Origin of the sequence: Calothrix sp. FACHB-168, from assembly GCF_963889195.1 — a bacterium.
GTDB classification, from domain to species: Bacteria; Cyanobacteriota; Cyanobacteriia; order Cyanobacteriales; family Nostocaceae; genus Aulosira; species Aulosira anomala_A.
In genome coordinates this window covers 1-115,343 of sequence record NZ_CAWPNJ010000025.1, presented here as the reverse complement: position 1 = coordinate 115,343, position 115,343 = coordinate 1, and the positions used below count along the sequence as shown (strand labels likewise).

The window sequence follows — 115,343 nt, the reverse complement described above, 5'->3', positions numbered from 1 at the left end:
CGCCATCTCTCTCGGCTTGGCTTTTGCTCTCCCAGGGCACATTGAACTCATCGCCGTAATTTTTGTCACCAACCTACCGCTATTATTTGCCAGTACCGCTTTAGCACCATTATCCTTCATGCCCCAGTGGTTGCAGGTAGTTGCCACTCTTAACCCTCTGAGTTACGCTATTGAACCAATCCGCTATCTGTATCTTCATAGCAATTGGGGATTAGGTAGCGTAGTCATGCAAGCTCCTTGGGGTGCTGTTACCTTTGGTGGCGCTTTACTAATATTGCTTGGCTTTGCTGTCGTCGCTTTATTAAGTATTCAACCCCAACTAAGACGAACTCTTGCTTAATATATAAGCATGATTCACTTGCAATAACTTTAGGGTAAAAACCTCATGGAAAAAATGTTTCTCACCCTGACAAAAATCGCCCTTGCTACTGTCGCAGGCGTTAGCTTCTCCGCTTTCTTTGTCGCTCAACCTACCTTCGCTCAACTCGGTACAATTGATGCCACCAACAGCGATCCGAGTCAGAATAATGGCGATCCATTCTCTCGTAACGGTGCTACAGAGTTCAACATGTTCAACCTGATACATCAGGCAAATTTTGGCACCTTGAATTGGAATGCCGAACAGCAAAACCAACAATTAGACGAAGCCGCTCTGCAATTTAAACAAAGACAACAACAAGCAATTCAAAATGGCGGTAACGTAGGCACTGCATCCCAAAATTCACCGATTATCAGACTGCCAGAAAATACAGTACAGCCCTTAGTACCAGAAAAAAACTAAAGGAATCCCAGAACATCAATTACTCACTAATTAGGGGCACGGAATAGAGGAGATTTCTGTCAAATGCAAAAATCTTTCTCTACCGTGCCCCTATAATTGGGGTATTTTCTAAAGGAAAATTGTTATAGCCCCAAAGCAGCTAAAACATCACTGGCGTGAGTGGCTGTATTCACGCTAGCGTCAACATGAATAATTTTGGCATCGGGGCCAATGACATAGGTTACACGTTTAGCGTAACCGCCACCATCAACATCGTAAGCTTTGATTAAGCTATGATCTGTGTCAGCCAGTAAAGGAAAATTCAGATTAAATTTGCTAGTGAATGCTTGATGAGAAGCTTCATCATCTGCGCTCACTCCCAGCACTACAACATCCTTACCTTGATAATCCGCTTGGGCATCCCGGAAGCTACAAGCTTGTTTGGTACAGCCTGGGGTATCATCTTTAGGGTAAAAATATAAAACTACTGTCTTACCAGCAAAATCAGATAAAGAGACAGTGTTGCCGTTAGTATCTTTGGCGGTAAAAGCAGGTGCATCGGTACCGACTGCTAGAGGCATAATGAACCTTCCCTGTTTGAGATTGTTGGGGCATTTGAAATTTTACAATAATTTACAATAATTAAGTTAATTACTAGTCAAAAGTCCATAGTCAAAAGTCCATAGTCAAAAGTATATAGTTCACAGCCTACAATTTCTTGACCGTTGACCGTTGACCGTTGACTGTTGACCAATGACCAATGACCAATGACCAATGACTAATGACCACCAAACAATCCCAAAATTCAAAATGCCTGCTGCTAATTATCAAACCCCAAAAACCTTTGCTTATCCTCAAACTACTGTAGAACGTGCCGAGCGATCGCTAATTTGTTCTCCCTTCAATCCAGCTTTATTGGCGGCAATGCAACAAAAAAGCATATCATTGAGTGCGATCGCTCAGGAAAATGGCATCAAAAATAACTACAGCAAACGTTTTTTATCAGAATTAGCCTGCGATAACGCCTTAGATTGGCTAATTCAAGTAGGTGTATTGCGCCGCGAAGTTGATGGACAAGGAATCACAGACAGTTACCGCCTCACACCTCTAGGTCAAAAATTAGCCGAAAAATACCAAAATCAAACTTGGCCTAATCCTTCATTCAGCGATCGCTTACAAAATGCGATCGCCCGTTGGTTAAGATTACCTTTCTAGATTAAAAATAGGGGCTAGGGGCTAGAGGCTAGGGACTAGGGGCTAGAGATTTTCATGTTTGGTTATGTGTTTTTCCCGTGATTGACTAACTTGAAAATCCTCATAGCAGAAGAATATTGTTGACGATTGACAGTTGACTGTTGACTGTTGACTCTTACCCAATGCCCCATGCCCAATGCCCCATCCCCCATGCCCCATGCCCCATCCCCCAATCAAAAAGTTAGCATCAGCAACTAAAAGGGAACAATATATACGCAAGCATCGACCCCATTTATAAAGCCTTTATCATTAGCCTCTAATTGAGTGCGTACAGTGAAGGTACGGATTAACCAATAGATATGGGGTAACAGAGGATATCATCAGCACTAAGGTATACTCTGGTGTTAGTGACTAAACACCTCTATCTTCCTTGCTGATATCAACTCCCTGGCTTGTTAAATGTTGACAAGTGAATTGTCAAATTACCGTTCAACCTACAAATTCTGCCCCTTATATTGCAAAACCGAAAGTCATTATGAAATCAATTATGGTTGTGGGGACAACATCCCATGCAGGGAAATCATTGATAACTACAGCGATTTGTCGCATTTTATCGCGGCGTGGCTGGCGAGTTGCCCCCTTTAAAGGTCAAAATATGGCTTTAAATGCTTATGTTACTGCTAGCGGTGGCGAAATTGGCTACGCCCAAGCAGTCCAAGCATGGGCGGCGGGAGTTGTCCCTTGGGTGGAAATGAATCCAATTTTACTCAAACCCCAAGGTGATATGACCTCCCAAGTCATTCTCAAAGGTAGGCCTGTAGGTAAAGTCAGCGCCTCAGATTACTACGAGCAATATTTTGAGCTTGGTTGGCGCACAATCGAAGAATCCCTACAACATTTAGGCACAGAATTTGACATATTAGTTTGTGAAGGTGCTGGTAGTCCTGCGGAAATTAACCTCAAGCACCGCGATTTGACAAACATGCGGGTAGCAAAATATTTAAATGCACCCACTATACTCGTAGTTGATATTGACCGTGGCGGTGCTTTTGCCCATGTAATTGGGACTTTAGAGTTATTAGACCAGGAAGAACGGGATTTAATTAAAGGTATAGTAATTAACAAGTTCCGAGGACAGCGATCGCTCTTAGAATCAGGTATACAATGGTTAGAAGACCGGACGGGTATCCCTGTAATTGGTGTGATTCCTTACTTAGAACACATGTTACCCGCAGAAGATTCTCTCAATCTATTAGAAAGAAAACCTCATAAAAGCCAAGCTGACTTAGATATCGCAGTTCTACGCTTACCCAGAATTTCCAACTTTACCGACTTTGACCCCTTAGAATCAGAACCCAGCGTATCGGTAAGATATCTCAACCCCAAGCAAGAATTAGGTCATCCAGACGCCGTCATTATCCCCGGTACAAAAACCACAATTGCTGACTTGATACTGCTGCAAAAAAGCGGTATGGCAGAAGCAATCCAACATTATGCGGCTTCTGGCGGTACAGTATTAGGCATCTGCGGCGGCTACCAAATGCTAGGTCAGATGATTGCCGATCCTGAAGGCATAGAAGGACAAGCCGGTAGATATCAAGGATTAAATTTATTACCCATCAGAACTGTAATCACAGGGCAAAAAATCGCCCGTCAGCGCCAAGTTAGCTCAAATTTCCCGCAAATGGGCTTACCAGTTTATGGGTTTGAAATTCATCAAGGGCGATCGCGCATCGAACAGCAAGCAGATAACCAAGCCTATCAACCCCTGTTTGATGATGTTAACTTAGGGTTAGTGGATAGTTGTCAATCAGTGTGGGGTACTTATCTCCACGGACTATTTGACAACGGGCCTTGGCGACGCGCTTGGTTAAATCGCCTGCGTCAACAACGGGGTTTAAAATCTTTGCCTACTGGTGTTGCAAACTACCGCGAACAGCGAGAGCAAACTTTAGATTCCCTAGCCAGTGAAATTGAAAATCATTTAGACTTAACACTCTTTTTATCCTAGAGAGGTTGCTATTTCATGAGTGTTCGCGTCCAATTTTTACCAGATGATGTCACAGTTAATGCGGAAGTCGGGGAACCCCTCTTAGAAGTAGCAGATCGGGCGGGGATATTTATCCCCACTGGTTGTCTTATGGGGACTTGTCACGCTTGCACTGTGGAATTAGAAGATGGCGAAACCATCCGCGCTTGTATTACAGCCATACCACCCGGACGCGAACAATTAACCATTAATTTATTTAGCGATCCGACTTGGTAATGGTTAGTCACATCTTCCATGATTGCTATAAGTAAAAAGTCAAAAATATCTGGTATGTGAAGGCTGACAGTGTTTTAACACAAGCACTTTAGTAGTTAATGCTACTCAACTTTTGCCCTCAATCGTCGGTTACTTTGGTGTAAATATTATTTTGACAAATTATACCAATTTGAAAAAAGAACGCGACAGATGGGTAGTAGGGGCACGGCACCAGTAAAATATTTGATATGCCAAAAGATTGTGGATGCCGTGCCCCTACAAAGAATTTATCTGTCGCAAACATTATTTGAATTGGTATTATTACAAATTTTCTGGAGATAGAGAATTTCTAAATTTATTTAACCTTGTGAATTTAAAGCGCAACAAAGATGTATTCCCATGTAATAGCCAAATAGAGGAAAACTTTTGAGCATTTGATAACTCAATGAAATCTTAAAAAAATGCCAAAAAAGATTCGAGAACTAAAACAAATGCTTATCCAAGCTGGTTTTACAGAACTGCCAGGAAAAGGAAGTCATACTAACTGGATACATCCCCTCTATCATGGAAAAGTCACAATTTCAGGCAAAGATGGATCGGATGCTAAACGCTACCAAGAAAAGGAAGTGAAACAAGCTATTGAGTCAGTAGAGGGTAACAGCCAAAATGAGTAAACTTAAATACCAGATGGTGATTCAGTGGTCTGAAGAAGATGATTGCTTTTTGGTAGGATTTCCTGATTTTCCAGGACAACGCTGGCGGACTCATGGAGATACTTACGAGTCAGCAGTAGCAAATGGAATTGAAGCATTAGAGTCTCTAATTATTGCTTATGAAGCGGCTGGCGATCCGCTTCCAGAACCAGCATTTTATAACGCTGCATAAAATTACCTTTTTAGGGCATATTCTCGAAATCTTTCCAAATCAGCTTGAATTGTCGATTCAACCGCCCGCCCCAAAAATAAATTATCCATGATTTTGCCAATAATCCCCGGAATGGCATAGGAAATACTGAGCTTAACAATACTGCTACTATGGCGATCGTAAAAGCGAATCGCCCCTTGATTTGGTAAGCCATCAATCGATTCCCACTGAATAATCTGATTGGGAATTACTTTGAGAATCCGGGATTTCCAGCTAAAATCTAGACCGCCAGTACTCAGTTTCCAAATAGATATATCTGGATCTTCTGGCGATATCTTCACCGAATCAATCCACTTCATCCATTTTGGCATTTGTTCCAAGTCAGACCAGAGACTCCAGACATAATCTATCGGAGCCTCTACTTCTACCTGTACGCTATGCTCTAACCAGTCTGACATTTTTCTTCCTCTGCAGTTGGTTACTTTTTCACATTCTCCAGAATCGCTTTTGCCGCCCGCCGCCCGGAAATTGTGGCTCCTTCCATACTATCGATATAATCTTGCTGGGTGTAACTTCCAGCCAAGAAGAAATTAGGTACAGGTGTCTTTTGGTTGGGACGGTACAGATCCATTCCCGGTGCTTCGCGGTAGAGAGATTGCGCCAGTTTGACTACGTTGTACCAAGTCATATTTAACTCCCGCGATGAGGGGAACAGTTCGTGTACTTGTTGGAGTACGTGCTGGGCGATCGCTTCGTTGTTTTGTTTAATAAACGGATCTCCCGGTGTCAGTACCAACTGTAGCAATGAACCCTGCCCTGAACGATAATAATCAGCTGGGCTAGTCAGCGCTAAATCCGCAAAACAAGAAAAATCAGCATCGGCGGTATAAAGCAAATTATCTATACCCACTGCTTGATTTAGCTGTTTGCGTTTTTCCCCATCTTGCAGTTCTGTTACCCAGCCATCAAACCTCAGTTGGACTGTGGCTACAGGTACGGCATCTAATTTATAAATATTGTCAAATTCTGACCATTTTCGCCACTCTTGGGGAATAATTCGCTGAATTCCTGGGACATCACAAGCGAAAACATAGGCGTCAGCTGTAATTACTTCTTCTTGCTCGCCTTGAGCTACTACGATACCAGTAACGCGGGTTTCTTGCTCTGATTCCGCAAATTGAATTTCCCTCACTTGACGCCGGGTATAAACTTGAGTCCCCCTAGCCGCTAAATATTCCAAGATTGGCTTATGTAGGTACTCATGGGGCGAACCTTCCAGCATCCGCAATATGGAAGCCTCAGTTCTCACAGCAAAGAACTGGAAGATTGTCAACATACAACGAGCAGAAATATTTTCGCAATCAATAAAGCCTAAGGCGTAGGCGATGGGGTTCCACATCCGCTTAATGCTACCTTGACTGCCACCGTGACGGCGAAACCAATCAGCAAAGCTAATTTTATCTAAATCGCGAATGTTTTTCATTGCCCCGTCAAAGTCCACTAAACCCCTAACTATGGGGCTAGTGCCTAAGGCGATCGCATTTTGTAATTTATCTTGTAGTGATAGTTGGGAAGTCGTGAAAAATGCCTTTAAGCCATTAAAAGGCGCACCTGTGAAGAAACGAAAATCTAAAGCACCTGTGCGCCCTCCTTTGTTGATAAAAGTGTGGGTATGTTCTTTTAGGCGTAAGTTATCTAAGGCCCCCACTTTGCCCATTAAGTCAAACAGTTGATAGTAGCAGCCAAAAAATACATGCAACCCCATTTCTATGTGGTTACCATCGCTATCTACCCAACTGCCAACTTTTCCACCCACAAACGGACGGGACTCAAAAATCTGCACTTCACAGCCAGCATCTGCTAAATCAACAGCAGTTGCTAGCCCTGCTAGTCCCGCACCTACGATTGCAACGCGCATTCCGTCGTCCCTTTTCAGTTTCTTTACAGATTGTAACTGGCCTGGTGTCGGAATTTGCTACTGACATTTTGTTAATTAGCATTTCAGGGCATAGAAGTGTTTGATTACACAAGCTCATCGTCTAGCAGTCCTAAGTTATGAGTAATACCTCATCCATCCCTCAAACTAAAGGATTAACTAACTCAGCACTTACTCGGTAAATACTGAATCAATATCAGTATTTCCCGCATTTTGGCAAACACTTCCTCACTGCTGCTTTATTTATTGTCTTCTGCGGTAGATAAACCTCTGATCAGTTCCCGAATTACATCGGTTGCTGGTCTACCAGTCTGCTGACAATATTGTTCCAGCTTCTCCGCTTCCTGTGCTGCAAGATTAACTGTTATACGTTTGACGGCCCACTTTTTATTTGTCATTATCATGTTATTTGCTATCTATTAACATCATTAAAAACATCTAATTAAAGAATAAAAAGAGAATACTCTTATAATTAGTGTCAGTAAACCAGGTATGCCATTAGTAAGAAAAAACTAGTTTTCTCAAAAGTTGTTCATTTTCCAATAAAATATAAAAGACAGAGTTGATTGTTTGCAGTTGTGACAGGAAAAATAGCGCACACTTGCCGTTAAAGAAAGTGGTAGCGGCAAAAGTAACTTTGCTAAGTTTGGCGATTAAATTTTTGCAATCAAAAAGCATTCATACTTTTATCTAAATCAAAATTTCCTCAATTTTTCTTTAACAAAAGCATATCGCCAACTCTTGAGAATCAGTTCATAAACAAGTGTGGAAAAAACATAATACCATAACATCTCACATTCAAGTTTGCGGAAATCATGATTTTTAAACGCAGCCTTGGTAAAGATGTTTGATCTGGAGAGTTGCTGGGCGATCGCGCCTGAGAAGCCCCACAAACCAGCTAACCTGTAAGATCGCAAACTGTTGTCGCTATCATCTTATGATTGTAAACCTGGTTCATACTCAGAGCTAAATATGTCTATGAGTGCCAAAGTTTAGTCTTGTTAGTGTTTCCTATCTCTATTAGATTTGCGCTTTTCATCCCGTAGAACTTGAATACCTCCCAATGAATTAGATAGTTTTCGTTACATTAACCTTTGTATAAAATTATGGAGACTTGATCTAAATTATTGAGTTTCCTCCTTGTGCGTAATTAATAATTGCTAAAAGCCACATTTTTCCCTATTTTATGAATTGAGTATTCTTTGTAGATACTAAGAATTTATCCCAGATAAATGGGAGGATAAATTCTCATTCTCTTAGAAAAAAAATTAGGCTAAAACTTGTTTCTTGCAAAGACTGTCAAAACCCGATTTACTTGGGGAAGCATATCTTCATTCCAGATGATTTATCTAGATCTCAAAGTCTTGGGAAACTGTTATGTACTAAGCCATGATGCAACTAACCATCTCTGTATAAAAAATATTGTACACCTCAATATTTTTTGGGTGCATTTATTATAGCTATTATTGCTAAAATTTAAATAATCTTTATGGTCAAGATAGATAACAGTATTTCTGCGGTTTATAAAAGAATTACAAAGTCAGATTTGTTAATCTAAATTTTCAGTAAATTAGACTGACAATTTACACAATGCTGCACAATAAGAAATCAGACATTCAGGCAATTATGCTAGATTTTAACTATTCCTAGCAATACTATAAATAGTGTATAAGTAATTATTTATACTCTATTTATAAGTGCAAATAGTTAATAGCAAAACTTCAGCATACCTTGACTTCATAAAGTTTTCAGTAAGTTAGAAATCTAGAAAATAGGCATTAGGAATTAGGAAATAGGGAACTTCCTACTCAAAAAAACTCCATATTCTTGCGGATGGCGTTTAGGAGCGTGGTAGGCGGCATTCATGAGCTATTCTCGTTAATCCTTATAGGGGCGGGTTTATTTGGATCTTTGTTAATAAATGAGGATATCGGTGAACCCGCCCCTACAAAGACATCTAAAAACTACCCACAATATACAAGGTTGGGTTGAGGAATGTAGACGCAGATGGGCTTCCCGTAGGGTAATCGAACACCCCAACGCCTTGTATATGTTGGGTTTCACTTCGTTCAAACGCCAGTTGCTACAACGGGGGGAACCCCCGCAACGCACTGGCTCCCCAACCTACGCCTCTGACACAGGAAGCGCATAAAAATTAAGGTTGTCAACAATCCACAGCCAATGGTAAACACCATATTGACTATTGACTATTGACAACCTCAACTGGAAATTAAATGCTATTTCGATAAATTCCGCAGAAAACTGCTTTCTAGCTCTTCTTGACTTGGCTTAGGGTAGATTCATCGATGTCGGCTGTGGTTGTGCCGAAATTGGAATAATGATAGGAGCAGGAGTATTTGGGGTAGCTTGGGGTACTTGTGGTTGATTTGGCTTTTCTGTGTTTGTAGTAGTTGATAAAGCCGCAGGCGTAGATGGTTTATTGGCTTGAGCAGTCTGAGGCGCTAACATTTGGGCAATTTGTACCATTAATACGCCAAGTTTGTCGGCTTGGGCAATGTTTCCTTGCTCTTCGTATTCTTTACGGGCACGTTTGAAGGCGCTGTTAGCTTGTTTAATTTGACCTTGATTATATAAAGTCACCCCTAAATTGTAGAAAGCTACAGCATTTTTGGGATTCTGACGAATAGCTTGTTGGTAAACTGCGATCGCTTCAGTTGTTTGCCCATTCATAGCCATCAAGCTGCCCAAATTATTGTAAGTGCTGGGATTGCTAGGATCTCGTTGCAGAGCTTGTTGATAAGCCGCGATCGCTTCTGGAAGCAAACCTTGATCTTGCAGGGCGATCGCTAAATTAAAGTAAGCATTGGCATTACTACCATCAAGATTAATTGCTTCTTGGTAAGCCGCGATCGCGTCTGGGATTTGTCCTTGTTCGTAAAGTGCCAAACCTAGATTATATTGAGCGGCTGGCATTTTCGCATCGATGACCAAACTGCGACGATAAGCAGTAATCGCCGCTTCTCTTTGACCTTGTTTATGTAAAGCTAAACCTAAATTGTAATGAGCATCAGCATAATTAGGATTGAGGCGAATCGCTTCTGCATATTCTTGAATCGCAACATCCAAGCGGTTTTGCTCTAAGAGAATATTGCCTAAATAATTTCTGGCGATCGCTAATTTAGAGTCGCGCCGTAAAGCTTTACGGAAAGCATCTTCTGCGCCCTGTAAGTCTTGGCGGTTATAGCGGGTGACGCCCTGCTGGAAAAAACTGGCTGCATCTAGATCTTTACTCACAACGTTCTGAGCCAAGAGTTTGCTTCCGGGTAAATTAATTATGGTTGGTGCAGCCAATACCAAAAATGCCACAGAAGTGGACAGCAACTGCCGGTGCAGTGCTACTTGAGACAAACTACGAAACCACTGGGGAAGTTGATGTTGTTTAAACATGAGTGGTAGGCCTTTACTTGTTGTTTAGATCCTTAAAGTTAAAGTACCCACCACAACATGAAAAATTAACAGTCAAAAATAAAAAGTTTAAATTTGTCTTGGGGAATTTAAATTTATGACTGCTTCCGGCAAAATTAACATGGCATCACCAAAGGAATAAAAACGATATCGAGAGGCGATCGCTTCTTGGTAAACATCTAATAATCTTTGTCTGCCAATTAAAGCGCTCACCAACATTAATAAACTAGAGCGTGGTAGATGAAAATTAGTAATTAAACCTTCTACTACCTGCCATTTGTAACCAGGGTAGATAAATAAGTCAGTTTTGCCGCAAAATGGTTGTAAACTTCCCGATTGGGCTGCGCCTTCTAAAGCGCGTACTGCTGTTGTCCCTACCGCAATAATCCGCCCACCTGCGGCTTTCGTCGCGCGAATCTGCTCGACTGTAGAAGCGGGAACTTCAATCCATTCTTCATGCATTTGGTGGCTGGTGACATCTTCCACTTCTACCGGGCGAAATGTCCCCACGCCCACGTGCAAGGTAATAAAAGCTTGATTAATTCCGCGATCGCGCAATTTTTCCAGTAATTCTGGCGTAAAGTGTAACCCGGCTGTTGGTGCCGCGATCGCTCCTGGATGTTTGGCATACACTGTCTGATACTGTTCGTCGTCAGCTTCCGAGGCGGTAATGTAAGGCGGTAACGGAACTTCACCAAATACATCTAAAACTTGCACCAGAGAAACTCCCTCTGGTAACTCAAATTGCAATAACCTTCCGCCTGTGGCTGGATCTGTTTCTAAGACGGTAGCTGTCAGGGATGAAGGGGATAAGGGAGAAATGGCTACTTGAGCTTTAGGTTCAAAAATAATTTGCGATCCGCGTTTGAAGCGTTTTCCCGGTTTGACTAAAGCTAGCCAACAGTTATGTCGCCGCTCTTCTAGCAGTAAAACCTCTACTTCTGCACCCGTAGATTTACGGCCATATAGACGAGCGGCTATAACTCTACTGTTATTCATTACCAGTAAATCCCCGGATTGTAAAATTTCTGGTAACTCTCTAAAAATATGGTGTATACTTCGGGAATTTATTACGAGTAGGCGAGAGCTATCTCTTGGCACAACTGGATTTTGGGCGATTAGTTCGGGCGGCAGTTCGTAATCATAACCCGCTAATGAACAGTCTAATTCCACATTTGTTACTTCTGGGTTCAAAGGTTTGTTGATGTTGTTTGGTGTTACTTGATGCTTCATAGCGATTTATTTTGCTTTCCTAGAAGTCGGGAGTAAGTTTTCCTGATTTAGGTAAATATCGGGAATAGCTGCTCAATTTCATTCCTAAATATTAAGTATTAATACTAATCCGTAACACGGAAACCCCAAGATAAAAATTGGGTAAACCTCCCTATCTAAAAACGGGGGCTTTTACCCTACCGGAAACATGGATTTATTGAGGAATATAGATATGTAGGATTGGCTTTGATCCCAAGCACCAACATGGAATACTTGTATTACCTGGCAAATGCCAGTCTAACTCTGAGGGTCGTACAATACCTGCACGGCAGACCCCAGATGCCTGTTTCTTTCGTTACCGTAATTCACCAAATAGATGGCTGGGTGGTAAGGATCAAACTCAAAGGTCAAGTTTCCCCCCAAGTTGATGGTGACTTCCGGGCTTTCCTGAATGAATTAGGAATTAGCTACGAGCCACCAATGCGGGTACAAATGGCACTTTGGAGTTTAGAAGCAGGGCAATGTCCTGTAGACGTGATGCGTCGCTACCAAGTAGCCATAGTTTCTCATGGTAGTCCAGAACGAGAAGAAATTGAGGCATTCCGCCAACAGTTTGTTCGTGGATTAGGCTACTGTCCCGAAACTTTGGCATGAGTTTCGCGAGCCATGAGGCTTTACCACAAAATAGATTAATCCGCAAGTAGGGTCACGGCATTTGCAAGAAGTTCTTGTATATACATATCTTATATAAGCCGTGCCCTACAATTTGCGAACCCATAAGTATTGTCATGCTATGGAGTCGAAAGCAGCGACAATATATTCTTGCAGTTGAAATTCGTAGCCAGCAACTAATGAACTTGCTAGAGGTTTCTGGGTACTGTTTCTTTGAGAGACATTGTTTGCTACTGGTAGACAGGAGACAATAGCAACATCAAATCTGCAAGGGTAATCGGCTTTTTCCGGGTACTGAGCTAAAAACATTTCCGCAGTACGCCACAGTTTTGTTTGCTTTTTGACGGTGATAGCGTTTCTCCCGCCAAAATCCCAATTACCTAGACTACGGGTTTTCACTTCGACAAATGCCAAGGTTGAGTTTTGAGTAACTCTGCCATCATCATATTGAGCAATAATATCAATTTCTCCCCATCGGCAAAAAAAGCGCCGATGGAGAATTAACCAACCTGTAGATTGCAGCCATTGTGCTACTAGGTCTTCACCTAAGTGCCCAATGTCGGGATAATGAGATGCAGGAGGGTTGGTCATTGGTTAAAAATATGATGCAGAAATTAACTGTGCGAATTTGGACAACTGTATTTAGTGTATTGCTGTGGGGATTAGTTGGCATCACCGCAATTATAGGTGTTGCGCCTACGGCTTTGGCATTGGAATATAATAAGGAAATTTTGATAGGAGCGGATTTCGCAGGTAGAGATTTAACAGATTCTAGCTTTACTAAAGCTAATCTTAAACAAAGCAACTTTAGTCATGCTAATTTAAGTGGTGTAAGTTTCTTTGCTGCAAATTTAGAATCAGCTAATTTTGAGGGAGCTAATCTGAGCAATGCTACTTTAGATTCGGCTCGCTTCATTAAAGCCAATTTAACCAATGCGGTATTAGAAGGTGCTTTTGCGGCGAATGCGAAATTCGATGGCGCGATTGTTGATGGCGCAGATTTTACTGATGTGCTGTTGCGTCCCGATGAGCAGAAAAAATTATGTAAAGTAGCTAAGGGTACTAATCCGACTACAGGAAGGGATACAAGAGATACGTTATTTTGTCCTTAGTGGATGATTTTAGTTTTGTCATTTGTCATTTGTCATTTGTCATTGGTAAGGGTTTTAAGCATGTTGACGTACAGTATATAGTTTGGTTATTCCCGCCAACTTACTTAGTAGTGCTACGTCGAAGTAAGCTACGTAATCATATTCTATTTTTATTGATAAGTCCCTGAGAATGATCGTAGATGATTCGCAATTAGCTAAAACCAAACTGCGGCGTACTCTGCTGAAACAACGCCAATTAATGTCGGTTAATGAATGGAGAGAAAAAAGCGATCGCATTTGTAACCAGCTGCAAAACTCTCCTTTATTTACCCAAGCCAAAACCATACTCGCTTATTTTAGTTTTCGCCAAGAACCAGATTTAAGTCCGCTATTTACAGATAATCGATACCGTTGGGGATTTCCCCGTTGTGTGGGTAAATCTATGTATTGGCATTTGTGGAATGCTGAGGATAGTTTAGCCATCGGTAGTTATGGTATTAGCGAACCCCATCCCCACGCACCAGTTATCAAGCCGGAAGAAGTTGATTTAATTTTAGTTCCTAGCGTGGCTTGCGATCGCCAAGGATATCGCTTAGGTTATGGCGGTGGCTATTACGATCGCTTATTGAGTTCTCCAGAATGGGCGACAAAGCCAACTATCGGTATTATCTTTGACTTTGCTTATTTACCGCAAATACCTGTGGCTAATTGGGATAAACCTTTAAATTTCGTCGCGACAGAAACTCAGTTGATAAAATTATAAAATTTGCTTCGTTATCCTAAAAAACTTTGTAGCTTCCTTTCTCTGTCTTCCCAATCGGGTAAATAAGCGGACATCGCCTACAGCATTTTTCAGCACTTGTGCGTCTTTCCACTGTGCTAATTCTTAGGTTTTTGCTTGTGAGGGAGTCGGATTCATGATTCGACTCGTTCTAATTTGAGTAGGTTATTAGTAAGTTCGATTGTTTGAGCGACTGAGTTTATTAAAGGATAAAACGGCGAAGGCTTCAGACATAGTTTTTATTTGAGGAATTACAGAGGAATGTGCGTAATAGAGTCTTGGAATTCTTCAGCATCGTTTAATTGAAAGATAAAAATTAAATCGTTGATAATCTGTCCGATAGAGGCTTTTCGTCGGAAAACAAAAATACCGGGAATATGACGATTTTGCCTGATATGTTCTGCCAGATGAATAGGCATTGAAGTACGATTATTGGTGACAAGAATAAAGTTATTCAACTCACACCATATTAAAATTTCTGGATCTAAAGTTCCTTTGGGAGGAGTACCTGGTTCTCCAACCATGAAAACTGTTAACTCTGGTTGATAGCGTAACAACTGCTGTTGGTAAAGAGGGGGTAAGTTTTCATCAATTAAGTATTTAATTGTCATGCAATCCCTCTTTGGGCTTTCAGTTGACGCAGCCTTAATATATATTCTGATGGATTTTCATCTTGTTGTTTTGCAGATTCTTGGCAGTATTTTAGCCAGTCTGCCATATACTGAGTAACTGATTCTTGGTTATGTAAGTAATAGAGAATAGTGGCATAAACTTGTTCTAGGGTAAGGCTGGGGTATGTTTCGGCAATGATTTCGGGGGAATGACGCTGGTAAATATATTCATTTAAAATGGTTTCGATGCCAATTCGCGAACCTTTTAAACGAATGTCGTTAGGGGTAAGGAAGTTAAAGTAATCTTCGAGTTGCATGGTTTAATAATTTTGGTTAATTAAGGGTTAGGTTGAGAGTTGACCTGTCATCAATTGTTCTAGCATTCCCAACCCAAAAGTGGGATCGTATACTGTAGTATAAGCTTCAGGATAGATAATTTCTGCAATTAACCAACCTACTTTAGAAAGTGTAAAAAACTCCCCTGCACTTTGCCCTTATCCTTCAGCCAACTTGCGCAGTAAATATTCATAGGTTTCACCTAAAACATCTGCATTGGTATTTTTTAACCCCAAGTGATGACGACTAATTACTTCAATTAAATCTTTTAATCGGTCGCGATCGCATTTTGCGTAATACCAATTCTCTGTGAAGCTGCACATTAACGCCCGCAGGCTAGAAGCCTGGGGCTAAACAAACAAAGCCTGCTTTGGCAGGCTAAATTATATGCATCTTCGATATTGAATTGGTATAAGTTGAAAAAAATATGTGAAAAAACGAAAATATACTTGCAACCTTGCCCAATGCCCATTGACAAATGACTAACTTACAACATCACCAATCACGGCTGCAAATATTAGGAATGTATGGGTTGTTAGGAGCGATCGCTATCCTAACTCTATTTCCCTTACTCTGGTTAATCAGTACTTCGCTCAAATCGCCTACAGAAAATATCTTGCAGTCGCCGCCGCAATTATTACCCAGTCAACCGACATTAGATAATTTCTCTCATGTGTGGCAATCGTTACCTTTTGCCCAATATTTATATAACAGCACTTTGGTAGCCTTGCTGACTGTGGCTTTAAATCTGCTATTTTGCGCCTTAGCGGCTTATCCCTTAGCTAGACTCTCATTTTGGGGGCGAGACTGGATTTTTACCGCTATTGTCGCCACGATTATGATTCCTTTTCAAATCGTGATGATACCCCTGTATATTTTAACGGTGCAAATCGGCTTAAGAAACACTTATTTAGGAATGATTTTTCCGAGTTTAGCTTCTGCTTTTGGGATTTTTCTCTTACGCCAAGCTTTTATGAGCGTTCCCAAAGAGATAGAAGAAGCTGCCCGTATGGATGGCAGCTCCGAGTTAGGTTTGTGGTGGTTTATTATGCTACCGGCGATTCGTCCGGCTTTGGTAACCCTGGCTATCTTCGTCTTTATCGGTTCATGGAGTGACTTTCTTTGGCCTTTGATTGTCATTCAAGACGAAAGTTTGTATACCCTTCCATTAGGAGTTGCCAAGCTTGCAGGTACGTTTTCTTTAGATTGGCGTTTGGTAGCTGCGGGTTCGGTAATTTCTATAGCCCCTGTTTTGGTACTGTTTCTTTTCTTGCAACGCTATATTGTACCTACAGAAACTGGGAGTGGGGTGAAAGGTTAAACAACGCAAAATTCAATATTATGAATTCCCGGATCAAATAGGATGTATGAATTCATAATGTTGAACTTTATCTCATCTCGAGATAGGCACACCCATACCAATTCAAAATTCAAAATTCAAAATTAGAAAGATAAAATATCTATTGTTGAATTTTGACAAATTGGTATTTATTAATAAGCACCACTTTTTAACAACACTACGTGGATAGTCTTAAAAATTAGACCCAGATCGTAACCTATAGACCACTTACGCTGATAATCGATATCCATACTGACGATCGTTTCAAAATTAATAATACTGGAACGACCGTTAGCTTGCCATTCTCCTGTCATACCAGGCTTGACGCGCAATCTTTCCCAGTGGCGGGGTTCGTATTTGATTACTTCGTCAGGCGTGGGTGGACGAGTACCAACTAGGCTCATATCTCCTTTTAAGACATTCCAAAATTGGGGTAATTCGTCTAAACTAGTACGACGGAGAAATTTACCCACGCGAGTAATGCGGGGATCGTCTACGGATTTGAAAATGTGACCTTGAGCTTCGTTTTTCACCAAATGCTTGAGTTTGTCAGCGTTGACAACCATTGAGCGGAACTTCCACATCCGGAAGGATTTTCCGTTCAAACCACAACGCACTTGGCAATAAAATATCGGCCCTGGATCGTCAATAAATGTAGCAAGAGCTACAGGAACTGCAACTAAAGCCGTAATCGCGAGTCCAACAATTGCACCGAGAATATCGATGAATCGTTTTCTTTTGCTGCTGATAGAAGGATGTAAAGGTTGTGGTGCTAAATTTACAGAATTAATTTGACTCAATAAAGTAAAATTATCCACAATACAATCTTGAGCGTCAGTAGTGAAAGTAGATAGGGACATAATTAGCCTTCGGTTTTTACTGGACTTAGCCGTTACTACTGTATTTTCCGTTTCCACCGAGAGTTGTACTGAGTGCTAATATAGACAATTTTCTGCAAGTTCGACGGCGACTTTACAGAATCTTTTTAAATTAGTGAAATAATATAAAGTTTCAGTGTTTTTCCGGGAGATGAAAAAAGTCGGTGATGTGTAAAAATGCGTAGAATTTTGCTAGACAGATTTCTGAAGATTTGTTGATACTCAATCCCCCAACACCTATAAGCGGTGAAATTGCGATCGCCCCAATGCAGTAGATAGTAACAATGCTCCCAAAAGCCGAAAACTCAGAAAATGAGCACCCTTAATTTCTGGCTTGAGTTTTTGTACATCTTATTTCTCGCTCATTAAAAGCTCTTCCCATCTTGCCAAAATCATGTCTGTATAGTTTTTTCTATCAATTTTGTATGCTCCAATGGCAAAACCATCATTCATTTCTACCAGAGCAGTTTCTCCAGAATCTAAAACTCCGAAATCAATTGCATATCCAGCAATTGATTCTCCTGCATGATCTAGAGCCTGAATAGCGGAAATAACTTTTTCAATATCTAATAGAACATTAGGGTTGCCATCATAACGATCAATGCTTCTAATTTGCGAGTGAACTACATAAACTCGGTACTCACTTACCCAAGCTACAACTTCTGAACAGAGCAACGGTTCTTGACGTGACACGCCGTAAACTCGGCATAAATCATATTCCGATTCAAAAACATAACCTGTGAAGCGTTTACGGCGTGTAGCGGGTTTAGCAAATATTGGCATATACTTACCATTGCGTAATTCTATTTCCAACTGTTCTAAAGTAGATTTCCATATCCGGCGGTGCATAAAGTTCTTCAGTGAAGCAGGATAATCATTAGGCTCAGGTTCTGGAATACCAAGTTGTTTGATTGCACCTAAGATACATGGCATATCACCAACAACTAAAGACTCACGATCAATTGCAAGTTGTCGCCTGCGGATACGTTTTTCAGTATAAAAAGTAATTGGTATGCCTCTAGCTGTGAGTTCTTCACTAACAAGTTGCTCCTCATATCCGAGCCGTCCATTACCTTTTTCTTGGATAAAAGCTTTAGAAATCAATGCAGTTGTCAGAATTTAAAATAGTATTTACACAGTAGAGAAGCAAATCTGAATTCTGTAGTTCAGCGTTTATAACAAGAACGTCGGGTAAGTCTATAGTGGGATTAGCAGGGGCGCATTGGTATGTTCTTTTCCATGCCCTATGCGCCATTCCCTATGCCCAAAAACTCCACCCCCTTATGGGTGGAGTTTTTCCAACTAATGCGCAACTTCTAAGGAAAAATTCAGGGTATAGGGTTCTTCCAAAGATTGACGAGTACTAGCTTTAATTGCATCTAAATAGCGACGTAAAGCTAGAAGTTGCTGAGAATTAGGGCGATAGGTGAGATTACCTTGTTTTTCAAATAAGGGAGCAGATGCGATCGCTTGATAATCTGGATTATTCTGAGAACTTGGGGTAAGCCAAGCAGCATCTGTGCTGCTGGGAATTAAACCCGCAGGTAATTCTCCTTCTAAGAAGGCTAACAGGCGTTGCTGACAAGTGCGGGTGTTGACACCTCTACCCTCAAATAATTGCAGAACCTCATTAAAGGATAGGGGACGTTCTGGTAATAGTCGCAGTAATTCTGTAAACAGGAAATAATCTGTGTATTGTTGTCTGGGTAGTTCTAAGACCTGGGGATGTAAAGGTAACATCGCTAAACCATAAGCAACTCGGCTACAATTGGGAGCGCCATTTTCACCCAAATATGCATCTTGAATAATCTTGGCGTTGGGTAATTTTTGCTTTAACCATCGGTTAGTCGTAGCGATCGCTGCAACCCCACCAGTTAAAATAGCTTGATTAATCGCTTCTGTGGGAATACCACGCGCAACTAATAATTTGTTGAGTTCGCGATTTAGGCGACGCACAAAGGGAACTAAAATTTGGCTTTCTAAATCTCGCCGTTGCAATACCCAACGCTGGTCAGCTAAATCTAAGGTAAAGGATTCCTGATGTTGTAAAATCAATTTCAAAGCTAAGGCAGCATCAAGTACCGCTTGTCCTAACAGCGAACTTTCTAAACGCTGCTGGAGGCGAACGCGAGCGCTAATATCTGGTTCGCCAACGCTGGGAAGTTCTAATTCTTCCAAACCTAAGCTTTGCCATTGCATGTAGTCTAAGCCGGGAATATTTGAGCGCCACAATCCTGGCTGAGAGCTAATTTGCTCGCCACTAGTTTCTGAGCGCGATTGGCGAGATTTGGGGGGTACTAATAATTGACAAATAATATCTTGCTCAATACTTTTACCACCATAGGCAAAGCTATGCAGCATAAAATCATTATGGGTTAATTCGCTGAAGCTTTCGCCTAAATCTATTAATGCCATTTCTGTGGCGGTAGCACCAATATTTAATGCTAAAGTATTACCCAGTAATGGTTGCTCGTGGATTTGAATCGGCTGTAAACCTTTTGGACTGCTTAATTGTACAGCTTCGCCGTTACCATTATTGAGTACGCTTAAAAGACTAGCGATCGCTTCTTCGATAAAAAATACTTGCTGGGGATGTTGGACTAATTTACTCGTTAGTAATGCTTCCCTGACATTAAAGCGATATTGTTCTGACCAACTAGCTGGACAAGTGCAAATTGCTCCGGCAATATTATTGATAATCTGATGAAAGCTTTGTTCGTCTAAACCTACAGCCGCCGCAGTTAAACCTTGGGTGGTACTTTGGCGATCGGATTTTAATGTTAATAGTAGCTTAGAGAGCGATCGCACTACCCAAACTAATGGCCCTGCGGAAAATTCGTTAAATTGCAGTACAGGTTCCCATTTTTGTTGGGCGCTTTTGTAGGGAATAGCTAACTGTAAATATGGTTTCAACTGTGCCGAATAGGGAGTATTAGTTAAATTATCTGCTGCTTTTCCTGGCTGATTGGCAGAATTTTCCTTCTCTGCTTGATTTACAGAAGCCGTCGGTAAATACACCTCGGCTGGTAATCTAAATGATTGCTGAAAAGCAGATTTTCCCCCTTGGCTTTCGGCTGACCAATAGATAGGATAAACCACAAAGGTTGAACTATTTAATAATGCCGCAGAAATTCCCGTTGTCCCTAAATCAATACCTAAATACCAGCGCGATTCCTGACTATTTGCAGATGAGACTTCTGGAGGATTGGCGTTTGGCGCTACAGACAACGAAGGATTTACGGTACTGGGAGTAGTGTCTTCCTTTTTTTTTTCAATTATGGGGCTAAAATCTAACTCTGGCTCTGCTTGGGGAATCGCACCCGCTCCCATTTGTGATAATTCTGCGCTATCTGCTTCGCTAGGTAACTGTTCTTGATGATTTTGATTGTTGCTATTTACCCAGTTAGTAATCAGTTTGGATGGGGAATTGAGTAACCCATCAAATTGCGCTAAATCTTCATCTAATAACTGCAACTGTTCTTCATCTAAACTAATCTCCGGTATGCTGGAATTTGGTTCTGGTTCTAGTAAATTTTCCCTGGAAGAAGCAGGAACATAGTTTTCTAAAGATTGAGCTGGTTCTTCATCGAGAATAACTACTTCTGGTTTTGGGGTTTTAGTGGTGATGGTTGTAGTTTCAATGATTTCTGGTACGGCTTCTGATACAGGAAGTACCTCCTGTTGCGTAACCTCATCCCCTAGTAATTCTGTCAGCGCTGTAATTGTATAAATATCCGATTCACTAGCCGTATTTTCAGGGATATTAACTACTTCGGCTGGAGCAGTAGTTGTATTTGTTACTTCCTCAAAAAATAAATCTTGCCACTCTGGTGTTGGTTCAGTTTGCTGTGGGGGCGGCGCAGGAATTGGTAAAATTGAAGCTGGATTAATTGCAGTTTCTGGTTGGGTATCGCTCAGAGTTAACTCTGATTCCGCTACAGAATTATCTTCAGCTACTACTGGCGCTGCTGTTTCGCTGACTAAGTTGGGAATATTTTCTCTACCAAATAAGCTGGCATAAAGTTGATCTACTTCATCAGCTTGAGAACTATCAACCTCGAAGGTATTCGGGATTATCGTTGGAGTTGATGGGGTAGGTGGTGGCTCATCTGCAATGAGTTGAGACAATACCGTATCTAAATCCTCTGTGCTAGGAGCGGGTTCTACAGGTTGTGATTGGAGAATTGGTGTCTGATTTTCAGCTAAATTAATATTGGTATTGCTAACTGATAAATCTGTGCGATCGCCTGGATATTTTTGTAAATACTGAGTTAAGTTATTGACAAAGCTAGCCATTACCTGCTCGCCTTGCAATCCTTGATTGTGCATTCTCGCCAGTGCTTGCGATAGGGATTCGTGGTAAGTCAGAATATTGCGCTGTAGTGCTTCAAAGACAACATTCACCGTACCATCCAGGGATAATAAGCGTTGATCTAAGTCCTTAGCTAGCTTGGTTAACTGCTCTCCTTGGGGTGGAGTTGCTAATAAACTAGAATCTGAATTCACCGCAATTGACGAATTTGTTAAACCCTGAGTTAATTGCTGGCTTAAACTTGGTAGCAAGCGATTGCCTAAAACCTGTAAAAATTCGTTAATAATCTGCTCTTGATTGGCTAACTGCTGACTAAGAGAGTAGTTTTGCAGTCTTCTTTGCTCTAGCTGGCGGATTTCTTGTACCAGCGCCGTGCGCTCTTGGATTAAACTGGCTAATTCTGCTTGTAAAGGTTGAATTAACGCCGAAACTTGACTATTAAATTGTGCTGATAGCGCAGCGCTCACCTGCTCCGGTTGTGGTTGCTGATTGTCATCGACAGACTGAAGATTTTGTTCAACAAATCTAGCTAACAAAGGTGATATGGGTTTGATTTCGGCAGTTTTATTTACCTCATCCCCTGGTGGATTTGCGGTTGCTGCCAACCTATTGAGAAAGTCGCGAGTGCGTTCTAAAACCTCTCGTGGTTCTTGAGACTGTCCAGATAATAGCTTAGACAAACGCTTACCATTACTAGTTAGTAAGTTGTCAATATCTGCGATCAATTTTTGAATTTCATCTTGGTGAGAAGTCACTTTAGATACCTTATGTAGAAATTTACGTTAAATTGGCAAGGAAATTAATTTACAATAATTAAAGTTACAACGGCTGGCTTTGACCCGTTGAGTTGTTGGGTGCAATTTAATCATGCGATCGCTTTTGGCAATCTGGGCAATTGTTAATTAGGGACTAGGGACTAGGGACTAGGGACTAGGGGGAAGAAATAAATTTTTCATGTTTCCTGGCGTACCTAGTTCATCATGGCTATTTACAAAAGTTGGCTTGGTAGCTACTAAAAGTCTTGGAGGACAACAACTGTTTGGTAGCATCAACAGCACAGCAGGCTACTGGGTGTTGTTTGCGCTTGATTAAACAGGTAATGTTATAGCTTCTCAGATTTCATAGCATAAAAAAACCAAAAAATTATCGCAGTTCATGAAACTACTTTTGGTAAAAAAATCATTTGTGTACTGAACTAGCCATTAATACAGCCTTGAAGAAAAAGAACCAGGAAAGAATACAAGGAGGACAAGGGGGACAAGGAGGACAAGGGAGACAAGGAATTTTAGATTTTAGATTTGCGATTTTGGATTTCAATCTAAAATCTAAAATCCAAAATCCAAAATTGTTTCAATGCCCCATGCCCCTAGTGCATATTGCCAAAAATAGGTAAAGGCTTTAGGTTAGCAAAAATTAACTCCCTTGAGTATCATTAATGTTGGCTACCTATGTTCTTAAGTCATCGGGCTTTCCTTGGAGTTAGACGCCGAAGACTTTTCAAGCCAAAATTGGCTGGGCGCAGATTTTATCTAGGTTTATATGGCTTTGTTGTGTATCATAGTTTAGTTTTATTTTGGTAAAGGGCTGTGCTTTGATAGCTTAGGCTGAACATAGCGATCGCGTTTGTTGTATACCCGACAGCTTTATTTAATAAGTATGTAATCAAAATGTTGTAATGGAAGACCGATATAGCCTACAGACGCCCGCAAATCCCTGGATGATCGCTTCGGCTCCCTTTTTTCAAGGGTTGCCCGAACTGGTTGTAGAACCAGCTCTCACCCATCTTGTAACTCGTACTCACCCACCCAATCAAGTAATTTTACTGGAAAATGACTGGGGTGGTTCTGTATATTTTATTGTCGATGGATGGGTTAAAATTCGTACCTATAACCTAGAAGGCAAAGAAGTCACTTTGAATATTCTGGGTAAGGGAGAATTGTTTGGTGAAATGGCGGCACTTGATGAAGTACCTCGTTCTACCGATGTAATTACCCTGACACCTACAGTAATTGGCAGTATGCCATCCCAGGATTTTGTCAAGTTACTGCAAACAGAACCCTTAGCGGGAATGCGATTAGCTCAATTGATGGCGCGACGCTTACGCCAAGTTAATCGCCGCTTGCGCTTGCGGGAATCGGACAGCCAATCGCGGGTAGCAGATACTTTGCTGTTTTTGGCAGAAGGACAAGGGAAAAAAGCTCAGACTGGAACGGAAATACCTAATTTACCACACCGAGAACTCAGTAGTTTAAGCGGGCTAGCACGGGAAACGGTGACAAGAGTGTTGACTAGGTTAGAAAAGAAAGGCTTGATTAAACGGGATCAGGACATCATTTGTATTCCTGATTTGTTAGCTTTGGAACGCACAATCGTTTAACACTTGCCAATTTAGCTAAAGCGCGTCTAGATTGGACATTTTTCGTGAAAGCTGTTATTTGTCATTTGTCATTTGTCATTTGTCATTTGCTGGAACAAAGGATAAATGAGCAATGACAAGTGGCAGAGAACGAACCAGGAGTTTTGATGAGTATCTTAGATTCTTTGCCAGAAGAGCCGGAGCAAAGTCCATCACCAACATCACCAACTAGCCAAAACCCAGAGTTAGACAAACCAGATAATTACCATAAGTGGGAAAATCAGACTACACTGAAACCGCCCCAACTTAAGGTTGATGCACCTTTGAGGATGGTGGAAACGGCTTTTTTAGCCAGTACTGCTAGCTTAATTTGGTTTATTAATTTTTACTTTCCCTTGGGGCCAGTTTTACGGATATTTTTCCCTGTACCCATTGCTTTAGTTTATCTTCGTTGGGGACGTAGAGCCGCTTGGATGGGAGCGGTAACATCTGGGTTACTGCTGGCGGTATTAATGGGGCCAGTCCGGAGTTTGTTGTTTGTTATGCCCTTTGGTTTTATGGGCGTGTTATTAGGCACAACATGGAACCGTCGCGTACCTTGGATAGTTTCTATTACCTTGGGTATGCTACTAGGTACTTTAGGGGCTTTTTTCCGCGTCTGGTTACTATCTTTGTTATCTGGTGAGGATCTGTGGATTTATGCCATCAATCAAGTCACAGAGTTAGCAGAGTGGATCTTCCTCAAACTAGGCTTATTGACCAATCCCAGTATCTTCTGGATTCAAATTGGCGCGATCGCTCTGATTATGTTTAATAATTTTATCTACTTGTTTATCGTTCACATCGCCGCCTGGCTACTTTTAGATCGTCTGGGAAATCCCATCCCCCGTCCGCCACGTTGGGTACAGGTTTTGATGGATTATGAATAATTGTCATTAGTCATTAGTAATTTGTCATTGGCGAAAGAGACAACTGACAACTGACCAACCTATGATTAATATTTATACTCAAATAGACCAGGGTGCAGCCTGGATTGCTAAGTATCGCGATCGCTTACCTGTATTTGCTTGTATTTTAGGTTTTACGGAAACTGGCTTAATTCCAGGGATTTCGGCGGCGGGAAAGACTCCAGAAGACCGCAAGTTTACTGCTTGTGCTGATGCTGAGTTTTTATATTACGGAGCAGAACATCAAGCTAAGTATCCTTTACCACCTTTAATTGCGGGTGCTTCACCTGTATTGATTTCCCGTGCTGTGGTTGAGGCGTTACCAACTCCACTTTATATATTTAATGCTGGCTTACACCAACCCCCATCTGTACCGACAATAGATTTGGGGGGAGTTCCTGCTAAATGTTTAAGTCAAGGTGCGGCGATGGAACTAAAAACAGTCCAGCACCTCCTAGAGCAAGGCTTGCAATGGGGTGCGGTGTTGGCGGCGAATCTGCAACAAAGTTATTTAATTTTAGGTGAATGTGTAGTTGGCGGTACGACTACCGCTTTGGCAATTTTACAGGGTTTGGGTGTAGCTGCTGCGGGGAAGGTTAACAGCAGCCATCCAATTTGCAACCACGAACAAAAATCGGCTGTGGTACAAGCCGGTTTAGCTAGGGTGCAAGAAAACTCAAATTCTCTCGATCCTTTGAAATTAGTCGCTGCAGTTGGCGATCCGATGCAGGTGGTAGTTGCCGGAATGGCGATCGCGGCTAGTCGTCGCTGTGGTGTGTTGCTGGCTGGTGGGACGCAAATGTTGGCGGTTTATGCCTTGATGAAGGCGATCGCTCAAACCTACAATTTACCTTGGCAACAAGCAGAGGTTGTTGTGGGTACAACTCGCTGGGTAGCCGAAGATCCTACAGGCGGTACGGTGGAATTAGCGCTGAATTTATCTCAAACAAACAACTCTTGGGGTGGAGAGGCTCCACCCCTACTAGCGACTCAACTGAGTTTTGCTGATTCTCGTTATCCCCAACTCCAAGTTTACGAGCAGGGTTTTGTGAAAGAAGGCATGGGCGCTGGAGGAGCTGCGATCGCTGCTAGTCTTAGTCTAGGTTGGCAGCAACCACAACTTTTGGAAGCCATTGAAAAACAAATTGAGCGTTTGAGCAGATTCAATCGCCAATAGCGGATGCCAAAACTCAGAAATTTCAGGTAAATCTCTTGGGCAATAAATAAATAAATAAATTAGTGAATTCTCTCCCGCAGTAATTGTTCTTCTAAGGCGGCGATACGATTGTAGGCGGCGGTTAATTGTGCTGTTAATCGTTGAATTTGAATTTCTGGCGACAGGGTTCTTTCTCCCCCTTGACGATTTATATCTGAATAAATCCCGTCGGATAACACATCCTTGTGTTCCATATCGGAATTGAAATTGATATTTGCTTTGAATTGATGGTAATGTACGACTTCGCTATTTTCTGAATAATTTTCTCTGGCTTGGGTTCTAGCTAAAGAGCATTCTGACAAAGTTTGAGAGACTTTATTATCAAGTTCCTCAATTACTTGGCACAGAGCATCCAGTTTATAGCTCAGAGTCATGATCTGCTTTTGTAATGGCTCCATTTAATACCCTAATCCGCATATTTTCTCTATGTTATTCAATTTACTGGCAACCTTAAAAATACTTATGAATTATTTAATTTTTCCCACGCACTGTAGGAATGTGACATTAATTTCATTACTTATAAACATAACTCAATATTTTTGACAGGAAATTTTACAACTATATTAAGAAATATGAAGCCAGGGGCTATTACTTTTCAATAAATGGAATAAGCTTGCCAATAATTTCAACTTTTTCCCTGTTTTTCGGCTAATTTGCGACATCATAGCTGTTTAAGCTATCTTTTCCAAAGGATAAACATGAGCCTGTTACCAATAATTCTGTTGCACCTGTTATCTATAGATAGCTATCTCTAGTTGTGATTACGGAACTATGACCATTTACTTAAAAACCGAAGAAATAATTAAGAATTGAGTGATGTAGCTAACTAAAAAAATTGCTAGTCAAGAACTCATAAAATTAACGGACACAGGCATAAATAATTAAACTACTGAGTCAAAACTGCAAATTAAAAAGCAGAATTAATTTTAGGATAGGGAATAATTTCTTGAATAATTAAATTAAGATAGGAGACACTTATCATCTACCATAAGCAAGAGAAAACTAGAAGAATTGCATTGAGGATCGTTAAGTTAAAACTTATTCACCTCGAACATTAGAGTTTTTTACAAAGGAATAGTGAAAATTGTGGAAATAAAAGCAAATCCACAAAATTTAGAGTTTTTAAAGTAGATGCAGTTGAAATAATGATAATTGAACTAATAATTAACTCTTTCCCATGCCCAATTTCCTAAGTCTAATATTAGGGTTGGAAAACAGTCCAAGCCCCCCTAGTCCCCAAGCCATTAGGGACTTCCAATTAAAAAAATACCCACGGGGGTAGGGGCACGGCACCGATAAAATATCGGTAATACCGAAAGATTGTATATGCCGTGCCCCTACAAGTTGGATAATTTATTTTTTGGAGTTCCCTTATGCTACTAACAGGCAAAAGAGAGTTATAATATGGAATTTTATGTTTAAATTCAATGGATCGACGCTCCTTTATATTAGGTACAGGTACATTGGCGCTTTCACAACTGCTGATTGGCTGTGGCGCTAACAACCAGACGCAACTAAAAGTACAGCTATTAAATGGTTCTATACCTGGTCAGGTAGTTAATAAATTTCAGAAAGCGTTAAAATCTCAGGAGCAGTTAAAATTTTCTCCTGTAGCGCAAATCCAAGATTTATTTAAACAATTACAAACTTGGCAACAAAAGCCTAAATCTCAGGATGAGCAAGGATGGACTCGCTATATCCCTTGGGTAAAAGCGGAAAAAACTCCGGTAGCTGATGTGGTAACATTGGGTGATTATTGGCTAAAAGCGGCAATTGAGCAAAAGCTAATTCAACCACTGAATACAGCGCAAATTAAAAATTGGTCAGCTTTAGACGCGCAATGGAAGCAGCTGGTAACCCGCAACGAGCAAGGTAATCCCGATCCCCAAGGAAAAGTTTGGGCGGTTCCTTACCGTTGGGGTAGTACGGTGATGGTTTACAATCGGGAAAAGTTTCAAGATTTAGGATGGACACCAACAGATTGGAGTGATTTGTGGCGTACTGAATTGCGATCGCAAATTTCTCTTCTCAATCATCCCAGAGAAGTTATAGGTTTGGTGTTAAAGAAATTAGGTAATTCCTACAATACAGAGAATATCGATCAAGTAGCAAATTTAGAATCAGAACTACGCGCTTTAAATCAACAAGTCAAGTTCTATAACTCTACTACCTATCTAGAACCGTTAATTATTGAGGATACTTGGCTGGCTGTTGGCTGGTCTGATGATATCATTCCCTTGTTGTCGCGATATCCTCACCTTAGCGTCGTGCTTCCCAAATCAGGAACAGCGATATGGGCGGATTTATGGGTACGTCCTCAAGGTTCAGAGAAAGAAGCTTTAGCTAATCAATGGATGGATTTTTGTTTGCAAAGTGCGATCGCTAAAGATATTTCTGTACTCAGCAAAACTAATTCGCCTATTGCTCCCAACATTGTCGCCACAGAATTTCCTGAACCCTTGAGAAACTTGTTAGTTAATAATCGAGAAGTTTTCGCTAAAAGCGAATTTTTACTTCCCTTATCTTCTGAAGCTAATAAGCAGTATGAAACCTTATTTAATTTAATTAAAATTGAATAATTATAGTTGTAGTCATAGGTTAGGACATCTTGAAAGCATAAATGCTAGGAATAGCAATAGTTTTACCTTCTGCCATCTGCCTCCTGCCTCCTGCCTTCTGCTATATATTCAGTAATTTAGTGAAAAAATATCAATTAAATAATATGGCATAAATATAAGCAATAGTTTCATAAATAACTGACCGTACACCTTGGCTATAAAACCACCATTGCTGCGGATCGTACTCTTGGGTTTTAGTGGCGATCGCGCCTACTTGAATCTGCGGAGACAGGATTTTTTTAAATACTAACCAACTCCTGCGAGTATGCACATCCAAAGATAGTAAATTAATGGATTTTGGGTGTAAATGTGACTGCGATAGCCAATGCTGCAATTCAATTACAGATGCGTAACTACGATCCTTAATTACCATTGGCGATGATACAGCTACCACTTTATCAGGCGGTAAACCCATTTTTTTTAAAGTAGCTGCTGATAAATCGGCAAAAGTTTTATATTCTGCTAAATAAGTGCCTAATTCTAAGGGCCCTCCTGTAGTAATTATTTGCCGATAATTACCACTTTGGAATTTAGCAAAAGCTTCTTGCAGCGCATAGTCTGGTAGCCATCCTTCTATCACCATTATCTCTGCTGATTTCACCGGAGAATTCATAGCTAAAAAGGGATGGATATGAGTAATTGTGAAGATTGCGCAATTAGCAATTATAGCGATCGCTATGATCCATCCCGGAGCCGTTAGCGTCCAGATTTCTTGGCGTTTGATTAAGGAAATTTTCGGAATTTTTAGCCCCCGACGATTTCTGCTTTTCTGCATTAAACCTTTGCTGCACTTTGTTGTTTCAAATAAGTAAAGACAGATTTATCGCCAATATCCGCAGGAATGGCTTGTACTGTCTTCCGCAGAGCAAATACTAAAAATAAACTTGCCCAAGCTCCTAATATAACTTGTTCCCCTTGAATTGGTAAAATTCCTACTAAATGACCGAGTAATAATAGCGGGACGATAAAAGTTAAGAATTTAGTTTCTAGGCGATTAAAGCAAAAAGCTTCTTTGAAATAAATACCTGTGAGTGCAACAAAGGTAAAGCCAATTCCAAATAAGGTAAGGGGATGATTGTAAACAGTAATAGCTAATGGTTCAGGGCTAGATAATGCCAATGCTATGGATGTAATCGTACCAATTGCCCAAAAAACTTCTAACAATCGGTGCAGCATTACCATATATATATGGATGGTAAATAAACTCACTCCGAGCGCCAGAGTAAAACAGGCGTATAGCAAGGTTATAACCTGGTAATTAATCGGCTGATTGTAGAATAATACCAAAGCGCTAGCGATCGCAAAACTCAGTGCAGCTACCATTAATCCCCCACGGTAGACGATAACACCGATGCGATCGCTCTGAGTAATTGTAAATTCCCCAAACTGACCTTGATAGACTGTTGGTGTGGATAATGTTTGTGTTGTCATATTAATCAATAAGGAGAGAATCAAGGCTTTTGCAAGAAGTCTATTGTTTAGCTATAACAATCATTATCCGCAAGAATATCAAAACTTTACATCACCCATACATCAAATATACATCATTAAGCGTTGTTGTTTGAGTACATTTGAGCTACTGACAAACAAGATAAGTACATAATACATCTGTTTTTATCTGAATTTGTCTGTTTTTATCGAGATTTATCTGAATTTGTCTGTTTTTATCGAGATTTATCTTATTGTTTACAAAAACTTTATATATGTTTATTGCTAACTTCATAATAAATTTATGAAAACTTTCTAAATAAAAGAGTACAAGTAAATTAGAGCAGATATTTATCATTTAAAAAACAGCAGAAAATACAACAAAATAGATTTTTAATCAGACTTAGAGGATGTTTTAAAAGTGCTTGAACATGATTTTAAGTACTTAATAATTCTGTATAAGCCTATTGATTCAGGGAGAAATTAGAATTAAGTTTTCCCTAAATTAGGTATTTTACTGTGCTGCTATGTTTTTAATAGCAGTCTACTCAATTTAGGAAAACTAACCACTTAACTAGCTTCTCATTTTATAAATTAAATAGGATTTAGGATTATTTAAAGTATTTTCTAGATAGCTCATTACTTTTAAAATATTCTCTCATTGTTGATTGAGAATTCAGATTCTTGATTTTTTTCTATTTTAGAACTTACGAAAAAATCATGGAATTGCGTCATTACAAGCGTAGAGACGTAAACAGCTAAAATTTTGTGATTGCTTTTCCACACAGAGATTTTTGCCAGCGAAGCATGGCAATTTTGGATGCAATGACAAATTTTGCTTGCGTAAGTTCTGTATTTAAGTTGTTCTCATAAAAAATAAATATTCTTCTCGTTTGGTATAACTACCCTATATGCATGAACATGAATCAATTAATACCAGCGATCAGAGTCAGCAACTTTAGTTTTTATTACGATACTAGAAAGATACTTGAAGATATATCAATAGATATCAACCAAAATACAATAACTGCAATTGTTGGACATAGTAGCTCTGGTAAATCTATGTTTTTGAAATCTCTCAATCGCATGATGGAGCCTGAAGAAAGAATAAAAATTGAAGGAAGAGTAGAATTTTTTGGTCAAAATATTTATGAGCGCCGTGTTAACTTAAACCGAGTACGTCGCCAAATTAGTATGGTATTACCAAAACCAAATCTTTTTCCTATGAGCGTTTATGATAATGTTGCTTATGGGATTAAACTTGTAGGATGGCGACCAAAAGTAGAATTAGATGAAATTATTGAATCGGCAATTAAACGTGCTTATCTTTGGGATGAATTAAAAAATAAGCTGCGAAAATCAGCTTTGGAACTTTCTAGTGGTCAACAACAGCGTTTGTGTATTGCACGTGCTTTAGCTGTCAACCCAAAAGTTCTCTTAATGGATGAGCCTTGTTTTGCACTTGATCCCATTGCTAGCAAAAAAATTGAGGATTTGATCCAAAATTTAAGCTCTAACTACACAATTGTGATTTCTAGCCATAATATGCAGCAAGTCAGCCGTATATCAGATTTTATAGCTTGTTTTGCCAAAAGTGAAGATCAAATTGGCCGATTGGTGGAATTCGATAGCACCCCCAAAGTTATGAGTAGAGAGTATGTGCGAATTAAGTAGTTTCTGGTTGTACAGGAATCATGTTTAACTCTGGAATTGCAACTATTAAGTAGGGTATTGGTGACCAGATTTTAGGATATGTTCATTAATATCCTACCTATTCATATCTAAAAAAGATTGCTATTTTAGCATAAAAGTTAGATAGATAATTATATTAAAATTTATAAATTAATCTTTTCAAATTGTACCCTCAAAGGTAATTATCAGCACAAGACCAAATAAATAAGAAGATGAAATGTCCTCGCTGCGAATCAACTTCATATCGCAAAAATGGTCATAGGAATGGTAAGCAGTATTATTTGTGCAAAAATTGCCGAAAACAATTCCTTGAGCCTGTATTACTCAACACTCCGTCACCTCACTTGCTTGAGAATAGCAACGGACATAGTAAATTACCTGTAGAGGAAGCAAAAGAACTGTATTTAAGGGAAGATTTACCAGCCGAGACAAATACAAACACATCTTCCCCATATCTGGCTGCAAGTTTAGCGCAAGAACTCTTACAAACTTTTTTATCGCCACAATTCTTAGAATCTGCTGCTTTTCAGCAATTCATTGAAAAAATTAGCCCAAATTCTGAAATTCAACCCCAATCAACTACAAGAATTTCTTTATTACTTTTAGATGCAGAAAATCTCAAAATAGATATTGCTGCTGAAGAATTTTTAGCTAGTATCGGTAATTATCCTCTGCAAGTAAAAATCGCTTTTGCTAATTGGAAAACTCCTAGCAATGGTAAGCAAGATACAGAACTATATGAGCGTGGTTATCAACTTTTTCATGTACCTGATGGTAAAGATGGCGCTGATGCAAAAATGATTGCTTTCGGTGCTTCTTTATTGCGTGGTTATCCCACAGTTAAAGAAATATTTGTTTGTTCGGGAGATGGAATTTTAACTCACCTCTGCAATGAACTGCAAAATCAAGGTTTAACTGTATATTGGGTGCGCAGACAATCGCAAATTTTACATATAGAAAATCGCAATACGGGAAAATTTACTTTCTACTCTGTACCGCTAGCCACAGAAGTTCCTTCTTTAGCGGGAGTAGTTGATAAAATTGAGGATTTAATTAAAGCCGAACAAGAATCAATTAGTTCTAGATTGAGCAATTTGACAACAATAGCCAATCTTTTTCAAGAAAGATGTAACCTTGAATTTAATCAAAATAATTCTATTTTAGAAGCGAAATCCACTGCATCTTCAGACACCGAAGATGTCACAGCAACAGTAAATACTACAACAATATCGATTCCCCCGCAGGAGATTGCATCTAAAGCCGATTTAGAAAAATTATTGCTAGAGATTTTTCAGAATATGCAAGCCCAATCTCCTAAAAGCAAATTATCTGTCTCCAAACTAGGCACAGAGTTACAGAAAATATGCGGACAATCGCCAAATTCAATTATGAAAAAGTTAAAACTAGGTAGTAGTTTTACCAAATTTTTGCAATCATCTCCTCACTTTACCTTACAACTGCGTGGTCGAGAATATGAAGTCCTGAAGTCTGTTGATGGTTAATTGTTGACTGTTAATTGTTGACTGTTGACTGTTGACTGTTGACTAATGACTAATGACTAATGACTAAATTGTGAGATAATTTAATAAAATTTAACATATTTGTTTCCGCCGATGCTAAGACTAATTACTGACTTCGACGGCCCTATAGTTGATGTTTCCGAACGGTACTACCGTGTTTATCAATTTTGCTTAGAGAAAACCCGACGTTCAGATCAATCAGTACAAGAACTTCCTAAGGGAGAATTTTGGCAATTAAAGCGATCGCGCGTTCCGGAAAAACAAATTGCGCTAAACTCTGGTCTAGATGAAGCACAGGCGGTAGAATTTGCTCAACTACGGCGGCAAACAGTCCATACAGAACCTTACTTTGACTACGATACCTTAGTACCCGGTGCGGTGGAAGCACTGTTAAAAATTCAGGAAGCGGGTATTGATTTGGCGGTGATGACAATGCGGCGAGTTTGGGAACTTGACTATGCTTTCCAGAAATTCCAGCTAGGAAGATTTTTCCCAGAAAATCGCTGTTATTGCTTAACTAACGATTATGTGAAAACCCGCGATATTGAGGATAAGCCTTTATTAATGGCTAAAGCTATAGCGGAACTACCTGCGGTGGCTGATACCTGGATGGTAGGGGATACAGAAGCCGATATCACAGCAGGGAAAAAACACGGAATTAAAGCGATCGCTGTTGAGTCTGGTATCCGCGATCGCGCTCAACTAGAAATTTATCAACCCGACTTCATAGTTCGGGATTTAACTACTGCTGTAGATTTACTCCTAGAAGGTAAATTATCACAACCACAACCAGCCTATATTCCTTAGTAAGTGATTTCACAGCTAAGGGGTAATAGATTTACTCTATTACCCCTTAGCCATAAAAAATCCGAAATTTTTAAACATTGAAATTAACCAGCTGTACCACTCAAAGAACCGGGTAAGCTGTGCTGTGAAGTTAACGTAAAAAGCTACTAATCAACCACAACAATATAAAAGTCAGCACCGTAGAAAACTGATTTGACGATAAATTAATAAATGCTACTGATGAAAGCAGCCAGTTAGCAACCAGCCCCCCAACAATTAAGCCAACAATCAGCCCAAGCAGTGTAAATAAAACTGCTCGACCAAATTTACCCTCCTTGCGATTGAGAAAGTAAATACTAATTCCCACCCCAACCACTAATGCTAACTGCAAAACTTGATCGCCTGTAGCTGGGTAGAATACACTAGCAGCACTCAAACCCAAATACCAAGCACCAGGTAGCAACACATCAGCACGGGTTGGCCTATCCAACATGCGTTGCAGCCATGCTGGCGACTGCTCGCTCTTAGTTGGACTTTCTTTGGGAAGCGATTGCACTCGAGTTTCTGGAAATCGAATTCGCTCAGGGACTTTAATTTTACCTTCCTGGCGCATTCGTAAGCGATCCATTAAAATCGCGTCGTAAGCCGCTTCAATGACTTCAGTACTCTTGCCATCGCCAATATGTTGCTCCATCAGGCGATTGCGAGCATCTTGAATTTCATCGAAGCTAGCATCTTCTGAGACCCCAAGTTTTTCGTAGGGATTTTGATCGCTCATGGGAGTTTATACTTCAGCCTCGGTCTGCGGCAGTCTTTTGTTGACGGAAATACAACTTTAGGTTTTATTTTGATCGTCACTTAATTATCGATCAATTTTCAGCCCTACCAGGATAGTAGCATGGGTTGGTTTGATCGACTTTTGACATACTCCCCAGCCTAAAGACCTGGGGATTTTGGGTTCAAACAACAGTTGCAGGCATAGCCCGTCTTACACTATCTCGCCCGACAGACAATGCCCTGCCTGTTTACACAATTCTAGCAAAAAGCCGTCCTTAAAGAACGGGGCTTTAGACCTAGGTTTTTGGTAAATTTTAACTATAAGTCACTTTAACATATTGCCAGAACTCCGTGTATCCCCTCATGTCGTTACTTAGTTCTGGCTCTAACCTAGAATTTGAACTCAGAATACCTAAATTGCAGTTTTTATGAAAAAATTACCTTTTCTGTTGCCGTTGCGGCGGCTGAAACTACTCAGATGAAGTTTTCATAAATGAGTTTCAGAATAATCACTGGTCTCAATCGGCATCTCGATTTAAGATTGAAACAATTTAGATTACCACTGGTGGGAAAAGGAGAGTTTTCTAGTTTACTAGATGACTGTGGCTAGGTCAAAACTATTGCTGACTGGAAAAATTAGACATTTGCCGCACTTGCTCAATATCTCAGCAAGTTTGCCTACAAGTTTAATTGTCCGGAATCTTGATTAGACTATGATTAAGTAGGTAATCAGGAAATGCATCTCTTAGCCTTGTAGATTCTTAACTTATCCCCAAGTGGAAACTGCGTTTTCACGCAAAACTCCTGTAAATCCTTAGAATTTTTGTGCAAAGTGATGGTCATGGCTCCTGCCAAGATTCTTGTAGTTGACGACGACCCTGCGGTTCGGAATTTAATCCAACGCTTTTTGATGAAGCAGAGCTATCAAGTAGAAGCGGCTGAGGATGGTAAAACCGCCTTAGCGCTATTTGAGCAATTTAACCCCGATTTGGTGATTTTAGATGTAAATCTACCAGATGTAATTGGGTTTAACCTCTGCCAAGAGATGCAAAGCCGTAATGGTGTTTTTGTGTTAATGCTAACTAGCCGTGCTGACGAAGCTGACAAAATTCGTGGCTTTGCTAAAGGTGCTGATGACTATCTCACCAAACCCTTTGGATTGGGAGAATTAGAAGTCAGAGTAGCAGCTATTTTGAGGCGTCAGCGCGTTGTCACCACAGCCGAACAAAAACGTCTGGTGTTTGAAAAGCTGATGATCGATCCAGTACGGCGGGAAGTGGCACTAAATAACCAACCAGTACCCTTAACTGCGCTGGAATTTGATTTGTTACATTTTTTAGCTAGCCATCCAGGTCGAGTGTGGCGGCGTGCAGAACTGATTCAAGAAGTTTGGGACTACGAATATGTCGGCGACCAACGGGTTGTTGACGTACATATCGGTCAAATTCGCAAAAAGATTGAAATTGATGCCAGCCAACCTGCATTAATTCAGACAGTACGTGGTGTAGGGTATAAGTTTGAAAGCCCAACTAACCCACCACAATTGGAAGTCCATTCTTGAGTTCTTAGTCTATAGTCCAGAGTTTTTAACTCTTGACTTTTGACTAATGACTAAAAAAACGAGAAATTGGCTCAATTTTTGCCTTGGCTTATTTTTAGCTTAGGTAAATAAGCTTTTTGAAAGAAATAATCTTGATTGGTAAATGATAATCGAAATATATCTGATTCCAATTCAGATATATTGGGTCATTACAATAATTCTGATTCCTGAAAACCTGCAAATAAATACTCTATGTCATTAAAAATCCTCCGGCAGGAGGATAAATTTTAGTGATTTTTGGAAAAGTTAACTTTAACTATGACACTGAATGTCAGTGTCCTGAAGATTTTTAATAGTTCAGTCTGTCAAAAATTGGCGAATTATTGACTAAATTGACCAGCTATGATGTATTTTTGTGCTGACACTTCATCAAGATAAATAATTTAGCAGCCAAATTTTAGCTGGGAGAAACTCATTTACAACAACAGACTAAAACTCTAAGATGAGTAGCTGTCTGAGTCATTAGCCATTTGTATTGACAAATAATCAAGCCCTAAGCTTTCTTAGACAGCAACTCCTTTGAGCGGGTTTCCCCGCTAAGGGAATTGCTGAACCACAAATTGCGCATCCGAGATACACAACTGTTTAGCTGTGGTGAAACAGGGTTTCTAGGTAAACACGAGCAGCACGGCGATCGCTCTCGCCATTTTGGAGTAAAAACAGTGACAAAGCTGCTGTTAATACCCGGTTTTGATCCCAGTCTGGATGTGTATCTAAATAGTTTTTTAGCGATTCGTGAAGTGTTTCCGGAATTTCTGTAAAAATGTTAACCGTTGTGTTCATGAGATTTTCCTCCTCTGAGGTCAATCAAGAGGTACAAGTTGCTTGCAGTCAGTAGCCAGAGGCGGCATACGCAATCTTTCACCTGCCTGACAATCTCCGCCAACATTTAAGGTAATTTTACACAGTTGATGTCAGCGATGCAACGAACTAAAACAGCAAGCCGAATCATTGTGCGCTAAGAGGGGGTAGGTTTGTCAATGCTGCGAAATGTTAAAAACGGTGGTATAAAAAGTAAATACCAACGGAATCATCAGGGTTTTGGCATGATTTTTGTTACGTAAGTTTATATAAACTCAGTCACTGAGATTTCTTAGAGTAGGAAATAAAAATCCCCAAGAGGATGGTAAGAGGTAATTAACTCGTGGGGGATCTGTGGAAAACTGGGAAAGTGGCTGTGGAAACTCTGTGGAATCTGTGAGGAAAATACTTGTTAATGATAAGAATTACAAAAACATTTTCTTTGAATGAAATTTAAGATATTAGAATTCGCGCCCCAAGATTGGTTATCTTCCTGGCTATCTCGGCTACAGACGCCTGTGGGGATGTTGATTGTTGGTAGGTTTTTTTCGGAAATAGGTACAGGCTTTACTCTGTTTTACGCTCCCATATTTTTTGTCAATCAAGTTGGCTTATCTGCTACGACTGTTGGTATTGCTTTGACTAGCACCTCTGTAGCTGGTGTTTTCGGGCGGATTTTGGGTGGTTCTTTAGCCGATTCCAGGGATTGGGGACGACGGCGCACGTTGTTATTAGCAACGGCGATTTCTGCTGTAGGTTCGCTGGTTTTAGCCGCAACTAATAATTTTACGACTATGGTTGTCGGCTGCTCTATTGTAGGTTTAGGTATTGGTTTTTATTGGCCTGCTAGCGAATCTGTGGTTGCTGACGCTAGCGAAAGTGAAAATCGCCGGGAAACTTTTGCCCTCGCCAGGGTAGCCGATAATTTAGGGTTAGCAATTGGCAGTTTATTAGCAGGATGGTGGGTAGCGATCGCTAATAATTACCGGGGGCTATTTATTATAGATGCAATTTCCTTCCTGGTGTTTTTTACGGTAATTTTTTTGGCAATTCATGAAACCTCCCAACCAGAGATAGCAGAATCTCAGCCACCACCTTTAGCTTCTTGGTTAGCCGCATTAAGCGATCGCCGCTTGTTAATTTACGTTACGGTGAATATAACTTTCACAACTTGTATTGCGCAGTTACACAGCACCCTGCCCATTTACCTGAGAAACTTCGTCAGGGTGGAAGATCATACCCTGGGGTTAGCTGCAACCACAATTAGCAGCTTATTTGCTTGGCATTTGGCTTTAGCGGTGATTTGCCAATTTCCGATGGCGCGGATGTTAAAACAGTACTCCCACACCCAGGCGCTGACAATTTCGGCGATTTTGTGGGCGATTGGTTTTATTTTGATTTGGGTAACTGCGATCGCGCCACATTATCCTCTACTGTGGGTAACCTTAGCCTTAACAGTATTTGCCCTAGCCTTAGTTTCCTATACCCCTTTTGCAGCCTCTCTCGTCACCGATTTAGCCCCAGAATCACAGCGAGGGGTGTATTTCTCCATTAATTCACTTTGCTGGGCATTAGGTCATTTTATTGGCTCACCCTTGGGCGGCTGGGCACTTGATCAACCACGAATCATTGCGGATAACTTTTGGCTTGGTTTTTCCTTGAGTGTCTTAATCGCCGTAGGGATTTTACAGTATCTAAACCGAATTTTGTCTCAGGAATAACTTCAAAATCAATCTTTGGCAGAGATATTTGTAGCTATCACCAGCTATCATTACAATTTTCTCTTAATTATTTATGAAATATCCCACTAATTGACTCAAAATTTTTAGCTAATAGCTACCATAGCGCTTACTGTTGTGACAAAGTTAGCAATTAAGAATATAAGCTTAACTTAAGCGTTTTATTGCTAATTTCAATGTTTGAGCTTGAGTAAACAGCTTGTAATTATACACAATTATGGGCTTTTTTTAGGCGAAAATTAGTACTAACTATAGGCATATTTTTAGCTTTAATATTTTATTTATTTTTGCTAATAGTCATCATAAAAATTATCAATAATTATATTTATCAATTCTTGAACCAAATATTGTTTACTTTTACTATGGGTAGTTAAATTTCGCTGCGGTAATCATTAAGTCCTCAGAGAATTAACTGAGCATTATTTATTGCCGACTGGCACAATACCACATAAATATACTTTTTGAGCTTATATATTTTCAAGCTCAACTAGTTTGGCATTGGCAATTTTGTATTTAATTCAAATTGGTGCGTGAGGGTTTGCTATGAAAGTAAATCTACTAGCTTACGCTGGTGGGCTAAGTTTTTTATACTTAATTGCTGGACTATCTCCAGCACAAGCTAAATCTGCTTTGCCAGATACTGTAGATAATGCTAAAGATTTAAAATCTAACAATAGTTTTGCTCAGATTAAATTTGAGCCAGAAAAACCAGATTTATCGATTGTAAATCAAGCCAAATCTTCTCCTGTACTATTAGCATCAGATGCCATAGAACAAGTGACATCTGTATCGCAACTTTCAGATGTACAACCTACAGATTGGGCTTTTGCGGCATTACAATCTTTAGTTGAGCGTTATGGCTGTATTGCTGGGTATCCCAACAGCACCTACAGAGGTAACCGCGCTCTCACCCGTTATGAATTTGCGGCAGGTTTAAATGCTTGTCTGAATAGAATTAACGAGCTAATTGCTACAGCAACTAGCGATTTAGTGACCAAAGAAGATTTAAATACCTTACAAAAACTGCAAGAACAATTTACGGCGGAATTAAGCACATTACGGGGTAGGGTAGATGCTTTAGAAGGTCGTACTGCTGAATTAGAAGCAAATCAGTTTTCTACCACTACCAAGCTAAATGGTGAGGTAATTATCTCGGCTATTGGTGCGACAGGTGGCGCTCTGGGTCGCAACGATCCTAATATTATTTTGACGAACCGAGTGCGGTTAAATCTCAACACCAGCTTTACAGGGAAAGATTTACTGATTACTGGGTTGCAATCCCATAACTTTTTAGGTGGTGTCGATGGTAGCGGTAGTTTACAAGAGAGTTTAGGTTTAGCATCACCGATACTCAGTTCTAGCAGTGCGCGTACTAGTTTTGAACCGCAATTTCCTGGCGTCGATCCTAAAAATTTATCTAGTGTTGGTGCAAACTCGCTTCAGCTTTATAAACTGCTTTATATCTTTCCTGTCGCGGAAAAATTGACTTTGTTTGCGGGGACAGCAGCCGAAGTTTCCGATGCTTTTCCCGCTATCACTCCCTTTTACGGTGAAGGACAAGAGGCGATTTCTCGCTTTGCTAGCTTAAACCCTGTATTACGTGTCTCTGGTGGTACTTCCGGTTCTGGTTTAGCTTCTGCGGCTGGCTTTATTTATAGTTTTTCTCCCCAGCTAAATTTGAGAGCTTTGTATGGTAGTGTGAATGCCAATCTTCCTAACAAAGCAGGGGATATTCTTCCAGGAGTTTCTAACACTCCTTTGGGCGCAGGGGTATTTAGCGGTAGTGGCGTAGTAGCAGCACAGTTGACTTTTCAGCCCAGCAATTCTTTAGCTATTGGTCTGAACTATGCCAATAGTTATCATGAAATTAATATTTTGGGTACAGGATTAACTAGTAGTGATATTGGTGCTTTATCTGGAGTACCTTTAGGGACGCCAGTAAAACTCAATTCCTTTGGTGGTACTGTAACTTGGCGCTTCTCTCCCAAAATTGCCTTATCTGGCTATGGTGCAGCGCTGTTTGTCGATGATTCCTCGGCAGATGTTAATGCTGGTACTACTTTCACTAGTTGGATGGTAGGCGTTCATTTCAACGATTTATTAAAGCCTGGTAACAATGCGGGGATCATTTTTGGACAGCCGCTTTATCGTACTGATGCTAGTGGTGCAGCACAATTAGCAGATGCGGGTGTGAATCGAGCTGTTCCTTATCATTTAGAGGCTTATTACCGCTTACGGGTAAATGACAATATCAGCGTTACACCTGGTGCTTTTGTGTTGTTCAATCCGGAAGGCGACAGCAGAAATGAAACAACAGCCGTAGGTGTATTGCGGACTACATTTACTTTTTAGGGCATGGGGCATTGGGCATTGGGCATTGGGCATTGGGCATTGGGCATTGGGCATTGGGCATTGGGCATTGGGCATTGGGCATTGGGCACAGACGCGATGAATCGCGTCTCTACAATCAATGCCCCCTTCCCTTGTCCTCCTTGTCTCCCTTGTCCTCTTCCCCTTTTGCGATCGCAATAATGTTTACCGTCGGCGTTTTTGTAACTTCCGGTAAACATCCTTGACATCTACTTTATGATGTGCTAATGCAACTAAAGTATGGTAGAGCAAATCTGCGACTTCTCCCGCGATCGCATCAGCATCATCATCTTTAAAAGCCATGACTACTTCAGCAGTTTCTTCGCCTATCTTTTTCAAAATTTTGTTATCGCCGCCGGCAAATAGCTGACAAGTGTAGGAATTTTCTGTAGGGCGATCGCGGCGATCGCAAATTACCTGAAATAATTGTGACAATGTATCTCCCGGTGGTGCCACAATTTGTCCTTCCACTTGATGAAAGCAACTGCGTTCTCCGGTATGACAAGCCACATCTCCTATCTGTTCTACACCGATGAGGAGGGCATCACTATCACAGTCATAACGGATACTATGTACCTTCTGGATATGACCAGAAGTCGCTCCTTTGTGCCAGAATTCCTGACGGGAACGACTCCAAAACCAAGTTTCTCCAGTTTCTAAAGTTTGTTGTAAAGACTCCCGATTCATCCACGCCATCATCAAGACAGTGCCATCAAGATAATCTTGGACGATTGCTGGCACTAAACCTCGTTCATCATATTTAATTTTTTCCACAGGGATGGCGTGGTGTAGTGAATTGGGTTCTGTAGAAGACATACCAGCTAATTTTTTCAGTGAGAATGATTCATTGATTCACGATACCATTCTCAATAGGGCATCTGATACGCTTTTCGTAATTGCAGCTGCTGATGTTCTCTTAAACGAGAACCCTTTTATCCATAGCCGACTGCATTTTAACTGCACTTAAAGCGACTTGATGAGCCTTTGTAGCTTCACCGTACCAATGAATTGCCGAGTTAAACGCCGCTCGGTAAATATCTTGGTATGCTTCAGGCAAGCGATTTCTAATTTCTAAAGGCAAGTCTTGATTTGACTTGTATAACATAACGTTATTTTTTTGGTTCCTATAATTCTATACGATAGAAGTTCTAAGCAGTTTTTCACCCTATCCTGAGATAGAGCTTTTTATTGCCACTGATTTAGGAGAGAACCTTGGTAAATACGACGATTAAAACAACCAAATCACAAGAAATCTTCGCTGCTGCCCAAAATCTTATGCCCGGAGGCGTCAGTTCTCCCGTGCGTGCATTCAAATCAGTAGGTGGACAACCAATTGTTTTTGATCGCGTTAAAGGCGCATACATTTGGGATGTAGACGGCAACCAATACATTGACTACGTGGGTACTTGGGGGCCGGCGATTTGTGGCCATGCTCATCCAGAAGTGATTGCAGCCCTTCATGAAGCCTTAGAAAAAGGTACAAGCTTTGGTGCGCCCTCTGCCTTAGAAAATGTTCTCGCAGAAATGGTGATTGATGCCGTACCCAGCATTGAAATGGTCAGATTTGTCAATTCTGGGACAGAAGCTTGTATGGCTGTGCTGCGGCTAATGCGGGCGTTTACAAATCGGGAAAAAATCATCAAGTTTGAAGGCTGCTATCACGGGCACGCCGACATGTTTCTAGTCAAGGCGGGATCTGGTGTAGCTACCCTTGGCTTACCCGACTCCCCAGGCGTACCTAAATCAGCAACTGTCAATACTTTAACCGCGCCTTTCAACGATTTAGAAGCTGTTAAAGCTTTATTTGCGGAAAACCCCGATCAAATTGCTGGGGTGATTTTAGAGCCAGTTGTCGGTAATGCTGGGTTTATTACTCCTGATGCTGGTTTCTTGGAAGGGTTAAGAGAAATTACCCAAGAAAATGGGGCTTTATTAGTCTTTGACGAAGTCATGACAGGCTTCCGCATCGCTTATGGTGGCGCACAAGAGAAATTTGGTATTACCCCCGATTTAACCACCCTGGGTAAAGTCATTGGTGGTGGTTTACCAGTGGGCGCTTATGGCGGTCGTCGCGATATCATGTCCATGATTGCCCCAGCTGGCCCCGTTTATCAAGCGGGAACTCTGTCTGGTAATCCTTTGGCGATGACAGCAGGAATTAAAACCCTAGAATTGCTGCAAAAACCAGGTACTTATGAGTATTTGGAAAAAATCACCCAAAAGCTAGCCGATGGCTTGTTGCAAGTCGCTCAAGAAACCGGTCACGCGGCTTGTGGTGGTCATATCAGCGCTATGTTTGGCTTATTCTTTACAGGTGGCCCGGTGCATAACTACGAAGATGCGAAAAGCTCTGATACAGCCAAATTCGGGCGTTTCCATCGCGGTATGTTAGAGCGGGGTATTTATCTGGCTCCTTCTCAGTTTGAGGCTGGATTTACTTCTTTAGCGCACACTGACGAAGATATTGAGCAGACTATAGCTGTGGCGCGGGAAGTGCTATCTAGTTTGTAGGCTAGAAACTTACACAAGGGCGGGGAAACCCCGCCCCTACCAAAATCTTAATTACGCATCAGATGCAGATTGGTATAAGAAAACAACCCCACTCTATTCAGGGTGGGGTTGCTAATTTTCATGCCAGATTCAAGATTTTGCGGTTTATTCTACCAATTAGAAAAAAAAAAGAATGCGACAGATTGTAGGGGCACTGGCACTGCCATGCCCTCTAGAATATTTTGATGTGTCGCAAAGATTATTTGAATTGGTATGAGAGTTTTTGCATAAATATTTTGGATTTTTGCGTTGTTGAGTATGAGTGTGAAAAGCTTACGCACTGGCTCCCCCCATGCCCAATGACGGCAGTTGCTTTAAGCCGGGAAACCCGTCCAACGCACTGCCTCCCCAATGCCCATTTTTCAACCCTATTATTGACCTTGGTTAGAATTGCGTTGTTGTTGTCTTTGTTGCCAACGTGCGCGTCCATTTTCGCGCATTTGTTGCATTTTTTGCTGTTGTTCGGGAGTGAGGAGTGCTTGAATTTTTTGTTGCGATGACTGCATGATTTGTCTAACTTCAGCAGACTGCATGACTTGCTTAAGTTGGTTTTTTTGCTCTTCAGTTAGATTTAGCGCTGCAAAAGCTCCTTTTTTACCACGCTCACCTCTTTGACGCGGAGCTTGTTGATTTTGATCTCTTTGTGCTTTTAATTCATTTAATTTATCTCTTTGTTCTTGGGTGAGGTTAACTCTACTAAGAACAATTTGTTCTATTTGGTTGCGGGTATCGCGTTTAATTGCTTGAATTTGGGTTTTTTGTGTATCTGTTAGTCCTAGTTGATCCCAACCTCCTTTACGTGGAGTTTGTTGGTTTGTGGCTTGTGAGACTTTGAAGTGTGAACCACCAGCGCGTTGGGCTTGAGCGGTAAAAGGAATAGCTGTTAAAGTTAAAGCGATCGCACCAGCTAGAAATGATAATTTTTTAGCTTTCATGGATGACCTCGTGTGAGTCTTGCTGTTTGATGTCACCATCATAAGAACTCATCACTAAAAATCACATGGGGAGAAAGTCACGACTATAACCATGACTTTAGTCATTGTTCATTTGTGAGTAATAATACTAGTCAACCAAGGTAATTTAAACTAGGCTTAGAAAATTCCTGAATGCAGAAAGGCAGAGGATAAAATCTGCCTTAGTGATATATATTTACGTCAAATTACCTATATGAAACGTTCTATCCAATTACACAATCACCCTTTTAAATTTTTACTTTATTTAGAGTGGATATTATTAGCGATCGCTACTATAACGGCTGTGATGCCAAATCCCGCACCACCACCGCGATTTGCTGCTAGGTTTCCCGAACCCACACCAGAAAGTTTAATTATTTCTACTGGTTGTTTAATTATTTTTGGTTTAATGGGTTTAAGATTACCTACTGGTAGTCAAATCATGAAAGTTATCTATACTGCTGCGGAAATAGTTTTAATTTTAATTACTGGTTTTATTGGCGGCAGAATTTCGCGTTTATTTCCTTTTATATATATTATTTTAGTAACTCGCAGTTGCTTAATTTTTAATTTGCCAGGACGTTTGGTAGTCACGGCTATTTCGTTTATTTTATTTTTGCTGACACTCAAACGGCGCTTACATAATTTTCCTCTCTCACCGCAAGCTTTAGAACGCTTTCAATATTTTACTTTGAGTTTATCTTTATTATTTGGTTTAAGTTTAATTTTCGTTTTACTATTGATGAATACGGTATTATCTGAACGTCAAAGTCGGGAAGAATTGGCGCTGGCAAATGAAAAGCTGCGTCAATATGCTGTGAGGATTGAAAATCAAGCAACTTTAGAAGAACGTAACCGAATTGCAAGAGAAATTCATGATTCTTTAGGACATTCACTAACTGCTTTAAATTTGCAATTGGAAACTGCTTTAAAACTTTCCCAATCTAACCCTAGTAAAGCTCACAGTTTTTTGGTAAGAGCAAAAGAATTAGGTTCTAAAGCTTTACAAGATGTGCGACAGTCTGTGTCTACTATGCGTTCTCATCCTTTGCAAGAGAAATCTTTAGAACAGGCGATTCCTGGATTATTAGACGATTTTCAACATGCAAATGGATTTTCACCAATTTGCGTCATTAATTTAGAAACTTCTCTTTCTAATGAACTGAAAACTACGATTTACCGCATTCTTCAAGAATCGTTGACGAATATTTCTAAGTATGCAAAAGCAACAGAAGTTAGGATAGAAATTGAAGAAAGTCCAAGAAATTTACGTTTAAGCGTTCAGGATAATGGTGTAGGCTTTGATTTTCGGCAAAATACTACTGGTTTTGGCTTGCAGAGTATGCGCGATCGCACTTTAGCTGTGGGTGGTGTATTTAATATTATTAGTAATCCCGGACAGGGATGTAAAATTATAGTAGATATCCCCCATATTAGGTTAAGTAGATGATTAAAGTATTACTTGTAGATGACCAAAGTTTAATTCGTCAAGGATTAAAAGCATTATTAGAACTAGAAGCAGATTTAGAAATAGTTGGAGAAGCAGAAAATGGACAAATGGCAGTTAATTTAATTGAAAAATTACAGCCAGATGTAGTATTAATGGATATGAGAATGCCAATTATGGATGGTGTTGCAGCTACGCGAGAGATTCACAAGCGGTTTAGTAATATCAAAATTTTAGTATTAACTACTTTTGACGATGATGAATATGTGAAAGCTGCGTTAAAAAATGGCGCGATGGGTTATTTATTGAAAGATACCCCTTCCGAAGAATTAGCTGAAGCTATTCGTGCTGTAGATAAAGGTTATACTCAACTAGGGCCGGGAATCGTCCAAAAATTGTTAACTCAGTTTCCCAGTTTAGAAGCAACTCAATCACCACCTATACCGCCGAGTTTGGCAGAATTAACTCCGCGAGAGAAAGAGGTTTTACGGTTAATTGCGCAAGGTGCGAGTAACCGCGAAATTGCTAAACAACTTTACATTTCTGAGGGGACGGTGAAGAATCATGTTACAAATATGTTGAATAGGCTAAATTTACGCGATCGCACTCAAGCAGCAATTTTTGCTAATACATATTTATCTTATTTAAATGAGTCTGATTAATTTTTTATTTCACGCAGAGACGCAGAGGCGCAGAGAGTTAGAGTAGAAAGGAAATTTATTTAAATAATTCCATACATTCGTTTCTTAAAATACCTTTAGTTACTTTGATATTTTTAAACGACTTAGATATAACTTCTTCACAAGAAATATCAATTTGTGATTGATTCACAGAAATCAAATCTTGAATTGAAGCACCATAGATAATTTCTGATATACCACTCCAAACGCAAGCTGTGGCGCACATCGGACAAGGTTCGCCAGTAGTATAGATGGTATAACCTGTTAAATCAGGCTTTTTAATTTTAGCTGTTAAACTACGAATAACATTGATTTCTGCGTGAGCCGATGGATCGTTATCTCGTCTTACAGTATTATGACCTACGGCGACGATTTCGTTATCTTTGACAATAACTGCACCATAAGGAGAATCACCTTTTTTGGCTTCTATTAGTGCTAGATGCATAAAATCTTCAGGTTGCATATAAGTGTGGGGGGTGTGAAATATCCTAGTTAAGAATACCGTATTTTCAATGTTATGCTACGCAAGTTGGAAAAATAGCTAATTGTTAAATATGTTACTTAGTCGAGAAAAAACTGAATTTTACTTAACAGATATAGAGACACCAATCGGGCAAATAATTAATTTAACTATTGCGGGATTGGTACTATTATCATCAGGAATTTTTGTGGCAGAAACTTATAATATTCCTGATAATATTCGGTTTCAGTTAAATATTGTCGATACTGCTATTTTTATAATTTTTGTCGTTGAATATGTTTTGCGGCTGTGGAGTGCGGAAAATAAGGTTAAGTATTTTTTGAGTTTATACTCGATCATTGATTTAATAGCGATTTTACCTTTCTTTTTGGGAGCAGTGGATCTGAGCTTTATTCGCTTGCTGCGGTGGTTCAGAATTTTAAGGTTGATTAGGTTTATTGATCGAAGGTTTTTCTTTGGTAGTATCAGTACTGAAGATGGGGTAATATTTGCCCGGATATTATTTACTTTATTTGCGATTATATTTGTATATTCTGGGTTAATTTATCAAGTTGAACATCCGGTTAATCCCCAAGGGTTTGCAACTTTTTTAGATGCCTTATATTTCTCAATCGTGACAATGACAACTGTAGGCTTTGGTGATGTCACACCGGCTTCAGAATTAGGGCGTTGGCTAACAGTATTGATGATTTTGACAGGGATTGCATTAATTCCTTGGCAAGTTGGGGATTTAATTAAGCGATTGGTAAAAACTGCTAATCAGGTAGAAACTATTTGCACGAATTGTGGTTTAGCTTTTCACGATGCAGATGCAAGGTTTTGTAAAAGTTGTGGGGCTAAATTACCGATTGTCAATAGTCAATAGTCAATGGTCAATGGTCAACAGTCAACAGTATCTTAGAATGTTTCCGTAAAGGTTGGGAATGGGATTGTAGAAATATATCAGCGTGAATAAACATAGGGCTTTTGTTGCCAGCCCAGAAGTTGATTGATGCCAATCGGGAGTAAACTTTATGGATGCCTTGCTACATAATCCTATAGCAGATATGTACGGGCCGGATTTTCTACTGTTGTATGGCAGTGTTATTATCTTGATCACAATCGTCTGTGGATGGTTTGTACAAGATCCCACAAAAAATCAATCTTTACCATTAATTCCCAGTCAACCAGATCCCTACGAAATTGCTTACTTACGTTCGGGTGCGGTAGAAGTTGTAAAAGTAGCGATTTTGAGTTTAATTCAAAGGGATTATTTACAAGTTTCCGAACAATTAATTATCCGTACAGCAAATGATAATCTATCTGAGCTACAGCCGATAGAACGTGAGGTTCTTGCTAGTTTCTCCGCTACATCTGGAACTAAATCTGTAGAGTTAATCGCTGAGAAAGTGCAACCATACTGCCAAATCTACGAGGAGCAGTTAGACAATGAGCAATTACTATATGCTCAACAATGGCAAGCAGCAAATATTCAAGTTGGCTTGATTGCAGCGACAATAATTTTGAGTTTAGGGGCGTATAAACTCTTCATCGCTTTAGGAAAAGGACGGCATAATGTAGGGTTTCTGATTGTGATGGCTGTTCTGTCAATTATGTTTATTATATGGTTTGCGAGTAGGCGATCGCGTTTAAGTATTCGCGGTGAAGCCTATCTCAAACAACTGCAACAAACCTTTGCTGAATCGAAAACCAAGCTAAAATTTAGTTTCCCTTCTGTATTTGACTATAACTTGGTCGTTGCACTATTTGGTGTGGAAGCACTGGCTGGTACTACCTACGATTCATATTACAAAATCTTCTTTCCCACAAGATTCTCTAGTAGCGGTAGCAGACAAAGCAACTCTAACGGTAGTTCCTGTAGCAGTAGCAGCTGTGGTAGTTCTTGCAGTAGTGGTAGTTCCTGTAGTAGCGGGAGTTCCTGCGGTAGTTCCTGCGGTGGCGGTTGTGGTGGTTGTGGTGGTGGTTGCGGAGGTTAGCAAGATTTAAAGTCTAAAAATTAGGACTTACGCACAAAACCTCTCAAACTCTTAATACTCTGTGAACTCTGTGTTCTCTGCGGTTTATTTTTCCGTTATCTTTGCGTAAGTCCTAAAAATATGTCCTTGAATTTGGGAAAAAGCCACAGCGACTATTAATATAAAAGCATTCTGCTTTTTAACGGTGATGGTATTAATTATCTCAAGCTAGAAAATATGTATATTCAACTTAAACCCGAACACGAGCAATTTATTCAAGCGCAAATGGCAACTGGTAGATATGAAAATGCGGACGATGTGATTGCCAAAGCTCTAAAACTACTAGAGGAATGGGAAAAAGGCTATCAAGAATGGGAAGAAGAAACCCGTCAAAAAATAGCGATTGGACTTGCTCAAATCGAACGTGGAGAAGTGGTTGATGGTGAAGTAGTAATGGCGCGATTAACTGAGAAAATACGAAAAGCGCGTGAGAATCAAGGGTAATGCGATACGTTATAGCCAAAGAAGCAACTCAAGATTTAGAGGAGATTTTAGACTATTTTTTAAGCCGAAATATTGATGCAGGGGAACGATTTGCACAAGAATTCAACAAAAGATGTCAGTACTTAACACAATTTCCAAATATAGGCAGAAGTTACGCTGCTTTTGATCCAAACCTCAGAGGAATACCTATAGATGGCTACATTATATTTTACCGTGTATTTGAAGATAGTATTGTGATTGTGCGCGTGATTAACGGTTACCGCGATTTAAAATCTATATTTACAGATATAGATGATGAGTAAATAAAACGATTCAGTCTTCAACCGGACATGATGTTATCTCAGCTTCCAACTTTAGGCGCGGGGTTAGGTTTTCGCCAACCATTTAAAAGCGATTTGTTTCTTAACCGCCTGCAAGTAGATTTTCTGGAAATTGTTGCTGAACATTATCTAGATTCACCTTGGCACAAACAGCAGGAATTAGAATTGCTGGCGGCGCATTTCCCGATAATTCCCCATGCTATTAATTTATCATTGGGTAGTGCTGAAGGTTTGGATGTAGATTATTTGCGGAAACTAGCAGCACTAGTGAAACAGCTTAACCCGCCTTGGTGGAGCGAACATATTTGTTTTACTAAAGCTGGTGGGGTAGATATCGGACATTTATCACCCCTACCTTACACCAAAGAAGCAGTGGAAGTTGTCTGTCGGAATATAGCTGAAGTGCGGCGTTGGATTGATGTGCCGTTTATTGTGGAAAATATCACTTATATGGTGACGTTTCCCGGTGCGGAGATGACAGAAGCTCAGTTTTTAGGGGAAATAGTAGAACGCGCTGATTGTGGCTTGCTGTTAGATGTGACAAACCTACATACTAATGCTGTCAATCATGGTTATAACGTGGATGATTTTCTCAATCAATTACCTTTAGAACGGATAGTTCAGTTGCATTTTGTTGGCGGACATTGGCATGATGGTGTATTGATTGACAGTCATTCTCAGTCTACCCCGATGGAAGTTTGGCAATTGATGGATAAAGTTGTTGCTCAGGTTCCGGTAAAAGGGATTGTGTTGGAAAGAGATGAAAATTTGCCATTATTTAGCGAATTAGTGGGAGAACTACAACAAGCTAGAGAAATCGGTAGGAGTCATCAGCGATGGGTTTAGCACAAACACAGCAAGTTTTAGCCCAACTTTATACTAATTCACAATTGAGACAGCGTTTTTTTGCTAATCCGCAAAGTGTGGGTGCAGAGTTGGGATTAACTGAACCACAGATACAGGAATTAGCTGCAATTTCTAGCCAACAGGTAAATATGTTTGCTAATTCTCTCAAATGGAAGCGGTTGGGAGAGGTGCGCGAACTATTACCAGGTACAGCAAAAGTTCTCGGTAAAAATTTCAATGATTTATTTTGGCGATATGCGGAAACTTATATACCCCAGGGTATCAAGAAACATCGCCTAGATGCGATCGCATTTGCTAATTTCATCCAAACCCAGAAGATTGAGCCGGTTTGGGTAAGGGATTTGCTGCGTTATGAAAAAGCTTGGCTATTAGCTTATGATTCCCCGCGCTGTTTGCGGGTGTGCTGGTTTCTTTACCCTGTTGACAAGCTGGGAACTACAGAAAAGATATCTCGCCAATTAACTTTAGCAGTTTGGTGGCGGTTAAACGAGCGATCGCGCTTACATCATACTTTGCGCTGGTGGCCGATTCCTTAATCTTTTATTTCCTCTCTCTGTGGTTAAACATTAGAATAAATATCTTTTTGTCTCACGCAAAGACGCAAAGACGCAAAGAAGAAGCTAAGAATAAGAACTTTTGCAAGAAGTCTATTAATTAGTCGCCAATTCTCCGCGTACCTTTGCGCTTACCTTTACGTTCCTTTGCGTTTAAATTTTATTTATGCAACCCAGCAAAAATCAGGAATAATCTTATTAGATTGAACCGCCTTCGCGCAGCGTCTCGCAGAGAAGACGCCAAGTACGCCAAGAATTAGACTGTGTGCCATCCTCAAGATTTCAATTCGCCATATTTAGGACTCCACCAACCTTTTTGCGTATGAAAAAAAGCCACATCTTTATGCTTTTTATCCTGGCGTGACTGAGGTTGAGAACAGCGCAACATAGTTTTACTTTGTCCATCTTTGATATAACTATATTCCTCTAAAAACTTTTTACATACCGGACAGGAATATGTGGTAATTTTGCTGGGAGGCTTTTCTTCCTTGGTGGTTTTTTCTTGGCTGCGCGGTGCTTCCCAAGCTTTTTTCAATTCGTTCCAAAATAAGACTACATTTTCACAGCCACTCTGACATTTCAAAAAGTATTTCTTTTTAACTTTACTGCTAGGAATTTTGGCGAGACAATTATTACAATCCGGGCAACGAGTTCGAGAAGTTTCAAATTTACGTTCAGCAACAGCAGCCGTTTTGCTTCCATTTCCTGAAGTTACAGCTACAGTTTTAGCTTTGGCTAAGGCTGGTGCAAAATAATTTTGATTCCAACTGGTGAGATATTGCTGCCAAGGTTGTTTTCCTGATGCGATCGCATCTAGGGCATCTTCCATTTTTGCAGTAAATTCTGCCTCTAGTAAATCGGGTAGGGCTTTTTGTAAGAAAACATCAACTTCTAACCCTAATGCTGTTGGCTGAATAATTTCTTTTGTGACTTGGATATAATCTCGCTTTTTCAATGTAGCAATGGTGGGAGAATAGGTACTAGGGCGACCTATGCCTTTACGCTCCATTAATTGCACTAATTTGGGTTCGCTGTAGCGTGGTGGGGGTTGGGTTTGCTTTTTCTCATGACCGGCATCGGCTAAAGTTAGCATTTGTCCCTGTTGTAAGGCTGGTAAAATGGTATCCTTACCCAAATTCGGCCAGTAGCGTGCATAGCCTAAAAATTCGACTACTTGCCCTCTAGCTTGCCAGAAAATTTCTCCAGATTTTATAATAACTTTGGTTTTGCGTAATTGCGCTGGGCGACATTGAGATGCGATCGCTCTTTTCCAAATTAAAACATATAAGTTAAACTCGTCAGCAGGCAATTGCACTCGTAACTCTGCGGAAGGGCGAAAGACATCGGTAGGGCGAATCGCTTCGTGAGCTTCTTGGGCAGTTTTACTGCTACGATGTCTCGTAGTACGCTGGGGGACATTCTGCGGATCGTTTTGTTCTAACCACTGTCGCGCACTTTCGCAAAATTCTGGACTTAACATCACCGAATCTGTGCGCATATAGGTAATTAACCCGGCTTCATAGAGTTTTTGCGCTACCTGCATAGTTTTTTCTGGCGTAAAGCGCAATCGCGAACCCGCAGCTTGTTGCAGAGTAGAAGTGATAAATGCTGGTGGTGGTTGGCGGTTATTGATTTTCCCTTCATATTGCACAACTTGGTGGGGATGGCGTTTTGCTGCTTCCACTAAGCGGTTAGCTTCAGCTTCGGAAAGTACCCGCGTTGATTCTGGTGCTGTTTGATTATTAATCTTGGTATCATCATGTACCTCATTTTCCTGCTGTGTTTCTTGGGTTGCATTCGCCGTTCCCAGATAAAACGCCCGAAATCCCTCTGCATAATCTACCCAGACACTCCAGTAATCTTGAGGTACAAAGGATTGAATCTCGCGTTCTCGCTGACATATTAGGTGTAATGTGGCACTTTGAACTCTGCCCACACTTTTAGCACCATTATTTAACGCCCAAACTAGGGGACTTCCTTTATAACCGACTAATTTATCTAAACAATCTCGACACAAACCCGCACCTACTAAATTTAAGTCAAGTTTGCGCGGATTGGCGATCGCACTGCGCACCGCCGAGGCGGTAATTTCTGTATAAACTACCCGCTTGGCTTCCCTTAAACCTAGCACTTCTTTCAAATGCCAAGCGATGGTTTCCCCTTCTCTATCGGGATCTGTAGCTAATATTACTTCACTGACTTGTTTAGCTACAGTCTTCAATTGCTGAATAGTTTCTTTAGAACGTTGGTCACGGGGGACATAGTTACATTGTACATGACTCCCATCCATACTAAATCCTAGCGCATCTTCACCTTGGTCACTGAGTTCGCGAATATGTCCGCAACTGGCGCGCACAATCCACTCAGCACCGAGAATTTCACTGAGTTTTTTGACTTTACCGGGAGATTCGACTACTAAAAGGCGTTTAGGCATAGCACCCGCTTTTAAGATGCTGTATTAATGATACAACTTTTTATCATATCTTTAGTATTAATGTACTATAATTTTTATATTCTAATTTTATTTAACGCAATGACTATTGACTATTGACTATTGACTATTGACTATTGACTATTGACTATTGACTATTGACAGCCATCACCACTATTTCATTACGCCGAACTCTCAGAAAATACATAACGCATTTCAAACCTGCATTCTTCCCATAGGATAAGTAATGCTTGTTTCGCTGCATTCATTTGCGGTTGTGAATAGCTAATTTTGCCATTTTCAATAATCCAAATAAATATCCGCGTCATTAAATCTGCATTTATACTTTTTTCATATTCCTGATTATTTATTCTCGTTACTTGCTCATCCAAACAATTTATGACATTTTTAAAACTAGAAAATTTTCTATAGAGAGATATCTTACTGTCAACTATACCTGGTGAATTCTGCCAATCAATTTTTTGTAGATTGGCAATCAGATAATCCATGCCATTAATACTAGAGTCGGTATTGCGGACTAAATTTGTAAATGTGCGATAATATAAGCGTAATCTGACAGCAGCAATATTTTCGCGAGATAAATTTAGCCAAGATTGAATATCTCGCAAATAGGGCAATAAATTTTTAATATCATCAATTGCTAAAATTTCAATCCGCTTGGGTTGAGCAGTTTTGATTGCTGTTACTATCTCATTTACAGAAAAGTGCGCCTGCTGGGAATAATAATTAATAACTTGAGGAATATACTTTTCTAATAACCATTTTTGAGTATATTTAGCCGTCCATGTTCCCTGGGTACCTAGATTTTTTTGCCAAGCATTTTCTGCGGCTTTACCTAAAGATTGTAAATGTATCTCATTGATATTATATATAATAGTTATTTTTGTATAAGGTAATAAAGAACAATAGCCGCTAGCCTTGGGTGTAATCAAAGCGCGATCGCGAATTCCTTGACTGAGGCGAATCGAAAAATTATCGTGGTAAAATAAATGCCATTCCGATTTACCTTTGTAGTAAGTAAACTCATGAGCAAACTTATACATTAGCTCCCAAAGCTTTGGATCTACATCACAAATCTTAAAACCGCGAATACCTGCAAATTCTACAAATTCAAATTCCCAAGTTTCTAAGACATTCTCAAACTCGATCATTATTTTTTTGTATTCTCGGCAAATTTCATCAATACATAAACATAAATCTATCGCTTCTAATTCCGATAAAATTATTGTCGTCTCCCCTAAAATAGCCTCAAAAATATTTTTATCTACCTGTCTGAGAAAAGGGCGACATTGCCAATGGGGTTGAGTATTTAGTCCTATCATCAGTTTACTTAAGATATGGCGATGATTGAGACTAATTTTTATGCCTCTAAACAGGATGTTACTAAATTCAATTTCACAATCGCCTGGACTAGATAATTGGGGTAAATTACATTTAATTGCTATTTTCGGTTTCACAACCAGCAATTGATTAGCTTTTTTAGTAATTTCTGGTTGAAAATCAGTTTTACTTAATAAATCTCGCCAATATGTATAACGTCTAAGATGCTTCTCTAACAAATTATGATGTTGAAATGTAAAGAAATTATCGAGATTTTTATTCATCAAGCTAACATGAGGAAAATTTAGCGCTTGATAAAACTCTGCTGATAGTTCTTGATTCCGTAAATCATTTATTGCCATATCAAATAAACAATATGCTGGACGGTAACGCCAGTATTGAAAAACTTTAATTTCATAGCCATTGGTAATTATAAAAAATAAAGTTTTTAGAGCAATACTACCTAAACTAGATGCCACGATAGCCGGAGATAAATTCGTGACATTGGGATGGTAAATGTTAATAATTACTAGGGCGGTGTCTGGATTATTTGGTTCAACAATATCTGGCTGAAAATAAATTGTATTTATTTCTGAATTAGCATTATTCTTTACTAAGACATCTGGATAACCCAGATACTGAAACATCGGTAAGATAAATTTATCTTTTACATCATCGATATTGTGTAAAATCTGATAGTTAAAACCTTGTATCCATTTGCTAAACTGTTTAATTGGCTCAGAAATTGACATGCGATCGCTACTTGTTGGATAAATTAATTTGCAGAGATATTGTTGTCCAATTAGCAATTTATCAACTTAAGGGAGATATTGTAGTGATGTCCAATACTGTAAAAGAGTGTTGAGTCAATCAATTTTAGATTTTGGATTTTAGATTTTAGATTAACTGCACTGATTTTGGGATATAGCTTGGGGATTAATCAATTTTAGATTTTGGATTTTAGATTCAATCCGACAATCCAAAATCCAAATTTTAAAATCTAAAATTAGCACAGTCAAACAAAGCACATTCATCATGGAAGTAAGTTGCAGCTTTTCTTCTCCTTCCTTCACCCCTGTTACCACAGAAGTAAATCAGAGTAATTTGTAAAAGTAATTTACAGAATTGGGAAATATTAGTAGAGATTTATGTATATATACTGAATTAATTACCTAAATCAAAGTATTCTATCTCCAGTAAATTGCCGAATAAACTAGAAAACCATGACAAATCTAGCGAATTCTCTAAGAGACTCCAAAACCCCGGATGATGTCCGAATTTATCCCCAACCATCCAAACCCGTTACAGATCCCACCTTGGGCATTTCTGTTAATATTACAAAAACCGGAACCCCAAAAAATCGCTTAGTAACCATAGGAGATTCCATCACCCAAGGTTTTCAAAGTGGCGCTATATTCAATACGCAACTTTCATATCCAGCAATTATTGCTAAAGAATTGGGTTGGCGCGAAATCCGCTATCCTAGTTATAAAAGCCCTACAGATGGATTGCCATTAAATTTAGAACGTCTAGCCAATGATTTAGAGAAAAAATTTGGTTCTAATATTAACCCCTTAGAGTATGTTAATGCCGCCTTATTTATTCGCCAACATCTAGATATTAACGAAAACTATTGGGAACGAGGAGAAGGTTCAAAGTTTCCCACTCAACAAGGGATAAACCATAACCTCGCAGTTTATGGCTGGGATTTGCGAAATACAATATCGCGGAATGCAGATATTTGTCTTAATATTATAAAAAAGCATCCTCCCACTGATGATTTTCTCCGCTTAATGGTAGAAAATCATAATGAACGGGCAGCGATTCGGGTATTAAATTCCGCAAGGGATAAAAATGGTGTCGCACTTTCCCCAGTTCAAGCAGCAGCAGCATTAGGTGAAGAAGGTACACCAGATACAGAAGGAATTGAAACCCTAATTGTCATTGTCGGTGCAAATAACGCCTTAGGCAGTATACTCACCTTTAACGTAGCCTGGAGCGATACTGACTATGCGGATATGGAAGTTAACGATAAATATACAGTTTGGCGTCCAATCCACTTTAAAGCCGAACTTGATGAATTAGTAGCTGAAGTAAAAAAAATCCGCGCCCGTCATGTAATTTTTGGCACAGTTCCCCATATTACAATTGTACCCTTTGCCCGTGGTGTGGATAGCAAAGTTAAACCAGGTTCGCGATACTTCCCCTACTATACTTTACCCTGGATACAGGATAAAGATTTTGACCCCAAAAAACACCCAAATCTGACACAACAAGAAGCCAGGGCAATTGATAGTGCCATTGACCAATATAACGAATATATAATTGATGCAGTACGTCAGGCACGTACTGAAGGTAGAGATTGGTATTTATTTGAAATGGCGGGATTATTAGATAGATTAGCATCCCGGCGTTATTTACAAGACCCCACAGCTAAACCAAATTGGTGGGATGAAGTAGGCGGTGCTTACCCATTACCGCCGGAAATACAAGCGCTGAAGCCTGTACCTGATTCTCGATTTCTGCTAGCTGGGCCGAATGGGCGCACCCAAGGCGGGTTATTCTCTTTAGATGGGATTCATCCCACAACTCTTGGCTATGGGATTATTGCCCAAGAATTGATTAAAATTATGCAATTGGCTGGGGTGAAGTTTTATCAACAAGATGGTAAAACTGAACGTCAAGGTGAGATTAAGGTAAATTTTGACAGCTTAATTAAGTTAGATTCGTTAGTTTCTCGCCCACCGAAAAATTTACTCAGTCTCAAAGAGATTATTGGTGGATTAGACAAGAATTTTAATATTTTGAGTAATCTGCTCAATAGTAATTATTAATTGGGCATGGGGCATGGGGCATTGGGCATTGGGCACTTGTACTGAGCGCAGTCGAAGTATGGGGCATTGAGGTGTCTGGAAATTTGCTGTTTCTCTGCGTCTCTGTGTACTCTGCGGTTTAAAAATAATTGATTTACAGCAGATTTCACCTATTTGAGCCACATCTATCGTAGGGGCACGGCACCGATAATCTTTTGGTACATACAATAATTTTACTGATGCCGTGCCCCTACAGCGTGGTCTATTTACAGGAAGGTGCTGTAACCGCAGAGGCGCTTTTTCGTCTTTCTCAATTACAAGAAGCCAAAATCAACTTCAGGGTTCCTTGAATCAACTTCAGGGTTCACGTTTCCGTGTTTCGCGTAGTCTGAATCAACTTCAGGGTTCCTTGAATCAACTTCAGGGTTCCTTGAATCAACTTCAGGGTTCACGTTTGCGTGTTTTACTTAGTCTCAAACTCATAGTTAGATTTTTCCATTTCCGTAGTGCGAGCATCTTGCTCGCTGGTGTTCAAAAGCGAGCGAGACGCTCGCACTACAAATTTATTGGGTATTTAAAAAATTGGATATTCCTTGTAGGGTGTTTTGTCTCACGGAGTAAACGCACCAAAGCCGAGAATACAATGCTACCCATATAGGAATCCGATTTGATTTCTGAAAAAATATATGTATTTGTAGGGTGTGTTATCGCGTAGCGTAACGCACCAAAGCCTTCGGACGGTGCGTTAGCCTCCGGCATAACGCACCCTACGTATATTTCAAAAATCAAATATGAGTCCTATAGTTAGATTTTTCCATAATCACATAGGATGCCGATAAATTCAGCTAAATTACGGAAATTTTGATGATTTTACAAAAAATACACAATTTTACGTATGACGAATTTTGCAATCATTGTCCACTATAGATTTAGGAAAAATTTAGCAATAGGGTGCAAATTATGGCAAGAATGAAACGTAGTTCACGGATTCTCAGCAACGCTGAAAAACGTTTAGCTAGTATTGAATCTATTAATTCTAGCCTAGATGTAGGCGAAGGGTTAACAGTTCAAGGGTATAATGACAAAATTGAAACCCTGCGACAATCTCTGAAAGTATATAATCGCGCCCTCTCGACTATCGATAATTTATTAACCCAAATCCTTGAAAACGAACAAGATTTAGCAGAGTATTCTGAAAAGTTTTTGCGTGGAATTGCTTATAAGTTTGGTAACAATAGCCATGAGTATCAGATGGCTGGAGGAACTCGTAAGAGCGATCGCAAACGTCCTGGGCGTCAAAGTAAGGATACACCTACGCCTACCACGGAAGAATAGGGAGAATTTCACAACTAATTCGTAATTGCGAAAATCGCTTTACAAATTGGTAAAAAATGCCATCAATGGGTTAGATCCCCCTAAATCCCCCTTAAAAAGGGGGACTTTGATTCTTTTCCCCCCTTTTGTAAGGGGGGTTAGGGGGGATCAAAACGTTATCGGGCTAGGTTATAAGACTTGTGTATACACCATAGCCTGAAAAACAGAGACTTTAATTTTTTATTTTACAGGTTTTCAAGTAGTTTAAGAGGTTGTTTAAAAAGTCCTTTCGTTGGGAGCAATACCTTTTCGATCCCCCTAAATCCCCCTTTTTAAGGGGGACTTTGATTCTTTTCCCCCCTTTTTTAAGGGGGGTTAGGGGGGATCGAAATGTTATGGGGCTAAATCATAAGACTTGTGTATACACCATAGCCTGAAAAACAGAGACTTTGATTCTTTTCTTCCCTTTTTTAAGCTACGGTGTACACACCTCTCTGTGCTAAGTGCAAAATATAGCTAGATCCCCCTAAATCCCCCTTAAAAAGGGGGACTTTGACTCTTTTTCCCCCCTTTTGTAAGGGGGGGTTAGGGGGGATCGATTAATACCTAAAATCACAGCCAATTTCTTTTCAAACAACCTCTAAAGGGATAAACGCTAGAAACTATGAAAAACAATCTTAAAAGTAGCGATTTCCATTTACCTTATAACCCAAACCTTGTAGAAAGAGCAAAAGAACTTCGCAAAAATATGACCCCAGCAGAAAAAAAGCTGTGGTATGAGTATTTAAAAAATTTTAAATTTCGGGTTTTAAGGCAACGGCCCATTAATCATTTTATAGTTGATTTCTATTGTCCTAGTTTACAACTAGTGATTGAAATTGATGGGGATAGCCATTTTACAGATGAAGCTCAAGACTATGACATAGAGAGAACAAGAATTCTAGAAGGCTATGGGTTAAATATTATTAGATTTACAAATAGTCAAGTTTTAAATCAGTTTGATAGTGTGTGTGAGCAGATACAGGGTTTAATTACCTCTAAACTTTAAATCTTAATTTAAGAAGAAATTTTTTTAAAGTCTGCCTTTGTCAGGCTACGGTGTATATACAAGTCTGATAACCTAGCTCGACAACGTTTTGATCCCCCCTAACCCCCCTTAAAAAAGGGGGGAAAAGAATCAAACCGCATTTTTCACTTAGCACAAATATGTATGTACACCATAGCTATAAAATAGAGGGAAAAGACTCTCAAAGTCCCCCTTTTTAAGGGGGATTTAGGGGGATCTAGATATGTGCAACTTCACATTAAATTTGTATTAACACAGTTTGATTATTTGGATTTTGCACAAGATTTCTCGCTACACGATTGAGAAAACTTAAGTAATCATCAATTTCTTCGTAGCCATCTAATTCTTGTTCTTCTTGTGAATTGAGTGAAGAATTTTGCTGTTTAGCTAGTAAAGCTGCAATGCGATTTTGGATAATACTAGATGCTCTAAATATAGGTATTCCCTCTTGCAACTCAATGCTGATTGCCCCTTCTAAAGGTAAGGTAGCAGGTAAATTATGAAGCGTTGGCAGCAATGGAGTTGTCATAGTAATTCTATGAAATCTTGTAAGCGATCATAGCGTATATCTTTTTCACCGCCGAAACCAACCGCGAACCCAACGCCGCAACCGACGCAACCAGCCCCAAAACCCACGCCGAGAAACTACAGGCGCTTGTGGTTGCGAAAGACGCTCGATTGCATCATTGCAATCTTGCACATTGGCATCAAGTCCCATTGTCTGATATAGTTCACGCGCATTGCGATAAGCACCCAGCGCGTCTGATTCTCGGTTGACGTTTTCCAAAGATAAACCTAAATTAAACCAGGCGTTTGCTTCGCCTCGAATATCGCCAATTTCCCGTGTGATATCCAATGACTGCTGGAAGAACTCAATCGCCCGTTGGTACTGTCCCAGGGAGTTGTAAGCATTGCCCAAATTGTTTAAGGAATTACCTTCGCCATTGCGATCGCCTATCTCTCTAGCTATGTCCAAAGACTGCTGATAGAAATCAATCGCCCATTGGTACTGTCCCAAGTGGTTGTAAGCTTTCCCCAAATTATTTAAAGAAATACCTTCGTCATTGCGATCGCCTATCTCTCTAGCTATGTCCAAAGACTGTTGGAGAAAATCAATTGCCCGTTGATACTGTCCCAGGTGGTTATAAGTATTACCCAAATTGTTTAAGGAACTACCTTCGCCGTTGCGATCGCCTCTTTCTCTAGCGATCTTCAAAGACTGCTGATAGAAATCAATTGCTTGTTGATACTGTCCCAGTTGGTTGTAAGCATTACCCAAATTACATAAGCAAATACCTTCGCCATTGCGAGCGCCTATCTCTCTATATATTTCCAAAGACTGTTGGAAGAACTTAATTGCCTGTTGATACTGTCCCAAGGAATTATAAACATTGCCCAAACCCGTTAAGTAATTACCTTCACCATAGCGATCGCCTATTTTGCTGGCTATCGCCAAAGACTGCTGATAGAAATCAATAGCCTGTTGGTAATGTCCCAGAGAGTTGTAAGTATTGCCCAAATTGCCTAAGCAAATACCTTCACCATCGCGATCGCCTATTTGACGTTTGATTTTCAAAGACTTCTGGAGGACTTCAATCGCCCGTGGGTACTGTCCCAGAGAGTTATAAGCATAGCCCAAATTGACCAAGGCAATACCTTCTCCATAGCGATCACCCATTTCCCCTTTGATTTCCAAATACTTCTGGAGAAAATTAATAGCCTGTTGGTACTGCCCAAGGGAGTTGTAAGCAATGCCTAAACCGTTTAAAGAATCACTTTCTCCATTGCGATCACCTATCTCCCTAGATATTTCCAAACACGGCTGGTAGAACTCAATCGCTTTTTGGTAATCTCCCAGATAGTAGTAAGCATTGCCCAAAAAGATGAGAGAAGTTCGATATTCAAAATTTTCTCTATCGCCAATTTCTTCCCATTTACTTATCAATTGCCCATATAATTCTACTTGCTCTACATAATGACCCCGCAAGCTCAAAAAATCATCGCAAACCCGAAGCGCATCAAAGGCAGAGTTATAATCTTGCAACTGATAAAAGTGATGAAAAATTTCCAAGTATTCTTGTACATCATCTTTTGTTGTCCAAGGCGGTTGTTTAGCAATTGAGCGATAATAATCAATGGCTTGTTGATGCGCCTCTATTTGATCGCCAGCCTTATATCGCACATACTCCAACACCACAGGCTGAAACTCAAACCGCCGCTTACCATTCAGCTTTTCTACCAACAAAGAACGCTTAACAATATTCCTTAATTCTCCCTCAATCTCTGCTGCTGAATTTCCTGGCAACACCGCCACAGCCGCAGCACTATCAACCGCACCACGATAAACACTAATATTCAGCAATAAAGCTTTTTGTATCTCATTCAACCTTTCAAAACTGGCATCTAATACCAACACCATCCCCACATTTTCCCGACGATGCACACCTACCACTTGAGTATCTGTCAACAACTGCCGCAAATTCCCTAATCCTAAATCTGCTAATCTTTTTAAATCTGGGTCTTGGGGATATTCTTCTTTTAATAAATCACCTACCAATCGCAACAGCAAGGGATGTCCATCTACCAATTCAACAAACGCGGCTAAATCTCCCCGAATCCCTAATTCAGTTAACAGTGCTACCCCTTCATCTACTAGCAAACCTTTCAAAGGTAGCCACTCAAAGCCTTTTAATTCTGGTCTTTCTCTGGTGGTAACTATTACCTTACTATTACCGCCAGATTCCACCCAAGCGTTGAAAAATTCGCCGTAGAATAGACTTCCCCATTGTCTATTAGATTGTAATAAACTCTCCAGGTTGTCAATAATTAGTAAAAATTCACCACTGCGTAAACACCTCACCAACGCTTCTACTAACTTTGCTTCTTCTTCTGGAACCGGAAAGCCAAATTCACTGAGTACTTGACGGGCTAAATCGCTAAAACTTGCCCCATTACTCACATCACCCCAAAATCGCTTGGGAAAACCTGCAATTTCTTCATAAATTTTCGCCGCCAGCATCGATTTACCCGCGCCACCGATGCCTTCTATGCCAATTAAAAAGGTATTGTTATCAGTTAACCATTGCTGTATTTGGGCAATTTCGGTTTTTCGTCCTTGCCAATAAGCCAAACTTTTCTGTGGGTTCCCTGCTTTGAGAACCCCAGGCGATTCTGCTTTAGGAATTTGTTGGAATCGCTCTAGTATTGGTTCTATTCGCTCAACAATAATCTTAACTTCTGCGGCATTTATCTGTCCTACTTGAGTCACTTTGCTGTCACCGGAAGCAGTGACATTCATTTCAATGTTGTTTGGGTTACTGGGCTGAGAGTTTTCTGCCATTACTGATAGCAGGTAAAAATTTTGCTGGATGTTGTAATCGCCGTCACCCTAGAAGGGTGCGGCTAATCATACAAAGCCTGCCTCCGCAGGCTGTCTTTAGCCCACGAATGTGGGCTTTGTAGCGTTAGCCCCAGGCTTCCAGCCTGCGGGCGGTATATCGGGTAAGTGAGAGAATGGTATACATTGGTATTGATGGGTCAAGCCGACGATAATCAATTAAAAGTTATCCTATCTGCTCTTTCAATATTCCCAACTTGATTGACTTTACTCTGGCCGTAAGCATTATTATTCATAGTAATATTGCCAGATGGTTTGTCAGTCGCTGGTTGCCAAATCTTAGCGATTTCCTCAGCCAGTGCTGTATCTGCATCCAAAATCTTCTTGATTTGCACTCGCAAGCTAGCTTGTAAATCCTCATCATCTGGCTTTTGCGCTACATCCGCCGCCGCTTCTTTGGCTGCTTCCTTCGCCTCTACCTTGGGTTGTAACTTAGCCCAAATAGCTTTTGCTTTATTCCACCCATCTGCACCAACAGCCTGAGCAGCGCCTTCTGCTACTTTACCACCCACATTCAACAAAAATGGCAGACAAGGCGCGAGAAACTTGACAATTAAAGCAATATCCATACATTTACGCGGTTTAACCACTGTTATTTATACAATGGTATGTTAGCGTATTCCCAAAAAGACAGGGCATTAACTCAACAAGTCAATCGCCATCGTCTTGTATTGATTGATCAATTCGGAATTCAAAAATATGGTGTGCGCACCTACTCGATGATGGACGCGAATATTACAGCTATTTTCAGGTAAATAAACCACGCTGTAGGCGCACGGCACCGACAATCTTTTGGTACATACAATAATTTTACTGGTGCCGTGCCCCTACGACAGGTGTGGTTCTTTGATATTCTGTCCAAAATCTGCAATCAGTGGGTGCAGAATTACGTTCAAGTGGATAAATCTGAGTGGTAAAGCGTAGGCGAAGCGCAATAAAAAACTCCACTTTTGGATCTCAGGTGGAGTTTTTTGCAACTTACGGCATAAATGATTGTAAAAAAGCTAACTATTAAATTTAATAACTGCTACGACCAGTAACTAAACCCCATAAGAAAATAGCAATTATTGCACCAATCACAGCAATAATTAAGCTAGGAATACTCAGAGTTCCCGCAGCGTATGCTGCTCCACCCCTACCTAAAAGAGAAACTAAACTACCTCCAATTAAAGCACCAACAATTCCTAAAACCATTGTGGCGAGAATCCCACCACCCTGACGACCAGGGTAAATAGCTTTAGCTATAGCTCCGGCAATAATTCCCAGAACGATCCAAGCAAGCAGGTTCATAATTGTGTTTTAAAGGCTTAGATTCTTATTTTTATTTATTTTCAATGATATTGACTTCTACCATAAGAAATAGCTATAAAAATTTAATATTTTTTGCTTACCATATAAACCAATTGAGTGAGCATTGCCTCGCGTTTAATTGTCACAAGATGTAAATCAAAGTTAAGTTTTTTGGCTATTTAAAACTTAGTTGGTGGGATGATTTTTGTCTCACGCAGAGGAGGCAGCGCGTTGCGGGGGTTCCCCCCGTTGTAGCGACTGCCGTTGCGCAGAGGCGCAGAGATTAGCCAGTGCGTTGGGCGGCTCTGCCGACTCCCTCACTGGCGTGCAGAGAGTAAGAGTTTACTCGCTAATTCTAATTGGTTTACAACCAAGTTGCTGCAAAACTTCCTCGTCTATTTCTCTCGCTTCACCTGATGCAGTATTTTGAAATAACACGGTAAATGCACCAGCACCTAACCTATCTTGAGGGAATAGTCGGTAACAAGGTATATTTGTAAGGTGTGATTGATACGCTTGTAAATGACTAATAGTTAATGCTTGAAACTGGGGAAAGCGTTCTAAAAACCATTGACAAACTTCTTCATTTTCTTCAGGCGAATAAGTACAAGTCATATAAGCCAGATAGCCTTGAGGTGCAACAAGTTGGGCTGAATTTGCAATGATGCGTTTTTGGCGATTGGCACATTTATTAATATTGGTCGGGTGAAAACATCCGGGTGCAGTTTCACCTTTGGCTAGTAAAGATTGTCCTGTACAAGGAGCATCTACTAAGACTAAGTTTGCTGATAAAGGGATAGCTTCTGCAAAAATACTCGAATCTCTATTTGCTACTAAACTGGGGTGAATTTGGCAACGTTTTAAATTAGAAATTAGCATTCCTAAACGCTTACCAATTACTTCATTGCTAATAAGTAAATCTGGCTGCAAAGCTTTCCAGGCAAAGATACTCTTTCCCCCTGGCGCAGCGCACATATCAAAAATTAACCCCCCAGATGGCTTAATTCCTAATAAGCTAGTGGCTGCAAATACAGAAGAAAAATCTAGACAGTAAAAATCGCCTTGTTCATGTAGCGGATGTTTACCAGGTTTTTCTCCTAATTGTAAACGGTCTACAAATTGCGGTTGCCAATTTGTCGGGGGATCTACTGTAAAAGGAGAAATTTCGGGTTTTGGTTGACACCAAAGAATGCAAGGTGAAAAAGGTTGGGGATTAATTAACGCCTGAATAAACTTTTCTTGAATATCAAGGTTTGCAAACAAACGGCGCGAGAGTTTAAGTAAGAGATTTGAAGGTTTTTCCATTGAGAAATGAAACTGTTATAGAAGAACAATGCCATGCCTGGGTTTGGCTGCATACTGAGAAAATAATGACCGCCATTTTCATCATCGCCAAAAGTGCGGACTGCATAAGCTTCCAGTTCAAACCTGGAAGCTGTTGCCTTTAGAAATGCACTCAAGCGCGTTAAACTAACCACTTCACTGGAGATGGTCATGTTCTCAGATAATTTTCAGCGAAAAATACGCCGAGAAGCACAACTATGGCGAGACGAAGGCATAATTAGTGCTTCCCAGTACCAACAGTTAGCAGACCGTTATCAATTTAACAATCTAGAAGCTGCGGCGCGCGATCGCTCGCGGATGATTGCGATCGCGATCGGTGGTATCCTCTTAATATTAGGTGCAATCATCTTTATTGCTGCTAGCTGGCAAGAATGGTCACGGGATGTCAAGTTTATCTTAATGATAAGTTTGTTTTTCTCCGTTACCATCATTGGTTTCTACACCTGGCGCGAACCCGCACTCAAAAAAGCTGAAGGTAAAAAACCCGAAAAAAGCAAACGCCTTTTAGGAGAAGCATTACTGATATTAGGCGCTTTCATCTTAGGCGTGACTATTTTGTTAATGGCGCAAGCCTTTAATATTTCTGGTTCTGCTTCCGAATGGCTGCTTGCTTGGGGTTTTGGTGTATTGGTAATGGCTTATAGCCTCTCCTTAAATTCCTTGGGTATATTAGCCATTGTTCTCATCCAAATTGGCTATTGGACTGGACTCGGAGACTGGTGGTATACCCCTAATGAATGGAGTTGGGCGCGGTTAATCGTTCGTCACATGCCTTTGGTATCATGGTTGCTATTCATCCCTTTAGCTTACATCTGTCGCTCTCGCTGGATTTTTGGATTAGCAATTTTAGCCTTTGCTAGTTCTTTGCAATTCAACCTCAACCCTTTGCAAATATTAACCTATTCGGATATTGCACCTTGGGTAGCTTCCTTTGCTTTCGCGCTTCCCCCAGCTTTACTGTGGAGTTACGATGACCTATTATTTCCCACAGTTAATTATAGGTTATTTCAACCCCTAGCCAGAACATTAGCCTTCTTCTGCTTTGGCTTTGCCTTTTATATGTTGTCCTTCCGTTGGCAATGGCAATTTCCCGATTACGGTTATTCTCCACCAACCACTAACAGCAACATCTTGAGAACTCTGCCGATTATTGATGTGGGAATTCTGAGCGGTTTAGCTGTTTTACAATGGTTATTTTTGCTGCGTCAACGCAACAATCCCGCACGCCGAGAAATGGTGTTTACTCTAGTTTTAATCGGCACATTTATTGGCTTAATCTTATTAATACCTTTTTGGCATCAAGGTATTACAAGAATTCCTGCTTTAGGAATTTTTGCCTTTAACGTTCTCCTCGCCACCTTAGCTTGGGGACTAATTCAAGAAGGATTGAAATTAAACGATAGACGCAGTTTTTGGGGAGGTATGCTATTGTTAACTTTACAGGTTCTCAGCCGGGTGTGGGAGTACAATTCAGACTTACCATTGAAGTCTCTGGTGTTTGTGATGTGCGGTTCTGCACTCATTAGCGCTGGACTTTGGTTTGAACGCCGTTTATCGGAATCAAAAAGTAAAAAAAGCAATAGTAATTCGTAATTCGTAATACTTCGACCTTGCTCAGTACAAGTGGGTAATTCGTAATTACGAAGTTTAGTTACTCATAAATATCTCTGCGTATTTCTATATTTAATATTTAGTCAGTACGCCGGAAATCAAAATTTTATTGTACAAAGTTCAATTGCCAATAACAAAGCCATTTTGAATTTTGAAGGCATGAATTTTGAATTCCGTGTAGCGGTAGTCTCTCTGCGTCAGTCCTAAACCTGGGTATTTCACCAGACTTTTACCTATTGCCACCTTCTTTAGGACTACGCCCATGAAAAGTAATTCCTCTGAATCGTCGAATAAATCGACTACATCTGAATCAAGTAAATCCAATAAAAACTTATCTCCTGAAGCTGAATTTTCTGGGAAGTTGACTTTTAGAGATTATCTAATTGCGACTGAACAGAATGCAAATAAACCTTTACCTTTTTGGCGATTACTAGTTCCTTTAGCGCTGCAAACCGGGTTAATTCTGGCTGTACCTACCCAGGCTTTATATACAGATGTGGCGGGGAAAACGGTAATTTTGCAAAGTGCGCCTGTAGATGCTGAGGATGTGCGGCAAAACTACGCGCTCAATTTGGACTATAACATATCTCGCGTTTCCACGTTGAGACAGATCCCTGGCTGGGAGGAGTTACTGCGGCAAAATCGCGGCAGAAATAGACAATTGGCGCAAGGAACTAATTTGTATGTGACTTTGCAAGAGAGAGAATCTTTTGAACGTGGGGTTCCTCGCGCTTGGCGACTGGTAAGGGTAAGCGGTAAACGTCCAACAAACTTGCCTAACGATCAGGTAGCCTTAAAAGGTGTATATCGGGACGGTTTTGTCAACTATGGTGTGGAAACTTATTACATCCCCGAAGAACAACGGGAACGCATTAGTCGAGATATCTCCCGCACCTTAGAAAGCCGTGAAGGAAGACGACGCCCAATAGCAGTTAAAGTCAAAGTCGATCCCCAAGGTAATGCTGTACCTATTAGTTTATGGGTAGGCGATCGCAATTACCGTTTTTAGGGGCTAGGGCTAGGGGCTAGGGGCTAGAGGCTAGAGGCTAGGGACTATTAACCAATGCCCAATGCCCCATGCCCCATGCCCAATAATTTAATCCTGCTGTCGTAACTGCCAAGCTACGCCGCAAGCTGCTCCAGCGCCGGCTACCAAGCCGGTACTCATTCCTTGTATAGTTTTTTGTATGGGGTCTTGAGTCAAGCAATCGCTGGTAACTGTCTTGGCTTCCAAGCACATATTGCTTTCTGCCCAGCTGGCAGTTCCGCCTAAAATTACACCTGTCAAACTACAGAAAACAACAAGCAGCAAGAGACGTTTGGTTTTTCTATCCATATCAGGATGGGTTAAATAATTGCAGTTACAAAATAATCCTCAACTACTGTACACATCCTTAGACAGATTGTCAGCTGAGTCGAGTTGTGTTATGCCATCAGCCACAAAAAACCTCAGCAATGTTAGCTGAGGCAAAAAGGAGAAGTCTAATAATGTGATGGGAGTTTGATACCGATGAACAAATTCTAAAAAAGTCTATATATTTTTTATGCTGACCTAGCAAAGGCTAAATCGCGTATCAGTTGAGTTCTAGAGAATAGGTAAGCGTTAACAGAATTCATTTCTTCACTGCTGAGTGATTGTTTGCTAACCAGCTGTCTCACCAATTGCTTGACTAAATCAGGATCGCTGAGTCCCACAAGAGTACTAGTCTGAGTTTGCTCAACTTCTGACCACAGTTGACGCAATATTTTTGAGTTTATCAGGCATATATTCATGACCACCGCTCCAACTCTTGTGAATCCAACACAGTGTTGTGAAGAATCTAAAGAAAATATTAAATCTAAAATCTAAAGAAAATATTAAATTTTTACGAAACTTAACTATTTAGAGCGGTATCTAAATTTATACAATGTTGGGCATGGGGCATGGGGACAAAGAATTTTAGATTTTAGATTTGCGATTTTGGATTCTAATCTAAGGGACTTCCAAATAAAAAAACATCCCAATCATTAACTTACCAAGCCCGCAACTCGTAGGGGCGGGGTTACCCATTGGTGTCAACTTAACGTGAAACCCGCTTGGCGACAACGTTTTGCCCTCACCCCCAGCCCCTCTCCCGGCGGGAGAGGGGAGCAAGAGATTTAATTCCCCTTCTCCCCCAGGAGAAGGGGTTAGGGGATGAGGGCGAAAGTTTTTGTACAACGCCTGCCCTATATAGCTTTTAGCTTAAGTTGACACCAATGGGGGTTACCCCGCCCCTACAATTTGGGATAATTTATTTTCTGGAGTTCCCTAAATCTAAAATCCAAAATCCGTCTTGAAAAGTGACGCTCCTGCGTCGCTAACGCTGCGCTAACAGAGCGCCGGCTTCCGGCGCTCCGACTTTTCGCAAAATCCAAAATTGTTTCAATGCCCAATGCCCAATGCCCAATTAATCAAAACTACCTGGTGGTGAAACAATTGGTTCTGCGGCTACGTCTGGTAAACCGATGCTGGTAATTAAATTGCGCCATGCTGTTTGCAGCTGGGTATCTTCAGGATTGTTGAGACGCAGTTTGGCTAAGGTTGTGAGTGTTTCGTACCAAATGCCATTTTGGGCATAGATAGCGGATTTTTGGCGGGGTTTGGCAGTTTCGATTTGTTGAGCGATCGCGCTATTTAAATTTACTCGTTGGATGACGCCTTCTACATATATAGGTGGTGAAGATTTTTGCGGATCGCAGAAGATGCTGAAAAACCAGCGATAGCGTTTATTTGGGGTGAGTGGCTCGATATTCTTGGGTAGAGAAATGCCGATGACTCCGGGTTTTTGTGGCAGCGCGATCGCAGTTTTGTAAATCTCGTTTCCTGCGTCATCTTGCAGTACAAATTCATTCGTTAATCTGGAACTTTCAGTTATGGGCACATAAAACCAAAAGGTGGGATGAGTGGCTGTTGTTAATGCCCAAACATCTACGCTGGAATTAGGTTTTTGCGTAAAAGGTACTAACGCTGTCAGTTGCGGTTGCACAGATGGACAAGTACCCCGTTTAGCTCCCCCGGAAACTCTTCCTCCTGGAGGTGGTTCTGGTGGTGGGGCTGGTGGATTATATTGTATTGTTGTATCTAAATTTACCGTACTGCTAATCTGTGCGGTGACTGGTTCTGCCCAGTGCGGTATCTGAATTGCTACTACACTCACGCATCCCACAGCTAGAATTACAGACAGCTTTACCGACTTGGAGATAGATTTCATCATATTTTTCGGGAATAAGTAGATGCAATCTCGGCAAAATTTTGATAATGCCTTAAATATTCTCCCGGATTAATCTAGAGTTTTGACATACTCACCGACCTGAAGGTGCGGTGATTCTTGACGGCTCACAGCAACTAGCTACCAAAGTAGTCTTATGGTCGCTCCCCGTCCGTTTAGGGTCGTGCCGATGCCCCGTGCCGACCATTTTTATATTTTGGGATGCGTTCTCATCTCTGTCGTGCTGAGTGTTGCAGTTTAAGCACAACACTGAGCGAACAGACAAATCAATCTTGCCCCATCGATACCCACAGCAAGAACAAGTTTGACTAGTAGGTTCCCATCTGCTAATTACTCTGAAATACCGATTAAGTTTTTCAGATTTACCCTCACAAAATACCCGAAATTCCCTCCACCCCTGCAAGCTAATTGCTCTTGCCAGCTTGCGATTTCTGACCATTCCTGACACATTCAAATCTTCTAAAACAATAGTTTGGTTCTCACTAACTACTTTGGTTGATAGTGTGTGCAAGAAATCTTTACGGGCATCTGCGATTTTGTTGTGTTGTTTGGCAATTCTTATGCGGGTACGTTCACGGCGTTTAGAACCTTTCTGCTGTCTTGCTAGCTTACGCTGTAGTTTACGAATTTTTCGGTCTTTCTGGGAGTAATCGGGACTTATTGCGTTTTCTCCATTACTCATGACCGCAAAAGTTTTGATTCCCAAATCAATCCCAATGCTTTGGTTTTTAGCTTCAGATTGAATCGGTTCTATTTCTACGACAAAGCTGAGAAAATAACGGTTAGCACAGTCTTTGATGACTGTTACACTACTTGGTGCAGATGGTAATTGTCTTGACCAAATAGGCTTGATCTTACCAATTTTGGCTAAATATATTTCGTCTCCCTTGATTGAAAAACTGTTTAGGGTGAATCTTGCAGACTGCTTGCTTGTCTTCCTCTTAAATCGCGGAGTTCCTACTTTTTTGAGGCAGCGCGTTGCGGGGGTTCCCCCCGTTGTAGCGACTGCCGTACCTTTTCGTTTACCCTTGAGCGAATCAAAAAAGTTTTTATAAGCAACTCCTAGATCGGCTACTGACTGCTGTAATGGAGTTACTGAAACATCAGACAACCATGAGCGTTCATCAGTCTTTTTAGCTTGCGTAATTACAAACTTTTGTAATTCGCTATTCTTGGGAAGTTTTTCGGATTGTTTGCAGATAGCCAGTGCGTCATTCCAAACTACGCGCACACAACCAAACAACTGAGCTAAAAGCTGTTGTTGTAAGTCTGTTGGGTAGAATCGGAATTGGTATCTGGCTTTCATTACTTTTGTTGAAATCTGCTATAATTGTACATCATTTTGATATACAAAACAATGGATAAAAGCGTGTTTTTTCGGTTGACGCAAGAGGAATTGACACACCTTGAGGAGTATTGCCAAGCGACCAAAAGAACAAAATCCGACGTTCTTAGAGAATTAGTTCGGAAGTTGAAGATCAATAAAAAGCCGTCCTAGAAGGACGGGGCTTCAGACCCATTGTCTTGGTGAATTTTAAATGTGTGATTCTGAAATGACAAGGCACCAACTGTACCAATCAAAGCCAGAGCGGAAGGTATAAAAGGTACCCAAATACCCCCAATTAACAACCCCAAGCTGGAGACGTATAAAACGCCGCTAGTAATAGTCACTGCGATCGCTAAAGACTTAACCGAAGGTAGACACCAAACCAAAACGCCGCCAATTAAAGCCCAACTCCACATCCAAATTAATTCCAGTTCGCCAGACAAAACCCTAATGAATGGACGCCCATCTAAAACTGCACTGAGAATTTGGCTAACCATGTGAGTCTGAACTATTACACCTGCCATTTGCACATCTAAGTAATTTCCGTATGGTGTCGCCCAGTAATCGGGGAAATCGCCTTTGGCAGATACACCAATGATGACAATTTTGCCTTTGATGGCGTCGGGGTTGACTTGGTTAGATAATAATTGTGTGAGGGTGGCTTGTTCGGCTATCTTTTTTGTAGAGCGGTAATTGAGTAAAACTTGACCGCCTTTAGCATCAATACTTTGATAGCCGCTAGCACGGGGTGATAGCCGGGGGACTATCAACTTACCGAGTTGTAATTCATTCTTAGCTGTATATGTGGGGTAAATCCCACGGGGTACAAGATAGCGAAATGCTAGTTGAGTGCTGAGTGCATAAGGCGCAGGACATAATGATGCGGCTTCTTGATTCATGAATAACAGATGGCGACGTACTACCCCGTCGCGATCGTGAATGAAGTCGCTGAACCCTAGACGATTTTTCGGTATTTCCTTGGGTGGCGCAATCCCTTTGGTTTTTTCTGTGGTATCGCTTCCCTTACAGACGCCAATTAAGTTATCGGTATTTTGCAGCAAGGGGATTAAAGCTGGATTTTTGGCGGGGAAATCGCGATAAATATCTAAACCGATGGCTAAGGGTTGATGCTGTTGTAGTTTGAGTATGAGTTGGGTGAGGGATTCATCGGAAAGTGAGGTTCCTTTTAATTCTTCGCCTTTATGGCGTTGCAGTGCTAAATCGGAATCGTCTATGGTGACTAAGAGTAAGCGGGAATCTTGACCTTCATCAGGACGCGATCGCATCATTTGGTCATAGGCAATAAATTCCACATTTTGCAACATACCCACATACCTGATCCCCCAAACCACAGCTGTCATCAGCAGACTGGAAACGAGAACGCTCTGCAATCTCCGTTTGTTAATTATGGGGGCAATAGTACTGAGTGATTTTTTTACACTAGTTAATCCCTGCCAACTCACCGGGTGTTGGGCAGGATTTTGACAAATTACTGGTAACCAAGTCGCACAGGGAAATTTATTTTCTAATCCTTGCAGCCGTTCCCTTGCTTGGCGTACCGATTGGTATAAAGATTCACCACCAGCAAAACTACTGAGAAAATACTTTAAAAACTCTTGCGCCACGCGATCGGGTACAGGTTCCCGCATGATAATCATTTGGGGAATTTGCAAATCAGCCAATTCTTGCGCTAACCCCAACCCATCGCAAGAGTTAAAAATTGCTAATTGTAAACCGCGTTCAATAGCTTTTTTTAAAGCATATTTTAATTCGCCAATCGTTAAACTATCAGTTTTATTTAAATAAATGCGTCCGCTACCGTCTCTTCCCTGACTGGAACTATGACCGGCAAAGAAGAGAATATCCCAATTTTTTTCCCAGAGACGATCGGTTAATTCCTGGCGTTCTGGTTCTACTAACAAACAAACATCAGCAGGACGATAACTTTGCAATAAATCTTGGTCAGCCTTAGTGTCAATTCCCTGACTATTACCCACAATTGCCAAAATATTCACCAATTTATTGGGAGTGCGTGGCTTGTGAATGCGTTCGTAACTGGGTGATGCTAGGGCAATTTCTGCCTTGGGGTAGCGTTCGAGTAAATCCCAAAGATGCCAAGGTAAGCGTTGCAATTGCCGATTTTCGGCTTGTAAAATTACCCGGACTTCATCAGCAGGCATTAATCTTTCTAACCATTTCTCCCTGATGGGACGAAATTCTTCTGTTTTTAACCAGGCATTAAAACGTGCGCGTAAAATATGGGATGTGTTAATACAGTCCTGTGTCATGGACACATTGGTGATTTGGGCTTTATCTGCATCTAGACGATAACCGTTACCCAAACGCCGATAACTGGATTGCCAATGACTGTAGTATAGGGGTATCTCCGGGCATGGAGGCAGTTTACCGATGATTTCTGTGGTAGGGCGATCGCACTCTTCACCAATTTGCAGGGTAACAGCAAACCCTTGCTCAAAACTACCGTCTGCAAATTTCAGAATCACTAACTTGCTCATGACCTTAGTTACGCTCCTACTGAAAATTCAAAACCAAAATTCGCTCTAGTCAGCCAGGAATTTTGCTTTTTGAATTTTTAAACTCTTTACTAGTATTCTGCCAGACAAATTTTGCGTAGTATGTAGTAAGTCGAGAGCGTTTTTTCCAGCTTTCTTGACAATCACTACCTATTTAGCAAAGTTTCTTGATTTGACTACCAGGTATTTGCTGATAATTACGGATGATAGAGAAAGTAGCTGCACCTTTAGATCTTAAACTGTTCTGTAATACTGATATCATTCAATGCCACCCTGATGCTAAATGTTTCTCCTGTATCGCCCCGTAGTTGTAATTGAATGTAATTATCGGCACTGCGTGCTTGAGCTGCCAGAAACACAGCACCAGATTCATCTAAAACAGTAAGTTGGACTCCTTCAGGTAAATAAATTTCATTACCTGTAGGGTGTAACTGCAGACGAATGCTAGTTTTTTCCTCAGAGAGAGGGCTGATTTCCACAATCAACATCAAGGGTTTGTCAGCAACTTGGATACCCAAATCGAGCAGTTTTGCCCTTTTGGTGACTGGTTGTGAATGGTCAGGTGTTTGCGGCTCAAACACTTCTGCACTGCGAAACGAGAAGGCTAGGGTGGGTGTTTGGGAATTTCCCAACGCTTCCAGACTTTGCCAACCTGATTCAAATATACCAGCAAACCACTGACGTAAATTTACTACAGTGGCTTTTGCCTGTTTAAGTTTTTCCACATGCTCGATCAAAGCTTCGGGAGGTTGGAGTTGGGTTAAAGGTAAGTCTTCCGTAACAACACTAGGCACAAAACCCAATAACTTTGCTTCTCGTAAAGAATCATCAATTTGCACCACTACATAACCGATTCGTTCTTCCCAAGTTTCCGGGGGAACAAAGCATGTATGGGCATGACTTTTTACAGGGCGACATTCCAAACTACCCAAGGATGGTAGAGCTAAATCTGCGACATCTGCAAATAAGCGCATGAGAGAATTCCAACTATCACTAGCGGTGAGATTGGTAGGAATATCCATCATTTCCAAATATTCCTGCACCACCAATACAGCTAAGGTATTGAGTTTGACTTGGGCTGCTTTTTCTGGAGTTGGTTGTTGGCTGGCAAAGTTTTGGGCGATTTTGCGTGCTGCTTGCGTAATCGGCAAAGGTACAGCGAAATTGTCTTGCTGATATATAGTGTGAGTCATAAATTTAGTTCCCAGTTTTCGATGCTGCCATACACATATCGGCCTGATTTGCGAGATTTATGCCAATAATGTTGAATTATTAAATTTTTGTGATCATTGGGCAGGGAAGGGAAGGGGACAAGGGGGACAAGGGGGACAAGGAGGACAAGGAGGATAAGGAGGACAAGGGGGACAAGGAGGACAAGGAGGACAAATGACCATTGACCATTGACCATTGACCATTGACCATTGACTATTGACCATTGACCATCAAAGCCAATTTCCTATCAAAACATAGGCAGACCAAAAACTAGGGGTGTTGTAGTTGGGATGTTGGAGTAGTTGTAGTTGGGCGTTGCGTAAGGCTTGGGCTTTGGTGACTTTACCTTCTTTGAGTTGTTTGTAGAAAGCACCAACAAAAAATGCTGTTGATTGATCGTCAATTTGCCACAGAGATGCTATGGTACTGCGTGCGCCGGCTCTAACTGCGGTACCGGCTAAACCCAAGGCGGCGCGGTTGTCTCCGGCTGCTGTTTGACAAGCACTTAAAACTAATAGTTCTACGGGTTGGGGTTTGCTTTCATCACGGTTACGTAGCAAACTATCAAATTGAGTAACGTTAATCGGCCCATCAGCAGCCAAGATAAATGTATCTTCGGCACGGGAACTAAATTGACCGTGGGTCGCTAGATGCACTACGTTGAAAGGAGCGGTATTGACTTTTGTTTCTAGGGCGGGACGGGTAAATTGAGCATCAATGATGCTGGTGGTGGTGACTCCAGATTGAGCTATTGACTCAAATTCCGATTTGATGCCTGGAAGACTAGGAAAATAATTGTACCCTGGTGGCGGGTCTGTAAGTCCGGCGGTGAGGGCGCGGATTTGCTGTGTTAATAATGGTTTGGGGTCGAGAAGTTGCAAGCCAACGCTGAGAGCGATCGCATATTTCTCAATTAAATATTTTTTACCATCATACAGCGATGCCATTGGGATGTTGCGGAAAGCTCCATCTAAGACAAACACTAAGGTATTTACTTGTTGGGCTGATAATTCCGATTCAATGGGTGCAATCAGCCAGTTGTAAACTTGTTGCGATCGCTTTTTCACTGTATTAGTAGCAGCCGGATTTACCAAGCTTCTCCGCATTTCTGCTATAACTTGGTTGACTTCTGTATCGCTAATTGCTGTACTGTAATGCTTTAGCGGTGTTTTGGGAATTTTGGCGATTACTTGAATTTGATTTTTAAGTATGATGGGATACAAGATAGCTGTATGCGGATTATCTTGGTCTACGATTTTATCTAAAGGCACATTTTGACCGGAAATACAGGCTTCGCGAAAGAAATTATCTAATTCTGCTAACTGTAAAGCTTCAATGCGCTGGCGGGCTTTATCTAATGTGGTTTCATCTGGTTCTTCGCTTTGGGATTGCAGTAATAACTCTACTGATTCACGATAAACTGGTTCAACGCTGTCACGAAAGTTAAATTGCACGTTCTGATTAACTGTAACCAAATCACGGCGCAGTAGTTGCAGAGTATCTACAGCTGCATCATAAGCAGCGATCGCATTTTTTATCTCATTTTTTGCCCAAAGTAATCTCCCTAGTTGCCAATCTACCCGATAAACAATTTCTGGTGCATTGCTGGTTTGGGCTAAAACTAAGGCTTGTTGCGTCAGCTTGAGTGCTTCTTGAGTTTGTTGCGTCTGCTCGTACAAATTACCTAAACTCAAAATTGCATAGGCTTCCGTTTGGCGATCGCCTAAACTGCGAGATTGGGCAATAGCTTTGACTAGTAGGGGGGCAATATCTTGATAACTGATACTAGGGTAAGCATCAGGATTTTTGACTAACTTATTGAGACTTTGCGCCAGATTAATAGTAGCGTAGATACTACCACGGCTATTAGGCAGTTGCGCCAGTCGAGATTGAATACCTGGTACTAGAGTTGTCGCTGCTGTTAATTCGCCATTTTCAATTAACAAACTGAGGTGATTTAGCTGCGCTTGCACTTTAGTTAAGGGAAAAGGGGATATTTCCACAGCATTTTGATAATCAGCGATCGCCTGTGCTTTGTTTTGCTGCGTGCGGTAGTTATTGCCTAAACTCAAATAACTAGCGCCAATATCTGCACTCGATTGCAGATTTTTCGCGATGTTCAGACTTTGCTGTAACAGAGTTTGCGACTTTTCCCCATCACCCATTGCTAAAAGAATATCGCCGAGCGATCGCAATTGCACTGCTTTGGCGATTGAATCTGGTTGTAATTGTAATTTTTTATCTACTTCTTTCAGTATTTCTTTGGCACGTCGATAAGCCCCTTGACTACGCCAAGCTTGTGATTGGTTAATCAGAGACTTGACTATACCATTTTGGTTATTTAATTGTGTATAAATTTTTTCCGCTTGTTGCCAAGTAATTAAAGCCGCCTCAGCTTGTCCTGTGGAAATTTGCCAGCGTCCTTGAATATCTAGCATTTGCGCAAATATTAATGAATTTTGTTTATTTGCGTCTTTTTTAAGCAAAATTAAACTTTGGCTAATTACTTGCTGCGCCTGCGTCCAATTACCAACTTGCTGGTAAGCTAGAGAAAGATTTCCCAAAGTTGCCGCCAGAGCTAAATTATCGCCTTGATTTTGGTAAGCCTTCACAGCTTGCTGTAATACCTCTACCGCCTCAGCAAACCTCCCTGCATCGTAAAGCAATTTACCTTGTTGCAGTAAAGCATCAGGGCTGGCGACTTGGTTAATAATGGATTGAGAAGAAGGTTTAACTCCCGGAACCGCCGCCATGATAGGAGTATTCAGACTGCACAGCAACGCCAACAGAAAGTAAAACAGCAGACATAAAACTTTATAATTTTGCCTGTAAAGTTTGCGCAAATTGAGCAGAGAAAATTGAATTACTTTCCTCATGGGATAAATGTCAGCCTAGTTCAGAGAAGTCTGCATTCAAATAGTACCGGAGATTGGGCGCTCTTGTAGAGACGCGATTCATCGCGTCTGTTTTGAATCATTGCGTCTGTTTTGAATCATCGCGTCTCCTCTGATTCATCGCGTAAAAGTAAACTAAAGTCTAAAACAGTGACACAGAAAGCAGTGAGATAATATAGTTAACTAACCAATGTCAAGATGTGAGATGGGCGATGAAAGAACGACTGCAAATCCACAAAAAAGCTGACTCATCAACTTCTAAGTTAGAGTCTAGTCTGTTCCCATCACCGCGATCGCTTGACAAAACTAAACAAAGTTCTCCCAAACCGCTTACCCAGCTAGAAATTGCTAACCAACAATTTCAACAACATAAAATAGAAGCGACAAAGTTAGCTATTCAAGCCAAGTATGGTAGCTTAACTCCAGAAGGACAAGAGCGACTGACTGTATTACAAGCCAAGATGGATAGCTTTTGGGAAAACACAGGCGAACAAGGTTATGGTGTTGGGCATAACTTTGATAATATAGCCACAAATCGTCCTCAAGATTCAATTATCCAAGCCCAACTTACTATCGGCCAACCTGGAGACAAATACGAACAAGAAGCTGATAATGTGGCTGCTAAGGTAGTTAATCAAATAAATACAGCGAACGGAGAAAATCAAATATTACCAGCCAAAGAAGAAGGACAAGTTAAGGCTGAAGCAGCAGGAGGAGAAACTTCTGTCTCTCCCCAAAAACAAAAGTTTTTACAAGATTATTTAGTAGCTAAAGAACTCGTACATGGCATAGATGAAACCTTACCCACAGATAAAATTTTAGAAGGGCTATTTAACAACTTTAAAAATATCGGCTTTAAATACACAATGGTGAGTAAAAGCGCAGAAAAGTTGTTAACAGGAACCAGAGAAGGTGATTGTCAAACTTTAGCTGAAGCTTTTAAACGAGTAGCTGAGGAATATTTTGGGATTCCTAATCTCAATATTGAGAAAATTCCCAAACCCTTTTTAAGTGAAGCAGGAAAAACACCTTATAGAGGCAGAGAACCAAATTGTGATGATGGTAAACGTTGGTTCTTTCAAAATCATTATTGGGTAACATGGAACAATAAAGTATATGATATTTTATTCCTCAGTCATAAGAAAGTGGAAACAGATTTAGCCAGACAAACAGATCCACTAAAATCAATGTTAATGCCAGAGGAAGAATACTTTGAAACCGAGAAAGGCAAAGTAGTATATCCATATAAAGATCAATACTCTACCGCAGAACTCAGCATGTTTGAAAAGCTGAAAAACTTTATCAAAAATATGGGTAGATGGTTAGCTAATGATATGGATGATATTACCGCTAAAATTCACGGTTTATTAATTAGAAAAGCTGGTGCTAGCGAGTTTGATGCATTGATGCAAGAATTGCAAAATAATCAAATTAATCAAGCTGCTTCTAGGGATGGGGAATAGTTCAGTGGTCAATGGTCAATAATTATGGACATTTAACGATATAATACCAACGGGGCAACCCCAATGGACACTTGCTTCTCCCAAGGGGAGACGCTGCGCGAACAAGTCGGCAGAGCCGCCCAACGCAGTGTTCTCCGCAACGCACTGCCTCACCTTTGCGGTTAAAAAAATCTATCCTGTGCAATTGCCCGATTACCGCTTCTTAATTTTCAGGTAAATAGACCACGCTGTAGGGGCACGGCACTAGTAAAATTATTGTATGTACCAAAAGATTGTCGGTGTTCCCTACGACAGATGTGGTTTAAATAAGTGAAAACTTCTGTAACTGAACCGTATTGCTATATAACAGTAATTTATTGGAGTTTTGAGCGGATTTCTGCTACTTTTCCATAAATTCTCTGAAAAAAATTATTTAATTTTTGAAAAATAGATTGATGCTCTTGTGTCCCAAGGTTAAGCTGATAACAATAAAATCAGTAAGCTTTGGGTCTTTAGCACTGGGATGACAAGTAACAGTTTCGATGGTAGTCAGGAACAGCAAGATTTTGTTAAGTACAAGTCTCAACAGAGCAATCACCAAATTGCACAGGAAAGACTCTATAGCTACTTAATTGAAATTGTCCAAAAATGTCCGCCAGATGAGGTATTAAACGAATTTAAACGATTATTTATCGATTTTCTTGATTCAGTGAGTTTAGGTAAATCTACAGGCATATATGGAATTTCTTTTTTGCGCAGTGAAAAAGAATTCTATCATACAATAAAACGTTGCTTTTATATAATCGTTAATAATTGGGAAGCTCAAAGAAAATATAAGTATATTCAAAAAATAATTAAATTATTTGAAAGTTCTAAAAATTCAGTATATAGCAATCACCCACAAACTAAAGTTTTTCAAGGTTGGCTGAAAAATTTTGTTGAAAGTAAAGACTATAAGGATCTCAAAAATTTAGCTTATAAATACAAAAAACAAGCACAAAAGTATGAAGGTAATAGTAATTGGTCTAATCGCTACACTTCTTATTTATTAGTCGCTCAATCTTTTGATGCAAAAAGACCAAGAGAGCAACAAGAAGTAGCCAGAAAGCTTTCTCGTCAGATGAAAGATAAGTTTAAATTTGAACTGGCTATGTACGTGGCGCGTTCTCAGTCTGCTAATTCTAGTAATAAACGTTATAAGAACCCTACTATTTTAGGCGATAATGTGTTGCGGCTCATCAAAACCATTGTTGTCAAAAAAGGGGTATTCAGTTATGAAAATCTGGCGAATATATTTATCAACCAAACCGCGAATCAGACTTTAAAAGATTTTAAAGAAAGTATCAAAAAATATTTGTTTTTTACTGTAGATAACCAAGAATTAATCAATAATGTCCGGAAATATTTCTCAGAAAAATTAGATAACTGGAAATCAGACGCTAATGAAGAAATTATTAATAATAACTTAATTTTGAGAACTTGTAACCGCATAATTGACTGTATAACAATCGAAACGGGTAAAGAACCTTCACCATTATTTATTTTATTACTTTCTGGAGGTAATCCTTTAACATTAGTGATTGTCTTGTTAAAGATTATTTTAATTTCGCGCAACTCTCGCAGCCATTTAGAAATTCGCATCGCTCATTTAATTAGTTATTACGAAAACTATCCAGAGGAAGAATGTAAATGGTTTATTAATTTTCTGGAATTTTTCAATATTACTTTTGCAATTTATGCAGAGAATGTTGAATACAATTTAATTAATATGGAAAAAACACAGTCTAGTCGTAACTCGCAAACTTTAGATGATTATCGAGTATTTTCACAAATGCGATTAGATAAAAGTCAATAGTCAATAGTCAATGGTCAATAGTCAATGGTCAATAGTCAATAGTCATTTGTTAGGCGTTCGTCGAGCCAGGCTAGGGCAGCACCAGCAGTTTCGGCGATAATGCTAATGAGACGATAGAGAGCGATCGCACTAATCACCCAAGCTGGAGGAAAATGATTTTGCAAAAGCGCGATCGCAGTTGCTTCAAACACTCCTAACCCCCCAGGCGCGCCAGGAAGCACAAAGCCTAACAGCCAAGCAAAACTAAAAGCACCCAGTAACAAGGGAATATCATCAGCTTGTACAGGCCCCAAGGCAAAAACCGTTAAAATAAACCCAGTACCCCGCAATCCTAAAAAGCCTAACTCTCCTAACAATGGGCGTAAAGGATAGCGTTCAATATTGAGATTCACGCTTTCTTTGCTATCTTTATCCAGTTTTTTAGCTGTAAGTTTTTTGAGTAACTGAATAACTGGATTAAAAAACACGGGATGTAGCGCCGCTAGTATCGCACCTAAACAGAGAAATTGTAATATCCGCCACACAATACCATCAGCAGATGTTAGTTGTGTACCAAAAATTACAATAAAAATTAAAGCCGCAGTCGCCATTAGCAAAGGTTCCATGACTACGCTTAAGGTAGCTACACCCAGAGAACCAGTAGCATTTTTAGCGGCAACAATTCGCCCGTAATGGTGCCATACATTACCCGGTAAATACTTAGCGATGTTAGTTTTTAAATAAACCTGGATAAACTCTACAGATTTTACAGGGTGATTTAGCTCCCTTAATACCCAAGTCCAGATCCAGCCAGCCCAAGTATGTGCTAATAAGGTGACACCGGTGGCGATCGCTAAAATCGCCCAGGCGATCGCATCAATTTCAATATTAATTACTTCTTGCCAATGATCCTTTAAGGCTTTACCTAAAAAAAACAGCGTTCCGCCTAAAATTATCCAACGTAAAATTTTCTTCCACATTCCAGTAATTTAACGGTTAAATCTTCTTAAGCTGAACATCTCAAATTTTGAGCTACATCAACACATCTCAACTAATTCATGCATCAAATATGCTGTTAATAGTCAAAAAATCGATGTATTTTTTGTGACATTTTTTATCAATTCCACTACAAACTATAAAATTTTATCATCAAAGAAAATTTTTGCTTTCGTCGCATTTCCGATTGTACATAGTTACTTATCAAAAGTCTCTCAACTATGAGGATTTATAATTTCACTGTCTAGTTAATATTATTTAACAAAGTTATCTTAGTAAATATAAATTTAAAAATTAATTGCTAAACAAAATTATATATTACCAACAATAGCGAAAATGCCTGTAATCAGTATCCCTAGCTAATTGACTTAGATAATATCTCTCTTGGGTTAGATAAGAATCGCGTATTAGCTGCAATTTAAATGTGACTTACGCTAGAGGAAAAGCCGATTAACTCGCCATATTGTTGATAATTGTTGAACAAAATTTAGTCAACTTAAAACAACAGCAAATCTCGCAGAACTAGCAATCATGTTCGGCGGCAATTGGCTTGTTTATAGTTGTAAGGAGGAATGAGTGAAGCGGTTGACAGCTTTATTAAAAAAACTACGGCTCACCCAAATTTTGACTGTATGTTTTGCCAGTCTATTGTTGATGTTTAGCACTGCTTGTAGTGGCACAAATGCTCAAGGTGCAAATCCCCAAAATCCCGCCGTCCAAGCTGGTGGTGCAAATAATCCTTACAAAAATGGTGGGGATAAATATACCAATTATAGAATGTCCACCGATCCCAAAATTACTAACCCTAGCAACCAAAATCAACAGGATCGAGCTAGCTTACTAGATTCAAATTCACAACTATTGATTGCTACCAGTAACGTCAATCGAGAATCAGAAATACTTTACCCCGGTGCAGAAACACCAGCAGGTAGAGCCAGAAAAGAAGCTGAATTACCACTAATTACAGAAAAGAATTTCCAACAACCTGAACCAGGCGGTTTAAATCAACGTCAATCAGATGTTGGTAATCGCATTCACGACAGACTAGAAACTGTCAAAGAAACTTTCAAAGATGCTTCCGGCTTTTTACAAGATAAAGCAGATGAAGCAGCTGCTAGACCTGAATTACAAAAAGATCCAGCAGTGGGTAGATAGGACAATTAGTCATTTGTCATTTGTCATTAGTTAAATTTTCAATTCTGCAAAATAACCTAAGGAGTCGCATAATGAAGAGAGTTATTGCTTGGTTAAAAAACATTCGTCCTGCGAAAGTTTTAACAGCTTTTGTTGCTAGTGCATTGCTGTTGCTGACACAAGCTTGTAATAATCCCGGCATAGCCGCACAGCCACCACAACCCAGCGCACAACCACCTAATGCTGAACGTTACGATCCTACAAAAAGTTACGATCTCAACACTCCTAGCGGTGGGATGAATAACTTTAATGATGTAGATTACAGATCGGAAAATACTCAACGAGCCGCAGAAATTAGAAGTAAAGCGCTGCGAGATAATGCTCAAAGAAATATTGATGAAAAAGGCATTGACAGCGTAGACCAATATGTAGAAAATTACCGCCAAGGTACACCTTTTGGTCAAAGAGTAAAAAACCTCGGTGAAGATATTGGTAGCTCTGCGAAAGAGTTAGGCGAAGGTGTTGCTAAAGGAACCAAACGCGGCGTAGAAAATCTCAAAGACAATACCCAAAATGCTGGCGAAAATGCCGCAGATGCAGTCAAAGATACATTGAGATAATTTAACTTAATTACCCATTAATTACTCATCGGTTAATTGTAGGGCAAAGCAAAAAGCTTGCCCTATTTTTTATAGGTAAATGTAGGTTGGGCTTACCGTGTGTAAACCCAACAAACCCCGGAAAATGTTGGGTTTCGTTCCTCAGTTGTCAGTTGTCAGTTGTTTTCTCAATTTGGGTATTGCGCACCTGAGATTAATTTGACTTTTGCAGATACCAACTTTGCAGCGCTAAACGATGAATTTCTCGCCAGGGAAGATTGTTTTGCCGCGCTAATTCTGCACAATCTTCATATTCCGGTTGGACGTTAGTAATGATATCTTTTCCTTGCCAAGCTACTTTGACACGTACTGAACCATATGCAGTTTCTACCTGTTGAATTTCTCGTTGTAAAATTGTGCGTTGCTGAGTGGTGCGGCGAATTCCTAATGTAGTAGTTTCCCGAAAGAGAACTGCTTCACAGTTAGGTAAATTTTCTGGATGACAAATCACCGTTATCAATATCCCCGGACGGGATTTTTTCATAGCTATAGGTTGGGTAAACACATCTACTGCACCCGCAGCAAATAAAGCGTCAAATACATAGCCAATGGCTTGGGGATTTAAGTCATCAATTTGGGTTTCCAAAACCGAGATAGTTTCTAAGGTTGGGTTAGCATCCCCATAATTGGTAAAATCTGACTGTAAACTGCTACTTTCGCCCAGCCAGAGCCGTAGTATATTGGGGATGGGCAAATTTGCCGAACCTGCTCCCAATCCTACTTGTTTAATGGTGATTGGTGGTGGTGAACCAAACTCTCTGGTTAGAGTAGTAGCGATCGCGGCTCCTGTAGGTGTTACTAATTCTCGTTCAATCCCGTTGCTATAGACTGGACAACCCCGCATTTCCCACAACTTCAAAACTGCGGGTACGGGTACTGCCATTCGTCCATGTGCAGCGCGAACTGTACCCCCGCCTGTGGGGAACGCTGAACAGTAAAGTAAAGGCCATCCTGCGTCATCACTGGCAATCCCCAACCAATCTAACCCCAAACAAGTACCAACAATATCCACAATTGCATCCACGGCTCCCACCTCGTGAAAATGAACTTTTTCCGGGGAAACGCCGTGTACCGCCCCTTCAGCAATTGCTAGCTGGCGGAATACAGCTAAACTCCAAGCCTCCGCCCGCGATGGTAGCTTGGCTTGGAGAATCATCTGCTCAATTTCTGGCAAGTGGCGTGCATGATGATGATGGTGATGATGCTCCTGTTCGTGGTGGTGGTGCCCATGCTCATGTGTTAAATCCACATGAACTTTGGTTGCCTGCTGTCCGTGACGTTGGACAAGTTCTGCCCTTAATTGGTATTCCTGGTGAATTCCCAATTTGTTGAGGTTTTCAATGAGATAATCCAAAGGCACACCCAGACTTACCAAGGCTCCCAGACACATATCACCGGCAATCCCCGATGGACATTGAAGATAAGCAACTTTAGTCATATATGAATTTCTCATCAGTACATAGTAATCAGTTAACAGTACACAGTACACAAACTGATAACTGATGACTGAAAGCGCGATCGCTGATTATGACCGCATAACAGCCTTAACATAGTCGTATTTACTTCCGCCTAATTTGGTATTCATTTTTATATTTTTTTGATAATGACAAGCGCTCAATTTTCCTTCCTAAATTTTTTATGGCAAAAATTTTCACAGTCCATCCTGATAATCCTCAAATTCGCCGTATAGAGGAAATAAAATCGGCACTCTCTAGCGGCGCGGTAATGCTCTACCCTACTGATACGGTCTATGCAATTGGTTGTGATTTGAATGCCAAATCGGCAGTGGAACGAGTACGGCAAATTAAGCAGCTAGCGAATGACAAGCCACTGACATTTTTATGTCCTTCACTCTCAAATGTGGCGACTTATGCCTTCGTAAGTGATACAGCCTATCGAATTATGAAGCGCTTGATCCCAGGCCCGTACACATTTCTCTTACCTGCTACTAAATTGGTACCAAGACTAGCACAAAACCCCAAGCGAAAAACTACTGGTATTCGCGTACCCAATCATACTGTATGTTTGGCATTACTGACAGCATTGGGAAATCCGATTATTTCTACTTCAGCTCATCTGCCGCCAGATGAGGTAGATGACGATTTGGAAGATAATCCAGAATCTAGTTTGTCGCGCATCGAACTGTTTGACCGTTTGGATAACTTGGTAGACGTAATTGTAGATACTGGCGAAGAACCTACATATCAAGTGTCTACAATTTTGGACTTAACCGGAGAAGAACCAATGGTGACAAGACGAGGTTTAGGCTGGGAAGAAGTAGCCGCGTGGGTTTAACGAGTCTACTTCATTGACTAATTCCTCCATTTCGGAAAATCTGAGTAAATACGCTCCAGTTTAACAATTGTCCTAATTACAGGTGCCAAGAACAGGTAACAGCAGATAGGGAGAAAGTGCGGCACAGCAATCGTTTTGGGCAAATTTTAGTACATGGTAAATTGCCCCTGTGCCACCTGAATGAGGTTGCTTGTGAAAAAACCGACACAATGAAACCCTGTAACTTTTTCAGATTTCTTACAGTCATATAAGTGAGCAGTGCTCACGGCGAGTCTTGATGGATAAATACCAAATTTATTAACCAAGACTAGACTCAGGTGCTGAATGGACATTGTTATAACGGTGCAATACCACTTCTAGTGAAAGTTATGAAAGCTAACCTTGCTAATCTGCCAATCTCTACATCCGCTTTTGAATTCCCAGTTTCCAGCAAAGAAGTAACCGCCAGCAATACCAGCAATATTGAGACTCTGATGCAATTGCTATTAGAAGAAATTCAAGCTCAAGTAAAAGCCGCACCTGGGTGTGCGCAAGCGGTAGCAAAACGCATAGCTAGAGAAGTGGAACGCATTTGTGATAAAAGCACCCGCATTCAAACTTCAGGAGAAATCCAATCTTGGCAATTGACACTCGCCAGACATCGTTTGCAAAAGTGTCTGCGTTATTATCAACTAGGTTCGCGCCGGGGGCGTGTAGAATTACATAGCAATTTGGGTGCTATGGTTTACCGCCACGTGACTGTTTCTGGCTCAGATATGGGCTTTCAAGGACGTTACAACCTGATTGAAGATTTTTTACAAGCTTTTTATATTGAGGCGATTAAGGCTTTCCGTCGGGAAAATGAATTAGCTGAAGATTACACCCCCCGCACGCAGTTGCAATTAGCCGAATACATGGCGTTTACAGAACAATATGCCAAGCGCCGGATTAATTTACCTGGAAGTGCTAGCCAGCAATTAATTATTTTACGCGCTCAAGGCTTTGCCCGTCGCCAACCCCAAGAAACTACCGTAGATATTGAAATGGCGGTAGAGTCGGCTAAGAGTGAAGAAGGGGAAGCTTACCAACGGAACTCGGCGGTACAACAGCTCAGATCCCAAATGATCGCCCAAAATAATTTTGATCCCTCAGAAGAATCAGAACGCGATCGCGTAATTGCTGAGTTAGTTAATTATCTCGAAGCTCAAGGTCAATCTGATTGTGTAGATTACTTAACATTGAAGCTACAAGACCTATCTGCACCGGAAATTGACCAAATTCTCGGTTTAAGCAGCCGTCAGCGCGACTACTTGCAACAGCGTTTTAAATACCATGTAGAAAAATTCGCCAAGCAACATCATTGGCAATTAGTCCATCAATGGTTAGGTGCAGGTTTAGAGCATAGATTGGGTCTTTCTGGGCAACAGTGGCAAACATTTTTAGGTTTGCTAACAGAGCAACAACAGCAAATTTTACAATTAAAAACTGCCAGACACAGCGATCAAGCGATCGCCAAAACCCTCAAATGCACCCCCAAGCAACTACAAAAGCGCTGGACTCAACTATTAGATCTAGCATGGGCTATCCGCAACGGTAATACTCAAGCACAGGCAAACTGAATCAACCGTCCACTCATCTCCCTTCCCAGATTCAATTAATGAATCTTTCAATGTTGCAGTAAAAGTGAATTAGCATCGGGCTTTTAGCCATCTCGTCTATCTTTAGCAATTAGTCAGTTAATTTTTGATTAACTTTATCTTGTGAACATAATCAAATATCTCACTTTACCTCCATCCCTTTTGATAACAAAAGCTAGGAATGGGGGTGAAGTGATTGATTTGCAGTCATAATATGATGACTATAAATATATAGGAAACTATCAGAAATAATGGTACAAAAGTACTATAAAAATTAATTTTCTCTTGCGAATAATTCAGCTTTTTTAATTCAAAATTGAAAATTCATATTAAATAACATACCATCTGTGACAGCTACTGTGGAATCCTAGAATCAAGGGCGATTTTGGCACAGGGATTCACAATGACTATGACTCAAGGCGCAAGAGCAAATAAGTCAGGAAATATATTAGAAGGTAATATCGAAGCTGTCTTGAACGGACATCATTATTTCCAAGTCGGGAACCATGTCACTAAAGAATTTCTTTTAACTGCCACTTTATTACCAAAACGTTACGCCAAGCAGGTTTCCATCGGTACAGGAATTTATCAGACTGCTTTAAAAGTAGACTTTTATGTTGTTGGCTTACCAGTTAGCCCAGCAGGGCTAATTATTGAGTGTAAGTGGCAAGAAAGTGGGGGATCGGTTGATGAAAAATTCCCTTATTTAAATATGAATATTCAGCAATCTTATCCAGCACCAACGATTGTTGTCATTGGTGGCGAGGGGATGAGAGAAGGCGCTATTAAATGGCTCAAACAACAAGTTACTTATAATCGAAATTTATTAGGTGTTTATAACTTAGATAGATTTATCGCTTGGGCGAATAAACATTGTTAATTGAGTTGGTCATTAGTCATTTGTCATTTGTCATTTGTTATTATATAGAGCATTTCCGCATACTTTTATTTTATTTATTATGTGGCAATACCATTTATTGCCAAAAACTTTAAAATCTGTAGGTTGGGTTGTAGCTTGCTTCCCGTAGGGTACGAAGTGAAACCCAACACAAACCGGAAATGTTGGGTTTCGTTCCTCAACCCAACCTACAATTTATCTACAATTTATCTGAATAATTATTAATAGCTGAAAATTTTTCATAACATTGTATAATGTATATTTCAATTGCTTATTTTAATAAGAAGTAATTAATAACTCGTAAATCATGCCGCGTTTTTTTGTATTAGAATTAATTGACCTAGCTGCAACTATAGGATAAATTTTAAAATCTATTTCCTGATATAAGTTTCTAATAAATTCACAATCAGAATTACATACCATTACCTTCACGCCGCGCTTGGCTAATTTTGCGCATGTATCGCGTAAACGTTTTTGGTCTTCTTCATTAAAAGAATTACGACTATAACCTGTAAAATAGCTCGTACTACTTATAGGATAATAAGGCGGATCGCAGAAGACAAAATCATCACAGCTAGTTGCATAATTTAATAGTTCGACAAAATCAGCTTGTTTAATTTGTGTATGGGAAAGTGCGGCTGAGGTTGCTCTTAGCAAGTCTTCGTCACAAATATTCGGATTTTTATATCTGCCTATGGGTACATTAAATTGACCCTTAGAATTAACTCGATACAGACCGTTAAAACAAGTTTTATTCAAATAAATTAATCGGGCAGCTATTTCTAAATCTGTATTTCCGGGGTTGGCTCTTACAGTATAATAGTATTCTCTACTATGACGAAGTTTATGTTCTTTCAAAAGGTCAATTAATTCCTCAACCCGATCCCGAACACAACAATATGTGGTAATTAATTCGGCATTGATATCTGTGATAAGAGCAACTTTTGGTTGTAAATGAAAAAATACAGCACCGCCACCAATAAAAGGCTCATAGTAAGTTTGATATTTTGGCGGTAAATAAGGAATATATTGTTGAATTAACCGACTTTTACCACCTGCCCATTTCAAAAAAGGACGAGGGTAAATTTCTTTAGGAATTTGGCTTACCATTGCATTGGAACTTAGTTACTAAATCTAACTACTATAAACTAACGAATCATATTTTATAGGAAATTATTAATTTTCAGACAGTATCCATTACAATTAAATTAAACACGCATATCAAAACAAACTTATAGTCTATAACAAGGCAGCCTAAATAAATGTTTGACGGATTCTGGGATAACGTCTTTCGCTACCCCCGCTACTTGATTACGATCCTCGCCGGGATTTTTTTGAATACATTTGAACCTTTGTTTCCTCTGTTGAAACGCCCAATCACCTTGATTCCTCTCATTGGGTTATTGTTTGGCGGTTTGGCCTTTATTACTTTTACCCTGCGCGCTATGCTGGGCTATTAAGTAAAATCTAGGTTGGGGCTATAGGGGGGTTTGCCCTACAGACAGTTGGGCAAGCGCTATCGTCCCAAATTTCTCTCTATTGTTATGTTGTACAACCTCTGTGAGGAGGCAAAATTTTTATGGCTACAAATCGCCGCGTTTCCCGCGTTGCTGAATTAATCAAACGGGAAGTTAGCCAGATGTTACTCAACGGTATCAAAGATGACCGTGTGGGTACAGGAATGGTAAGTGTTACAGATGTTGATGTCTCTGGGGATCTACAACATGCCAAAATTTACGTCAGTATTTATGGCACCGAAGAAGCCAAGGCAGAAACAATGGCTGGCTTGAGGTCGGCTACAGGTTTTGTGCGCAGCGAACTTGGGGCGCGGGTAAGACTACGCCGCACCCCAGAAGTAATTTTTATTGAAGACCGTTCTTTAGAACGCGGGACAAAAGTTTTAACGCTATTGAATCAACTCAAGACTGAACATGAACTTGCATCCGCAAATATGTCAGGAGAGGATGACAATGCTGACGACGAGGATGATGAATTCGCGTAATCAGTCATTTAAACAACAAAGTAACTTTTGGAACAATTAACTGCTGAAAATTCGCTCATCAGTTTACAGACGTAACTAGAAAACGTCTGTTTTAATGTGACTATGGATAGGGGATAGGGACTAGGGACAAGGAGGACAAGGAGGACAAGGAGGACAAGGGGGACAAGGAGGAAGAATAACCAATGCCCAATGCCCATCTTTAAGAAATAATTAACAGATGAAAGGCTGTATGATTTCCTGGTGTACTTTAACCTAATACTTTGCAACAGTTTATACTCTAATTTCTGCAAGAGATTACTGCATACTAAGGACTCGGTATGAGATATTTTCATGCTTTATTATGGGTTTTTTCTATGATTGACTAGCTTGGAAATAGCGTTGACGGTTGACTGTTGACGGTTGACTGTTCAGAGAGATTTTCATAACCTCGTTGTGTGATTGATCGCATGACTGTCTAGCTTGAACATAGGAATTAGGAACATAAGGGAATAGCAATTATTACTTTTGCCTCATCCCCAATACCTCATACCTATTTGCATATATGGTGATGAAATTATTTCGGCTGCACTACATAGCAGGTAATGTTGACTACCCTGTTATGCTTATATGAAGCATATTTAGCCACAATGTCAGAATATGTTGACTTTCTTTACATTTCTTAAGATAATTTGAGGGTGTGTAGCGTCAAAATGAAATAAGTTCCGTATAGCAAACTACAAAACCTTAGCTACGAGTCTATTGTTGTCATGTTTGTTCCATCTAAATATCGGGAACACTATCTACGTGTAATTTGTGAGTAAAAATCATGAGTGTGAATACGGTGCCCTCTATCAGTTACTATTCTTTGGATGTAATTCAAGACGAAGCACGCCGACTAGTTGAGAAGGGAATGGTGAGCCGGCAACAGCCAATATATACACTCTGCCAATACATCCCTGCCAGAGAGTGGGTTTGCGTTGAATGTGAATTAGAAAAATGTGATTTTTTGTTACGCGATCGCATTGGCGATCTGATTGGTCGTGAAGAATGGGATAACGACTAATCAATTAGTAAATTTCTGATGTGGACTCAATTATTGATTTTGGATTGAGAGCCGAATTTGCGGGATAATCTCTGATTTTCACCATGATTACTCCAAATCCAGCATCTTTAATTCCCGTTCAAACAGAAGCATTAAAGTCTGATTTATACAAGCTTTTTTTAGTAGCGATCGCATCGGTAATCAATTCTCACTTAGTATTCTGATATATCCGATGTCGCCAGTATAGTATGTAGTTTCCCTAACCGGGGCAGTTTTTTATGCTAGACTGCTCCGGTAATTTTTCGCAAAAAGCCTTCCTAAGTATACAAACTTAGCCCACTTGCTCTAAGTATTGGTTAACGTCTTCTATAACGCGAGTGAGTTCTGCTTCTGTGGTTAAGCGAATATTTAAATCGCGGATGGTAAGCAATACTTTAGCAGCGAAGGGTGTCGGCCAAATATTCGGATTACAGAAAATTTCTAAAAATACTTCACCCGTGTAGCGATATTCTACGGGAGTCTGGGGGGTAACTTTTCCGCCCCCTGGAGTCGTTTTAGCGGCGACAGTTTTTAGCCGAGATACCAATTCTTCTAAAGCTGCTTTTAATTCCTGTGCTGCTTGGGGGGAAAAACTGAAGGAAACAGAACCTTCTACCAAGTTCAATGTTAGGGGTATGGAAGACATAAGCTATAAATTCAGCTTGATTAATAATTAATCATGGTACTGGAATTGGGGCATTGGGCATTGGGCATTGGGCATTGGGCATTGGGCATTGGGCATTGGGCATTGGGCATTGGGCATTGGGCATTGCAAGAAAGATGGGTAAGCTATTGTGCTTTTAAGTTGCACAATCCGTCATGAAGGCTGTTGAGTATTCACAGTCAACGGTTAACAGTCAACGGTTAACAGTCAACGGTTAACAGTCAACGGTTAACAGTCAACGGTTAACAGTCAACAGTTAACAGTCAACGGTGTTATGCAATTTAGACGCCCATTAGCTTATGTGATGTTTGTTTGATTGATCACATATGTATCTGAGTTAACAATATGGCATAGACAGAAAGGATGTCATGACAAAACATCCTTTATTGCTGCTGGATTATGCCTGATGCCTAAGTTAGGCTGCATCCAGTTAGCACCTGCATTCTGGATGTGTTGGGTGAAAAAATATAAACAAACTCAGTTTTTATACGGATTAACTATGTTTTGATGAGTATATGTGGAATGGAAACGATATGAAAGATTAGTTAGAGAGGTAGCGTGATGAAATATGTTTCTTGGAATACTCTGTCTCGAACTGCTATGAGTGGCTTTTATGGGCACGGAAGAGGTGCGGTTTACTTGTCTCACGATGGTAATGTACATTATTGCTGGGAAGGTCAGATATCTTTAGCAGTTTTGTTTTACGATCCTGAGACTGAGTTTGTTTTGGTAAAAGAGTGGCAGAATCCCGATAACCAAACTATTCATATTGCTACCGCGATCATGCCTTTAGCGTCAAATGTCGTTTTACAGTTTTAGAATATTTCTGTCCACTTTTACTAAATCTAGATTTTCTCTGTGCCGTCTGGAGCTTGACTAAATAGGCAAATACTTTCCTAAAGTTACTTATAATTAGTCACAATGAGCAACAGAAGAGCGTTTTCACTGTCTGATAACTTAGAATCAGTGCCGAAAACCAAGGCCAACTTCATATCTGGTTTCTAAACCGCAGTCGCGTTCATTACTAGCCAGCCTTTAAAAAGGTCGAAGGTGATACCAAGATTCTTTAAATAGGTGGAAAATAATTTTGAACAATGGCTAAAAGCTTCAGAAAAAAATTTGACAGACCGCAAAATAGGCTCGGCTAGAGCCGAATTTACGCCTGTGGACAAGAAGGAGCCGACTCCCTTGGTGGAAGCAGGAAGCAGACCCTCTAAAGAAAACTTTAGTTGAATGGTGAAGCTTAGATAAGTTTAGCCAAGTTTTGTATAGCAGAAGTTTTAGTAATTGATGTGGGGCTAAAAACTGTCTTTACAAGTTTTAATAGTCTTTGTCTAAAGTCCGAAGTTTTAATTCGTAATTCGTAATTCGTAATTCGTAATGACAATGTTGGCGAATTTGAGAGGATAAGAAAGTATAAGAAATGTAAATTTTTGTAACGCGATCGCTCTTTTTTATTGCGTCAGAGAACTAGAGAGCGATCGCCTGAGGTAAGTTAGATTTTCATGCTGGGAACATCTTCTTGATCGCCATGATATTCTAAATCGTTAGGCGCGCCACAAGCAGAAATCTCGCTCACATCGTTAGGTGCGCCACAAGCGGAAATTTCGCCGATATTGCCAGTAAAATTCACATCGGCTGATAATTCTGGATGTTGTTGTTTGCGTTTAGCGATTTCTTCAACCGTGAGAATTTTGGACTTATCAAAACCTAACTCGATTTCGGTATGTAGTCCTTTATATTTCACCCGTTTGAGGTTGTAGAAGCGTTTGTTGAGGGTAGTTTGAGCAAAAGCCTTTAAGCAGCCTAACAGATATTTGCGCTTGAAGGGATCTTTGACAAACCAATATTCAAGGGTTTTGCGCATATAAAACCGGGCGTAGTTCCGCAACACGCCTTTGAGAACTTCTTCCCGTTCCATTGCGGTGGGCTTCATGATGGGCGTGACAAAGTTATATTGAGAATAATCTCTAACTTCGACGCGATCGCCTAATTCCTGAAACAATTCTGAAAATGGCCAAGGTGTGAACATATTCCAGTTCACCATATCTGGTTCCCAATCCAGCGCCATTTTATAAGTTTGCTCAATTGTCTCCGGGGTTTCGTTCTCTAAACCCATAATAAATTGAGCTTCGGCAACCATCCCATTTTGTTTTAATAGTTGAATCGCCCGTTTATTCTGTTCGATTGTGGTTTCTTTACGGAACAAATTCAACTTTAATTGGGCGGCTGCTTCTGTACCTAAAGAAACGTGAACTAATCCAGCTTTGCGGTACAAGGGTAATTCTTTTTCATCGCGCAAAATATCTGTAACGCGGGTGTTAATTCCCCAATGTACGCCTAAATTGCGTTCGATTAATTCGTTACATAAGGCAATAAATTTGGGTTTGTTGATGGTGGGTTCTTCGTCAGCCAGAATGAAAAAGCCTACCTTATGCTTTTTCACCAAAATTTCGATTTCATCAACAAAGCGCTTGGGTGAACCGGAACGGTATTTACGCCAGAATTTCCACTGCGAACAAAAACGACAAGTAAATGGACATCCTCTCGCATAGTTGGGTACAGCTACGCGCACATTCAGAGGAGTGTAAATATATTTCTTCCAGTCTAAAAGATCCCAATCTGGGGTGAGGGTATCCAAGTCAGCAATGGGGGGATGGGCTGGTGTAGCCACGACTTTACCATCTTCCAGAAAGGCAATACCTAAAATATTACGGCGATCGCTCTCATCTGTACCATTTGCGATCGCGCGTAGTAAATTAACTGTAATCTCTTCACCTTCACCGCGAATAATATAATCTACCCAAGGTGCTTCATGCAGCACTTCATTATACATATAGGTAGGGTGAACCCCGCCCATAATTGTCTTCGCATTCGGGCAAACTTGTTTAACAATTTGTAGCGTGATTTGTGATTGATAAATCATCGGCGTAATCGCCGTTGCTAACACCACATCTGGTTGATGTTGAGCGATAATTCCTGCTAACACATCATCAGGAATATAGTCTGTCATCGCATCAACAAAACGGATATCGGTAAAGCCAGCTTGTTTTAAAGCTCCACCAACATAAGGAACCCAACTAGGTGGCCAATTTCCAGCAATTTCCGCACCACCTGAATGATAGTTGGGCTGAATCATCATGATACGCATAGTTTTTTTCCTGCTGCTTGAAAGAGGACGAAAGAAAGATGAAGGCAGAGGGCAGAGGGCAGGAGGCAGAAGGGATGTAATATTATAGAGTTTGGCTAATTTACTAAGTAAATTAAAGCCAATTTAATTCCTCTATTTGAGTAAAGAAAGGGCATATTTCTTCTGCCCTCTGCCCTCTTACTTCTGCCTTCTCTTAAATTGCTTTAGAAAAAGCTGCATTTTTTCGCTGTCTGGTATGAGCGTCAAAGATGGAGGCAATATTTCTAATTAGTAATCTGCCGCTCGGAGTTACCTCAATACCATTGGAAATCATCCGAATTAACCCATCAGCTTCTAGCAATCGCAACTCAGATAATTCTCTAGCAAAATATTCATTAAAATCCGTATCAAAAGCTATATGATATTTTTCTTCCACATCATCAATTGACAGACGAAACTGACACATCAATTCCATAATTACAGTCCGCCGCAGAATGTCGTCGCGGTTGAGACTGACACCTTTTTCAATTGGCATGTTGCCTGTATCAATTGCTTGATAATAGCTTTTTAGCTGCTTAATATTTTGAATGTAAACATCATGCAGCATACTAATAGATGTAATCCCAAAACCAAATAAATCAGATTCGGGTTTTGTGGTATATCCCTGGAAATTTCTATGCAGTTTACCTTCTTGTTGAGCGATGGTTAATTCATCATTGGGTTTAGCAAAGTGATCCATCCCAATAAACCAATAACCATTGTCAGTTAATTCTTCAATAGTCATCTTCAGAATATCTAATTTTTCTGAAGCTGGAGGTAATGCTGACTGGGGAATCTTTCTTTGTACAGGCTTCATCCAGGGGACATAAGCAAAGTTAAATACAGCTACTCTATCGGGATCGAGTTTGATAGTTTTGGCAATTGTATTTTTAAAAGTAGCTAGGCTTTGATAAGGTAAACCATAAATTAAATCCACATTCACACTTTCAAATCCTGCATCGCGAATCCAATCCATAACATCAAAGAGCATAGATTCTGGTTGGACGCGATTAATTGACTCTTGAACTTGGGGGTTAAAGTCTTGAATGCCAAAGCTAATTCGGTTAAAGCCTAAGCTTTTGAGGAAAAAGATATAATTTTTATCAACATATCTGGGATTAATTTCAATAGAGATTTCCGCATTGTCATCTAGGCGGAAGTTTTGATTAATATTGTTCCAGAGAAATTCTACCTGATGTTGATTTAAATAATTTGGCGTTCCTCCTCCCCAATGTAGTTGATGAACTTGGCGTTTGTCAGAAATTAAGTCAGAAAACTGGCGAATATTTCGCGCTACATAATTGAGATATGGATCGACGATTTCCTTGCGTTGGGTAATAATTGTATTGCAACCGCAAAAGTAGCAAGCAGTTTCACAAAAAGGAATATGAAAGTAGAGAGAAAGGGGCGTATTTTTATAATTACCAACTGCTATAGCTGTCCGTAAATCCAACTCGCCAAAATTCTCTTTTAACTCTGTTGCTGGTGGATAACTTGTATATCTAGGTAAAGCTTGGTCGTATTTTCTGAGTAACTCCGAGTTGAATTCTACTGTTTGCGTCGCCAATTTCATGATGCTAGTAACCTTAAATGATTTAATGTCAGTTGTCAGTTGTCAGTTGTCAGTTGTTATTGTTATTTATTATTTGTGCCCTCATCACCATATTTCCAGTCAGAGATAACTAGCAACTGGTTCGTATTGCAGAAAATTTATGTCATATTTTATGAGTGCAGTTATCTAATTTGTAGAGTCAAGATAGCCACACGAGAAAGATTTACAAAATTCAGGTAAAATCAAGGCGTTGCTGCGAATAAGTATGAATTAGGACTATTTGCTAGACGCAGAGCTAGTACAACACGGCGTAAATAAAGCTACTATTTCAAACAGTCACAAGCCTTAATATATTAACTTTTTGACTTTTGACTTTTGACTTTTGACTTTCGCGTAGCGGTACTAGAGAGAATAAGAGTTTGAAATATTTAATGCTTGCATTTCATACTCATATTCAGCAACGCCAAATCTGGAGTTTAACTAAATTGTAATTTTCATGGTTGCTGCTTATTCAGCCGCTACGAGTCTGACTGCATTATTACCAGGTGAACGTTCGGTGCTACCGGGTAAATCTTGACGGGTAATCAAATCAAAAACGTGATCCCCAATAGCAGCTTTGACATCTGCTTCTAATTCATGAACAACATTGCGATTGAGTTCAAATGCATAGTTAGCTTCGGCGATGATTTTCTCCGCTAAAGCATCATCTACAGGTAATGCATTCAAAGCATCGCGATATTGTCCTTTAAATGCTCTGATAGCTTCAACTGAAGGTAATTGCTCAAATTCATGAAGTCCAGTTCCTTCATTTGCTGGTAAATCTAGAGCAGAACGGATAATTTTTTTCAAACTTTGTCCGCCAGATAAATCTCCCATGTAGCGCACATAAGCATGAGCAACTAATAATGCAGGTTCGGTGTTAGCGACTTCATTAATTCGCTCTACATAAACTTTACCTGCTTCTAGTGCTGAAATTTGCTCGCGCCAGTTTTCACCGTAGTAAAAAACCAAGTCTTTCTCTAAATTGGCTTTACGGTTCAATATGGGAAAATAAATCAAACTGACTACAGGATGAGTACTATAACGCTGAAGCTGTTCTTCTAGGGCACTATAAACTAAATACAAGTTCGCAATGAGTTTCCGAAAGGGTTCTCTTTCTACAATCCCTTTGAGGAAACATTTCATAAACGCTGTATTTTCCGCCATTGTATGGGAATGTTTGGTTCCTTCCCGTAACTTGCTTGCTAGATCGGTACTCATAGTCAATTCCTAACTTCTCAATTACCTATATAACTTTATGGCTATATAGATAATTAAATAAACTAAACTTTTCAAAAATTAACCTGAGGTTGGTAAAACTTACCAAGAATCTCAGAATTGAACGGTAGTCAGGATTACGCCAGATTATTAGCAGATGAAAACTTATCCCTAGAGCGTTCTTACCTTTGCGATAAAACCTGTCTTGGCTGGCTTTGAGGATTTCAGCCGAGATTAGCTTTATAACTTGAACCGAGACAATGATTTGTGGAGAACACCGCGCTGTTGCTTTGACAAGCTTGGCGCTTCATTGATTTTCGGTGAGCATTGGCAATTTATCTTGCGAGGGCTTTACAGAGATTAACCTAATGTTAGATTGCTTAACAGAGAAAATGCATAACTGATTTTAGCATAGCTTAAATCTAGAGAATTTAGACCAGCTTTGTTGATTTCTATTCCAACTATACTATGGGCGATCGCCTGCCAATATAAAAATACCTGATGAGCCATCGCACTCACAATTAAGGGTGGGGTTTCCCCACCCCTACGAGGTATGTGATTTTTTTGAAATCTAAATAAAGTAAATATACGGCTTTAAAATTAAAAAATCATGCACAATAAGCATTGTGCATTGATATCCAGATATTTTAAATTAGAGAATAAGTATTATTTTTAGCTTCTTACTCTCGTCTGTCTGTATAATCTTCAGAAGACTTGGGGTCTAATTCCCAACGGCGATCGTCACGCTCTTCTAAGATATCGTTAGTGCGCAGAAATGAGCGATCGTCCATTTCTAGCCCAACGGCTGCTTCTAATTCTTCAGTCACATTTTGATCGGGAGTTGGCGCAGTACCACCCACAGCTTCATCACCAACTGCATCAGCATCTTCCCAATAAGCATCAACATCCCCACCAGTGAGTTCGGGACTAGTTTCTGTATACTCGCGCCGTTCTGCTTGCATAGAACGCCCACCGATATTGTATCCGGGTAGGTCTTTGACACCAGTGCCGTAGGATTCAGTAATGGCTTGGGGTAAATCTTCAGTGTTGATTTGTTGTTGATTATTGTCTGACATAATTCTCAAATTTAGGGCATCTTCACCATAACCTTTTCTGTAAAAAAGCTGGTCTAACTAGAGATGTATTACTTTAGAAAGAAAACAATCTATCCCCTGAGAACGACGATAATTTAGTATTTGAACAATAATCTGGTAAATATGAATTCATGGTCAAACCCCGTGTAGTTGAAATTATTAGTTATGGGCAATAAGTTAATAAACAAACTATTTTGCTTAACGATTTATTGTTCATAACTGATATTTTATTCAAGAAAATTAACAGTCTGTGCAATGAAGATTTTTTAAATATGATGATTGCTTTCAACTACCTAAATGCTAATTACAGCATTTATTGGGAAACCTCGGAGGTAGAAAGTGGAATACAGCGAGTTTATTACCCACGTACAAAGCCTAGCCCAATCAACCTCGCGCGCAGAAGCAGAACTTGCTACTCTGGCGACAATAGAAACAATTGCAGAACGAATTGGATCTGATGAAGCCAAAAAATTAGTTGCACATTTACCTGATGAACTACGTAACTATCTCAAAGCATGTGAGCAAGAGTCTGCTAAATACTTTAATCTCCAAGAGTTTATAGCTCGTACAAGTCAAAAAGAAAATATCGATCCAGTAACGGCGGTGAATCATGTGCGGGCTGTGTTTGCAATTTTGCAAAATGCAGTTCCACCAGAAATATTTACGGCTTTTCACAGCCATTTCTCTCACGATTACGAAGAAATGTTTACTATCGCACCTACGACATAGTAAATAATTCTTCGCTGAATGCGGGTAAGGATTATGCCGCCATTTTTTAGGAAATGAATTACCAAATTAGTTGACTATTTTAATTAGGAAAAATCAGATGGTACATCATAACAGTCATTCAGGTAAAAAGAAAGTTGCGATTCTCATCGAAAATAACGTTGAAGATGCAGAATTTACTGTACCTTATAACGGCTTAAAACAAGCGGGAATGGAGGTAGTAATCCTTGGTTCCCGGATGAATGAGAAATATAAGGGTAAGCAAGGTAAACTTAGCACTCAAGCTGATGCTACCACTACAGAAGCGATCGCAGCTGAATATGACGCAGTGATCATTCCTGGCGGTATGGCTCCCGATAAAATGCGCCGTAACCCAAATACAGTCAGGTTTGTACAAGAAGCTGTACAACAAGGAAAATTAGTAGCAGCTGTCTGTCACGGGCCGCAACTTTTGATTGAAGGCGATTTACTCAAAGGTAAACGCATCACTGGTTTTAGTGCAATTCGCAAAGATATTATCAATGCTGGTGCAAACTATATAGATGAAGCGCTAGTAGTTGATAGTAATTTGATTACTTCCCGCGAACCTGGGGATTTAGCAATCTTCACCACAGCTATCCTCAGCCGTTTGGGTTACGGTGGAAAAGACGCAGCTTTACCCAAAGAAACCGATACATCTGCTGAATGGTGGAAACTCGCTGATGCTTGGGGTGGCTCTACTAAAGGTGATATCGTTAAAGGTTTGAATACGGCTTTAGCTGGCGAACGTTATTCCTTAGAAGCATTAGAAAAATATCTCGAAAAAGAATCAAATACAGACGCCAGATCCATTTTTCAAGAACTAATTGCAACTAAACAGCACCATATCCAAAAACTGGAATCTTACCTTGATAGATTAGGTGAAAAACCTTCCTTAGCTGCAAATATTGCCGAACAATACGCCAAGGTAAAAACCAGCTTCACTGGTAGCGATGACGTATATCAAATACGCTCCGCTTTAGGCGATTTGCAAACAGGAATTGGCGATATTGGTAACTTGTGCGCCCAATTTACCGATCCTGTAGCTACAGCAATTTTCAAACAAATTCACCAAGATTTATTAAGCTGCGAACAGCGATTAGTCACCCTATATCGTCGCTTTGTCAACGCTGAAGTCAAACCGCCCAAACCTACCACAGGTGCGGCTACAGCGATGTAATTTGTTTGACAACCTTAGAAGAGGACACTTCCATGCTGGAATTTTCCCAAATAGGGAAGTGTCCGTAGCGCAAAGAACACAGAGAGAGAAGAAGAGAGTCTTTGCGCCTTCACTGGTCATTGTACTGTAATCGGGAGAAAAAAAAGTGACTGCGACACCAGGAGATAGAACAAACACCAATCAAGGTGAAGCCAGTGAAACTGAACGTTGGGCTTCTTTAATTGGTGGCGGCGCTATGGTGCTGATGGGTTTGAAACAAGGCTCGTTACGCGGCGCACTCACAGCTTTGGCTGGTGGGGGTCTGATATATCAAGGTGTTACCAAACAAAGCACGATTCAGCAAGCACAGGAAGCCGTAGGGATGAATAAACCTATCAAAGTTGAAAAGACGGTAACTATTAATAAGCCTGTAGAGGAACTGTACCGTTTTTGGCACAACTTTGAGAATCTACCGACATTTATGAAGCATCTCAAATCTGTGAAAGTTTACGACGCAAAACGTTCCCATTGGATTGCGAATGCACCCTTGGGTAACAGTGTGGAATGGGATGCAGACATTTTAGAAGACCGGGAAAATCAATTAATTTCTTGGGCTTCGGTGGAAGGTGCAGATGTAGATAATTCTGGTTTTGTCCGCTTTCAACCAGCACCCGGTAAAAGAGGTACAGAAGTCAAGGTAGTTCTAGAATATAACATTCCTGGCGGTCAGTTAAGTGCTGCCATTGCTAAACTTTTCGGTGAAGAACCAGAACAACAAATTGGCGATGATTTACGCCGCTTCAAAATGCTCATGGAAGCCGGAGAAATCGCCACCACAGAAGGTCAACCTACAGGACGCCAATAGTCGGGTTTGTCATTTGTCATTTGTCATTTGTCATTTGTAAGAGACACCAATGACCAATGACCAATGACTAATGACCATTGACAAATGACCATTGACTATGGACTAATAACTATGAAAGCAGTTTGCTGGCATGGAGCCAACGATGTCCGGGTAGAGACAGTTCCCGATCCGAAAATTCTTAACCCTCGCGACGCTATTATCAAAATTACTTCCACAGCTATTTGTGGTTCAGATTTACATATCTACGGTGGCTATATTCCCACAATGCAAAAAGGTGACATTATCGGTCACGAATTTATGGGAGAAGTGGTAGATGTAGGTAGGGGAGTTGATAATTTAAAAATAGGCGATCGCGTCGTAGTTCCTTCAACAATTGGTTGTGGTTATTGTAATTATTGCCAGCGTGATATGTGGTCGCTGTGCGATAATTCCAATCCCAAGGGTTGGATGGAAGAAAAATTATACGGCAATATTACCTCAGCAATTTACGGCTACTCCCATCTATTAGGTGGTTACGCAGGCGCACAAGCAGAATATGTGCGCGTACCTTTTGCGGATGTGGGTGTTGTCAAAGTTCCACCCGAATTACCGGACGAGATGTTGCTATTTATCTCCGACGCTATTCCCACCGGTTATATGGGAGCCGAATTTTGTGATATTCAACCAGGCGATACCGTAGCCGTATGGGGTTGCGGTGCTGTCGGACAGTTTGCCATGATTAGCGCCTATATGATGGGTGCAGAAAGAGTGATTGCGATCGATCGCTTTCCCGAACGTCTAGAAATGGCGAGAAAGTTTGCCAAAGCAGAAACAATCAACTACGAAGATGTTGATGCTGGCGAAGCGTTGAAAGAGATGACTGGTGGCCGTGGCCCCGATGCTTGCATTGATGCAGTAGGTTTAGAAGCGCATGGTGTTGGTTTAGAAGACTTCTACGATCAGACAAAACAAAAGCTGAAATTAGAAACCGACCGTCCCCATGTACTAAGACAAATGATGGTAGCTGCACGTAAAGGTGGCACTCTTTCCATTATGGGTGTTTACGGTGGATTCGTAGACAAAATGCCCTTTGGTGCTGCTATCAACAAGGCTTTAACCTTCAGAATGGGACAAATGCATGGACAGAAATATATGCATTTGTTACTCAACATGATTCTGGATGGAAAACTCGACCCCTCATTTGTTGTTACCCATAAATTACCGCTAGAACAAGCACCCTACGGTTACGAGATTTTTCAACAGAAAAAGGACAACTGCATCAAAGTTGTTCTCAAACCCTGATTTCAATTTTCATCTTACGGAGGATATCTATGGTACGTGTATTTTCTTGGTTACAAAAGGTAATTGTGCGCCGGATAATAGTAGTTTTAATGCTGAGTTTAGCATTTTTAGGAATGCAAAGTTTCGGCTACAGTAATGGAATGCTAGCTCAAGCCGACACCGTGAAAACACCAGAGGGTATTTATTATAAAGGTACTCCTGATAATGTTGGTAATAACAGCAGTGGCAAGAATCTGTTGGATAAAGCTATAGATACATTAAAGCCAAATTCTGGTGATAATGTTAGAGGTAATTTTAATAGCGATCGCGGTTATTATGGCGATACGAAATCTGGCTATGGCTCCAATAGCAGCAATAGTAATATTGGTGAAACAGTAAGAACCCCCGAAGGTATCTACTACAAAGGTACTCCTGACAATAGCCAAATTGAAAATAGCCGCAATAAACTCAGCAACGCTGCTGATAATATTCGCGAAAAGCTCAACTTAGATGAAGACACTCCTCGCGCGACAAAAGACTTTTTACATTCCGTAAAAAGCAAAGTAGGAGAAGTCATTAATTCTAGCTCTCGGAATAATTAGAGGTATTGTAGGGTGGGCAATGCCCACCTTAAAATCTTCAAAATATATTGTCAGCATTTTTCTGACTAATAAAACTGATACCAATTCTCTCTAAACTTGCACTTAAGTTAATAATTGACTCTTTTCTCTTGGCGCTCTTGGCGTCTTGGCGGTTCATTTTATATATAAAAATTGCACCGCCAAGAACGCCAAGACGCCAAGGAAGAAGAGAAGAAGAGAGTTTAGGGTAGCATCACAAATAATTGGTAGCAATTGCCGTAAATCAAAATATTAATTGTGCCAAAGCCGAAAAAAATTCAAGCCTAAGGATTAATAATTATGAAAGCAGTTTGTTGGCATGGAGCCAATGATGTACGGGTGGATACAGTTCCCGATCCCAAACTGATTAACCCCCGTGATGCAATTATCAAAATCACTTCTACAGCAATTTGTGGTTCTGATTTGCACCTTTACAATGGCTATATTCCCACAATGCAAAAAGGTGATATCCTTGGGCATGAATTTATGGGAGAAGTCGTTGAACTGGGTAGCAGTGTTAAACATGTAAAAATAGGCGATCGCGTCGTCGTTCCCTTCACTATTTCTTGTGGTTCTTGCTTCTTCTGTCAGCGTGATTTGTGGTCTTTGTGCGATAACTCTAACCCCAATGGTTGGTTAGCAGAAAAGCAAATGGGCTACTCTCCATCAGGTCTATTTGGCTACTCTCATTTATTGGGCGGTTACGCTGGCGGTCAAGCAGAATACGCCAGAGTGCCTTTTGCCGATGTTGGCTTGTTCAAAATACCTGATGGTTTAACGGATGAGCAAGTACTATTTTTGACTGATATTTTCCCCACAGGCTACATGGCGGCGGAAAACTGCAACATCAAACCCGGTGATATTGTTGCTGTCTGGGGTTGTGGCCCTGTCGGACAATTCGCCATCCGAAGCGCCTATATGTTGGGTGCAGAAAGAGTTATCGCCATCGACCGCATCCCCGAACGTTTGCAAATGGCTAAAGAGTACGGTAAAGCCGAAATTCTCAACTACGAAGAATTAGATGTCGGTGAGGCACTTAAAGAAATGACCGGCGGTCGGGGCCCCGACTCCTGTATTGATGCGGTAGGGATGGAAGCACATGGTACAGACGCAATGGCGGTGTACGACAAGGTGAAGCAAGCTGTCCGTCTAGAAACAGACCGACCCACAGCTTTAAGACAAGCAATAGTCGCTTGTGGTAAAGGCGGTCACCTCTCTATCCCCGGAGTTTACGGCGGCTTTTTAGACAAAATACCGATGGGTGCGGCGATGAATAAGGGTCTAACTTTCAAAATGGGACAGACTCACGTTCATAGATACGTAAAACCCTTATTAGAACATATCCAAAACGGTGATATCGATCCCTCGTTTATCATCACCCACAGCCTACCTCTAGAACAAGCGCCTCACGGCTACGAAATTTTTAAACACAAAAAAGATAACTGTATCAAAGTTGTACTAAAACCATGAGTGACACTAGCGTTAAAAAAGTAGACTCTACCCATTCTCCTAAAGGTAAACTCGGTCAGAAATATCTTGCATCTGGTAAGACTCTCGCCATGCGTCTTTGGGAAAATGAACAACCAAGCGAAGATAAACCGCCAACTTCCCGCGATTATGAAACAGTCGGCTATGTAATTAACGGTCGCGCTGAGTTACATCTTGAAGGACAAACAATTTTGTTAGAACCAGGGGATTCTTGGGTGGTTCCTAAAGGTGCAAACCACACATATAAAATTCTCGAATCCTTTACCGCCGTTGAAGCGACGAGTCCGCCTGCGCAAGTGCATGGAAGAGATGAAAATTAAAGTTTAACTGTTCTACCTGTTTCTACTTCTTATAAAGGCAAATCAACACAGAAGTACACCGATAAATTGACTATATTTATCGGTATTTTTTTGTTTGTATCTATGGTTCTAAATATCATGATTTTTTGTAATGTGTTTATCTGGCTGGGGGCTGATGGATACATTAGTTTTAAACCACATCTATTTTTAGAACCATAGTTTTAAAAGTAGTGGGAGCATCTTGCTCCCTGGTGGTAGTAGCGGGCAAGACTTCGGCGTGAGCGCTCAGTCGAACGCTGCCCGCACTACTCCTGGTTTCAAAATGGACGAGGTTTAATTAGTTTCCTAGAGGGGTAAAGCAAGACAGAAATTACATTGTCTGCACAAGGGTACATCGCGTCTCTGTATAATGCCCAATGCCCCATGCCCTAATTAAATAAATCCACATCAGCACGCAGGATATTCGGTATAATTGGGCGATTCAGCCAATGCCCATCTGATTGTTGGATAGTAGTTAAAAAGCTGGAACGCACATATTTATACCTAGCAATTACAGTATCTTCAGGTTCCACTTTGATGTATAAACCTTCCATTAAAGAACTTTGATCGGTTTGTTTCAAGGAACGTTGCACATCAAGTCCTTGTGCTTGGCAAGTTTCGCGGAAGTTTTGCAAATATGCGCTGGTTTGATAATGGGAATTACCTACCAAAGTAATTATTTGCTGGTAAGATTGCACCTTTCCAGTAAAGAGAATGGGTACGGAAACTAAAGGTAATCCACTGAGTAATTGCTGACGGCTTTTAGTGCTGAGAAATACTTGCTGCTGTAAATCCAGCACATCGTATTCTAAAAAGTAATGGGGTAAGGCATCATAAAATACTGTGTGCTTGGCGTATAGCCATTCACCATAGAGAATATAACGACTTCCCAATACTTGCCAAAATGCACTGGCGTGAGTATGTGCCCATTGTTTAAATAAGTTAAAGTGCTTTTCGCGCAATCCACCTGTTAAATAATGTCCGCGACTTTGCAGGCGGATTTGTCCGTTAGGTGTAAAGCTAATTGCTGTATTGGCACCATCAACTTTTTCTTCAATGACTACATACTGTTCCTTGAGGGCATCAAAGGGGATACAATCGAGGTCTTCATCCCCAGGCTGCGATCGCGAACCTTGGATATGAGGGGTACGCGGATATTTATAAATTTGTTCCATGACTTTTCTACCTTGGTGACGGAAATAAGGCAGATTTATTCTGAGGAATTCCCTTCTACCTTCTGCAATAACTGCAATCAAATAAATTTGTGACGAATCGCAAAGAATCAGCAAGTTTTTTAAATACTTGATGTCATTATTTTTCTGATGTAAATAAATTTGTAGTCAGGACTTCAGCCCTTGATTTAGCAGTAATACAATGCTAATTATTAACACACCAAAACTAATGACACCAATCATAGATACTTGATATATCAGGGACTTCCAAGTAAAAATATTCTCTTGGTATTGTTCACAGTCAACAGTCAACAGTCAACAGTCAACAGTCAACAGTCAACAACATCAAGCGAAATAATTTATTTTTTGGAGTTCCCTAAGACTTGCTACCATTCGCCATTAAATTAAATTTTGATTGAGATGAGGGGCTACATATGCCTTTACCGTAGTTTTCCAATGGTAGTATTTTTCTAATAATTATACTTCACCGGCTTGGGCAATGTTTCCGGAAACTGGATCGGACTAACTCAACAGTTAAGTTGAAATCTATTTCGCAAATTCTTAAGCTGTAACACATCAGCATAAATGGTGCGTTAAGCTGATGCTAAAGACTTAAGATTTATCTATCAATCTGTTCTCGCAATTTAGGACTGAAGATGACTGAAGTAACTGCTCCTCCTCTCAATAGCCGCATTCAAGAACGCCTACCAACTATACATTATCAGGTGGCAATGCCTCATCCAGAAACTCATCTGTTTGAGGTAACTTTGCAGCTTGTAGACTACCCGACGGCGATTGTTGATTTAAAATTTCCGGTTTGGACACCAGGCTCTTACTTAGTACGAGAATACGCTAAAAATATCCAAGATTTTACTGCTTTTGCTGATGGTAAACCATTACATTGGTGGAAAAAAAGTAAAAATCATTGGCAGGTAGAAAAAGGCAATGTTTCCCAAATAACAATTAGTTACCGTGTATTTGCGAATGATTTATCAGTAAGGACAAATCATTTAGATATCTCACATGGTTATTTTAACGGTGCAGCATTGTTTTTTAGATTACCAGGTTGGGAACAGCAACCCATTCGCGTAACTATTGTACCTCCCCATCCCCAATGGCAAGTAACTACAGGTTTACCAGCAGATAAGCAAGGAGAGAATACTTTTTACGCTGCTGATTTTGATACCTTAGTTGATAGTCCCTTTGAAATTGGTAGCCACAATTTATATCAGTTTGATGTGTTGGGGAAACGCCATGAATTAGCGATTTGGGGACAGGGAAATATTCACCCCCAAAGTGCGATCGCGGATATCCAAAAAATTATCGAAGTAGAAGCACAAATGTTTGGCGGGTTACCCTATGACAGATATGTGTTTCTGCTGCATTTATTCCATCAAGCTTATGGTGGTTTAGAGCATAAAAATAGCTGCTCTTTAATTTATCAAAGATTTGGCTTTCGCAGTCAAGATAAATACGAGCGCTTTATGCAATTAGTCGCTCATGAATTCTTTCACTTATGGAATGTGAAGCGCATTCGTCCTCAAGCTTTAGAGGTGTTTGATTACGACCAAGAAAACTATACTCCGTCTTTGTGGTTCTGTGAAGGTACTACCAGTCATTATGATTTACTCATTCCTTTATGGGCAGGAATTTATGATAGTAAATCATATTTAAATCACCTGAGTAAGGAAATCAGCCGCTTTCTAACAACACCAGGGCGAAAAGTACAGCCATTAGCTGAGTCGAGTTTTGATGCTTGGATTAAACTTTATCGCCCAGATGCTAATAGTGCCAATTCGCAAATTTCTTATTATTTGAAAGGGGCGATGGTTTCGTTGCTACTAGATTTATTAATTCGTGCTAAACATCGCAATCAACGTTCTTTAAATGATGTGATGCGGCAAATGTGGCAGCAATTTGGTAAAGCCGAAATTGGTTTTACTCCTGAACAATTGCAAGCTGTAATTGAATCGGTAGCGGGAATGAATTTAAGTGATTTCTTTCAACGTTATCTTCACGGTACAGAAGAGTTACCTTTTAATGAATATTTAGCACCTTTTGGCTTACAATTGCTGGGTGATGCTGATGAAGAACCTTTCTTAGGTATAAAGGTAGCAACTGAAAATGGACGGGAGACGATCAAGTTTGTAGAAACTGCTTCGCCTGCACAAAAAGCCGGAATCGATCCAGGTGATGAGTTACTGGCTATAAATGGAATTAAGGTGACAGCAAATAATTTAAGCGATCGCCTCAAAGATTTCCAGCCTAAAGATATCATTCAAGTCACAGTTTTCCATCAAGACTTACTCCGTTCTGTTCATGTCACTTTAGCTGAACCACGGGCGACACGCTATCAAGTAATTTTAGTCAGTAATCCCGATTCAGTTCAGCAAGAAAACTTAGCTGGTTGGTTGGGTACAACACATTAGTACTCGTTGCGTCACCATCAATTCTCATTAGTGGGTTTAGCATTGCTAAACCCCTCTAGTAATATTTACTATCCTATCAAAAGTCCAGTTTAGAGTTCTGCAATTTTGTCACAGCAATCGGGAACTCTAAGATTAAGTTGACTTTTGAAGGTTTTTATGACTTTCCAAAATAAAGGTTCAAATGTATCACCCGTATTTAATAAGACTCTTACCTTACCCGGAACAAAGTGGTTCTTGCAGATTTTCAATAGGTTGAGTATTGGTAACAAAATTAAATTTGGCTATGCGATCGCGCTTGGGGTGGGAATTTTTGGCACTACAATAGGCTTAATATTAGGCGATCGCTATCAGCAACAGGCGTTTAAACAGGAGGAAAATGCCTTTAAAGAAATTAATATGCTCCAGCGTTTGCAAGCAAGTATCCTGCAAACTCGCACCCATCAACAACAACTCATTCCCTTGGTAGCGAATCCAGAACTGTATCAGGAAGAATATAGTCATATTACTGATAAGCATACGCCGGAGATTCAGCAAGTTTGGTCAGAACTGCAAACTTATATCAAAACGGCTGATTATCAGAAAGAAAAGCATACCGATAATATTCCTCAGCTACTACAAACTTATCATGGTGTCCCACAAGCTTATCTTCAGGAACTAGCAATAATCCTTAAAGAACTGGATTTATCGCCATTAACAGCAGAAAAAATCGCCACAGCACAACAAAAATTATTAAAGTTTACTAATAGTGAATTAACCCTGACATTTGATGGAATATCCGATAATTTGGTAGAAGTTATTAATGCTGGTTATGAAGACTTAAAAATAGCCACAAATCAATTTCAATTAGCCGAGCAAATCCGCATTAAAATTATAGTTAGTAGTATCTTGCTATCAGCTGCGATCGCCACTTTGTTAGCCCTATTAACTAGTCACACTATTACTCGCCCTGTGCAAGCACTCACCAGTATAGCCCAGCGAGTGACCCAAGAATCTAACTTTGATTTGCAAACGCCTGTCACCACCACAGATGAAATTGGTATTTTGGGGGATGCTTTTAACCAAGTTTTACAACGAGTCAAAAGCCTTTTAGAAGAACAAAAAATGGCGGCTTTGCGTCAGCAACAATTACAAGAAACTCAATTAATTCAAAGTGAGAAAATGTCTAGCTTAGGCAGAATGTTAGCTGGCGTTGCTCACGAAATTAATAATCCGGTGAATTTTATTTATGGTAATTTAACACCTGCGATTGAGCATGTAGAAGATTTATTATAATTGCTGCGAATTTATCAAGAAGAAGTAGCAAATACACCAGTAGCAGTTGCAGATTATGCGACTGAAATTGATGCGGAATTTGTCACTGAAGATTTACCAAAACTGTTACATTCAATGAAATTTGGTGCCGATCGCGTGCGTCAAATTGTCTTGAGTTTAAAGAATTTCTCCCGTTTGGAAGAAGCCGAAGCCCATGCGGTAAATTTACATGAATGTATTGATAGTACATTACTAATTCTCAATAATCGCATCAAAAAAGGTATTACAGTTGAGCGTAACTACGGCGATATTCCTAACATTGAAGGTTTTGCTGGTTCACTGTATCAAGTGTTTATGAATATTATTAATAATGCTTTAGATGCATTGGAAGGAAAGGATAACACTCAAGAAGCAGCCAAAATTGCGATCGCAACTGAACGTCAAGACAATAACTGGGTAGTGGTGCGGATTGCTGATAACGGTTCCGGGATTCCTGTGGAAAATCAAGCCAAAATCTTTGAAACCTTCTTCACCACCAAACCTAGAGGAATTGGTACAGGAATGGGACTTTCTATTAGTTATCAAATTGTAGTTGAAAAACACCAAGGACAACTAACCTGTAAATCTGAAGTGGGTAAGGGTACAGAATTTATGATTTCTCTGCCTATTCAGTTACCATCAGACGTAGACAGTCATAATTTATACCCTAGTTGCCTTGTCAGTGAAAAAACCAGTATTTAGCCTACTGGCATGGCAAGCTGAAAATGTTGCAATATAATTTTCTTGTGGGGTGGACATCTTGTCCGCCCAGGACGGGCGAGACGCCCATCCCACAAGAGTTTTATTAATGCACTATTTTAGCCTTGTCGCGCCACTAGGTATTTGTTCTGAGTTTGCTGTTCAAAGCTGATATTTATTGATATCGACCTGATTATTTTTATCAGACATCATATTTTGATCTCAAAAGAACAGAGAACTGTCCTAACAATTGTGGTTACTGCTATAAAAGCAAAATATACCTCAGAGTCGTATTGAGGTACTTCAAAGTCGTATTGAGGTACTTCAAACTCGTATTGAGGTACTTCAAACTCGTATTGAGGTACTTCAAACTCGTATTGAGGTACTTCAAACTCGTGTTGAGGTACTTCAAACTCGTATTGAGGTACTTCAAAGTCGTATTCAGGTACTTCAAACTCGTATTGAGGTACTTCAAACTCGTGTTGACTCGACTGCAAAATCTGTATACTGCCGCATTTTCGGCTCGTGGAATGCCAAAACAATATCTTTTCCCTAATCTGCTGTTACTTCTAATTTATTGCAGCATTGAAAACCCATCCCTAGAGCGTTAAGCTATTAAGGCTAAATCTTTAATATAGTTATTAGTATTTTTCACATCATCAGGTGTTATGACTAACCCCCTCCAAGACTACAACCCTAGCGGCGTAGGTGAAATCAACGGTAACCTTTTGGGTTTACCCGGCGATTACGAGTCTGCAAACCTGATTGTGTTTGGCGTACCTTGGGAAGTTACGGTTTCCTATGGTGCAGGTACAGCCAACGGCCCCCAGCAGATTTTAGACGCATCTACGCAACTAGATTTGTTTGATTTCGATCATCCTGATGCTTGGAAACAGGGAATTTTTATGATGGAAATTTCCCAAGATATTATCGAGAAAAATGAATATTATCGGACTTTAGCTGCCCAAATTATCGATCGCCTTGCCCAAGGGAAATCACTGACAGACGAGCCAGATTTAACACCCGTACTTACAGAAATTAATCAAGCTTCCCAGCAGGTGAATCAATGGCTATTTGAAAATTGCCAGAAAGCAATCAATGATGGTAAGCGAGTGGCGGTGATTGGTGGCGATCATAGTTCACCTTTAGGTTACTTTCAAGCCTTAGCAGCTAAGTATCAAAATTATGGCATTTTACACCTAGACGCCCACGCAGATTTACGTAACGCCTATGAAGGGTTTGAATTTTCCCATGCGTCGATAATGTTCAACGCCATGAAAATACCGCAAATTTCTAAGTTAGTGCAGGTAGGTTTGCGGGATATTTGCCATGATGAAGTGCAAATGATTAACGAATCAGGCGATCGCATTATCGCCTATTACGACCCAGCCATTAAACAAAAACTTTATTCGGGAATAACTTGGATTGATTTGTGCCAAGAAATTGTCAGCCATTTACCCGAATTCGTCCACATTAGCTTTGATGTTGATGGTTTAGATCCCAAACTCTGTCCGAGTACAGGTACTCCTGTTCCCGGTGGTTTGGAGTTAGAACAAGCCTTTTGTTTATTTCGGGAAGTAGTGAAAAGCGGTAGAAAAATCATTGGCTTTGATGTCTGCGAAGTTGGTGATGCTGAGTGGGATGGTAATGTTGGTGCGCGAATCGTCTATAAATTGGCGAATTTCCTAGATTTATCTTGGCATTGAAGAAGGCAGAGGGCAGACGGCAGACGGCAGTCCCGATGAAAAAATTTTCATCGCCATGCATGAAAGGGAGATGAGGGGGATAATTAATTTACTCTTAACTCATTACTCATTACTCATTACTCATTACTCATTACTCATTACTCAGCACTTTCAAGTCAGTCAATCACGGGAAAATCCCACAACCAAGCATGAAAGTATGATATTTTCCCAAATGGTACTCCAAAACGAGGTTGTGGTTCACTAGTGCAACATTAGCCT

At 40.3% G+C, this 115,343-nt stretch carries 105 protein-coding genes (1 of these 105 running past the window's edge); 57 read left to right on the top strand and 48 right to left on the bottom strand.

What is annotated here, in order from left to right:
• On the top strand, positions 1–340 hold the final stretch of the coding sequence (locus AACW45_RS16180; protein ID WP_190633551.1) for an ABC transporter permease. It extends 548 nt beyond the left edge of the window; 340 of the gene's 888 nt are visible here — the last part of the coding sequence; its start codon lies off the left edge, out of view; the stop codon is at positions 338–340.
• Between the two features lie 45 nt (positions 341–385).
• A complete protein-coding gene (locus AACW45_RS16175) occupies positions 386–781 on the top strand; it encodes a hypothetical protein (protein WP_190633550.1) in 396 nt (131 codons plus the stop codon).
• A 122-nt stretch (positions 782–903) separates the two neighbouring features.
• Here the strand turns inward: AACW45_RS16175 and AACW45_RS16170 are convergent, their stop codons facing one another.
• Positions 904–1,341, bottom strand: a complete 438-nt coding sequence (locus tag AACW45_RS16170) for a peroxiredoxin (protein WP_190633549.1) — start codon at positions 1,339–1,341, stop codon at positions 904–906.
• A 229-nt stretch (positions 1,342–1,570) separates the two neighbouring features.
• On the opposite strand from AACW45_RS16170, the gene AACW45_RS16165 reads away from it, so the two are divergent.
• From AACW45_RS16165 to AACW45_RS16145, 5 genes are all read left to right on the top strand, one after another.
• On the top strand, positions 1,571–1,975 hold the full coding sequence (locus tag AACW45_RS16165; RefSeq protein ID WP_190633566.1) for an Npun_F0494 family protein: 405 nt from the start codon (positions 1,571–1,573) through the stop codon (positions 1,973–1,975).
• A gap of 514 nt (positions 1,976–2,489) precedes the next feature.
• A complete protein-coding gene (cobQ, locus tag AACW45_RS16160; protein ID WP_190633548.1) occupies positions 2,490–3,965 on the top strand; it encodes a cobyric acid synthase CobQ in 1,476 nt (491 codons plus the stop codon).
• A 15-nt stretch (positions 3,966–3,980) separates the two neighbouring features.
• Positions 3,981–4,220, top strand: a complete 240-nt coding sequence (locus AACW45_RS16155) for a 2Fe-2S iron-sulfur cluster-binding protein (protein WP_096642387.1) — start codon at positions 3,981–3,983, stop codon at positions 4,218–4,220.
• A 440-nt stretch (positions 4,221–4,660) separates the two neighbouring features.
• Entirely contained in the window at positions 4,661–4,873 is a 213-nt protein-coding gene (locus AACW45_RS16150) for a type II toxin-antitoxin system HicA family toxin (RefSeq protein ID WP_190633547.1), read from the top strand.
• Positions 4,866–5,084, top strand: a complete 219-nt coding sequence (locus tag AACW45_RS16145; protein ID WP_190633546.1) for a type II toxin-antitoxin system HicB family antitoxin — start codon at positions 4,866–4,868, stop codon at positions 5,082–5,084. Before AACW45_RS16150 ends, AACW45_RS16145 begins: the two co-directional genes overlap by 8 nt.
• Before the next feature lie 2 nt (positions 5,085–5,086).
• Here the strand turns inward: AACW45_RS16145 and AACW45_RS16140 are convergent, their stop codons facing one another.
• From AACW45_RS16140 to queA, 5 genes are all read right to left on the bottom strand, one after another.
• Positions 5,087–5,521 carry an SRPBCC family protein gene (locus tag AACW45_RS16140; RefSeq protein WP_190633545.1) on the bottom strand — a complete coding sequence of 145 codons (435 nt, stop codon included), beginning with the start codon at positions 5,519–5,521 and terminating at the stop codon, positions 5,087–5,089.
• Between the two features lie 20 nt (positions 5,522–5,541).
• Positions 5,542–6,981, bottom strand: a complete 1,440-nt coding sequence (zds, locus tag AACW45_RS16135; RefSeq protein WP_190633544.1) for a 9,9'-di-cis-zeta-carotene desaturase — start codon at positions 6,979–6,981, stop codon at positions 5,542–5,544.
• Between the two features lie 257 nt (positions 6,982–7,238).
• On the bottom strand, positions 7,239–7,403 hold the full coding sequence (locus AACW45_RS16130) for a ribbon-helix-helix protein, CopG family (protein ID WP_190542087.1): 165 nt from the start codon (positions 7,401–7,403) through the stop codon (positions 7,239–7,241).
• Positions 7,404–9,288: 1,885 nt separating this feature from the next.
• On the bottom strand, positions 9,289–10,407 hold the full coding sequence (locus tag AACW45_RS16125; RefSeq protein WP_190633543.1) for a tetratricopeptide repeat protein: 1,119 nt from the start codon (positions 10,405–10,407) through the stop codon (positions 9,289–9,291).
• A gap of 87 nt (positions 10,408–10,494) precedes the next feature.
• Entirely contained in the window at positions 10,495–11,658 is a 1,164-nt protein-coding gene (gene queA, locus AACW45_RS16120) for a tRNA preQ1(34) S-adenosylmethionine ribosyltransferase-isomerase QueA (RefSeq protein WP_190633542.1), read from the bottom strand.
• 243 nt (positions 11,659–11,901) lie between these two features.
• Between queA and AACW45_RS16115 the strand changes: the two genes are divergently transcribed.
• Complete coding sequence (locus tag AACW45_RS16115; RefSeq protein ID WP_045868874.1) at positions 11,902–12,291, top strand: hypothetical protein; 390 nt, start codon at positions 11,902–11,904, stop codon at positions 12,289–12,291.
• Positions 12,292–12,423: 132 nt separating this feature from the next.
• On the opposite strand, the gene AACW45_RS16110 is transcribed toward AACW45_RS16115, so the two are convergent.
• Positions 12,424–12,900 carry a YraN family protein gene (locus tag AACW45_RS16110; RefSeq protein WP_190633541.1) on the bottom strand — a complete coding sequence of 159 codons (477 nt, stop codon included), beginning with the start codon at positions 12,898–12,900 and terminating at the stop codon, positions 12,424–12,426.
• An 11-nt stretch (positions 12,901–12,911) separates the two neighbouring features.
• Here AACW45_RS16110 and AACW45_RS16105 point away from each other — a divergent pair, with 11 nt between their 5' ends.
• Positions 12,912–13,421, top strand: a complete 510-nt coding sequence (locus tag AACW45_RS16105) for a pentapeptide repeat-containing protein (RefSeq protein WP_190633540.1) — start codon at positions 12,912–12,914, stop codon at positions 13,419–13,421.
• Positions 13,422–13,590: 169 nt separating this feature from the next.
• Positions 13,591–14,163, top strand: coding sequence for a 5-formyltetrahydrofolate cyclo-ligase (locus AACW45_RS16100; protein WP_190633539.1), 573 nt, complete (start codon positions 13,591–13,593; stop codon positions 14,161–14,163).
• Between the two features lie 269 nt (positions 14,164–14,432).
• Here the strand turns inward: AACW45_RS16100 and AACW45_RS16095 are convergent, their stop codons facing one another.
• The 3 genes from AACW45_RS16095 to AACW45_RS16085 form a co-directional block, all read right to left on the bottom strand.
• On the bottom strand, positions 14,433–14,792 hold the full coding sequence (locus AACW45_RS16095) for a DUF5615 family PIN-like protein (RefSeq protein ID WP_190633538.1): 360 nt from the start codon (positions 14,790–14,792) through the stop codon (positions 14,433–14,435).
• A complete protein-coding gene (locus AACW45_RS16090) occupies positions 14,789–15,109 on the bottom strand; it encodes a DUF433 domain-containing protein (RefSeq protein WP_190633537.1) in 321 nt (106 codons plus the stop codon). The genes AACW45_RS16095 and AACW45_RS16090 overlap by 4 nt, the downstream gene beginning before the upstream one ends.
• Positions 15,110–15,286: 177 nt before the next feature.
• Positions 15,287–15,451: a hypothetical protein gene (locus AACW45_RS16085; RefSeq protein WP_190633536.1), complete on the bottom strand. Its 165-nt coding sequence runs from the start codon at positions 15,449–15,451 to the stop codon at positions 15,287–15,289.
• 155 nt (positions 15,452–15,606) lie between these two features.
• On the opposite strand from AACW45_RS16085, the gene AACW45_RS16080 reads away from it, so the two are divergent.
• Positions 15,607–16,449 carry a carbohydrate ABC transporter permease gene (locus tag AACW45_RS16080; RefSeq protein ID WP_190542062.1) on the top strand — a complete coding sequence of 281 codons (843 nt, stop codon included), beginning with the start codon at positions 15,607–15,609 and terminating at the stop codon, positions 16,447–16,449.
• A 170-nt stretch (positions 16,450–16,619) separates the two neighbouring features.
• Here the strand turns inward: AACW45_RS16080 and AACW45_RS16075 are convergent, their stop codons facing one another.
• The 3 genes from AACW45_RS16075 to AACW45_RS16065 form a co-directional block, all read right to left on the bottom strand.
• Positions 16,620–17,327, bottom strand: a complete 708-nt coding sequence (locus AACW45_RS16075) for a sugar transferase (protein WP_190633535.1) — start codon at positions 17,325–17,327, stop codon at positions 16,620–16,622.
• A gap of 369 nt (positions 17,328–17,696) precedes the next feature.
• A complete protein-coding gene (locus AACW45_RS16070; RefSeq protein ID WP_190633534.1) occupies positions 17,697–18,449 on the bottom strand; it encodes an ATP-grasp domain-containing protein in 753 nt (250 codons plus the stop codon).
• 198 nt (positions 18,450–18,647) lie between these two features.
• On the bottom strand, positions 18,648–22,412 hold the full coding sequence (locus AACW45_RS16065; protein WP_190633533.1) for a hypothetical protein: 3,765 nt from the start codon (positions 22,410–22,412) through the stop codon (positions 18,648–18,650).
• 920 nt (positions 22,413–23,332) lie between these two features.
• On the opposite strand from AACW45_RS16065, the gene AACW45_RS16060 reads away from it, so the two are divergent.
• The 3 genes from AACW45_RS16060 to cobT all read left to right on the top strand — a co-directional run bounded on the left by AACW45_RS16060 (position 23,333) and on the right by cobT (position 26,137).
• A complete protein-coding gene (locus AACW45_RS16060; protein ID WP_096643147.1) occupies positions 23,333–24,034 on the top strand; it encodes a Crp/Fnr family transcriptional regulator in 702 nt (233 codons plus the stop codon).
• A gap of 146 nt (positions 24,035–24,180) precedes the next feature.
• Positions 24,181–24,942, top strand: a complete 762-nt coding sequence (locus tag AACW45_RS16055) for a DUF2232 domain-containing protein (RefSeq protein WP_190633565.1) — start codon at positions 24,181–24,183, stop codon at positions 24,940–24,942.
• A gap of 61 nt (positions 24,943–25,003) precedes the next feature.
• A complete protein-coding gene (gene cobT, locus AACW45_RS16050) occupies positions 25,004–26,137 on the top strand; it encodes a nicotinate mononucleotide-dependent phosphoribosyltransferase CobT (protein WP_190633531.1) in 1,134 nt (377 codons plus the stop codon).
• 59 nt (positions 26,138–26,196) lie between these two features.
• Here the strand turns inward: cobT and AACW45_RS16045 are convergent, their stop codons facing one another.
• Positions 26,197–26,574 (bottom strand): hypothetical protein, encoded by a 378-nt coding sequence (locus tag AACW45_RS16045; protein WP_190633530.1) that lies wholly within the window; start codon positions 26,572–26,574, stop codon positions 26,197–26,199.
• Positions 26,575–27,603: 1,029 nt separating this feature from the next.
• Here AACW45_RS16045 and AACW45_RS16040 point away from each other — a divergent pair.
• Positions 27,604–28,755, top strand: coding sequence for an extracellular solute-binding protein (locus tag AACW45_RS16040; protein ID WP_190633529.1), 1,152 nt, complete (start codon positions 27,604–27,606; stop codon positions 28,753–28,755).
• A gap of 130 nt (positions 28,756–28,885) precedes the next feature.
• Here AACW45_RS16040 and AACW45_RS16035 read toward each other — a convergent pair whose 3' ends face one another.
• Together AACW45_RS16035 and AACW45_RS16030 are read right to left on the bottom strand one after the other, a co-directional pair.
• Complete coding sequence (locus AACW45_RS16035) at positions 28,886–29,569, bottom strand: ElyC/SanA/YdcF family protein (protein WP_190633528.1); 684 nt, start codon at positions 29,567–29,569, stop codon at positions 28,886–28,888.
• Complete coding sequence (locus tag AACW45_RS16030) at positions 29,569–30,225, bottom strand: DUF2301 domain-containing membrane protein (RefSeq protein WP_190633527.1); 657 nt, start codon at positions 30,223–30,225, stop codon at positions 29,569–29,571. Before AACW45_RS16030 ends, AACW45_RS16035 begins: the two co-directional genes overlap by 1 nt.
• 918 nt (positions 30,226–31,143) lie before the next feature.
• Here AACW45_RS16030 and AACW45_RS16025 point away from each other — a divergent pair.
• The 3 genes from AACW45_RS16025 to AACW45_RS16015 all read left to right on the top strand — a co-directional run bounded on the left by AACW45_RS16025 (position 31,144) and on the right by AACW45_RS16015 (position 34,241).
• Positions 31,144–31,896 carry an ATP-binding cassette domain-containing protein gene (locus tag AACW45_RS16025; RefSeq protein WP_190633526.1) on the top strand — a complete coding sequence of 251 codons (753 nt, stop codon included), beginning with the start codon at positions 31,144–31,146 and terminating at the stop codon, positions 31,894–31,896.
• A 230-nt stretch (positions 31,897–32,126) separates the two neighbouring features.
• Entirely contained in the window at positions 32,127–33,416 is a 1,290-nt protein-coding gene (locus AACW45_RS16020; protein WP_190633525.1) for an IS1/IS1595 family N-terminal zinc-binding domain-containing protein, read from the top strand.
• 111 nt (positions 33,417–33,527) lie between these two features.
• Entirely contained in the window at positions 33,528–34,241 is a 714-nt protein-coding gene (locus AACW45_RS16015) for an HAD family hydrolase (RefSeq protein ID WP_190633524.1), read from the top strand.
• Positions 34,242–34,371: 130 nt separating this feature from the next.
• Here AACW45_RS16015 and AACW45_RS16010 read toward each other — a convergent pair whose 3' ends face one another.
• A complete protein-coding gene (locus AACW45_RS16010; RefSeq protein WP_190541818.1) occupies positions 34,372–34,998 on the bottom strand; it encodes a CPP1-like family protein in 627 nt (208 codons plus the stop codon).
• 840 nt (positions 34,999–35,838) lie between these two features.
• Between AACW45_RS16010 and AACW45_RS16005 the strand changes: the two genes are divergently transcribed.
• Positions 35,839–36,558, top strand: coding sequence for a response regulator transcription factor (locus tag AACW45_RS16005; protein ID WP_096647667.1), 720 nt, complete (start codon positions 35,839–35,841; stop codon positions 36,556–36,558).
• 624 nt (positions 36,559–37,182) lie between these two features.
• On the opposite strand, the gene AACW45_RS16000 is transcribed toward AACW45_RS16005, so the two are convergent.
• Positions 37,183–37,380: a DUF2811 domain-containing protein gene (locus tag AACW45_RS16000; protein ID WP_190633523.1), complete on the bottom strand. Its 198-nt coding sequence runs from the start codon at positions 37,378–37,380 to the stop codon at positions 37,183–37,185.
• Positions 37,381–37,844: 464 nt separating this feature from the next.
• Between AACW45_RS16000 and AACW45_RS15995 the strand changes: the two genes are divergently transcribed.
• Positions 37,845–39,119 (top strand): MDR family MFS transporter, encoded by a 1,275-nt coding sequence (locus tag AACW45_RS15995; protein ID WP_190633522.1) that lies wholly within the window; start codon positions 37,845–37,847, stop codon positions 39,117–39,119.
• A 561-nt stretch (positions 39,120–39,680) separates the two neighbouring features.
• On the top strand, positions 39,681–41,489 hold the full coding sequence (locus AACW45_RS15990) for an iron uptake porin (RefSeq protein WP_190633521.1): 1,809 nt from the start codon (positions 39,681–39,683) through the stop codon (positions 41,487–41,489).
• 183 nt (positions 41,490–41,672) lie between these two features.
• Here AACW45_RS15990 and hisIE read toward each other — a convergent pair whose 3' ends face one another.
• Together hisIE and AACW45_RS15980 are read right to left on the bottom strand one after the other, a co-directional pair.
• Positions 41,673–42,323: a bifunctional phosphoribosyl-AMP cyclohydrolase/phosphoribosyl-ATP diphosphatase HisIE gene (gene hisIE / locus AACW45_RS15985; RefSeq protein WP_190633520.1), complete on the bottom strand. Its 651-nt coding sequence runs from the start codon at positions 42,321–42,323 to the stop codon at positions 41,673–41,675.
• A 100-nt stretch (positions 42,324–42,423) separates the two neighbouring features.
• Positions 42,424–42,612 carry a ChaB family protein gene (locus tag AACW45_RS15980; RefSeq protein WP_190541833.1) on the bottom strand — a complete coding sequence of 63 codons (189 nt, stop codon included), beginning with the start codon at positions 42,610–42,612 and terminating at the stop codon, positions 42,424–42,426.
• 107 nt (positions 42,613–42,719) lie between these two features.
• Here AACW45_RS15980 and hemL point away from each other — a divergent pair, with 107 nt between their 5' ends.
• A complete protein-coding gene (hemL, locus tag AACW45_RS15975; protein WP_190633519.1) occupies positions 42,720–44,018 on the top strand; it encodes a glutamate-1-semialdehyde 2,1-aminomutase in 1,299 nt (432 codons plus the stop codon).
• 410 nt (positions 44,019–44,428) lie between these two features.
• Here hemL and AACW45_RS15970 read toward each other — a convergent pair whose 3' ends face one another.
• The gene (locus AACW45_RS15970; RefSeq protein ID WP_190633518.1) at positions 44,429–44,992 is read right to left on the bottom strand and encodes a P pilus assembly/Cpx signaling pathway, periplasmic inhibitor/zinc-resistance associated protein; all 564 of its coding nucleotides are present in this window, start codon (positions 44,990–44,992) and stop codon (positions 44,429–44,431) included.
• Between the two features lie 232 nt (positions 44,993–45,224).
• On the opposite strand from AACW45_RS15970, the gene AACW45_RS15965 reads away from it, so the two are divergent.
• A complete protein-coding gene (locus tag AACW45_RS15965; protein ID WP_190633517.1) occupies positions 45,225–46,460 on the top strand; it encodes a sensor histidine kinase in 1,236 nt (411 codons plus the stop codon).
• Positions 46,457–47,119 carry a response regulator gene (locus tag AACW45_RS15960; RefSeq protein WP_190633516.1) on the top strand — a complete coding sequence of 221 codons (663 nt, stop codon included), beginning with the start codon at positions 46,457–46,459 and terminating at the stop codon, positions 47,117–47,119. The genes AACW45_RS15965 and AACW45_RS15960 overlap by 4 nt, the downstream gene beginning before the upstream one ends.
• A 55-nt stretch (positions 47,120–47,174) precedes the next feature.
• On the opposite strand, the gene AACW45_RS15955 is transcribed toward AACW45_RS15960, so the two are convergent.
• Positions 47,175–47,600 (bottom strand): nucleoside deaminase, encoded by a 426-nt coding sequence (locus tag AACW45_RS15955; RefSeq protein ID WP_190633515.1) that lies wholly within the window; start codon positions 47,598–47,600, stop codon positions 47,175–47,177.
• 91 nt (positions 47,601–47,691) lie between these two features.
• Between AACW45_RS15955 and AACW45_RS15950 the strand changes: the two genes are divergently transcribed.
• The 6 genes from AACW45_RS15950 (at position 47,692) to AACW45_RS15925 (ending at position 51,800) form a co-directional block, all read left to right on the top strand.
• Positions 47,692–48,483, top strand: coding sequence for an ion transporter (locus tag AACW45_RS15950; protein WP_190633514.1), 792 nt, complete (start codon positions 47,692–47,694; stop codon positions 48,481–48,483).
• 148 nt (positions 48,484–48,631) lie between these two features.
• Positions 48,632–49,594, top strand: a complete 963-nt coding sequence (locus AACW45_RS15945; protein WP_190633513.1) for a TIGR04222 domain-containing membrane protein — start codon at positions 48,632–48,634, stop codon at positions 49,592–49,594.
• Between the two features lie 216 nt (positions 49,595–49,810).
• On the top strand, positions 49,811–50,077 hold the full coding sequence (locus AACW45_RS15940; protein WP_096647666.1) for a ribbon-helix-helix domain-containing protein: 267 nt from the start codon (positions 49,811–49,813) through the stop codon (positions 50,075–50,077).
• On the top strand, positions 50,077–50,379 hold the full coding sequence (locus AACW45_RS15935) for a type II toxin-antitoxin system RelE/ParE family toxin (RefSeq protein ID WP_190633512.1): 303 nt from the start codon (positions 50,077–50,079) through the stop codon (positions 50,377–50,379). Before AACW45_RS15940 ends, AACW45_RS15935 begins: the two co-directional genes overlap by 1 nt.
• A gap of 27 nt (positions 50,380–50,406) precedes the next feature.
• Complete coding sequence (locus AACW45_RS15930) at positions 50,407–51,243, top strand: DUF692 domain-containing protein (protein ID WP_242045676.1); 837 nt, start codon at positions 50,407–50,409, stop codon at positions 51,241–51,243.
• Positions 51,234–51,800 carry a hypothetical protein gene (locus AACW45_RS15925; RefSeq protein ID WP_190633511.1) on the top strand — a complete coding sequence of 189 codons (567 nt, stop codon included), beginning with the start codon at positions 51,234–51,236 and terminating at the stop codon, positions 51,798–51,800. Before AACW45_RS15930 ends, AACW45_RS15925 begins: the two co-directional genes overlap by 10 nt.
• 292 nt (positions 51,801–52,092) lie before the next feature.
• Here AACW45_RS15925 and topA read toward each other — a convergent pair whose 3' ends face one another.
• A complete protein-coding gene (gene topA, locus AACW45_RS15920) occupies positions 52,093–54,252 on the bottom strand; it encodes a type I DNA topoisomerase (RefSeq protein ID WP_190633510.1) in 2,160 nt (719 codons plus the stop codon).
• Positions 54,253–54,431: 179 nt separating this feature from the next.
• Entirely contained in the window at positions 54,432–56,342 is a 1,911-nt protein-coding gene (locus AACW45_RS15915) for a hypothetical protein (protein WP_190633563.1), read from the bottom strand.
• A gap of 471 nt (positions 56,343–56,813) precedes the next feature.
• Between AACW45_RS15915 and AACW45_RS15910 the strand changes: the two genes are divergently transcribed.
• The 3 genes from AACW45_RS15910 to AACW45_RS15900 all read left to right on the top strand — a co-directional run bounded on the left by AACW45_RS15910 (position 56,814) and on the right by AACW45_RS15900 (position 60,765).
• A complete protein-coding gene (locus AACW45_RS15910; protein WP_190633509.1) occupies positions 56,814–58,424 on the top strand; it encodes a hypothetical protein in 1,611 nt (536 codons plus the stop codon).
• Between the two features lie 939 nt (positions 58,425–59,363).
• Positions 59,364–59,738 (top strand): hypothetical protein, encoded by a 375-nt coding sequence (locus AACW45_RS15905; protein ID WP_190633508.1) that lies wholly within the window; start codon positions 59,364–59,366, stop codon positions 59,736–59,738.
• Between the two features lie 643 nt (positions 59,739–60,381).
• Positions 60,382–60,765 (top strand): endonuclease domain-containing protein, encoded by a 384-nt coding sequence (locus AACW45_RS15900; protein ID WP_190633507.1) that lies wholly within the window; start codon positions 60,382–60,384, stop codon positions 60,763–60,765.
• Between the two features lie 256 nt (positions 60,766–61,021).
• Here AACW45_RS15900 and AACW45_RS15895 read toward each other — a convergent pair whose 3' ends face one another.
• The 5 genes from AACW45_RS15895 to AACW45_RS15875 form a co-directional block, all read right to left on the bottom strand.
• Positions 61,022–61,312, bottom strand: a complete 291-nt coding sequence (locus AACW45_RS15895; RefSeq protein ID WP_190633506.1) for a hypothetical protein — start codon at positions 61,310–61,312, stop codon at positions 61,022–61,024.
• Between the two features lie 45 nt (positions 61,313–61,357).
• On the bottom strand, positions 61,358–64,123 hold the full coding sequence (locus AACW45_RS15890; protein ID WP_242045674.1) for a tetratricopeptide repeat protein: 2,766 nt from the start codon (positions 64,121–64,123) through the stop codon (positions 61,358–61,360).
• Between the two features lie 212 nt (positions 64,124–64,335).
• A complete protein-coding gene (locus AACW45_RS15885) occupies positions 64,336–64,770 on the bottom strand; it encodes a hypothetical protein (RefSeq protein ID WP_313933781.1) in 435 nt (144 codons plus the stop codon).
• A 427-nt stretch (positions 64,771–65,197) separates the two neighbouring features.
• Positions 65,198–65,470 (bottom strand): GlsB/YeaQ/YmgE family stress response membrane protein, encoded by a 273-nt coding sequence (locus AACW45_RS15880; protein WP_190541888.1) that lies wholly within the window; start codon positions 65,468–65,470, stop codon positions 65,198–65,200.
• 342 nt (positions 65,471–65,812) lie between these two features.
• Positions 65,813–66,775, bottom strand: coding sequence for an RsmB/NOP family class I SAM-dependent RNA methyltransferase (locus AACW45_RS15875; protein ID WP_190633505.1), 963 nt, complete (start codon positions 66,773–66,775; stop codon positions 65,813–65,815).
• A gap of 189 nt (positions 66,776–66,964) precedes the next feature.
• Between AACW45_RS15875 and AACW45_RS15870 the strand changes: the two genes are divergently transcribed.
• Complete coding sequence (locus AACW45_RS15870) at positions 66,965–68,407, top strand: DUF2157 domain-containing protein (RefSeq protein WP_190633504.1); 1,443 nt, start codon at positions 66,965–66,967, stop codon at positions 68,405–68,407.
• Positions 68,408–68,687: 280 nt separating this feature from the next.
• Positions 68,688–69,434 carry a GDYXXLXY domain-containing protein gene (locus AACW45_RS15865; RefSeq protein ID WP_190633503.1) on the top strand — a complete coding sequence of 249 codons (747 nt, stop codon included), beginning with the start codon at positions 68,688–68,690 and terminating at the stop codon, positions 69,432–69,434.
• Positions 69,435–69,521: 87 nt separating this feature from the next.
• On the opposite strand, the gene AACW45_RS15860 is transcribed toward AACW45_RS15865, so the two are convergent.
• The 7 genes from AACW45_RS15860 to AACW45_RS15830 form a co-directional block, all read right to left on the bottom strand.
• Positions 69,522–69,761: a hypothetical protein gene (locus AACW45_RS15860; protein WP_096643096.1), complete on the bottom strand. Its 240-nt coding sequence runs from the start codon at positions 69,759–69,761 to the stop codon at positions 69,522–69,524.
• Positions 69,762–69,967: 206 nt separating this feature from the next.
• Positions 69,968–70,198, bottom strand: a complete 231-nt coding sequence (locus AACW45_RS15855; RefSeq protein WP_190633502.1) for a hypothetical protein — start codon at positions 70,196–70,198, stop codon at positions 69,968–69,970.
• A 656-nt stretch (positions 70,199–70,854) separates the two neighbouring features.
• Positions 70,855–71,661, bottom strand: a complete 807-nt coding sequence (locus AACW45_RS15850) for a DUF928 domain-containing protein (RefSeq protein ID WP_306414997.1) — start codon at positions 71,659–71,661, stop codon at positions 70,855–70,857.
• A gap of 88 nt (positions 71,662–71,749) precedes the next feature.
• Positions 71,750–72,982, bottom strand: coding sequence for an RNA-guided endonuclease InsQ/TnpB family protein (locus AACW45_RS15845; RefSeq protein WP_190633501.1), 1,233 nt, complete (start codon positions 72,980–72,982; stop codon positions 71,750–71,752).
• Between the two features lie 188 nt (positions 72,983–73,170).
• Positions 73,171–75,519 carry a CHASE2 domain-containing protein gene (locus AACW45_RS15840; protein ID WP_190633500.1) on the bottom strand — a complete coding sequence of 783 codons (2,349 nt, stop codon included), beginning with the start codon at positions 75,517–75,519 and terminating at the stop codon, positions 73,171–73,173.
• Between the two features lie 245 nt (positions 75,520–75,764).
• Positions 75,765–76,730: a DUF1822 family protein gene (locus tag AACW45_RS15835; RefSeq protein WP_190633499.1), complete on the bottom strand. Its 966-nt coding sequence runs from the start codon at positions 76,728–76,730 to the stop codon at positions 75,765–75,767.
• A 249-nt stretch (positions 76,731–76,979) separates the two neighbouring features.
• Entirely contained in the window at positions 76,980–79,625 is a 2,646-nt protein-coding gene (locus AACW45_RS15830; protein WP_190633498.1) for a CHAT domain-containing protein, read from the bottom strand.
• A 230-nt stretch (positions 79,626–79,855) separates the two neighbouring features.
• On the opposite strand from AACW45_RS15830, the gene AACW45_RS15825 reads away from it, so the two are divergent.
• Positions 79,856–81,106, top strand: a complete 1,251-nt coding sequence (locus tag AACW45_RS15825) for a hypothetical protein (RefSeq protein WP_190633568.1) — start codon at positions 79,856–79,858, stop codon at positions 81,104–81,106.
• A gap of 502 nt (positions 81,107–81,608) precedes the next feature.
• Entirely contained in the window at positions 81,609–82,940 is a 1,332-nt protein-coding gene (locus AACW45_RS15820; protein ID WP_190633497.1) for a hypothetical protein, read from the top strand.
• 35 nt (positions 82,941–82,975) lie between these two features.
• Here AACW45_RS15820 and AACW45_RS15815 read toward each other — a convergent pair whose 3' ends face one another.
• The gene (locus tag AACW45_RS15815; RefSeq protein WP_190633496.1) at positions 82,976–83,899 is read right to left on the bottom strand and encodes a lysylphosphatidylglycerol synthase domain-containing protein; all 924 of its coding nucleotides are present in this window, start codon (positions 83,897–83,899) and stop codon (positions 82,976–82,978) included.
• 592 nt (positions 83,900–84,491) lie between these two features.
• Between AACW45_RS15815 and AACW45_RS15810 the strand changes: the two genes are divergently transcribed.
• Entirely contained in the window at positions 84,492–85,070 is a 579-nt protein-coding gene (locus AACW45_RS15810) for a DUF6658 family protein (RefSeq protein ID WP_190633495.1), read from the top strand.
• Between the two features lie 71 nt (positions 85,071–85,141).
• Entirely contained in the window at positions 85,142–85,669 is a 528-nt protein-coding gene (locus AACW45_RS15805; protein ID WP_096643475.1) for a hypothetical protein, read from the top strand.
• 193 nt (positions 85,670–85,862) lie between these two features.
• Here AACW45_RS15805 and larC read toward each other — a convergent pair whose 3' ends face one another.
• Positions 85,863–87,146: a nickel pincer cofactor biosynthesis protein LarC gene (gene larC, locus AACW45_RS15800; protein ID WP_190633494.1), complete on the bottom strand. Its 1,284-nt coding sequence runs from the start codon at positions 87,144–87,146 to the stop codon at positions 85,863–85,865.
• Positions 87,147–87,346: 200 nt separating this feature from the next.
• Between larC and AACW45_RS15795 the strand changes: the two genes are divergently transcribed.
• From AACW45_RS15795 to AACW45_RS15785, 3 genes are all read left to right on the top strand, one after another.
• Entirely contained in the window at positions 87,347–88,003 is a 657-nt protein-coding gene (locus AACW45_RS15795) for an L-threonylcarbamoyladenylate synthase (RefSeq protein ID WP_190633493.1), read from the top strand.
• A gap of 368 nt (positions 88,004–88,371) precedes the next feature.
• Positions 88,372–89,601, top strand: coding sequence for a HetZ-related protein (locus AACW45_RS15790; RefSeq protein ID WP_190546140.1), 1,230 nt, complete (start codon positions 88,372–88,374; stop codon positions 89,599–89,601).
• A 421-nt stretch (positions 89,602–90,022) separates the two neighbouring features.
• A complete protein-coding gene (locus AACW45_RS15785) occupies positions 90,023–90,499 on the top strand; it encodes a PD-(D/E)XK nuclease superfamily protein (RefSeq protein WP_190633492.1) in 477 nt (158 codons plus the stop codon).
• 294 nt (positions 90,500–90,793) lie between these two features.
• Here the strand turns inward: AACW45_RS15785 and AACW45_RS15780 are convergent, their stop codons facing one another.
• On the bottom strand, positions 90,794–91,627 hold the full coding sequence (locus AACW45_RS15780) for a DNA adenine methylase (RefSeq protein ID WP_190633491.1): 834 nt from the start codon (positions 91,625–91,627) through the stop codon (positions 90,794–90,796).
• Between the two features lie 152 nt (positions 91,628–91,779).
• Here AACW45_RS15780 and AACW45_RS15775 point away from each other — a divergent pair, with 152 nt between their 5' ends.
• From AACW45_RS15775 to AACW45_RS15765, 3 genes are all read left to right on the top strand, one after another.
• Positions 91,780–91,977: a DUF751 family protein gene (locus AACW45_RS15775; RefSeq protein ID WP_096643481.1), complete on the top strand. Its 198-nt coding sequence runs from the start codon at positions 91,780–91,782 to the stop codon at positions 91,975–91,977.
• Positions 91,978–92,096: 119 nt separating this feature from the next.
• Positions 92,097–92,519: a 30S ribosome-binding factor RbfA gene (rbfA, locus tag AACW45_RS15770; RefSeq protein WP_190633490.1), complete on the top strand. Its 423-nt coding sequence runs from the start codon at positions 92,097–92,099 to the stop codon at positions 92,517–92,519.
• A gap of 805 nt (positions 92,520–93,324) precedes the next feature.
• Positions 93,325–93,561 carry a DUF4327 family protein gene (locus AACW45_RS15765; RefSeq protein WP_096643483.1) on the top strand — a complete coding sequence of 79 codons (237 nt, stop codon included), beginning with the start codon at positions 93,325–93,327 and terminating at the stop codon, positions 93,559–93,561.
• A gap of 310 nt (positions 93,562–93,871) precedes the next feature.
• Here the strand turns inward: AACW45_RS15765 and AACW45_RS15760 are convergent, their stop codons facing one another.
• Entirely contained in the window at positions 93,872–94,225 is a 354-nt protein-coding gene (locus tag AACW45_RS15760; RefSeq protein ID WP_190633489.1) for a hypothetical protein, read from the bottom strand.
• 579 nt (positions 94,226–94,804) lie between these two features.
• Here AACW45_RS15760 and AACW45_RS15755 point away from each other — a divergent pair.
• Positions 94,805–95,062: a hypothetical protein gene (locus AACW45_RS15755; protein ID WP_096643485.1), complete on the top strand. Its 258-nt coding sequence runs from the start codon at positions 94,805–94,807 to the stop codon at positions 95,060–95,062.
• A 676-nt stretch (positions 95,063–95,738) separates the two neighbouring features.
• Here AACW45_RS15755 and bchE read toward each other — a convergent pair.
• The 5 genes from bchE to AACW45_RS15730 form a co-directional block, all read right to left on the bottom strand.
• On the bottom strand, positions 95,739–97,394 hold the full coding sequence (gene bchE / locus AACW45_RS15750) for a magnesium-protoporphyrin IX monomethyl ester anaerobic oxidative cyclase (protein ID WP_190633488.1): 1,656 nt from the start codon (positions 97,392–97,394) through the stop codon (positions 95,739–95,741).
• Between the two features lie 193 nt (positions 97,395–97,587).
• Entirely contained in the window at positions 97,588–98,985 is a 1,398-nt protein-coding gene (hemN, locus tag AACW45_RS15745) for an oxygen-independent coproporphyrinogen III oxidase (protein ID WP_190633487.1), read from the bottom strand.
• Positions 98,986–99,471: 486 nt separating this feature from the next.
• Positions 99,472–100,224 carry a biliverdin-producing heme oxygenase gene (locus AACW45_RS15740; protein WP_190546371.1) on the bottom strand — a complete coding sequence of 251 codons (753 nt, stop codon included), beginning with the start codon at positions 100,222–100,224 and terminating at the stop codon, positions 99,472–99,474.
• 357 nt (positions 100,225–100,581) lie between these two features.
• Positions 100,582–100,731, bottom strand: coding sequence for a hypothetical protein (locus AACW45_RS15735; RefSeq protein WP_190633486.1), 150 nt, complete (start codon positions 100,729–100,731; stop codon positions 100,582–100,584).
• A gap of 170 nt (positions 100,732–100,901) precedes the next feature.
• A complete protein-coding gene (locus AACW45_RS15730) occupies positions 100,902–101,297 on the bottom strand; it encodes a DUF6335 family protein (RefSeq protein ID WP_190633485.1) in 396 nt (131 codons plus the stop codon).
• Positions 101,298–101,654: 357 nt separating this feature from the next.
• Between AACW45_RS15730 and AACW45_RS15725 the strand changes: the two genes are divergently transcribed.
• The 7 genes from AACW45_RS15725 to AACW45_RS15695 all read left to right on the top strand — a co-directional run bounded on the left by AACW45_RS15725 (position 101,655) and on the right by AACW45_RS15695 (position 107,771).
• Positions 101,655–102,044, top strand: coding sequence for a DUF2267 domain-containing protein (locus AACW45_RS15725; RefSeq protein ID WP_190633484.1), 390 nt, complete (start codon positions 101,655–101,657; stop codon positions 102,042–102,044).
• Between the two features lie 97 nt (positions 102,045–102,141).
• The gene (locus AACW45_RS15720; RefSeq protein WP_190633483.1) at positions 102,142–103,239 is read left to right on the top strand and encodes a DJ-1/PfpI/YhbO family deglycase/protease; all 1,098 of its coding nucleotides are present in this window, start codon (positions 102,142–102,144) and stop codon (positions 103,237–103,239) included.
• 145 nt (positions 103,240–103,384) lie between these two features.
• A complete protein-coding gene (locus AACW45_RS15715; protein WP_190633482.1) occupies positions 103,385–104,083 on the top strand; it encodes an SRPBCC family protein in 699 nt (232 codons plus the stop codon).
• A gap of 111 nt (positions 104,084–104,194) precedes the next feature.
• Positions 104,195–105,364, top strand: coding sequence for a zinc-dependent alcohol dehydrogenase (locus tag AACW45_RS15710; protein WP_190633559.1), 1,170 nt, complete (start codon positions 104,195–104,197; stop codon positions 105,362–105,364).
• 29 nt (positions 105,365–105,393) lie between these two features.
• The gene (locus tag AACW45_RS15705; RefSeq protein ID WP_190633481.1) at positions 105,394–105,945 is read left to right on the top strand and encodes a hypothetical protein; all 552 of its coding nucleotides are present in this window, start codon (positions 105,394–105,396) and stop codon (positions 105,943–105,945) included.
• A gap of 318 nt (positions 105,946–106,263) precedes the next feature.
• Positions 106,264–107,433, top strand: a complete 1,170-nt coding sequence (locus AACW45_RS15700; protein WP_190633480.1) for a zinc-dependent alcohol dehydrogenase — start codon at positions 106,264–106,266, stop codon at positions 107,431–107,433.
• Positions 107,430–107,771, top strand: coding sequence for a cupin domain-containing protein (locus tag AACW45_RS15695; RefSeq protein ID WP_190633479.1), 342 nt, complete (start codon positions 107,430–107,432; stop codon positions 107,769–107,771). The genes AACW45_RS15700 and AACW45_RS15695 overlap by 4 nt, the downstream gene beginning before the upstream one ends.
• A gap of 407 nt (positions 107,772–108,178) precedes the next feature.
• Here the strand turns inward: AACW45_RS15695 and AACW45_RS15690 are convergent, their stop codons facing one another.
• The gene (locus AACW45_RS15690; RefSeq protein WP_242045673.1) at positions 108,179–109,045 is read right to left on the bottom strand and encodes an RNA ligase family protein; all 867 of its coding nucleotides are present in this window, start codon (positions 109,043–109,045) and stop codon (positions 108,179–108,181) included.
• 572 nt (positions 109,046–109,617) lie between these two features.
• Between AACW45_RS15690 and AACW45_RS15685 the strand changes: the two genes are divergently transcribed.
• From AACW45_RS15685 to AACW45_RS15675, 3 genes are all read left to right on the top strand, one after another.
• Positions 109,618–111,390: a M61 family metallopeptidase gene (locus tag AACW45_RS15685; protein WP_190633478.1), complete on the top strand. Its 1,773-nt coding sequence runs from the start codon at positions 109,618–109,620 to the stop codon at positions 111,388–111,390.
• 156 nt (positions 111,391–111,546) lie between these two features.
• Positions 111,547–112,662 (top strand): HAMP domain-containing protein, encoded by a 1,116-nt coding sequence (locus AACW45_RS15680; RefSeq protein WP_242045672.1) that lies wholly within the window; start codon positions 111,547–111,549, stop codon positions 112,660–112,662.
• The gene (locus AACW45_RS15675) at positions 112,663–113,382 is read left to right on the top strand and encodes a sensor histidine kinase (RefSeq protein ID WP_242045671.1); all 720 of its coding nucleotides are present in this window, start codon (positions 112,663–112,665) and stop codon (positions 113,380–113,382) included. It abuts the gene before it with no gap.
• A gap of 206 nt (positions 113,383–113,588) precedes the next feature.
• Here the strand turns inward: AACW45_RS15675 and AACW45_RS15670 are convergent, their stop codons facing one another.
• Both AACW45_RS15670 and AACW45_RS15665 read right to left on the bottom strand, forming a co-directional pair.
• On the bottom strand, positions 113,589–113,876 hold the full coding sequence (locus AACW45_RS15670; RefSeq protein WP_190633477.1) for a hypothetical protein: 288 nt from the start codon (positions 113,874–113,876) through the stop codon (positions 113,589–113,591).
• Positions 113,851–113,916, bottom strand: a complete 66-nt coding sequence (locus tag AACW45_RS15665) for a hypothetical protein (RefSeq protein WP_242045678.1) — start codon at positions 113,914–113,916, stop codon at positions 113,851–113,853. Before AACW45_RS15665 ends, AACW45_RS15670 begins: the two co-directional genes overlap by 26 nt.
• 131 nt (positions 113,917–114,047) lie before the next feature.
• On the opposite strand from AACW45_RS15665, the gene speB reads away from it, so the two are divergent.
• Positions 114,048–115,085, top strand: coding sequence for an agmatinase SpeB (gene speB, locus AACW45_RS15660; RefSeq protein WP_190633476.1), 1,038 nt, complete (start codon positions 114,048–114,050; stop codon positions 115,083–115,085).
• Positions 115,086–115,343 lie beyond the last annotated feature (258 nt).

Bases quoted from the DNA above. Each gene is read 5' to 3' on its own strand.
- cobT (WP_190633531.1), top strand. From the start codon at position 25,004: ATGATTAATATTTATACTCAAATAGACCAGGGTGCAGCCTGGATTGCT.
- AACW45_RS16140 (WP_190633545.1), bottom strand. From the start codon at position 5,521: ATGTCAGACTGGTTAGAGCATAGCGTACAGGTAGAAGTAGAGGCTCCG.
- AACW45_RS15915 (WP_190633563.1), bottom strand. From the start codon at position 56,342: ATGTCAATTTCTGAGCCAATTAAACAGTTTAGCAAATGGATACAAGGT.
- AACW45_RS15685 (WP_190633478.1), top strand. From the start codon at position 109,618: ATGACTGAAGTAACTGCTCCTCCTCTCAATAGCCGCATTCAAGAACGC.
- queA (WP_190633542.1), bottom strand. From the start codon at position 11,658: ATGAAGCATCAAGTAACACCAAACAACATCAACAAACCTTTGAACCCA.
- AACW45_RS15865 (WP_190633503.1), top strand. From the start codon at position 68,688: ATGAAAAGTAATTCCTCTGAATCGTCGAATAAATCGACTACATCTGAA.
- AACW45_RS16105 (WP_190633540.1), top strand. From the start codon at position 12,912: ATGATGCAGAAATTAACTGTGCGAATTTGGACAACTGTATTTAGTGTA.
- AACW45_RS15820 (WP_190633497.1), top strand. From the start codon at position 81,609: ATGACAAGTAACAGTTTCGATGGTAGTCAGGAACAGCAAGATTTTGTT.
- AACW45_RS15850 (WP_306414997.1), bottom strand. From the start codon at position 71,661: ATGATGAAATCTATCTCCAAGTCGGTAAAGCTGTCTGTAATTCTAGCT.
- AACW45_RS16055 (WP_190633565.1), top strand. From the start codon at position 24,181: ATGAGTATCTTAGATTCTTTGCCAGAAGAGCCGGAGCAAAGTCCATCA.
- AACW45_RS15680 (WP_242045672.1), top strand. From the start codon at position 111,547: ATGACTTTCCAAAATAAAGGTTCAAATGTATCACCCGTATTTAATAAG.
- AACW45_RS16020 (WP_190633525.1), top strand. From the start codon at position 32,127: ATGAAATGTCCTCGCTGCGAATCAACTTCATATCGCAAAAATGGTCAT.
- AACW45_RS15730 (WP_190633485.1), bottom strand. From the start codon at position 101,297: ATGTCAGACAATAATCAACAACAAATCAACACTGAAGATTTACCCCAA.
- larC (WP_190633494.1), bottom strand. From the start codon at position 87,146: ATGACTAAAGTTGCTTATCTTCAATGTCCATCGGGGATTGCCGGTGAT.
- AACW45_RS15950 (WP_190633514.1), top strand. From the start codon at position 47,692: ATGTTACTTAGTCGAGAAAAAACTGAATTTTACTTAACAGATATAGAG.
- AACW45_RS16175 (WP_190633550.1), top strand. From the start codon at position 386: ATGGAAAAAATGTTTCTCACCCTGACAAAAATCGCCCTTGCTACTGTC.
- AACW45_RS15705 (WP_190633481.1), top strand. From the start codon at position 105,394: ATGGTACGTGTATTTTCTTGGTTACAAAAGGTAATTGTGCGCCGGATA.
- AACW45_RS16155 (WP_096642387.1), top strand. From the start codon at position 3,981: ATGAGTGTTCGCGTCCAATTTTTACCAGATGATGTCACAGTTAATGCG.
- AACW45_RS15875 (WP_190633505.1), bottom strand. From the start codon at position 66,775: ATGGAAAAACCTTCAAATCTCTTACTTAAACTCTCGCGCCGTTTGTTT.
- AACW45_RS16025 (WP_190633526.1), top strand. From the start codon at position 31,144: ATGAATCAATTAATACCAGCGATCAGAGTCAGCAACTTTAGTTTTTAT.
- AACW45_RS15710 (WP_190633559.1), top strand. From the start codon at position 104,195: ATGAAAGCAGTTTGCTGGCATGGAGCCAACGATGTCCGGGTAGAGACA.
- AACW45_RS15790 (WP_190546140.1), top strand. From the start codon at position 88,372: ATGAAAGCTAACCTTGCTAATCTGCCAATCTCTACATCCGCTTTTGAA.
- AACW45_RS16005 (WP_096647667.1), top strand. From the start codon at position 35,839: ATGGCTCCTGCCAAGATTCTTGTAGTTGACGACGACCCTGCGGTTCGG.
- AACW45_RS15940 (WP_096647666.1), top strand. From the start codon at position 49,811: ATGTATATTCAACTTAAACCCGAACACGAGCAATTTATTCAAGCGCAA.
- AACW45_RS16170 (WP_190633549.1), bottom strand. From the start codon at position 1,341: ATGCCTCTAGCAGTCGGTACCGATGCACCTGCTTTTACCGCCAAAGAT.
- AACW45_RS15845 (WP_190633501.1), bottom strand. From the start codon at position 72,982: ATGAAAGCCAGATACCAATTCCGATTCTACCCAACAGACTTACAACAA.
- AACW45_RS15795 (WP_190633493.1), top strand. From the start codon at position 87,347: ATGGCAAAAATTTTCACAGTCCATCCTGATAATCCTCAAATTCGCCGT.
- AACW45_RS15870 (WP_190633504.1), top strand. From the start codon at position 66,965: ATGTTCTCAGATAATTTTCAGCGAAAAATACGCCGAGAAGCACAACTA.
- AACW45_RS15890 (WP_242045674.1), bottom strand. From the start codon at position 64,123: ATGGCAGAAAACTCTCAGCCCAGTAACCCAAACAACATTGAAATGAAT.
- AACW45_RS16145 (WP_190633546.1), top strand. From the start codon at position 4,866: ATGAGTAAACTTAAATACCAGATGGTGATTCAGTGGTCTGAAGAAGAT.
- AACW45_RS15980 (WP_190541833.1), bottom strand. From the start codon at position 42,612: ATGTTATACAAGTCAAATCAAGACTTGCCTTTAGAAATTAGAAATCGC.
- AACW45_RS16130 (WP_190542087.1), bottom strand. From the start codon at position 7,403: ATGATAATGACAAATAAAAAGTGGGCCGTCAAACGTATAACAGTTAAT.
- AACW45_RS16040 (WP_190633529.1), top strand. From the start codon at position 27,604: ATGGATCGACGCTCCTTTATATTAGGTACAGGTACATTGGCGCTTTCA.
- AACW45_RS15785 (WP_190633492.1), top strand. From the start codon at position 90,023: ATGACTATGACTCAAGGCGCAAGAGCAAATAAGTCAGGAAATATATTA.
- cobQ (WP_190633548.1), top strand. From the start codon at position 2,490: ATGAAATCAATTATGGTTGTGGGGACAACATCCCATGCAGGGAAATCA.
- AACW45_RS15835 (WP_190633499.1), bottom strand. From the start codon at position 76,730: ATGACTCACACTATATATCAGCAAGACAATTTCGCTGTACCTTTGCCG.
- AACW45_RS15925 (WP_190633511.1), top strand. From the start codon at position 51,234: ATGGGTTTAGCACAAACACAGCAAGTTTTAGCCCAACTTTATACTAAT.
- AACW45_RS16100 (WP_190633539.1), top strand. From the start codon at position 13,591: ATGATCGTAGATGATTCGCAATTAGCTAAAACCAAACTGCGGCGTACT.
- AACW45_RS15765 (WP_096643483.1), top strand. From the start codon at position 93,325: ATGAGTGTGAATACGGTGCCCTCTATCAGTTACTATTCTTTGGATGTA.
- AACW45_RS15700 (WP_190633480.1), top strand. From the start codon at position 106,264: ATGAAAGCAGTTTGTTGGCATGGAGCCAATGATGTACGGGTGGATACA.
- rbfA (WP_190633490.1), top strand. From the start codon at position 92,097: ATGGCTACAAATCGCCGCGTTTCCCGCGTTGCTGAATTAATCAAACGG.
- AACW45_RS16125 (WP_190633543.1), bottom strand. From the start codon at position 10,407: ATGTTTAAACAACATCAACTTCCCCAGTGGTTTCGTAGTTTGTCTCAA.
- AACW45_RS15860 (WP_096643096.1), bottom strand. From the start codon at position 69,761: ATGGATAGAAAAACCAAACGTCTCTTGCTGCTTGTTGTTTTCTGTAGT.
- AACW45_RS16000 (WP_190633523.1), bottom strand. From the start codon at position 37,380: ATGAACACAACGGTTAACATTTTTACAGAAATTCCGGAAACACTTCAC.
- AACW45_RS15900 (WP_190633507.1), top strand. From the start codon at position 60,382: ATGAAAAACAATCTTAAAAGTAGCGATTTCCATTTACCTTATAACCCA.
- AACW45_RS15780 (WP_190633491.1), bottom strand. From the start codon at position 91,627: ATGGTAAGCCAAATTCCTAAAGAAATTTACCCTCGTCCTTTTTTGAAA.
- AACW45_RS16165 (WP_190633566.1), top strand. From the start codon at position 1,571: ATGCCTGCTGCTAATTATCAAACCCCAAAAACCTTTGCTTATCCTCAA.
- AACW45_RS16045 (WP_190633530.1), bottom strand. From the start codon at position 26,574: ATGGAGCCATTACAAAAGCAGATCATGACTCTGAGCTATAAACTGGAT.
- bchE (WP_190633488.1), bottom strand. From the start codon at position 97,394: ATGCGTATCATGATGATTCAGCCCAACTATCATTCAGGTGGTGCGGAA.
- AACW45_RS16015 (WP_190633524.1), top strand. From the start codon at position 33,528: ATGCTAAGACTAATTACTGACTTCGACGGCCCTATAGTTGATGTTTCC.
- AACW45_RS15935 (WP_190633512.1), top strand. From the start codon at position 50,077: ATGCGATACGTTATAGCCAAAGAAGCAACTCAAGATTTAGAGGAGATT.
- AACW45_RS15815 (WP_190633496.1), bottom strand. From the start codon at position 83,899: ATGTGGAAGAAAATTTTACGTTGGATAATTTTAGGCGGAACGCTGTTT.
- AACW45_RS16080 (WP_190542062.1), top strand. From the start codon at position 15,607: ATGACTAACTTACAACATCACCAATCACGGCTGCAAATATTAGGAATG.
- AACW45_RS16075 (WP_190633535.1), bottom strand. From the start codon at position 17,327: ATGTCCCTATCTACTTTCACTACTGACGCTCAAGATTGTATTGTGGAT.
- AACW45_RS16085 (WP_190633536.1), bottom strand. From the start codon at position 15,451: ATGTGCAGCTTCACAGAGAATTGGTATTACGCAAAATGCGATCGCGAC.
- AACW45_RS16035 (WP_190633528.1), bottom strand. From the start codon at position 29,569: ATGCAGAAAAGCAGAAATCGTCGGGGGCTAAAAATTCCGAAAATTTCC.
- AACW45_RS15895 (WP_190633506.1), bottom strand. From the start codon at position 61,312: ATGACAACTCCATTGCTGCCAACGCTTCATAATTTACCTGCTACCTTA.
- zds (WP_190633544.1), bottom strand. From the start codon at position 6,981: ATGCGCGTTGCAATCGTAGGTGCGGGACTAGCAGGGCTAGCAACTGCT.
- AACW45_RS16110 (WP_190633541.1), bottom strand. From the start codon at position 12,900: ATGACCAACCCTCCTGCATCTCATTATCCCGACATTGGGCACTTAGGT.
- AACW45_RS15695 (WP_190633479.1), top strand. From the start codon at position 107,430: ATGAGTGACACTAGCGTTAAAAAAGTAGACTCTACCCATTCTCCTAAA.
- AACW45_RS15905 (WP_190633508.1), top strand. From the start codon at position 59,364: ATGGCAAGAATGAAACGTAGTTCACGGATTCTCAGCAACGCTGAAAAA.
- AACW45_RS16090 (WP_190633537.1), bottom strand. From the start codon at position 15,109: ATGCAACTCGAAGATTACTTTAACTTCCTTACCCCTAACGACATTCGT.
- AACW45_RS16060 (WP_096643147.1), top strand. From the start codon at position 23,333: ATGGAAGACCGATATAGCCTACAGACGCCCGCAAATCCCTGGATGATC.
- AACW45_RS16115 (WP_045868874.1), top strand. From the start codon at position 11,902: ATGGAATACTTGTATTACCTGGCAAATGCCAGTCTAACTCTGAGGGTC.
- AACW45_RS15945 (WP_190633513.1), top strand. From the start codon at position 48,632: ATGGATGCCTTGCTACATAATCCTATAGCAGATATGTACGGGCCGGAT.
- AACW45_RS15760 (WP_190633489.1), bottom strand. From the start codon at position 94,225: ATGTCTTCCATACCCCTAACATTGAACTTGGTAGAAGGTTCTGTTTCC.
- AACW45_RS15755 (WP_096643485.1), top strand. From the start codon at position 94,805: ATGAAATATGTTTCTTGGAATACTCTGTCTCGAACTGCTATGAGTGGC.
- hisIE (WP_190633520.1), bottom strand. From the start codon at position 42,323: ATGTCTTCTACAGAACCCAATTCACTACACCACGCCATCCCTGTGGAA.
- AACW45_RS15775 (WP_096643481.1), top strand. From the start codon at position 91,780: ATGTTTGACGGATTCTGGGATAACGTCTTTCGCTACCCCCGCTACTTG.
- AACW45_RS15830 (WP_190633498.1), bottom strand. From the start codon at position 79,625: ATGAGGAAAGTAATTCAATTTTCTCTGCTCAATTTGCGCAAACTTTAC.
- AACW45_RS15965 (WP_190633517.1), top strand. From the start codon at position 45,225: ATGAAACGTTCTATCCAATTACACAATCACCCTTTTAAATTTTTACTT.
- AACW45_RS16150 (WP_190633547.1), top strand. From the start codon at position 4,661: ATGCCAAAAAAGATTCGAGAACTAAAACAAATGCTTATCCAAGCTGGT.
- AACW45_RS15930 (WP_242045676.1), top strand. From the start codon at position 50,407: ATGATGTTATCTCAGCTTCCAACTTTAGGCGCGGGGTTAGGTTTTCGC.
- AACW45_RS15735 (WP_190633486.1), bottom strand. From the start codon at position 100,731: ATGGCTCATCAGGTATTTTTATATTGGCAGGCGATCGCCCATAGTATA.
- speB (WP_190633476.1), top strand. From the start codon at position 114,048: ATGACTAACCCCCTCCAAGACTACAACCCTAGCGGCGTAGGTGAAATC.
- AACW45_RS16095 (WP_190633538.1), bottom strand. From the start codon at position 14,792: ATGACAATTAAATACTTAATTGATGAAAACTTACCCCCTCTTTACCAA.
- AACW45_RS15720 (WP_190633483.1), top strand. From the start codon at position 102,142: ATGGTACATCATAACAGTCATTCAGGTAAAAAGAAAGTTGCGATTCTC.
- topA (WP_190633510.1), bottom strand. From the start codon at position 54,252: ATGCCTAAACGCCTTTTAGTAGTCGAATCTCCCGGTAAAGTCAAAAAA.
- AACW45_RS15740 (WP_190546371.1), bottom strand. From the start codon at position 100,224: ATGAGTACCGATCTAGCAAGCAAGTTACGGGAAGGAACCAAACATTCC.
- AACW45_RS15825 (WP_190633568.1), top strand. From the start codon at position 79,856: ATGAAAGAACGACTGCAAATCCACAAAAAAGCTGACTCATCAACTTCT.
- AACW45_RS15955 (WP_190633515.1), bottom strand. From the start codon at position 47,600: ATGCAACCTGAAGATTTTATGCATCTAGCACTAATAGAAGCCAAAAAA.
- AACW45_RS15990 (WP_190633521.1), top strand. From the start codon at position 39,681: ATGAAAGTAAATCTACTAGCTTACGCTGGTGGGCTAAGTTTTTTATAC.
- AACW45_RS15805 (WP_096643475.1), top strand. From the start codon at position 85,142: ATGAAGAGAGTTATTGCTTGGTTAAAAAACATTCGTCCTGCGAAAGTT.
- AACW45_RS15995 (WP_190633522.1), top strand. From the start codon at position 37,845: ATGAAATTTAAGATATTAGAATTCGCGCCCCAAGATTGGTTATCTTCC.
- AACW45_RS15960 (WP_190633516.1), top strand. From the start codon at position 46,457: ATGATTAAAGTATTACTTGTAGATGACCAAAGTTTAATTCGTCAAGGA.
- hemN (WP_190633487.1), bottom strand. From the start codon at position 98,985: ATGAAATTGGCGACGCAAACAGTAGAATTCAACTCGGAGTTACTCAGA.
- AACW45_RS15840 (WP_190633500.1), bottom strand. From the start codon at position 75,519: ATGAGCAAGTTAGTGATTCTGAAATTTGCAGACGGTAGTTTTGAGCAA.
- AACW45_RS16030 (WP_190633527.1), bottom strand. From the start codon at position 30,225: ATGACAACACAAACATTATCCACACCAACAGTCTATCAAGGTCAGTTT.
- AACW45_RS15855 (WP_190633502.1), bottom strand. From the start codon at position 70,198: ATGAATATATGCCTGATAAACTCAAAAATATTGCGTCAACTGTGGTCA.
- AACW45_RS16010 (WP_190541818.1), bottom strand. From the start codon at position 34,998: ATGAGCGATCAAAATCCCTACGAAAAACTTGGGGTCTCAGAAGATGCT.
- AACW45_RS15910 (WP_190633509.1), top strand. From the start codon at position 56,814: ATGACAAATCTAGCGAATTCTCTAAGAGACTCCAAAACCCCGGATGAT.
- AACW45_RS15970 (WP_190633518.1), bottom strand. From the start codon at position 44,992: ATGAAAGCTAAAAAATTATCATTTCTAGCTGGTGCGATCGCTTTAACT.
- AACW45_RS15880 (WP_190541888.1), bottom strand. From the start codon at position 65,470: ATGAACCTGCTTGCTTGGATCGTTCTGGGAATTATTGCCGGAGCTATA.